We start from the raw sequence: 112,267 nt of genomic DNA, 5'->3' as shown, positions 1-112,267 counted from the left end.
GGGTCAATACGCTGGCTGGCGTTCGACGTTCTGGGCGGTGTCGGTGATCGGCGTTGTTGCGGCGCTGGCGCAATGGTTGTGGTTGCCCAGACACATCGCGATGGACAAGGCCAACCTCGCCAGCGAATTCAAAGTACTGGGCAAAGCCAACGTGCTGCTGGCACTGGGCATGAGCGTGCTGGCCTCGACCAGTCTGTTCAGCGTATTCACGTATATCGCACCGATCCTGCAAGACATCACTGGCGTCAGCCCCCACGGCGTGACGGTGATGCTGCTGTTGTTCGGCGTTGGCCTGACGGCAGGCAGCATGCTCGGCGGGCGCCTGGCCGATAGCCGTTTGTTGCCGTCGCTGGTCGGTGTAGCGCTGGCAGTCGTGGTAATTCTCGCGGCCTTCAGCCAGACCAGCCGTTCGGTAATTCCGGCGGCAATCACGCTGGTGCTGTGGGGGATTTTCGCCTTTGCGCTGTGCCCGATTCTGCAGCTGCTGATCATCGATCAGGCCCACGAAGCGCCGAATCTCGGCTCGACGCTGAACCAGAGCGCGTTCAACCTCGGTAACGCCGCAGGTGCCTGGATCGGCGGACTGGTAGTCGCCAGCGGCGCGGATCTGGCGGACTTGCCGTGGACCGGGGCGCTGGTTGGCGTGCTGACGGTGCTGACGGCGCTGTTGTTCATCTACCTGCAACGGCGGCGGGCGAGTACGGTCAATGTGTCTGGCTGATTGTGGTGCCAGACCGAGCCCCCACCCCTTCAAACTTCTGCGCCCAATCTCCGGTCGCACTCCATTCACCCTTCATCCAAAGGACTCCGGATGCTTGAACTTGTCGCCGCTTTTATCTGTTTGACCACCCTTCTGACCTTCGTCAATTTCCGTTTCATAGGCCTGCCGCCGACCATTGGCGTAATGGTCACAGCGCTGCTGTTTTCGCTGATCCTGCAAGGCCTCAGTGTCCTCGGTTTTCCCGGCCTCGAAGACCGCGTGCAGCAACTGATCGGCCAGATCGACTTCGGCGATCTGCTGATGAACTGGATGCTGTCGTTTCTGCTGTTCGCCGGCGCCCTGCACGTTAACCTGAATGACTTGCGCAGTTACCGGTGGCCGATCGGCCTGCTGGCCACCGTCGGCGTATTGATCGCCACCGTCGTCATCGGCAGCCTGGCTTTCTACATTTTTGCCCTCTTCGGCTGGCACGTGAGTTTCCTTTACTGCCTGTTGTTCGGCGCGCTGATTTCGCCGACCGATCCGATTGCCGTACTCGGCGTACTGCGTACGGCCAACGCTTCGAAACCATTGAAAACCACCATCGTCGGCGAATCGCTGTTCAACGACGGCACGGCGGTCGTGGTCTTCACCGTACTGCTGGGCATCGCGCAACTGGGCGAAACCCCGACTGTCAGTGCCACGGCGATGCTCTTCGTCCATGAGGCGATTGGCGGTGTGTTGTTCGGCGGGCTGATCGGCTATCTGGTCTATCGCATGATCAAAAGCGTCGAGCAGCATCAGATCACGGTAATGCTGACCCTGGCTCTGGTGATCGGCGGTTCGGCGATGTCCACCGAACTGCACGTTTCGGCACCGATCGCGATGGTGGTGGCCGGCCTGATCATCGGCAACCTTGGGCGCAATCTGGCAATGAACGACATGACCCGGCGCTACCTCGATGGCTTCTGGGAATTGCTCGATGACATGCTCAATGCGCTGCTGTTTGCACTGATCGGCATGGAGTTGTTGCTGCTCCCTTTCAACTGGTTGCACATGGCCGCAGCGGGTCTGCTGGCGGTGGCGATTCTGCTGTCGCGTCTGCTCACCGTGGCGCCGGCGATCCTGCTGCTGCGTCGGTGGCGCTCAGTGCCGGCCGGCACCATCCGCATCCTCACCTGGGGCGGCTTGCGCGGCGGTGTCTCGGTGGCACTGGCGCTGGCCCTGCCACTGGGCCCGGAACGCGATCTGTTGCTGAGCATCACCTACATCGTCGTGCTGTCGTCGATCCTGTTGCAGGGCCTGTCCATCGGCAAACTGGTCAAGCACGCGACGCGCAATGAGCCGACTGTAGCGAGCGAGTCTGCGCACTGACGCATCGCCGTGGCCCTTCATTGAGTTTCATCAAGGCGGGCTGCCGAGTAGATCGAGCAGGTGCCGCATCGCCAACGGGCGGTGCGGCGCCGAGCCGTGCATCACCACCAGCTCCCGTGAGTAAAGGTGTCCCTCCTCCACCGGCAAAACGTACAACCCTTCCAGCGCCATCCCGGACCATTGCGGTACCAGCGAAACGCCCATGCCCTGCGCAACCAGCATCACGATGGTCTCCAGCGCATCCAGTTCACACAGCACTTCGGGCTCGATTGCCTGTTCAGCAAGATATCGCTGAGCAATCTGACCGCCCCAGGAACGCGCGTCGTAACGAATCAAAGGTCCTTCGCGCAGCAGCGTATCGAGCGATTTTCCGACACATGCAGGCGGCGCAACCAGCACCAGCTTCTCGATCCTCAGCACCGTACAGGCCAATGCCTTCGGCGGCTGAAATGGCGGCCTCACCAGAATGGCTGCGTCCAGTTCGCCATTGAGCACTTTTTCGTAAAGGCTTTTCGAGTCACCCGGGGTGATCCTGAGTTTCAGGTTGGGTGCCGACAGTGTCAGGCGCTCGATCAGGTCTGGCAGTACGCCGGTGAGGGCGGTGGAAATGGCGCCGACTTTCACTTCGCCCGTTAATCCATCCTGGTGCAGGTCATGCTGCAATACCTGTGTCAGTTCAATAATTGCTTTGATCTTCGGCAAAGCCATCAGGCATTGATCCGACGGGTGCACCGCATGGGCTGTGCGCAGCAGCAGCGTACAGCCCAGGGTACGTTCGAGCGTCTGCACACGCTGACTGATTGCCGCCGCCGTACGATTTTCCCGCCGCGCCGCCGCTGCAATCGAGCCGGTTTCAATGACGGCCACCAGACTTCTCAGAAAGCGTACGTCCATAAGTTTTCCTTTCGCTCAGAACAAGGCGAAGCCGTTATGCCTCGCCGTACGGCCTGCTTAACCTGAGTGTTCCTTCACTCAGGGCTACCCCATGAACAGACCTTTTCACGCTGCATACCATGTTTGCGACCTGGACCAGTCGCGGATTTTTTATCGGGATGTGTTGGGCTGCATCGAGGGCCGCAGTACCGAGACATGGGTCGACTTCGATTTTTTCGGCAACCAGATCTCCCTGCATCTGGGCGTTCCGTTTGCCACTACCCGCTCCGGACAAGTAGGCGAGCACAAGGTGTTGATGCCGCACATTGGCGTCGTCCTGCCGCTGCAGGAGTGGCTGGCACTGGCTGAACGCCTGATCCGCCTCGGCACCCTTTTCGAGATTCCACCCGTGATCCGCTTTGCCGGCGAGCCAGGGGAACAACGCACAATGTTTTTCCTCGACCCGAGCGGTAATCCAATCGAAGTCAAAGGCTTCAAGGACTTCAACAACCTCTTCGCGCGCTGATTTCCCCACCAACAAACACAAGAAAAAAGGGGCACAACATGAGCAAGAAAAACACCTCGAGCCTTGTCACCCGCATCATGATCGGGCTGGTCGCCGGGATCGTCGTCGGCATCCTTCTCAACCAGTTTCCGGAGCACAAGGCATGGTTTATCGACAACCTGCTGCAGCCGGCCGGTGATCTGTTTATCCGGCTGATGAAGATGATCGTGGTGCCGCTGGTCTTTGCCTGCATGGTGGTCGGCATTGCTGGCGCCGGCAGCACAAAAGCGCTCGGGCGAGTCGGCATCAAGACGCTGGTCTACTTCTTTACCATCACCAGTATTGCCATCGTCTTCGGGCTGGTCGTCGGTAACGTATTCCAACCCGGCGCCGGCGCGGACTTCAGCAGCACCCTGCAAGCACCGGCATCCGCTTTGGCCACTGCCGGGGAAACGCAAAACCTTGGCCGAACGCTGGTCAACATCGTGCCCGATAACATCGTGCTGGCGATGTCCCAGGGCAAACTGCTGTCGGTGCTGTTTTTCGCTATTGTGTTCGGCTGCGCCTTGTCAATGCTGCCCGAGCAGCAAAGGGCGCCTTTGATCGCAGTCATGCAAGCCATTTCGGACACCATGTTCAAGGTTACCCATCTGGTCATGCACTATTCGCCGATCGGCATCTTCGGCCTGATCGGAGTCACCGTGGCCAGCTTCGGTCTCAGTGCGTTGATGCCGCTGGCCAAGCTGATCGCTGTCACTTACCTGGCGGTGTTGCTGTTCGCATTCGGCGTACTGGGGCTGGTGGCACGCATCGCCGGCATCGGATTTTTTCACCTGCTCAGGGAAATCCGCAGTGAACTCATACTGGCTTACAGCAGCGCGGCGTCCGCCACGGTGATGCCGCAACTGATTGAAAAAATGCAGCGATATGGCGCGCCGCGCTCAATCACCAGCATGGTCATTCCCTTGGGTTATTCATTCAATCTCGATGGGGCTTCACTGTTTGCAGGGCTGGGAACCCTGTTCATCGCCCAGGCTTACGGCATCGACCTGGGCTGGGCCGATCAAGCCATGCTGGTATTGATCATGGTGCTGACGTCCAAAGGGGCCGCAGGGGTGCCGGGCTTCATGTTCATCATTTTGACCGCGACGCTGACTACCGCAGGATTGCCGGTAGAAGGCGTCGCGATCATTGCTGGCGTCTATCGCCTGATGGACATGCCCGTCACCGCTCTCAATGTGCTGGGCAATGCCTTGGCGCCGTTGGTCATCGCCCGATGGGAGGGCCAGCTGAAAGCACCCGAGGACGCGGCAGCTGCAGATCAGCCGACGCTGCAAGCCTGAAGCTATTCGCTCCGGTGCTCGGTACCCACTGCGCGTTTACCTGCCGAGCCTGTTTCATCAGGGCTCGGCTTGTCAGCCTGCGGCGCACCGCTTTCGCTGCGAATCTGCGCATGGCTGATCAGCGCGAAGATGAAACTGCCGCCAATGATGTTCCCCGCCAATGTCGGCCCGGCGAATACCGCCCAGAAATCACTCCACGGCAATTCGCCGGCAAACACCAGATACGACACTTCCGCCGATCCGACGACGATATGGGTGAAGTCGCCCAGTGCCATGAAGTAAGTGATGAGGATGATGATCCACATCTTCGCGCTCTCCATGGACGGGATCATCCAGACCATGGTGGCGATCATCCAGCCGGAAACGATGCCCTTGGCAAACATCTGACTGGCACTGTGCTCCATGACCTTGCGGCCGATTTCGAGGAAGGCGACGTCGGTCTTGCTGTCGAAGATCGGCAGCTCCAGCATCACGTAGGCGACCAGAATCGTCCCGCAGAGGTTGCCGATCAGGACCACGCTCCACAGGCGGATCAATCGGGCGAAATTGAGCAGCGTCGGTTTGGTCATCACCGGTAGCACGGCGGTCAGGGTGTTCTCGGTGAACAGTTGCTGGCGCGCAAGGATCACTGCGAGGAACCCCGCGCAGTAGCCAAAACTGGCGATCACCTTGAATTCGTCACCATCGGGCAAGCGCGAATTGAGTAAACCCATGCCCATCAGCGACAGGCCCATGGTCAGGCCTGCCGCCAGCGCTGACCACCACAGCGCGGCAATGCTGCGCTCCAGCTCCTGATCGCCCTGGGTGCGGATGATTTCATGCAGAACGGCCGCGCGCGGCGGCTGGCTCTTCTCGACTTCGTGCTGTTCCTTGGCCGAGAGGTCGGGGGTCTTGTCGCTGGTGGGGGTGGTCATGGCGTGAGAACCGTGGGGGGTGGTGTTTAGCTACGACTCCCGCGGCTCACGACTGTTCAGTGGTCAGATAAAGATTCGGTGGCTGCACAACCGCATTCGCGAGCAAGCCCGCTCCCATAAGGGAACGCATTCCAATTCCAAATGTGGAGCGGGATTGCTTCCGCAAGGGAACGCATTCCAAATGTGGGAGCGGGCTTGCTCGCGAAGGGCGCGCCGCCCATGTCACCTGGTAACGGGTTCATCTTCCTGAAACTGGTCTTTCACATATTTGATCTCGGTTCGCCCGTGCGGCGCCGGCAGGCCGTCTTCGCCGAGATTGACGAAAACCATCTTCTCGACGGTCAGGATGCTCTTGCGGGTGATCTTGTTGCGCACTTCGCAGGTCAGGGTGATTGAGGTGCGGCCGAATTCGGTGGCGGTGATGCCCAGTTCGATGATGTCGCCCTGGCGCGAGGCGCTGACGAAGTTGATTTCCGAGATGTACTTGGTCACGACACGCTGGTTGCCCAGTTGCACGATCGCGTAGATCGCTGCTTCTTCATCGATCCAGCGCAGCAGGCTGCCGCCGAACAGGGTGCCGTTGGGGTTGAGGTCTTCGGGTTTTACCCATTTGCGGGTGTGGAAATTCATGTTCACTCCTGAGCGCTTGCCGAAAGATGCGCCCATCTTGGCAGACCGATCAGTCAGGCTCCAGCCAGCTGCGACTATGGTCGCCATTGGCGATCTTCATCTGGCCGACAGAAACCCTTTGGAAGATCAGCCCGGGCAGCTATAATCGCCCCCGTTTTAAAACGGTCATCTTCGATTGATACCGTTTTCCCGCCACCTGTCCGAGGGGCGCTGCAGCAGGTTCGACCTGTCAGGCTCGGATGGGGCGTTGACCGGCTCACGCCGGACACTAAACGCACAACGGCGCCCATTCGCATACATTACGAATGGAGGCTCTTCATGAGCGCTGTCAACACGCCTGCCGATTTTACCGATTACAAAGTTGCCGACATGTCCCTGGCTGCCTGGGGCCGTCGCGAAACCATCATCGCCGAATCGGAAATGCCTGCCCTGATGGGTCTGCGCCGCAAGTACGCCTCCGAGCAGCCGCTCAAGGGCGCGAAAATCCTCGGCTGCATCCACATGACCATTCAGACTGCCGTGCTGATCGAAACCCTGGTTGCCCTGGGTGCCGAAGTGCGCTGGTCGTCCTGCAACATTTTCTCCACTCAGGATCAGGCCGCTGCCGCTATCGCCGCCGCCGGTATCCCGGTGTTCGCCTGGAAAGGCGAAACTGAAGAAGAGTACGAGTGGTGCCTGGAGCAGACCATCCTCAAGGACGGTCAGCCATGGGACGCCAACATGATCCTTGACGACGGCGGCGATCTCACCGAGCTGCTGCACAAGAAATACCCGCAAGTGCTCGATCGCGTTCACGGCGTGACCGAAGAAACCACCACCGGCGTACACCGTCTGCTGGACATGCTGGCCAAGGGCGAGCTGAAGATCCCGGCCATCAACGTCAACGACTCGGTGACCAAGTCCAAGAACGACAACAAGTACGGCTGCCGTCACAGCCTGAACGATGCGATCAAGCGTGGTACCGACCACCTGCTGTCCGGCAAGCAAGCGCTGGTCATCGGTTACGGTGACGTGGGCAAGGGCTCGGCCCAGTCCCTGCGTCAGGAAGGCATGATCGTCAAGGTTTCCGAAGTCGACCCGATCTGCGCCATGCAAGCCTGCATGGACGGTTTCGAACTGGTATCGCCGTTCATCGACGGTATCAACGACGGTTCCGAAGCGAGCATCGACAAAGCACTGCTGGGCAAGATCGACCTGATCGTGACCACCACCGGTAACGTCAATGTTTGCGACGCGAACATGCTCAAGGCCCTGAAGAAGCGCGCTGTGGTCTGCAACATCGGTCACTTCGACAACGAAATCGACACCGCTTTCATGCGCAAGAACTGGGCGTGGGAAGAAGTGAAGCCACAGGTGCACAAGGTTCACCGCACCGGCGCCGGCAGCTTCGATCCACAGAACGACGACTACCTGATCCTGCTGGCCGAAGGCCGTCTGGTGAACCTGGGCAACGCCACCGGTCACCCGAGCCGCATCATGGACGGTTCGTTCGCCAACCAGGTTCTGGCTCAGATCTTCCTGTTCGGCCAGAAGTACGCCGACCTGTCGCCAGCGCAGAAAGCCGAGCGTCTGACCGTTGAAGTGCTGCCCAAGAAACTCGACGAAGAAGTGGCCCTGGAAATGGTCCGCGGCTTCGGCGGTGTGGTCACCCAACTGACCAAGCAACAGGCTGACTACATCGGCGTCACCGTCGAAGGCCCGTTCAAGCCGCACGCTTATCGCTACTGATTGACGCGTCGGCCTGCCTCCCCTGTGGGAGCGGGCTTGCCCGCGAAGGCGATCAGTCCTTCAACATCTTTGTTGACTGACCCAGCGCATTCGCGAGCAAGCCCGCTCCCACAGGGGCTTTGCAAGCTTCAAAGGCTTTGTGTTCCAAAGGGTATGACCATGTCCCAAGACCGTCGCTACAGCTTCGAGTTTTTCCCGACCAAGACCGATGCCGGGCAGGAAAAGCTGCTCGCCACTGCCCGTCAACTGGCCACTTACAACCCTGATTTCTTTTCCTGCACCTACGGCGCTGGCGGCTCGACCCGTGACCGCACGCTCAATACCGTGTTGCAGCTCGAAAGCGAAGTCAAAGTACCCGCCGCACCGCACCTGTCGTGCGTCGGCGACAGCAAGGACGACCTGCGCGGCCTGCTGAACGAATACAAGGCTGCCGGCATCAAGCGCATCGTCGCCCTGCGTGGCGATTTGCCGTCCGGCATGGGCATGACCAGCGGTGAGCTGCGTCACGCCAATGAACTGGTCGAATTCATTCGTGAAGAGACCGGCGACCATTTCCACATCGAAGTCGCCGCCTACCCGGAGATGCATCCGCAGGCGCGCAACTATGAGGACGATCTCGCCAACTTCGTGCGCAAGGCCCGTGCCGGTGCCGACAGCGCGATCACCCAGTACTTCTTCAACGCCGACAGCTACTTCTACTTCGTCGACCGTTTGCAGGCACTGGGCGTGGATCTGCCGATCGTGCCGGGGATCATGCCGATCACCAACTACAGCAAACTCGCGCGTTTCTCCGATGCCTGCGGTGCGGAAATCCCGCGCTGGATCCGCAAGCAACTGGAGGCTTACGGCGATGACACGCAAAGCATTCAACGTTTTGGCGAGCAAGTCGTCAGCGAGATGTGCGAACGCCTGTTGCAGGGTGGCGCACCGGGACTGCACTTCTACTCGATGAACCAGGCCGAACCTAGCCTGGCGATCTGGAACAACCTCAAGCTACCGCGCTGAAGGGTTTTCATGCGGTACAAAAGGCCCTGATCGGGCCTTTTCACTAAAAAGCACCAATGGAATGTTGTCGTCAATGATCTGCGCGCAAACAAAAAAACGCCCTCAACTGGTCTATCTGGTTTTCGGCGCCGAGACCTACCATCAGGAAGCTGTTTTCAGCATCGCCAGTGCTTTGGCGTGGTTGCGCGAAACACCGGATGCCCCGATCGACATCCAGGTCTTCACCGACAATCCGCAACCCTATGAACAGCTTCCCGTACGTGTTCGCCCTCTTGACGCGCAAACGCGCCAGACATGGAGCGAGCCCCACGGTTATCACTTCCGCATCAAACACGTCGCATTGCGCTCGGTACTGGCCGAATACGAAACGGCGCTGTTGATCGACACCGATACGTTTTTCCACTGCTCGCCGCTCAAACTGTTCGAGCGGGTGCAGCCCGGCGCCCTGCTGTGCAATGACTACCACGCCCGATATGGCGACAACAAAGCGAGCCTGCTTTACCGCACACTGTCGGCAACACTGCTGGACAAGGGCCTGACTGACGATCACATGCGCCTGCTCAACTCTGGCGTCATCGGTTTGCACCGGCAGGACGCCCATGTACTCGACCGCTCCATCGCCTTGATTGATGAATTGTTTCCGGCTGCACAGGGCGCCTACACCCTCGAAGAGTTCTGCCTGTCAGTGGCCGCCTATCGCACGCTGGACGTCAACAAGTGCCCGGACCTGATCCATCATTACTGGAGTCGCAAACATCTGTTCAGAGCCAAGGTTCAGGCCTGGGTCGCCAAGCACGGCGACAATCCGACCGGCCAGGCTGCACTGGACGACACCCGCCGCGTATCACCGCAATTGCCCCGACCACCGCGCCTGCAGCGCGTGTTTCACAAGCTCATTACGCTGCTGTTGCCGGCACATCTGCGTCAGTTCATCCGCGAAATCCTCTACGGCTGCTATGAACACCCCAACGAGTTCGATCAGGCGTGTGCACGGGTGTGGTGGGACAAGGCGCTGCAAAACCAGCAGGAACGCATTGGCAAGCCGGTTTGCCAGCACTTGCTCAAAGACTGGTTCAGTCGTGGCCTGGTCAAGCGGATCCTGGGAACACGCCACGCCACGGTCCATCAACATTTGCTCAAAACTTCGAGCAAATAAGGCTGTTGCGGCCAATCCGCACGGGGACTGCGCGAAACATGCATGCCAGAGCTTCTCATCTGGCGTTTCGCGTACTAACCTCAGGCCATGCCCGTCATCGCCCAACTGCTGAGCGTTATCCTTCTGACTTGCCTGAGCTTCGCCGCTCGGGGCGAGAAGTTGCGCATTGTCACCGAGCCATGGGCGCCGTACGTGTACGAACAGGGCGGGCAGAACCTCGGTCTGGACTACGAAACCACAGCCATCGTGTTCAAGCGGTTGGGCATTGAAGTCCAATGGCAGTTCCTGCCGTGGAAGCGCTGCCTGTCGATGCTTGAAACCGGTCAGGCCGACGGTGCGCTGGACATTTTTCACAGCGCCGAGCGTGATGCCACCCTGCTCTACCCCAGCGAACCGTTGTCCGACGTTGAATTCGTGATGTTCTACGCCAACGATCGGCCGCACCCGTTCAGCACACTCGAACAGCTCAAAGGCCTGACCATCGGCACCTCGCCGGGCTATCTGTACAGCCCGGATTTCAGCCAGTCGAACTTGTTCAACCGCGAACCGGCGCCCACCCATGAGGCCAACTTCGGCAAACTGGTGCGCGGGCGTATCGACCTGCTGATCACTGATCGCCGCGTCGGCCAGCATTTGCTCGATGAACTGAATATTCGCGATCTGATCACGGAAAACCCGACAGTTATCAGCCGTCAGAGCCAGTTTCTCGCGGTTCGGCGCAATGCTGGCATGGACTTGCTGGTGCAGCGTTTCGGCGCCGAGCTCAGGCGTTTCAAGCGCGAACCGGCCTACGCCGAACTCAGCGCGCGCTATGGCGCCGCACCGGTTGACAGCGCATCACTGCGCTCGGCCACGGCCAACGGCAAAACCGTTGAGCAGCAGGAAAGCAGCGCGCAGTGATTGCTCTGTTATACTCCGGCGTTCCCGCCAGGCTCACGCCCGGACGCCCGGAACCGTAACAGGCCTCACGACCCGCTACAGCGCAGCTTTCAGCCCGCGCGAGCGCTCCTGACGAGCCTTCGGAACCGCCGCTGGACCGGACGGGATTGCGTCCTCTTAAACGTGATTCGCGCCAGGCAAGACTCCCATTGGGCCAAGCCCTAACTAAAACAGGATTACTCATGTCCTTTGCTTCCCTCGGTCTCTCCGAGGCTTTAGTCCGTGCCATCGAAGATGCGGGCTATACCGAGCCTACTCCGGTGCAACAGCGGGCCATTCCCGCCGTGTTGCAAGGTCGCGACCTGATGGTGGCGGCTCAGACAGGTACCGGTAAAACCGGCGGCTTCGCCCTTCCGATTCTGGAGCGGTTGTTCCCCAACGGTCACCCGGACAAATCCCAGCGTCACGGCCCGCGCCAACCGCGCGTGCTGGTCCTGACCCCGACCCGCGAACTCGCGGCCCAGGTGCACGAGAGCTTCAAGATCTACGCCCGTGACCTGAAATTCGTCAGCGCCTGCATCTTCGGCGGCGTCGGCATGAACCCGCAGGTCCAGGCCATGTCCCGTGGCGTCGACGTTCTCGTCGCCTGCCCGGGTCGTCTGCTCGATCTCGCCGGCCAGGGCAGCGTCGATCTGTCCCACGTGGAAATTCTCGTCCTCGACGAAGCCGACCGCATGCTCGACATGGGCTTTGTGCACGACGTGAAGAAAGTCCTCGCGCGTCTGCCGGCCAAGCGTCAGAACCTGCTGTTCTCGGCAACATTCTCCAAAGACATCACCGATCTTGCCGGCAAACTGCTGCACAACCCGGAACGCATCGAAGTCACGCCGCCGAACACCACGGTCGAGCGCATCGAGCAACGCGTGTTCCGCCTGCCGGCCAGCCACAAGCGTGCCCTGCTGGCGCACCTGATCACCGCCGGCGCGTGGGAACAGGTGCTGGTGTTCACCCGCACCAAGCACGGCGCCAACCGTCTCGCCGAATACCTGGACAAACACGGTCTGCCGGCGGTGGCGATTCACGGCAACAAGAGCCAGAACGCGCGCACCAAAGCTCTGGCCGACTTCAAGGCCGGCGAAGTGCGCATTCTGGTTGCTACCGACATTGCGGCCCGTGGCCTGGACATCGACCAGTTGCCGCATGTAGTCAACTTCGAGCTGCCGAACGTCGATGAAGACTACGTGCACCGTATCGGTCGTACCGGCCGTGCCGGTCGTTCGGGCGAGGCGATCTCGCTGGTCGCACCGGACGAAGAAAAACTGCTGAAAAGCATCGAGCGCATGACCAAGCAGAAGATCGCCGACGGCGACCTGATGGGCTTCGACTCCAGCACCATCGAAGCCGAGAAGCCGGAAGCCCGCGAGCGTCCGGACATCCGTAACCCGCGCAATTCCCGTGGCCCACGCGGCGACGGCCCGAATGGCGGCGGCGGTGGCGGCGGTCGCAAGGACAAAGGCAAAGACAAGGGCAAGGAAAAACCGGCCGGTGAACGTGGCGAGCGCCCTGCCCGTCAGCAGAAGCCACGCGAAGGTACGCCGAGCCGCGAACAGCGTCCGAGTCAGCCACCGCGTGCAGCAGCTGACCGCGCTCCGGACGAGTTCCTCGACGACGATATCGATAACTTCGGTAACCGCGTTGATTACGTGCCGAAAGCCGCCCCTGCCGGGGGTCGTGGCCGTCGTCCGGGCGCTCCGGCGCAAGGCGCAGGCACTGGCGCACCTCGTGGTGGCCAGCCACAGGGTCGCCAGAACGGCCCGCGCAACAGCAATGGCTCGACCACCGGCACGCCACCGGCCAAACGCAGCGGCCCGCGCAATGGCGCACCGCGTGACGGTCAGGGTCGTCGTGACGAATCCGCACCACGCAATCGCCGCCCGGCCCGTGACGATCAGCCGCGCAGCGAACCGGCCGTGCAGAACCCGCGCAGCAACGGCCCGAAGATCATGCACAAGGAATCGAAAGCCGACCGCTTCCCGACACCTGAGCAACTCGATCAACTGCCAAGCCGCCCGCGTGGCGAGAAACCAGCCTTGCTGACGCGCAATCGCTGAGTTTCATGCCGCAATGAAAAATGCCCCCGTTCGAAAGAACCGGGGCATTTTTCATAAGCCCTGCAAATCGCTTTGTGTAGGAGCTGCCGAAGGCTGCGATCTCTTGATCTTGATCTTGATCTTCAAAAATCAAGATCAAGAGATCGCAGCCTTCGGCAGCTCCTACAAGGGATCTGTGTTGCATCAATAAAAAACGCCCCCGGCCTTGCGACCAGGGGCGTTTTTTTATGGCGGCGAGAATTACTTCACTTTCACACCTTCGAACGAAACATACAGCTCGACTGCATCGGACTTCGGCCCGAGGTCTTTCTGCTTGCCGAAATCGGAACGCTTGATGGTGGTGGTGCCTTCGAAGCCGGCACGGTAGCCGCCCCATGGATCCTTGCCTTCGCCGAGGAAGGTTGCTTTCACGACGACAGGCTTGGTCACGCCCAGCAGGGTCAGGTCGCCGGTCACGTCAGCAGTGTTGGCACCGGTGGACTTGACGCTGGTGGAAACGAAAGTGGCTTTGCCAAACTTGCTGGCGTTGAGGAAATCAGCGCTGGCGATGTGTTTGTCGCGCTCGGCGTGGTTGGTGAACACGCTGGCAGTGTTGACGTTGAATTCGATCTTGCTGTCTTCAGGCTTGGCAGCGTCGAAGCTGAATTTGCCGTCGATGTCCTTGAAGGTGCCGGTGATGTAGCTGTAGCCCAGGTGGCTGATCTTGAAGTCGACGAAGGCGTGCTGGCCTTCCTTGTCTACCACATAGTCAGCAGCCATTACGTTGGCGGACAGCACGGCAGAACCGATTGCCAGAGCGGCCAGAGTCTTTTTCAACATGCTTTCTTTTCCTTTGAGTCGAGGTTGAATTTCAGGCTTTGCGACCGAGCATCCGGGTGAGGGTCGCATCACGATCGATAAAGTGGTGCTTCAATGCTGCCAACGCATGGAGACCGGAAAAAATTACCAGTATCCACGCCAGCCAGAGATGAATCACCCCAGCGGTATCTGCCTGATCCGGTAGTCCGGAGAGCAGTGCAGGAACTTCAAACAGGCCAAACACCGGGATCCCGACACCGTCTGCGGTGGAAATCAGGTAACCGGCAATCATCACAGCGAACAGCGCCAGATACAGAAACCCATGGCCGAATTTAGCGCCAACGCGGGTCATGCGGCTGTAGCTTTGCAGCGTAGAAGGTGGCGGGCTGACGAAACGCCACAACACCCGCAACACCATCACACCGAGCAGCACCAGACCGATGCTTTTGTGCAGGTCCGGCGCGTCTTTGCGCCAGGTGCTGTAGTAATCCAGCCCTACCATCCACAGACCCAGCGCAAACAGCCCGAAGACCGCCAGCGCGACGCCCCAGTGCATGAAGATGCTGACCCAACCATAGCGCGAAGAAGAGTTACGTAGCTGCATTGCCCAAATCCTGTGAGAACTGCGAACCAAGACTAGCGAGTTACCTATCGAATTAAAGCGGAAAATTTCGCTTTGAAATATCGAGAAATACGATCAAGAGTCTGGAAGTGGCGTGTTAAGGAAAGATTAAAGGCAAAAGTGTGGCGGGATGTTGTTGCAAGGCATTGGAATCGGAATGCCTGCGCCGCCCCCTTCGCGAGCAAGCCCGCTCCCACAGTGATTGCATTCCAACTGAGGAAACACGGTCAAATGTGGGAGCAAGGCCACTCCCACAGCGATTGCATTCCAACTGAGGAAACACGGTCAAATGTGGGAGCAAGGCCACTCCCACAGTGATTGCATTCCAACTGAGGAACCACGGTCAAATGTGGGAGCAAGGCCACTCCGACAGCGATTGCATTCCAACAAGAAACACGGTCAAAAGTGGGAGCGGGCTTGCTCGCGAAAGCGGTCTCGGAGGCAAAAAAAGCGCGGCGTAAAAGCCGCGCTTTTTCATTCACCGCAAGGCTTACTGCGCCTTGGTCTCGGTCGTTGCAGCAGGCTTGGCCGCTGGTTTCTTCGCCGGTTCAACCTTTTTCGCCGCCGGTTTCGCGGCAGGCTTTTTGGTTTCGGTTTTCGCCGCTGGCTTCTTCGCCGCAGGCTTGGCCGCTGCTTTCTTCGCCGGTTCAGCTTTCGCCGGGGCCGCTGGCTTCGGTGCTTCCACCGGAGCTGGCGCCGGTGCCGGAGTCGGTGCAGGCGCTGGAGCAGGCGCCGGCTCTGGTGCTTTCACCGGCTCAGGCTTCTTCTCGTCATCCGAACCGCCGAACAGATTAGTGAAGAAGTTGCCCTTCTTCGCCGCTACGGCACCCGCCGCGCCTGCCGCTGCTGCAGCCGGAACAACTTTGACCGGTTCGAACGATTTGCCTGCCGCCAGATCTTCAACCTGACTGGCCGCACGCTGGCCGGTGCGCAGCGCGCCCTCCAGAGTGCCGGGGTACAAGGTGTCGGTGTGTTCGCCGGCGAACGCTACGCGTTGCAGCGGACGCTCCCACAGGCGCCAGAACTTGCTGATCTGCCCCGGGCCGTAAGCCAGGTAGGCGCCGCCCATCGACGGGTCGGTGCTGTAGCGACGGATTTCATAACCAGTGAACGAGCCACGGGCCTGTGGATAAAACGCGTGCAGACGGATCAGCACCTGATCGACCATCTGCTTGTCGCCGAACGCCTGCATCACACGGGCGTTATCGCCGGAAAGGTTGATCACCACGTTGGCGCCGCCCTTGAGCGCCGGTTCGATCCAGAGCATGCCCAGGCCGGTATTGCTGTAGATCTCGCCGGACATGCGCGACTTGCTTTCCCACACTGGCGTCTTGAACTTCAGCATGATCTGGTCGCGCCAACCGTAGTTGGTACCTTTGATCGCCGCCAGATGCTGAGCATCCAGCGCCGGGGTCAGGGCGATCTTGTTCAGTGCGCGCAACGGCACTGCCAGTACTACGTAATCAGCCTGATAGCCGACGCTGCCGACCTTGACGGTCACGCCGTCCTTGTCCTGGGTAATGGCCGAGACCGGCGAGCTGGTCTTGATGGTCTTGATCTGTTTGACGAACGCCTGGGCCAGCACCTGGCTGCCGCCGACCAGACGCGAGGCACGCAGGTCGCGGTCGGAAACACCACGATAGACGCGGGTTTGCTGTGCGAAATACAGCAGCGACAAACGCGAAGGTTCGTCGTAGTGGGTGCGAATGTCCTGGTTGATCAACTGACGCGCGGTGGCCGGCAGGTTCTGCTTGTCGAGCCAGCTGGATACGGTGATCTGATCCAGCGCATGCAGGGTGGCGGTCGCCGCCGGGTTCTGTGGATCGTCAATCGAGCGCGCCAGATCGTCGAGGGTTTTCTGGTAGCGCTTGAGTGCGTCGGCGGTGGCTGGCTGCTTGGTGGCCAGATCGGCGGCGGAGAAATAATCGCCGTCAATCAGATAGCTCGGCGTACGGACGAATTCCGGCGCCGGCGTGGTGCCGAGCTTGAAGGTCGAGACGTACTTGTTCAGCACCGGCTGGGTCTTGTCGTTGCCGATCCACTCGCTGGTGGCCATGCCCGAGCGACCGCCCAGGCTCGGCTTGGCTTCCAGCAGGGTGACCTGCCAGCCCTTGTTCTGCAGCTCGTAAGCGGCAGTCAGACCCGACAGGCCGCCGCCGATCACGATTGCGGTTTTATCCTTGGCCAGCGCCGTAACGCTGAACAGCCCCAACATCACCAGCGCACAGGCGCGCAGCCAACCGACAGACATTCAGCGAACTCCGGAAAAACATGTGGGAAAAAGCAGTTTTGCGAGTCAGACGACTCAAGAACCGCGAAGAATACGTTAGCCATCAAAACGCCGCCAGCGACGTCTATCGGCTCAGACAAAGTAGCTCAATCGACACAATGGGTTGTTCCCGCGCGATGCATTGCATAGGCTTGCGCGATTGTTCGCCCGCGCCTGACGCGAGCCGCCTCGAGGAGACTGTAAATGGGCCTGAATAACCAGTGGATGCAACGCGATCTCGCGGTGTTGTGGCATCCCTGCACCCAGATGAAAGACCACGAACAGCTGCCGCTGATCCCGATCAAGCGTGGCGAAGGCGTCTGGCTCGAAGACTTCGAAGGCAAGCGCTACCTCGACGCGGTCAGTTCCTGGTGGGTCAACGTGTTCGGCCACGCCAACCCGCGCATCAACCAGCGCATCAAGGATCAGGTCGATCAACTCGAACATGTGATTTTGGCCGGTTTCAGCCATCAACCGGTGATCGAGCTGTCCGAGCGCCTGGTGAAGATGACGCCGCAAGGCCTGAATCGGGTGTTCTACGCCGACAACGGCTCGTCGTGCATCGAAGTCGCGCTGAAGATGAGCTTTCACTACTGGCTCAATCGCGGCCAGCCAAACAAAAAGCGCTTCGTCACCCTGACCAACAGCTACCACGGCGAAACCATGGCAGCGATGGCGGTCGGCGACGTGCCGCTGTTCACCGAGACCTACAAAGCCCTGTTGATGGACACCATCAAAGTGCCGAGCCCGGATTGCTATCTGCGCCCCGACGGCATGAGCTGGGAAGAACACTCACGCAACATGTTCACCGCCATGGAACAGACCCTCGCGGAAAATCATGACAGCGTCGCGGCGGTGATCGTCGAGCCACTGATTCAGGGCGCCGGCGGCATGCGCATGTATCACCCGGTCTACCTCAAACTGTTGCGCGAGGCCTGCGACCGTTACGGCGTGCACCTGATTCATGACGAAATCGCCGTCGGTTTCGGTCGCACCGGGACAATGTTCGCCTGCGAGCAGGCCGGCATCCGCCCGGACTTCCTCTGCCTGTCGAAAGCCCTGACCGGCGGCTATCTGCCGCTGGCCGCCTGCCTGACGACCGATGAGGTCTACAGCGCGTTCTACGACGACTACCCGACCCTGCGTGCCTTCCTGCATTCGCACAGCTATACCGGCAATCCGCTGGCGTGCGCGGCGGCATTGGCGACGCTGGATATATTCGAACAGGACAACGTGATCGCGAACAACCAGGCACTGGCCCAGCGCATGGCCTCGGCGACCGCGCATCTGGTCGATCACCCGAACGTCTTCGAAGTGCGCCAGACCGGCATGGTTCTGGCGATCGAGTTGGTCAAGGATAAAGCCAGCAAAGAGGCCTACCCTTGGCAGGAACGCCGTGGTTTGAAGGTGTTCCAGCATGCGTTGGAACGTGGCGCATTGCTGCGGCCGCTGGGCAGCGTGGTGTATTTCCTGCCACCGTATGTGATCACCCCGGAGCAGATCGATTTTCTGGCCGAAGTGGCGAGTGAAGGCATTGATATCGCCACGCGTGACAGCGTCAGCGTGGCGGTGCCAAAAGACTTCCACCCCGGTTTCCGCGATCCGGGCTGATGTAAATCATCCAAGATCTGTAGTGCCTGGCGGCCGCTTTCGCGAGCAAGCCCGCTCCCACAGGGGAATGCATTTCAAGTGTGGGAGCGGGCTTGCTCGCGAATGAAGTCGACGCCGATCCAACTGATTCATATTTGCAGAGACCCGAAATGAGACTGTCCCGCTTCTTTATCGACGCCCCGCTGAGCACCGGCGAACACGAACTGCCGGAGGCTCAGGCGCATTACATCAGCCGCGTGCTGCGCATGGTCGAGGGCGATGCCGTGCAGTTGTTCGACGGTTCCGGCCATGAGTTTCGCGGATCGCTGGTAGACGTCGGCAAGAAGCGCGTCGTCGTACGGATCGACGAACAATTCGCCGGTCAGGTCGAGTCGCCACTGCAGATCCACCTCGGCCAGGGTCTGTCCCGGGGCGAGCGCATGGATTGGGCGATTCAAAAAGCCACCGAACTGGGCGTGAATGAAATCACGCCGATCTTCAGCGACCGCTGCGAAGTCCGTCTCAAGGACGAACGCGCCGACAAGCGCTTGCTGCACTGGCGCCAGGTGGCAATCAGCGCCTGCGAACAGTGCGGGCGTTCACGGGTGCCGGTGATTCACCCGCCGGTGTTGCTGGCGGACTGGATCAAGCAGACCGAAGCCGAGTTGAAACTGGTCCTGCACCCGGTCGCAGAACCGCTGGTGAGTCATGCCAAACCGGCGACGCTGGCGTTCCTGATCGGGCCTGAAGGTGGCTTGACGGATGGCGAAGTCGAACAGGCCAACGGCAACGGCTTCCACGCCGCCCGCCTCGGCCCGCGGGTGCTGCGCACCGAAACCGCGCCGGTGGTGGCGTTGGCGGTAGCCCAACAATTGTGGGGTGATTTCTAAGACCCCTTCGCGAGCAAGCTCGCTCCCACATTGGATCTCCAGTGACCACAGGTTTGTGAACACTCCAGTTCCAATGTGGGAGGGGGCTTGCTCCCGAATGCGGTGGGCCATTCATCAACGATTGACTGACCTGACGCCTTCGGGAGCAAGCCCCCTCCCACAGGGATTGCGTCTAGAGGACGTAAAACAGAATCGCGACAAAGTGCAGCAGACTCCCGGCAATCACGAACAGATGCCAGATGCCATGGGCGTGCCGCAAGCGGTGGTCCAGGGCAAAAAAGATGATCCCCACCGTATACAACACCCCGCCCGACGCCAGCCAGGCAAACCCGGCCGTACCCAGCGCGGCGATCAGCGGCTTGACCGCAACCAGTACGATCCAGCCCATCACCGCGTAAATCACGATCGACAGAATCCGCGCTTCGGAGCGCGGCTTGATTTCCTGCAGGATGCCGATCAGCGCCAGCCCCCAGACTATCCCGAACAGCGTCCAGCCCCACGGCCCGCGCAGGGTCACCAGACAAAACGGTGTGTAGCTGCCGGCGATCAGCAGGTAGATCGAAAAATGATCGACCTTTTTCATGATCGCTTTCTTGCGCCCGCGCACGCTGTGGTACACGGTCGAGGCGCTGTAGAGCACCAGCAAGGTGAAAGCGTAAATCGCCACGCTGACGATCTTCCATGGACTGCCGTCGAGGCTGGCGATCACCAACATCCAGACCCCGCCGACAAAAGCCGCCACCGCCCCGACCAAATGCGTCCAGGCGTTGAGTTTTTCTCCGTGATACATGTGTCGCCTTCCTCATAGTCGCTACCGCAAGCGCGCAAGGCTCGGGCCTTGAGCGTAAAAGCGCAATGTTTCCGTTTAACAGATCAATAGATCGCAGCCTTCGGCAGCGCCTACAGGTGATCGCATTCCAATGTAGGCGCTGCCGAAGGCTGCGATCTTTTGATCTTCAAGGCACAATCGACGCATTCCAAAAAGAGTCCGCGCCATGCTGATCGACGAAGAATTGACCCTGAAAAAACTCGAGGTGTTCCTCGCCTTCATGCGCACCGGCAACCTCGCCCGCGCCGCTGCCGAACTGCAGACCAGCAACGTCAGCGTGCACCGCGCCATTCACTCGCTGGAAAGCGCGCTGCGCTGCCCGCTGTTCAAACACGAAGGGCGCAACCTGACGCCGCTGGAAAGCGCCTATGTGCTGGAAGAGCGTGCGCAGAAGCTGATCAACGACGTCGTCGACAGCGTGCGCCTGACCCGCGAAGCCGCCGGGTTCTCTGCCGAGCGCTTCAAGCTTGGCTCGCTGTATTCGCTGACGGTCAAGACCGTGCCGCAACTGATCATGGGCCTGAAAATCCGCCGCAGCGAACTCAACATCGACCTGATCCTCGGCTCGAACATCGACCTGCTCTACAAACTGAAAAACATGGAAGTCGACGCGATTCTGGTGTCACTCGACGACAGCATCAACGATCCGGATTGCGAGCAGATCGCGCTGTTTTCCGATGACATCTTCCTCGCCACGCCGGCCGATTCAAAATTCGCTCAGCGCAGTGAAGTCGATCTGGCGGAAGTGCGCGACGAGACTTTCATCACCCTGACCCAGGGCTTCGCCACGCATCAGGATGGTGTGCGGGTGTTCAAGCAGGCGCGGTTCGAGCCGAAGGTAGCGATGCAGGTCAACGACATCTTCACCCTGCTGAGCATGGTCAGCTCGGGCGTGGGCTATGCACTGCTGCCGGGGCGGATTGCAGCGGTGTACGAGAACCGGGTGAAGCTGATTGCGTTGCAGGAGAAATATCGGTTGCAGCAGCACATTGGCGTGGTGTTTCTGAAGGCCAAGGAGAGGGATCCTAATTTGCTGGCGTTGCTGGCGGAGTGTCGGATGTATGCCAATCGCCAGACCTGATACCGAGTCGCGCCCTTCGCGAGCAAGCCGCTCCCACATTTGGAATGCGTTCCCCTGTGGGAGCGGGCTTGCTCGCGAAGGCGTCTGTCCCGACAACCAGTGTCTCAGCCCATCAACCCGCGCATCGCCAGAAACAACAGCGAAGGCCCCAGCAGACACCCAAGCGCGGTGTAGAACGCCGCCGTCAGGCAACCATAAGGCACCAGCTTCGGATCGGTGGCCGCCAACCCGCCGGCGACGCCGCTGGAGGTGCCCATCAAACCGCCAAAAATCACCGCGCTACGTGGATTGTTCAGGCCGATCATCGGCGCCACGAACGGTGTCATCACCATTACCAGAATCGCCTTGATCAGACCCGCCGCAATCGACAACGCCATCACTTCGGAACTCGCACCAATCGCCGCCCCCGTCACCGGACCGACGATATAGGTCACGGCACCCGCGCCAATGGTGGTCAGGCTCACCGCATCGGTATAGCCGAACGCCATCGCCACGCCGACACCCGCGACGAAAGAAGTGCCTACCCCCACGAACAGCGCCAGCACACCCACAAGCCCGGCCCGTTTGAGCTCATCGACGCTGACACCGAACGCGGTGGCAACAATCGCGAAATCACGCAGCATCGCACCGCCGAGCAGGCCAATGCCCGACAGCAGCGGAATATCGACCACGCCCTTCTGCCCACCGGTGAGCGCGCCGCCGATATACGACAGCACCAGCCCGAGCAGAATGGCGATCGCCGAGCCGTGCAGACGACCCTTGGTGAAGGTGTTGGACATCCAGTAGGACACCCACATGGTCAGGCCGACAATCAAAAAGCCGCTGATCAGACCGTAGCCGGTGATCACTTTCATCATTGATTCGTACATGGCGATCACCCCGCAGTCTTGGCTGGAGCAATCGGCGTCTGTTGCTTGTTGCCCATGCGTGTCAGCACTGGCACCAGAGCAAAAGCGATCACTACGGCGAGGGTTCCGGCCAGAATCGCCATCGGCCCGCCCTTCAGCGCACCGTAGACATTCTGCTGCGCGGCCATGGCGACCACGATGGGAATGTAGATCGCGCTCCAGAACTCCACGCCCTGCTCGGTCTTGCCCTTGAGCCAGCCGCTTTTATAGAGATAGCTGCCGAGGCCGATCAACAGCAGCATCGCAATGCCGACACCACCGACGTTGGCCGGCACGCCGATCAGCTTGCCGAGCAGTTCACCGACCCAGATACCGACCAGCGTACAAAAGGCGAGAAACGCCACACCGTAAATAATCATTGTTGTAGTCCTCAAAGTGCATCGTCGAATGTTGTTTTTGTTGTTCGAAGCTTGAGTCGCGGCGGTTTTAGAGTTGGCGGCCACCCTCCTCTCGCAACAGCGCTTGCACGGTGTCGAGGCGAGCACTGTCGAAGGCAGTGACGGTGCCCTGCTCGAAGACCCGGCGCGCCAGCCCGGTCAGCACCGCGCCGGGCGGCAGTTCGATCTGTAAACGTACGCCGCGCTCGTAGGCGCTTTGCACGGTGCCGCGCCAGTCCACCACGCGGCACATGTTGAAAGCGAGGTCGTCGCGCAAGGCCTCCGGCTTGATTACCGGACGCGCACGGCTACCACTGAGGTAAGCGATTTTCGGCGTTTTAACCGCAACCCCGGCGAAGGCTTCGGCGAGGGTTTGCGCCGGTTCGTCCAGCAGCGGACAGTGCGACGGCACACTCACCGCCAGGCGCTTCGCCAGACCGGCGCCGCGACTGCGCGCCAGTTCAGCCACCGTTTGCATGGCCCTGTCGCTACCGGCAATCACCACTTGGTTATCGGCATTGATGTTGGCCAGATACACCGGCGAATCCTCGCTGTGCACCTGCGCCAGCAGCGTTTCGACGGTGGATAACTGCAAGCCGATGATCGCGGTCATGCCGTAGCCCTGTGGATAAGCCTGCTGCATCAGCTCACCGCGCAGGCTGACCAGATGCAACGCATCGCTGAAACTCAAGGCTCCCGCCACCACTGCTGCCGGGTATGCGCCGATGGACAGACCGGCGACGTAATCCGCGCTCAGCCCATCCTGCAATAACTGCCGAGAAGCAGCGACACCGGCGATCAGCAGGCACAGCTGCACCGCTCTGGTCGTGTGCAATGCCTCGGCTGAATCCAGCAGCGCAACATCTTCGCCGAGCACATCACTGGCCTCGACCAGTGTTTCGCGAGGCAAACGCTGGAGCATGCCGGCTTGCTGCGCGCCCTGGCCGGGGAACACCAGCAGACTGCTCACGCTGCCTGCTCCTGCGGGTGCCACGGATTCGTCACCAATACTGCCTGATGCGCATTTTTCAGCAGCACTCGGGCCGAACCGCTGGCCCATTCCCGCAAGGCCACGGCACCGAATGGCGTCTGCAATTGCATATCGACCCGGCACGCAGTCTGATCAAAAAGCGCGACCAGTTCGCGCGCCTGATCACGGCCGATCATCTGCGGCGCACGCAAAATCAGATCAAGATCACTGGCCGCGTGCATCGCTCTGAAACCACTGGCCAATTCAAACCCGACACTGCCGCTGACACCCCAGACCGAACCGCAGTCATCGAGCATCGGCCGCAATTGTCTGAGCGCTTGCATGACCGGCAGATCACGTGCGCTGTCGACATGACACAACGCTTCAGGACTGACCCGCCGCACAATCGAATCGACGCGCATGAACGCCGCCAGCCGCTGCTCACGCAGCAACCCACGCACGCCGACCGCGACAAAACCGTCAGCACTCAACGCCCGGCGCACCACCACCGGTTGCCCGGCGGCCAGCGAATCAACTGCCCACTGTGGCGCATCCGCCGGCAACTGCGCCGGGGTCATGCCCCAGAGCAGATCGTGGGCCATGGGCTGGTTCACCACTGCGCCCTCAGCAATTCGCGGACTTTGCTGGAAGCTGCACGATTGCTCGCGCCGAGGCGGCCTTTCAAATCACTGCCGGTCACATCGCTGATCGCCTGCTTCAGGCACTCGCTCACCCGCGCCAGATCCTCAGCCGTCGGTTGTTCGATCTGCTGCACCGAGAGGGTTTCCCAGAGCAGACCGAGGCTGGCGTAGCTGTCGATGTCATAAGCCATCGGCGGTACGCTGGAGGCCAGCGCTTCCAGTTCCTCGACACTGCGCAAGGTGACCCGCGCCGCCGAAGCCTTGCCCATCGCATGCACCATCACCCCGGGGTCGCGCAGGGCGATCAAACGGTTGGCCTGATAACCGTGCGCCAGAAACGCCCCGGACATGGCCTTGCCCACCAGCAACGCAATCACCGGATGCCCGGCCAGCCGCGCATGGGCATAACTGCCCGCCGCGCCGGCCAGCGCCTGATGAATGCCAAGGGCCTCTTCGCGCCGACCATAGGCCTGGCTCGGCACATCGACGATGGCGATGATCGGGCGCTTTTGCGCGTTATCGCGATCAGCGTTGATCGCGTCATCCACAGCTTTGGCCAGCCCCCAGCCTTCGAGCAAGCCGACTTCGCCGTTGCGAGCGCGTGGGAAACGGTTGTCCGGGTCGGCGACCACGGCGATAAAACGCCCGAGTTCACCGTCAGCGACTTTCAACGACGCCGGCAGGCCTTCGACGTTTTTAGCACCCGCGCTCAGAGCGTTGAACCAGTGCAAACCGCGCAATGAATAACCACTCATGAGCGCTCTCCTTGATACAGATCGCGAACCACCGAAGGCTCGATTTGCTTGTCCGTGTCCAGACTCGCCAGGCGTTGCAGAAACCACTCGGCGCGCTGACTGCGCGGCTGTGCCGGCAGACCTTGCTGGAGCAGTTCACTCACCTGCTGACGAATCTGCGCCACATCATCGCCGACATAACGGTCCACCAGTCCCGTGTTGAAGCGCTGTTCGCCGCCGGTCAGGCTCCAGATGAATGGGCGGTCGCGAGAGTCGTATTCCTCGATCCCGGCTTCCTGCTCGATCACTTGCGGGCCGTTCAATCCGAGGCGCGCTTCCTGAGTCACCAGCAGATAACTGCACAGCGCAGCGGCAATCGACATGCCGCCAAAGCAACCGACGCTGCCGGCGACCACGCCGACCACGGGTTGGTATTGCTGCAAATCGACAATCGCCGCGTGAATATCGGCAATCGCCGCAAGGCCGAGATTGGCTTCCTGCAAGCGCACGCCACCGGTTTCCAGCAGCAGCACTGCGCGGGTCGGGATGCCTTTGCGGTTGTCTTCGGCGGCCAGCTCCAGCGCCCCGGCAATTTTCGCCCCGCCGACTTCGCCAAGGCTGCCGCCCTGAAACGCGCCTTCGATCGCGGCAATCACTACTGGCAAACCGTCGAGGCTGCCCTTGGCGATGATTACGCCGTCATCGGCCTGCGGCACTACGCCCTGGCGCTCAAGCCATGGCGACATGACCCGTTGAAACGGATCGAGCAGTTCGCGAAACGTCCCGGCGTCGAGCAAGGCTTTCGCCCGCTGCCGCGCGCCGAGTTCGACGAAGCTGTGTTTGTTGAGCAACGCGGCGCTGTCAGTCATGGCCGATCTCCTCGAAACCCTGTTCCAGACGCAAGCGCACCACCCCCGGCGTCGCGCCAAAATCGTGGATGTCGATGGCCATCGCCGGTGGCGTGGTGCCATCGAACATCCGCGCAAACAGATGCTGCCAGCGCTGTTGCGCGCCATTGACCGAAGTCTGCACGTTGATCGTCAGTTTGCCGGCCAGGCCCGGTTCGATCAGCACTTCCAGATCCCCCGAGCCGACACAACCGACCAGCGCACGCCCGCGTGGCGGCTGCCCGGCGGGGAATTCAAACGATAGGCTTTCCATCAAAACGCTCCCTGAGAGATGCCGTCGCGCTCGATTCGGTCGAGCAGCAGCGTGGCGGCGAGCAAGTCGGCGGCACCACCGGGCGAGGCATTCAATGCGATGAGTTGTTGATCCAGTTCGTGCAATCGGCGGCGGCCGCTGAGGCTGGCGCTGCCACCGGCATCGAGCACTGCTTGCGCGCCCGATTGCATGGCCTGCAAGCCTTGTTCCCCGGCGCGGTAGAGCACGCAGGTGTCGGCCAGTTCGGTCATGATCGCCAGCAAGGCGTCGAGCCGGGCGTTCTGTTCGCCGTGGCCGCTGGCGCGGCTTTTGTGCAGCTGCGGCAGGCCGCGTTGCAGCACGGACGGGAAGCCGAGTTGCGCCTCTTCCCGAGCGCCGCGTGCGCCGTAACGCTGGGCGACTTGTGCGCCGTGGCTGAGCGGTGTCGGTGCGTAGCGGTCGTCGAGCAGTGCCAGGCGGGCGGCGCACAGGGCGATGGATTTCGGTTGCAGCGCGGCGGCCGTCACCAACAGTCCCAACGCCCAGATCGCGCCGCGATGGGTGTTGACGCCATTGGTGGTGGCGAGCATGGCTTGCTCGCCTTCACGGCCGATGCGGCCAATCGCTTCGCGTAACGGCACACCGACTTCGCCGATCTCCAGCGCCGCCTCGGCCATTTCCTTGAACGCTGGCCACAAGGCCAACGCCGAGGCGTGCATCAGGCCCAGGTGCAGATCGGTGTGCGCGCCGTTGCCGCGACGGTCGACCAGCGCCGGTTTCGGCGACAGATCGGCTTCGTCGATCAGCGCGTCCACCGCCAGATCGGCCAAGCGGTCAGCCAGCGACAGCGGGGGTGCTTGCAGGTTGAATGCGTGCATTACCAGCTCCTGAATTTGGCGGGCGGGTTGTACAGGCCACCGGACCACTCGACCAGATCCGCCACGCTTTTCGCCGCGAGCAGTTCGCGGGTCGCGTCGGTGCGGCGAATGCCGAGGTCTTCGGGCAAGGCAATCAGGCCTTCGCGGCGCATGCGCTCGGTGTCTTTCGGGTTGTGGCGCAGGCCAATCGCGGTGACGCCGGCGACGGCGGCGATCATTGCCTGGCGCTCTTCCAGCGAGCGCGCCTTGTACAGGTAGGCGATGCCTTCTTCGGTGAGCAGGTGGGTAACGTCGTCGCCGTAGATCATGATCGGCGCCAACGGCATGCCGCTTTTCTTCGCCACTTCGACCGCGTCGAGGGTTTCGACGAAGGTCGGTTTGCCGCCCTCCTGGAACGTCTCGACCATTTGCACCACAAGTTTCTTGCCGCGTTCGAGCATTGGCTGCGGTGCATCGCCGTGACGCATGTCCAGCCACGCCGGGGTGCCGTGACGGCGGCCGCGCGGGTCGTGGCCCATGTTCGGCGCGCCACCGAAACCGGCGAGACGGCCACGCGTCACCGTCGAGGAATGGCCGTCACCGTCGACCTGCAACGTCGCGCCGATAAACAGATCCACCGCGTACTGCCCGGCGAGTTGGCAGACCATGCGGTTGGAACGCAGCGAGCCGTCACGGCCGGTGAAGAACACATCTGGCCGGGCGGCGATGTAGTTTTCCATGCCCAGTTCGGTGCCGAAACAATGCACGCTTTCGACCCAGCCGCTTTCGATCGCCGGGATCAGCGTCGGGTGCGGGTTGAGCGTCCAGTTGCGGCAGATCTTGCCTTTCAAACCGAGGGATTCGCCGTAGGTCGGCAGGATCAGTTCGATGGCGGCGGTGTTGAAACCGATGCCGTGGTTGAGCGACTGCACGTTGTGTTTTTCGTAGATCCCACGAATCGCCATCATCGCCATCAGCACGTGCACAGGCTTGATGTGGCGTGGATCGCGGGTGAACAGCGGTTCGATGTAGAACGGCTTGTCGGCGACCACGACAAAATCGACCCATGAAGCGGGAATGTCTACGCGCGGCAGTTCGCTGACGTCGTCGACCAACTGGTTGACCTGAACGATGACGATGCCGTCGCTGAATGCGGCCGGTTCGATCAATGCCGGGGTGTCTTCGGTGCTCGGGCCGGTGTAGATGTTGCCGGCGCGGTCGGCCATGAACCCGGCCGAGAGCACGACGTTGGGGATCAGGTCCACCACCAGCCGTGCATAGAGTTCGATGTAAGTGTGAATCGCGCCGACTTCGAGCAGGCCGTCTTCGAGCAACTGGCTGATGCGCAGGCTCTGGGTGCCGGCGAAGGAGAAATCGAGCTTGCGGGCGATGCCGCGTTCGAACAGATCGAGGTGCTCCGAACGGCCGACGCTGGGCATGATCATGTGCAGGTCGTGGAGCTTGGCCGGGTCGGCCTTGGCCAGCGAACGCGAGAGGAAATCCGCCTGCTTCTGGTTGTTGCCCTCCAGCACCACACGGTCGCCGGGATGGATCAGCGCTTCGAGCGCGGCGACGATCTTGTCGCTGGGCAGCACTGCCCCATCGGCCAGGCCGCGCACCTTGTCGAGCCGGCGCTGCTTCTCATCGCGCCGCCGCGTCCAGCGCGAGTCGGGGGAAATTATTGTTGTCATGCTCACTCCACGGGTTCGCTGTCGTGGAGCCAAGGTAGGCGTGTGCGGTGAGGGCATCAATCAAGCTGGATGGTGAATCATTACGCTGAGCGTAACGGACAAGCTGAAGCCCCTGTAGGAGCTGTCGAGTGAAACGAGGCTGCGATCTTTTGATCGTTCCCACGCTCCGCGTGGGAACGATCGAACGCATTTCAATTGTGGGAGCGAGCCTGCTCGCGAAGAGGCCAGTCGCCTCAGCGCATTCGCTCAGTCAGTGGGCACCAGTTTGTCCAGCACCCGGTTCACCGCCATCTCCGCCACCATGACAATCTGCGCGATGCCCTGCAGGGTCTTGCGCTGCGAGCCGTCCACCGAGGCGGCATGGTTGTGCAGCATCACGGTTGCCGAACCAAGGGTTTCACAGGCGTCGGCCAGCAAGGATTCGGTGTCGGCCTCGGGATTGGCCATGTACAGCGTATTAGGGGTGTAAGGCGGGGCGATGAAGTCGGCGGCGGGCGGGCCGAGATAATGGTCGAGGGCGCGTTCGGCGGCGTCGTGAAATTTCTTTGAGTCGGGGGATTGGTAGGGCGATGCCGGACTGGCTACCGGCGGATTGGGCGATGGTTTTTTCATCTTCAGGTTCCGGATAAAGCCGCAACCGCATCTCTGCTAAAAGAAGGGGTGGCAGCTGAACGCAGGTTAGCAGACCGGGGAACCTAAGGAAGCCGGCGCGCCGAAGCGCCCTGCGCACAGCCGCCATCGAGTGCAGGCGTGAAGCCTGACTGACGGTGCTCATGCAACCTCAGATTTACCACGGGCTGCTAAACCCGATCACTGCGAATCAGTGACGGAACCAAGTTACGCAGCAAGCCCTGGGCGCACAAGCCGGCGGATTCTGGCGCAGGCGTAGGCAGCGGCGCAAGGATTTGTAGGCTGGTGGGGCGTAACATTGGGTGTCCTTAAACACCTCGATCAATTGGTGTTTATTGGCTGATCGGGATTCGGGATCTACCCGTAGGAATTTGCTGCCGTGACTGGCGCTTTCGCGAGCAAGCCCGCTCCCACATGGGAGCTTCAGGGTACGCCGATTTTGTGTACGACATCGCTCCACTGTGGGAGCGGGCTTGCTCGCGAATACGCCCGTCAGGACACCACCAACTGCAAATCAGTTAACCAGGCCAGCCTCCACCAACAACCGCTCCAGCCCCAACAAATCCGGTACCTTCGCCACCTGCTCGCCCACCTGCACCGCCGCCTGCTCCAGCGCACACAACGGCACATCCACGTAACTCAACTGACTGTCCAGCTTGTACGACCGAGGAATCCCCTGCACCAGCAGTGCGATGAATTTCAGCTCCGGCAAGCCGCCCAGAGCATTGAGAATGACCATGCGCGCCCGTTCGCCGATAACGATTTTCTGCCCGCACGCCGACTCGAAGCTGATCAGCGGGATCTGCCGCTCGCGCCACTTCACCCGCCCCAGGTACCACGGCGGGGTGTCGAGGTCGAAGGCGCTGGCCTGGTAGTCGATCAGCTCGGCGATGGCGACATTGGGCAGGATCAGATTGCGATCGGCCAGCGGCAGCAGCAGCCCGGTGAGCTGGCTGTTGCGCGGGTTGAGTCGGTGCTCATGCATGTTTCTGGCTCCACTGGGCGATGCTCTCCAGCAACACCGATTCCTGATACGGCTTGCCGAGGTAGTCGTTGACGCCGATGGCCATGGCGCGGTCGCGGTGTTTCTGCCCGGTGCGCGAGGTGATCATGATGATCGGCAGATGGCGCAGGCGTTCATCGGCGCGTACCTGGGTGGCGACCTCGAAGCCGTCCATGCGCGGCATTTCGATGTCGAGCAGCATCAGATCGGGCATGTGCTCCTCAAGCAGCAGCATCGCATCGACACCGTCCTTGGCGGTCAGCACGTTCATACCGTGACGTTCCAGCAAACGGCTGGTGACCTTGCGCACCGTCACCGAGTCATCGACAACCATGATCAGCAGCGGCTTGTGCGGTTCGCTGTCGATCTCCGTGCGCGCCGGCTCTTGCGCCAACCGCGCCTGCATCGCCCGGATCGGTGCGAGCAGATCCAGAATCAGCACCACCCGGCCATCGCCGAGAATCGTCGCCCCCGACACGCCCTGCACCGCCGCGAATTGAGGGCCGAGGCTTTTGACCACGATCTCGCGGGTGCCGGCCATGGCATCCACCAGCACGGCAATGTGGCGGTCGTTGTAATGCACCAGCAGCACCGGCAACGGCAGGTTCTGCCCGAGCAGTTTCGGCCGCGGCGCCGTCTTCAGCAGCTCGCCCAGATAACACAGCTCGTAACGCTGACCGCCATACTCGTAGCGCGGCGGATCGTGACGGAAATGCCCTTCCAGATCATTCGGCAACACACGCACAATGCCTTCGATGGTGTTCAGCGGGATCGCGTACTGATCCTCACCGCACTGCACCATCAACGCGCGGTTGACCGACACGGTGAACGGCAGGCGAATACGGAAATGCACGCCCTGCCCCGGCACCGAATCGATGCTCATGCTGCCGCCGAGCTGTCGCACTTCTTCGTGGACCACGTCCATGCCGACACCACGCCCGGAAATCTGGGTAATCTTTTCCGCCGTGGAGAAACCCGGCTGGAGGATGAACTGCAACACATCGCGGTCGCTGATCTCGGCGTCGGGCGCGAGCAAGCTGCGCTTGATCGCCTTGCGCCGCACGGCTTCCAGGGGCACCCCGGCGCCGTCGTCGCGGATGTCGAAAACAATATCGCCACCCTCGCGCGACAGATCGAGGGTGATCTGCCCTTGCGCCGGTTTACCTGCCGCCAACCGCACTTCAGTGGATTCCAGGCCATGGTCGACGGCGTTGCGCAGCATGTGTTCCAGCGGCGCGGCCATGCGCTCCAGCACGTTGCGATCCATCTCGCCATCGGCATTGCCGACGACGAACGCGACATCCTTGCCCAGCTCTTCGGCGACCTGACGAACGATGCGTTTGAGACGCGGCACCATGCGTTCGAACGGCACCATGCGCGTGCGCATCAGGCCTTCCTGCAATTCAGTGTTGATCCGCCCCTGTTGCTGCAGCAGGTTCTCCGCATCGTGGTTGCGGCGGTCGAGGGTTTCCTTGAGGTCGAGCAGGTCCGAGGCGGATTCGAACAGTGCCCGCGACAGTTGCTGCAACTGCGAATGGCGGTCCATTTCCAGCGGGTCGAAGTCTTCGTAACCGAGACGTTCACCATCGACTTGCTGGCGGCTGAGAATGCGCCCCTGGGTTTCGGTATCGAGGCGGCGCAACTGATCGCGCATGCGTTCGATGGTGGTTTCCATCTCGTTGAGGGCAATCTGCGCATCGTTGACCTGCTGCTCGATTCGCCCGCGAAAGATCGAGGTTTCCCCGGCCAGGTTGACCAGCTCATCGAGCAGTTCGGACGAGACCTTGACCATGTCCGCCCCAGCATCGGCGGGCGGTGGCGCAGCCTCAGGCTTGACCACGGGAGCTGGCGCCGGCGGCGCTTCAACCTGCGCCGGATGGCTGAAATTCTGGATCGCGCTGATCAGCCGATCGGCCGGTGGGCACGGTTGCCCGGCGCGCACGCCGTCGAGCATCTGCGCCAACCGGTCATGTCCGCGCTGCACCAGGGCGAACAATTCGGCAGACGGTTGCAGCGCACCGGTGGAAAGGCTTTCGTAGAGAAATTCCAGCTCATGGGCGAGGTCGCCGATCGGGCCGATTTCGACCATCCGCGCACCGCCCTTGAGGGTGTGCAGATCGCGCAGCAGGGTTTCGATTTCCTGACGGTTGCCCGGCTCGGCCTGCCAGCGCAACAGCGCGGCGCCGGAGCTTTCGATGATGTCGAAACCTTCTTCGAGGAAGATCTCCAGCAACTCCGGATCATGCCCGGCGTTGTCGTGTTCGACCGCTGCGGGGGATGATTCGCTGGCGGCCTGACCCTGACGCAACTGACGGATCGCGTCGATCAGATCCTGCGCCGCGGTCAGCGCTTGATGCGCTTGCAGTTGCTCGAGCATCTGCGCCAACCGCGCGTGACTTTGCTGCAGCAAACCTTCGAGCGCGCCGCTGTGGCTGTAGCGCCGATCGACCAGCCCTTCGTAGAGATTTTCCAGTTCCTGGGCAAGGTCACCGACGGCCTCGACCTCGGCCATGCGCGCACCGCCCTTGAGCGTGTGCAAGTCGCGCTGCAAAGACGACAGCGGCGCGGCGTTGTCCGGGTCATTGAGCCAGCGCTGCAAGGCCTGCCCGGCGCTGTCGAGAATATCCACCGCCTCTTCAAGGAAGATTTCGACAATCTCGTCGTCAGGCGCGAGCGCGGCAGCCGATTGCTGCAATTGCGCGGTGGCGCTGCCCAATTCGCGAATGTCCAGGGTGCGGCTGCCGTCGCTGCGGATCAGGCCCATCGAAGCCGGGTCGAGGCCTTCGTCGAGCAGTTCCTGCAACGCTCGAATTCGCTCTGGCTGCGCAGTGATCTCCTGGCCGGCAGCGAGCTCGTCGAGCATGTTGATCAGCGCTTCGTGGGCCAGCTGCGCTTCGTGGAAAAACCGCTCGCTGACCGCCAGACTGCTTTCTTCCACCGCGCCATACAGGTCGAGCAAGGCTTCGCACAAGCCATCAACCGGCAGCAGATCGGCAAGGTGTGCGCCTTCGCCCAGGGTGGTCAGCTCATCGAGCAAAGCGCTGAGTTCCTGGCGTTCGCCGGGGTGCTGCTGCCAACGCTGCAAGAGGTTTTCCGCGTCGAGGAGGATGTCCATGCCCTGGGCGAGGAAGTTATTGATCAGTTGCGGATCGCGCTTGAGCCGCCGGCCGCTGTCAGCGCCATCGGAGCCTGCTTGCAGGCGTTCGGCGAGCAGCGCCTCGGTGCGTTTGATCAGCGACTGCGCCCCGACAATCGGCGCCAGCGGATCGTGTTTGAGCTGGCGCAGACCGACGCGGAACAAGCCCTCGGCTTCGAGCAGCAATTCGACCTCATCCAGATCCAGCGGCAACTGATGCGCCTTGAATTCGCGGGCCAGTTGATCGAGTGACGCTGCGAGTTCGGCCATCGGCACTACGCCGGCCATCGACGCGCTGCCCTTGAGCGTATGCAGTGCGCGTTGCAGTTCATCGCTGGCCTGCAACGGCACCTGCTCGGCGGCCTGATCGAGGAAACGGTTGAGGCTGGCGAGGTGGGTTTCGGCTTCCTTGCGGAAGATTTCCAGCAGCAGCGGATCGAGTGCGGCGACGTCGTCGGTGTCTTCGGCGGCCAGCGGTTGATCACCCTTGGCCAACGCGTGAGCGCGGGCGGCGAGTTGATCGACGTCGCTGCGCTGACGCTGACGCTGGGTGGCGAATTCATTGATCAGCTCGGGCAGCAGCAACACGGTGTCGCCGAGCAACTGGCGCAGCACTGCGCCAGGTTCGACGCTTTGTTCGAGTACGCGATTGAGCAGATTTTCGACCGCCCAGGCCAGTTCGCCGAGGATCAACGCACGGACCATGCGCCCACTGCCCTTCAAGGTGTGGAACGCCCGGCGCAGCTCGGTCAGCGCGGCGCGGTCCTGCGGATTGGCGGTCCAGCGCGGCAGGTATTCGTGGAGGACCGCGAGGACTTCGTCGGTTTCTTCGAGGAACACTTCGCGCAGTTCATCGTCGACCGGTTCTTCATCCGCCGGCGGCGGCATCAGGCTGCCAGGTGTAGTGCGTGCCGGCGGGTTGAGCGTCGAAACCGGACTGGCCAGCACCTCGGCCAGCGACTGCACGACCTGCGGATCATCGAGGGTCTGCAGGTTCTGCATGACCTGCGCTTCGCTGGGGCTGAGCACCTCATCGAGCACCGGCACTTGCGGTTCGCCGGGCTGCTCACTGGCAAAGAAGCCGAGGCTGGCGAGGCTGTTCTGCGCGACATCAAGCAGATGCTCGGCGGGCGCCTGCGGGTCATCGCTCAAGCGTTCGAGGTAATACTCGAGGCTGCTGATCACATCGGCCAAATGATCGAGTTGCTCCCAGCCAGGCTCATGAGCATCGAGCATCAGATGCTCGCGAATGAAACCGTTGCAGGCCTCGACCAGACTCGCCGCGCGGGCCAGCGGAATCATCGCCAGCGCGCCACGCACCTGGGTCAGCAGCTCGGGCAGCGGTTGCAGATGCTGGCGGTCCCAATCGGCGTCGATGTAATCGACGATCATGTCCTTGGCCTGTTGCAGGCAGATACGTGCTTCCTTGATCACGATCTGATGGATCTGCGTCAGGTCGGTGGTCGGCAGGCGCGCGTCGTCGGCGCTTTGCGTCTCGACCGTGCCGACCATGCCGGCCAGTGTCGCTTCGACATAGAGCAAGGCACCGGCGACGTCCATGAGGATTGCGTCGTTCGGTTCGCGCTGACCCTGAGCAAGGCTGAGGACCACCGCCAGTTGGTCGATGATGACTTTGCGCGGCTGGCCGAAACCCAGCACCGCAAGGGTGTCGGCGATCTGCCGCAGCGGTGCGAGCAGGCTGTCCAGATCCGAGGCGTGCTGGCGGTCGCTGCGCACGAACAGATCGAGGCGCTCCTTGACCCGCACCAGCTCTTCGCACAGCGCTGCCAGCACCGAACGCATGGCATCGCGGTCGGGGCCGGCGAGGCGTACGCGCTCTTCGTCGACCATCGCGCTGTCGGGCAGCGCGTCGTCCAGGGAGTAGCGATCTTTCATGGTCAGCATCTGCCCGGTGGGATGTTCGGCCTTGGCAATATAGAACAACAGGCTTTTCAGCAGGTCGGCCGGAGCCGGCTGGTTGAGCCCACGCATCCCCTGATCGAGCAGGCGCTTGAGCTCTGTGTCGGCGTCCTTGAACAGGCTGCGCAGCGCTGGACTGTTGGCGATGGCGCCCTCGCGCATGCCCTCGACCAACGCCGAGGCGACCTGCCACAACGGGCTCAACGGCGCGTCGCCGCTCAGCGCTTCAAGGCGGGTGAAGACCTTGGCCAGATAACCGAGGTGCATCTGGTCATCCTGTTCGCGCAGCAGCCCGACCAAGGCCACTTGCAGCGTCTGCCGCAGCTTGCGCAGCACGTTCGGCAGATCAGGCGGTTCCAGTGCCGCGAGTGCCTCGTCGCCGAGCGGCGCCAACCCGGGCAGTGGCGGGCTGAACAGGCTGGTTTCCGCCAGCAGGCTTTCACCGCGAGCGCTGCGCAGATCATTGATCAGCGGCAGCACCACCAGCGGCAGGTCACGGCGGGCGCTCTGCACGCGGTCGAGGTACGCCGGCAATTGCCCCAGCGCTTGCAGCATCAGGTGCAGGGCTTCGTCGCGGTGCGGCACGCGTTGATGTTGCAGGGCTTCAACCAGATGCTCCATTTCTTCGGCAAGCAACGCTGCGCCGTAGAACTCGACCATTTGCAGACTGCCGTGGACCTGATGAATGTACGCCAGGCACTCGTCCAGCCCGGGGAGAGCCTGCGGATCGTCAAGCACGGCTTCGATCGCCTGATGCGCCAGCTTCAGCGTTTCGGCAATTTCGCCCTTGACCCACTCCAGGGCCACATAGTCGTGCCGATCACCCATAACCACTCCACTCACGCTTTATCTGTCGCCGCCGGCAAGGTAAAACCGGACACCGAACGGCGCAACTGACTGGCCATTTTCGCCAGGTTGCCGATGCTCTCGGCGGTGGCGGTGGATCCCGACGAGGTTTGCGAGGTGATCTGTTGGATCACATTCATCGTCAGCGAGATCTGCCCGGCCGAAGACGTCTGCTGCTGCGCCGCGTTGGAAATGCTCTGGATCAGCGCCGCGAGGGTTTTCGACACGCCTTCGATTTCTTCCAGGGCCACACCGGCATCCTGCGCCAGTCGCGCGCCGCGCACCACTTCGGTGGTGGTCTGTTCCATGGAAATCACCGCTTCATTGGTGTCGGCCTGAATCGCCCGCACCAGGGTTTCGATCTGCCGGGTCGCGGCTGAGGAACGTTCGGCCAGCCGCTGCACTTCGTCGGCAACCACGGCAAAACCGCGCCCGGCATCCCCGGCCATCGATGCCTGGATCGCTGCGTTGAGGGCGAGGATGTTGGTCTGGTCGGCGATGTCGTCGATCAGGCTGACGATGTCGCCGATTTCCTGAGAAGACTCGCCGAGGCGCTTGATGCGCTTGGCGGTGTCCTGAATCTGTTCGCGAATGTTGTCCATGCCGTGGATGGTGTTGTGCACCACCTCGTTGCCCTTGTTGGCGATTTCCACGGAACGCTCGGCCACCGCCGACGATTCGGCAGCGTTGGCCGAGACCTGATCGATGGACTCGGCCATGTCGCTGATCGCTGTCGAGGCTTCAGAAATCTGCTGGGCCTGTTGCTCCGAGGCCTGGGCCAGATGCATGGCGGTGGCCTGGGTTTCCTGCACGGCGGCGGCAACCTGGCCGGCGGTGAGGTTGATGGTGGCGACCAGATCGCGCAACTGGTCGACGGAATAGTTGATCGAGTCGGCGATGGTGCCGGTGAAGTCTTCGGTCACCGAAGCGGTCACGGTGAGGTCGCCATCGGCGAGGTCTTCGATTTCGTCGAGCAGGCGCATGATCGCGTTCTGGTTACGCTCATTCTTCTCGGCTGTCTCGCGCAATTGGCGATTGGTTTCGCGGACCATGACCAGACCGATGAGGATGATCGAGGCCAGCGCCAGCAGGCCCAGCACATAGCCGCCAATCGTATCGGTGTTGCGTCCGCCGGCCAGATGCTCGAACCCGGTGGCCAGGTGCGAGGCTTCATCGAGCAGCGTTTGCGACAGGGTGAAGATGTTGCTCGCCGATTCGCGCACCTTGAACAGCTCTGGCGAGGTTTCGAGGATTTCATCCACCGAGCCTGAAACGAACTGGAACAGTTCGGAGATTTCGCTCAAACGCGCACGGGCGTCACGGTCTTCGACCTGGCTGATTTTCAGCGCAGGGTTGCCCTGCAACATGCCGTTGAGCACCAGGCCGAAACGCGCGGCGTCGCGGCCAAAAGCGTCGGCAGCCTGTTGCGAGTTTTCGTCACCAGCGAGCACGGTGTTGACCGCGCCGAGAATGCGTTCAGCCAGCAGCGATTGCCTTTGCGCCATCGCCACCTGCGCCGCCGGAGCGCCACGCTGCAGGAGGATTTCCACGACTTTTTCGTATTCGATCTGCAACTGCGGCACGGTTTCGGCAAGTGTCGCGGCGACCTGATGCAGCGACAGCACGGTCTGTTCGCTGGTGAGGATCGCGTCGGTATTTTTCAGCAGGCGTTCCCAGTCCATCTGCACCGCGCGCATTTCCGGGCGCACGGCGACGGGTGCCGGCGGCAGGCCGGTATTCGGATCACCTTTTTTCAGGTAACCCCAGCGCTGGGCGAAATCGTTGCGCGCATCGCTGAGCAGTTTGAATGCAGCCGCCTTGCCCGCCGCCGCTTCGGTGGCATTCTTGGCGATGCGTTGTGAGAGCACGCGCAGCTCACCGGCGTGGCCGATGTACTGCTTGTCGTAGTTCGCCTGGGTGTTGAGGTAAGCAAAGTTGGCGAACAGCAGCATGATGAACACGATCAGCGCGATAAACAGCACGATGATCTGCGCACGACTGCGCGATGCTTCTGCCGACTTGCCTGTTTTTGCTGTTGTCATCGGTCCTCGCCTATGAAACCCGCCACCTTCAAATGTGGGAGCGGGCTTGCTCACGAATGCGGTAGGTCAGCCGACACATGGATTGACTGACCCACCGCATTCGCGAGCAAGCCCGCTCCCACAGGGGGAAGTGTTGTACTTGCTATACCGCCACACCCATGAATACCGGGGATTTGGCCAGTGCGAACAGGCTGAACACCCGCCAGTTCTGTTCGCGGCGGAAATAGCCTTTGACGAATTCGGCCTTCGAGCCCTGGCGCTTGCTGATCGACAGTGGCTCGAAACTGCCCTGTTCGAAATGCTGCAGACCGATCACCTCGTCGACCATCACCCCGGCGAACACGTCTTCATGCTCCACCACCAATACCCGCCGCTGTTTGCGCAGCGGCGACAGCTCATGGCCGAAGAACCCGCACAGGTCCATGATCGGCAGCAGCCGCCCGCGCAGATTGGCGACACCCTTGACCCACGGCTTGACCCCGGGCAACTGGGTGAAGCGCGGCTCGTGCAGGACTTCGCTGACTTCGCCCATCGGCGCCACATACCAATGCTCGCCGAGGCGAAAGCCGATCCCGCTCCAGCGATCCGGGCGCGCCGCTTGCGAGGGCAGATCCGCCGCCAGCAAGCGGCAGCGCTGGTCGATCTGCCAGAGCAGTTCGAACGCGGTCAGCGATTCGCTCATGATTGCGCGATCAGCCTTTGAGTACGTTGTTCAGGGTCTTGATCAGGGTGTCTTCGTCGACCGGTTTGGTCAGGTAATCCCTGGCGCCCTGACGGGTGCCCCAGACCTTGTCGGTTTCCTGATCCTTGGTGGTGATGATGATCACCGGGATGTGCGCGGTGTCGGCATCCTTGGTCAGCTGCCGAGTCGCCTGAAAACCGTTGAGGCCGGGCATGACGATGTCCATCAGCACGGCATCGGGTTTTTCCTGACGGGCCAGGGCCACGCCGTCGGCGCCGTTCTCGGCCTTGAGCACTTCATGGCCGTGCTTTTCGAGCATGCCGGTGAGTTTGTACATTTCAGTCGGCGAATCATCGACGATCAGGATACGTGCCATGGTCTTCCCCATTTTTCTGGTCGACTGCCGGCCCGCTGGCCGAGCGTCACTGTGCGTGTCTTACTGCGGCAAAACGGCGGCAAAGCCCGGAACATGGGCCTGGATCGCGTTGAGCAGTTCTTCTTTACTGAACGGCTTGGTCAGAAATTGATCAGAACCGACAATCCGCCCCTTGGCCTTGTCGAACAGCCCGTCGCGCGAGGACAACATGATCACCGGCGTGGCCTTGAAGGCGCTGTTGTTCTTGATTAAAGCGCAGGTCTGATAACCATCGAGACGCGGCATCATGATGTCGACAAAGATGATCCCGGGATGGTGGTCGGCAATCTTCGCCAGCGCATCGAAACCGTCGATGGCGGTGATCACTTCGCAACCGACGTTCTTCAACAATGTTTCGGCGGTGCGGCGAATCGTTTTCGAGTCGTCGATCACCATGACCTTCAAGGCGCTGGACTGCTGTTCCATAAGAGGGTTCTACCGTCGCCTTTGCGAATCAAATTGTCCGTTTTGCCGTGAATAATGGCCTGAAACCCTTGATAGCCAAGGGTCGGCGCGATCTGCCAGCCTTTTTAGCACAGTCTCCAGATGCAATCTATCGACGGGTTTTTCCTTGACCCGAAACCCGCCCGGCGCCACTCTGGCGGCACTTTTTCAATACCGATCCGGTAGCCAAATTTCGAGGAAAACCCAATGAGCGTTCGCGTCGGGATTGTCATGGACCCTATCGCCAGCATCTCCTATAAAAAGGATAGCTCGCTGGCCATGCTGCTGGCCGCGCAGAAGCGTGGCTGGGAACTGTTCTATATGGAACAGAAGGATTTGTATCAGGCCGAAGGTCAGGCGCGGGCGCGCATGGCGCCGCTGAAAGTCTTCGCCAACCCGGACAAATGGTTCGAACTGGACGCCGAGCAGGACAAACTGCTGAGCGACCTGGACGTGATCCTGATGCGCAAGGATCCGCCGTTCGACATGGAGTTCGTCTATTCCACTTACCTGCTGGAACAGGCCGAAGCCGCCGGCGTGCTGGTGGTAAACAAGCCGCAGAGCCTGCGCGACTGCAACGAAAAGCTGTTCGCCACGCTGTTCCCGCAGTGCACGCCACCGACCATCGTCAGCCGCCGCCCGGACGTATTGCGCCAGTTCGCCGACCATCACGGCGACGTGATCCTCAAACCGCTGGACGGCATGGGCGGCTCGTCGATCTTCCGCCACACCGCCGGCCACCCGAACCTCTCGGTAATCCTCGAAACCCTGACCCTGCATGGCAAGCAGCAGATCATGATTCAAGGCTACCTGCCGGCGATCGTCGATGGCGACAAGCGCATCCTGATGATCGATGGCGAGCCAGTGGACTACTGCCTGGCGCGGATCCCGGCGCTGGGCGAAACCCGTGGCAACCTCGCCGCTGGTGGCCGTGGCGAAGCGCGGCCGCTGACCGAGAAGGATCGCTGGATCGCTGCCCAGGTCGGCCCGACCCTGCGCGAAAAAGGCCTGCTGTTCGTCGGCCTCGACGTGATCGGCGAGCACCTGACCGAAATCAACGTCACCAGCCCGACCTGCATTCGCGAAATCGACAATGCGTTCGGCACTGATATTGGCGGGATGCTGATGGATGCGATCGATAAAAAGCTGCAAGCGGCCGGCAAAAAGCCACAAGCTTGATGCACGTCACATGCAGTCTGTCGCTTGAAGCGTGAAGCCCAAGGCGCGAAACCAACATTGCGTTATCATGCGCAGCCTCTGAAAAACGCGATGTTGGTTTTCTTGTCATGACCCTCCCGTCCGATCTGCCCACTGAACTCGCCCATCGCGGCGTGCGCCCGGCCGATCGCCTCGGTTTTACTCTGTTTCTGGCGGCGCTGATTCATTTGGCGCTGCTGCTGGGCGTCGGCTTCACCATGGTCGAGCCGCAGCAGATCAGCAAAACCCTGGAAATCACCCTGGCGACTTTCAAAGCCGAGAAGAAGCCGGAAAAGGCTGATTTCCTCGCCCAGGAAAACCAGGAAGGCAGCGGCACGCTGGACAAGAAAGCCCTGCCCAAAACCACCGAAGTCGCGCCATTCCAGGACAATCAGGTCAAGAAAGTCACCCCGCCGCCCGCGGCCAAGCCAGAGGTGCAGGAAGCCGCACCAAAGGCAGCGGTGACCACCGTTGCGCCGAAACCAAAAAAAGCGCCGACCAAAAAAGAAGAAAGCAAAACCGAGGTCAAACCGACCATCGACGCGCCGGCGTTCGACAGCTCGCAGCTGTCCAGCGACATCGCCAGCCTCGAAGCGGAGCTGGCCAAGGAACAACAGCTGTACGCCAAACGCCCGCGCATCCACCGCTTGAGCGCCGCCTCGACCATGCGCGACAAGGGCGCCTGGTACAAGGACGACTGGCGCAAGAAAGTCGAGCGCATCGGCAACCTCAATTACCCCGAAGAAGCGCGGCGCAAGCAGATTTACGGCAATTTGCGCCTGATGGTCTCGATCAATCGCGACGGCTCGCTGTATGAAGTGCTGGTGCTGGAGTCCTCCGGCCAGCCGCTGCTCGATCAGGCGGCGCAGCGCATCGTTCGCCTCGCTGCGCCGTTTGCACCGTTTACCGGCGATCTGTCGGATATCGACCGACTGGAAATCATCCGCACCTGGAAATTTGCCCGGGGCGACAAACTGTCCAGCAATTAAGAGCAAAATCAAAAGATCGCAGCCTTCGGCAGCTCCTACAGTGGGCCTGCGTACACTCTGTAGGAGCTGCCGAAGGCTGCGATCTTTTAAAGCCTCAGCTTGTCAGTTTGCCCCCACGACGCCACACTAGCGCTCATGAAAAACGTCAGCCCCAGCTACCTCAAGCATCACTTCCTGATCGCCATGCCACACATGGCCGACCCGAACTTTGCCCACACCTTGACCTACATCGTCGAGCACACGGCCAATGGCGCGATGGGGCTGGTGGTCAACAGGCCGCAAGAGTTGAACCTGGCCGACATCCTCGAACAGCTGCGCCCGGACATCGAGCCGCCGGCGCGCTGTCAGAATGTGCCGATCTTCATCGGCGGGCCGGTGCAGACCGATCGTGGTTTCGTCCTGCACCCGGCGGGCCAGACCTTCCAGGCTACCGCGCAGCTCGACGGTGATCTGGCCCTGTCGACCTCGCAGGACGTACTGTTCGCCATCGCTGACGGCATCGGCCCCGCGCAAAGCCTGATCACCCTCGGTTACGCCGGCTGGGAGGCCGGGCAACTGGAAGCCGAGCTGGCCGACAACGCCTGGCTGACGTGCCCGTTCGATGCCGACATCCTGTTCAACACCCGCAGTGAATTGCGCCTCGAAGCGGCGGCACGGCACTTGGGCATCGACCTTAATCTGCTCACCAGCCAGGCAGGTCACGCCTGATGGCCCTGCGCCTGATTCTCGGCTTCGACTACGGCACCAAACAGATCGGCGTCGCTGTCGGCCAGGTCATCACTGGCCAGGCCCGCGAGCTGTGCACCCTTAAAGCGCAGAACGGCGTGCCGAACTGGGATCAGGTCGAAGCGCTGATAAAAGAATGGAAACCCGACGCCGTGGTGGTTGGCCTGCCGCTGAACATGGACGGCACGCCCAGCGACATGTGCGTACGCGCCGAGAAGTTCGCCCGCCGCCTCAACGGCCGCTACAACCTGCCCTTCTATACCCACGACGAGCGCCTGACCACCTTCGAAGCCAAGGGCGAGCGACTGGTGCGTGGCGGGCAGAAAGGCAGTTACCGCGACAACCCGGTGGACGCCATCGCCGCCGCCCTGCTGCTGCAGGGCTGGCTCGATGAAAACACTGCATTGTTTGAATCCTGACAAGCGCTTCGGCGCTTTTCTTTTGGTTATAAACCGAGCTTCGTCCGGCAGGACGCAGCGCGGAATCACGAAGGAGCAACCATGAGCCTGCCCAATCCCGCCGATCTGATCAGCCAGATGGCGACCCGCCTCAAGGCGCACCTTGCCCAGCGTGACATCAGCGAACCGCGTTACATCGGCATCCGCACCGGCGGCATCTGGGTCGCGCAGGCGCTGCTCAAGGAACTGGCCAGCGATGCGCCACTGGGCACGCTGGATGTGTCCTTCTACCGCGACGACTTCAGCCAGAACGGCCTGCACCCGCAAGTGCGCCCGTCCGCCCTGCCCTTCGAGATCGAAGGCCAGCATCTGGTGCTGATCGACGACGTGCTGATGAGCGGTCGGACCATTCGCGCCGCGATGAACGAACTGTTCGATTACGGCCGCCCGGCCAGCGTGACGCTGGTCTGCCTGCTGGACCTGGACGCCGGCGAGCTGCCGATCCGTCCGAACGTGGTCGGCGCCACTCTGAGCCTGGCCGGCAACCAGCGGGTCAAGTTGTCCGGCCCCGAGCCGCTGACCCTCGAACTGCAAGACGTCACCCTTTAATCCGCCCTATTGAGAGTCCCCCTCGCGATGACGCCTCCAGATACCAAGCGCCCGCTGCAGCTCAATGATCAGGGCCAGCTGCGCCACTTCCTCTCGCTCGACGGCTTGCGCCGCGAGTTGCTGACGGAAATCCTCGACACTGCCGACTCGTTCCTCGAAGTCGGCGCCCGGGCGGTGAAGAAAGTCCCGCTGCTGCGCGGCAAGACCGTGTGCAACGTGTTCTTCGAAAACTCTACGCGCACCCGCACCACCTTCGAACTGGCGGCCCAGCGGTTGTCGGCGGACGTGATTACCCTGAACGTGTCGACCTCGTCGGCCAGCAAAGGTGAAACCCTGCTCGACACCCTGCGCAACCTCGAAGCGATGGCCGCCGACATGTTCGTCGTGCGCCACGGTGACTCGGGCGCGGCGCACTTCATTGCCGAACATGTCTGCCCACAGGTGGCAATCATCAACGGCGGCGACGGCCGGCATGCGCACCCGACCCAGGGCATGCTCGACATGCTCACGATCCGTCGGCACAAGGGCGGTTTCGAAAACCTCTCGGTGGCGATCGTTGGCGACATCCTGCATTCACGGGTGGCGCGCTCGAACATGCTCGCGCTGAAGACCCTCGGCTGCCCGGACATCCGTGTGATCGCGCCGAAAACCCTGCTGCCGATCGGCATCGAGCAATACGGCGTCAAGGTCTACACCGACATGGCCGAAGGCCTGAAAGACGTCGACGTGGTGATCATGCTGCGCCTGCAACGCGAACGCATGACCGGCGGCCTGCTGCCGAGCGAAGGCGAGTTCTATCGCTTGTTCGGCCTGACCACTGCGCGTCTGGCCGGGGCCAAACCCGATTGCATCGTCATGCACCCGGGACCGATCAACCGTGGTGTGGAGATCGAGTCGGCGGTGGCCGACGGCCCGCATTCGGTAATCCTCAATCAGGTCACCTACGGCATCGCCATTCGCATGGCCGTGCTGTCCATGGCCATGAGCGGGCAGACCGCGCAACGTCAATTCGAGCAGGAGAACGCCCAGTGAAGCTCAGCATCCTCGGCGCACGCGTCATCGATCCTGCCAGCGGGCTGGATCAAGTCACCGATATTCACGTTGAAGCCTGCAAGATCGTCGCCCTCGGCGCTGCACCGTCCGGTTTCAACGCCGTAGAAACCATTGATGCCCAAGGCCTCGTCGCCGCGCCTGGCCTAGTCGACCTCAACGTCGCCCTGCGCGAGCCGGGCTACAGCCGCAAAGGCTCGATTGTCAGCGAAACCCGCGCCGCCGCTGCCGGTGGCGTGACCAGCCTGTGCTGCCCGCCGAAGACCAAACCGGTGCTGGACACCTCGGCGGTGGCTGAACTGATCCTCGACCGCGCCCGCGAAGCCGGCAACACCAAGGTGTTCCCGATTGGCGCGCTGAGCAAAGGTCTGGACGGTGAGCAACTGGCCGAACTGGTGGCCTTGCGCGACGCCGGATGCGTGGCGTTCGGCAACGGTCTGGAAAGCTTCCGCAACAGCCGCACCCTGTGCCGGGCGCTGGAATACGCGGCAACTTTTGACCTGACGGTGATTTTCAACTCGCAGGATCACGATCTGGCCGAGGGCGGTCTGGCCCACGAAGGCGCGGTCGCCAGTTTCCTGGGTCTGCCGGGCATCCCGGAAACTGCCGAAACCGTGGCGCTCGCTCGCGATCTGCTGCTGGTCGAACAGACCGGCGTGCGCGCGCATTTCAGTCAGTTGACCAGTGCGCGCGGTGTGGCGCTGATTGCCCAGGCACAGGCCCGGGGTCTGAAAGTCACCGCCGATGTGGCGTTGTATCAGCTGATTCTGACTGACGAAGCGCTGATCGACTTCAACAGCCTCTACCACGTACAACCGCCGCTACGCACCCGTGCCGACCGCGATGGCCTGCGTGACGCAGTGAAGTCCGGCGTGGTTTCGGCGATCTCCAGCCATCACCAACCCCACGAGCGCGACGCCAAACTGGCGCCGTTCGGCGCCACCGAGCCGGGGATCAGCAGTGTTGAGTTGCTGCTGCCACTGGCGATGACGCTGGTTGAGGATGGGTTGCTCGACCTGCCGACACTGCTGGCCCGCCTGAGCGCGGGGCCGGCCGAAGCGCTGCGCCTGCCGGCGGGCAAACTGGCGGCAGGTGGGGCGGCGGATATCGTGCTGTTCGACCCGCAAGCGTCGACGGTGGCCGGTGAACAGTGGCTGTCGAAGGGCGAGAACTGCCCGTTCATTGGCCACAGCCTGCCGGGTGTAGTTCGCTATACGCTGGTGGATGGGCGGATCAGCCACCAAGCCTGATAAGCAAAAGATCGCAGCCTGCGGCAGCTCCTACAATGGAATGCATTCCAACTTGTGGGTGCTGCCGCAGGCTGCGATCTTTTGATCTGGCAATGACTTACTGGAAAGCGCCGCGATTGTGCGCGTTACGCACCGACACCTGATCGTTCAGCGTCCAGAAGTCATACAGCACGCCAATAAAGAACAACCCGCCGGTCAGCAGATACAGCAAGCCGCTGATCCATTTGCCCTGATACATGCGGTGCACGCCGAATACGCCTAGGAAGGTCAGCAGGATCCACGCGACGTTGTACTCGATCGGCCCGGCGGCAAAACGCAGGTCGGCCTCGCGGTCCATCGCCGGGATCAGAAACACGTCGATCAGCCAGCCAATCCCCAGCAAACCGAAGGTGAAGAACCAGATCGTCCCGGTCACCGGCTTACCGTAATAAAAGCGGTGCGCGCCCGTGAATCCGAAGATCCACAACAGGTAGCCGATGACTTTGCTGTGAGTGTCTTTTTCCTTAACGCGGGGGAGCTGATAGCTGTTCATTAAGACCTCATTGCACTCGATAGATAAATATTCTTCATTTCTTTGTGACTTTTTTACAGGTAGCCGACGTATGGCAAATGTTACCGTTGCTAGCGCGAAACCCTTGTAGAACCTGACTTCTGTCGGACAACTGCGTACTTTTTGAGCGTTTTTGGTTCCGCAACCAGCCGATTGAATCGATGAACGGCCCCGGAACGGCAAAAAAAGCTGTTATAAAGTTGCGCGCTATCACTTATGAGCCACGCCTAATGCGACCATTTTTCAAGACATGGCTGACTATTTGCCTATTAATGCCACTGGCCGCCCACGCCACCAATCGTGAGCAACGTCTTCCCAACGTCAACGGCTTCACCCCTAAATCCCATGCTTCGGCTCCTTCGAGCAAAAGCAGCAAGAGCAAGACCACCACGCTGAGCAGCAAGAGCCACAGCAAGCTGGTGCCACCGATGGCGAGCAAGGAAAGCAGCAATGTGCTCAGCCGTGCGGTAAACGTCCTCGGTACACCTTATCGTTGGGGCGGCAGCAGCCCAAGTAAAGGCTTCGATTGCAGCGGTCTGGTGAAATATGCGTTCAACGATGCCACGTTCGACCTGCCACGCACCTCCAACGCCATGGCCAGCGGCCACGGCGAGAAAGTCGAGCGCAAGGATCTGAAGCCGGGCGACCTGATTTTCTTCAACATCAAGAGCCGTCGGGTCAATCACGTTGCCATCTACCTGGGCAACGACCGCTTCATCCACGCCCCGCGCCGGGGCAAATCGGTGAGCATCGACACGCTGAACAAGCCGTACTGGCAAAAGCATTACGTCGTGGCCAAGCGCGTACTGCCGAAAGAACAACAGCAACTGCGTGTAGTCCAGCGCTAAAAGACCAAAAGATCGCAGCCTTCGGCAGCTCCTACAGGGGAATGCATTCCAATTGTAGGAGCTGCCGAAGGCTGCGATCTTTTGCTTCTGGCGGTTAAAAATTATCCGGTGTGCGCGCTTTCTCCCGCGCATGCTCGCGGCTGATCAAGCCTTTGGTCACCAGATCCTTCAGGCACATATCGAGTGTCTGCATGCCCAACGACCCACCGGTCTGAATCGCCGAATACATCTGCGCCACCTTGTCCTCGCGGATCAGGTTACGAATCGCCGACGTCCCCAGCATGATCTCGTGCGCCGCCACCCGCCCACCGCCGATCTTCTTGATCAGCGTCTGCGAGACCACCGCCAGCAGCGACTCCGACAACATCGAGCGCACCATAGACTTCTCATCGCCGGGAAACACGTCGACCACGCGGTCGATGGTCTTCGCCGCCGAGGTCGTGTGCAGCGTGCCGAACACCAGATGCCCGGTCTCGGCGGCGGTCAGCGCCAGGCGGATGGTTTCCAGATCACGCATCTCGCCGACCAGAATCACGTCCGGATCTTCACGCAGCGCCGAACGCAGCGCGGTGGCGAAACTGCGGGTATCGCGATGGACTTCGCGCTGATTGATCAGGCATTTGCGCGATTCGTGAACAAACTCGATGGGATCTTCAATGGTGAGGATGTGGTGATGGCGATGGGTGTTGAGGTAATCGATCATCGCCGCCAGCGTGGTCGATTTGCCGGAGCCGGTGGGCCCGGTGACCAACACCAGCCCGCGCGGCGCGTCGGTGATCTTGCGGAAAACATCGCCCATGGCGAGGTCTTCCATGCTCAGCACCTTCGATGGAATGGTGCGAAATACCGCGCCGGCGCCACGGTTCTGGTTGAACGCGTTGACCCGAAACCGCGCCACACCGGGCACATCGAAGGAAAAATCCGTTTCCAGATTTTTCTCGAATTCGATGCGCTGGGTGTCGTTCATGATGTCGTAAATCAGATCGTGCACTTGCTTGTGATCCAGCGCCGGCAGATTGATCCGTCGCACGTCGCCATCGACACGGATCATCGGTGGCAGGCCGGCCGACAGGTGCAGGTCGGAAGCGCCCTGTTTGGCGCTGAAGGCCAGCAGTTCAGTGATATCCATAGCGTCCCTCAATTCCAGTAGAATGCCGCGAACCTACAGACCGCCGGCGCCTCTTGATGTCCACCATAGCAGACAACATCGCCCTCGTTAGTTCACGCATTCAGGCCGCGACAGCCGCTGCCGGACGCCCTGCAAACAGCGTCCACCTACTCGCCGTGAGCAAGACCAAACCCGCCCAGGCCCTGCGTGAAGCCTATGCCGCCGGCCTGCGCGACTTCGGCGAGAACTACCTCCAGGAGGCCCTCGGCAAACAGCTGGAGTTGGCCGACCTGCCCTTGATCTGGCACTTCATCGGCCCCATTCAATCGAACAAGACTCGCGCGATCGCCGAGCATTTCGACTGGGTGCACTCCGTGGACCGTCTGAAAATCGCACAACGCCTGTCGGAACAACGCCCGGCTACGCTTGGGCCACTGAACATCTGTATTCAGGTGAATGTCAGCGGCGAAGCGAGCAAATCCGGTTGCACTGCGGCCGATCTGCCAGCACTGGCCGATGCCATCAGCGCTCTGCCCCGGCTGAAACTGCGCGGGTTGATGGCGATTCCCGAGCCGACCGAAGAGCGCGCCGAGCAGGATGCCGCTTTTGCTGCCGTACAGCGGTTGCAGGCCAGCCTCGACCTGCCGCTCGACACACTTTCGATGGGCATGAGTCACGACCTCGAGTCGGCGATTGCCCAGGGCGCGACCTGGGTGCGGATCGGTACCGCACTGTTCGGCGCCAGAGATTATTCCCAGTCTTGAACGTTTCCAGATAAGGACCACACATGAGCAACACACGTATTGCGTTTATCGGTGCGGGCAACATGGCGGCCAGTCTGATTGGCGGCCTGCGCGCCAAGGGGCTGGAAGCGGCGCAGATCCGCGCCAGCGATCCGGGCGAAGACACCCGCGCCAGGGTCAGAGCTGAACACGGCATCGAGACCTTTGCTGACAACGCCCAGGCCATCGAAGGCGTCGATGTCATCGTGCTGGCGGTCAAGCCACAGGCGATGAAAGCCGTGTGCGAGGCAATTCGCCCGAGCCTCAAGCCCAATCAACTGGTGGTGTCGATCGCCGCTGGCATCACCTGCGCGAGCATCACCGCGTGGCTTGGCGAGCAGCCGATCGTGCGCTGCATGCCCAACACCCCGGCGCTGCTGCGCCAAGGCGTCAGCGGTTTGTACGCGACCAGCGAAGTCACCGCCGAGCAGCGTCAGCAAGCCGAAGAGCTGCTTTCAGCCGTTGGCATCGCCCTGTGGCTGGAAGAAGAACAGCAACTGGACGCGGTCACCGCAGTGTCCGGCTCCGGCCCGGCGTACTTCTTCCTGCTGATCGAAGCGATGACCGCCGCCGGCGTCAAACTTGGCCTGCCCAAGGAAATCGCCGAGCAACTGACCGTGCAGACCGCCTTGGGCGCCGCGCACATGGCGGTGTCCAGCGATGTTGATGCAGCCGAACTGCGCCGCCGCGTGACCTCGCCAAACGGCACCACGGAAGCTGCGATCAAATCATTCCAGGCTGGCGGCTTCGAAGCGCTGGTTGAAACCGCACTCGGCGCCGCCGCGCACCGCTCGGCCGAAATGGCCGAACAACTGGGCAAATAAGGAGCCTTTCATGATCGGATTGAACACCGCAGCGGTTTACGTGCTGCAAACCCTCGGCAGCCTGTACCTGCTGATCGTACTGCTGCGCTTCGTCCTGCAACTGGTGCGGGCGAACTTCTACAACCCGCTGTGCCAGTTCGTGGTCAAGGCTACCCAACCACTGCTCAAACCGCTGCGCCGGATCATCCCGAGCCTGTTCGGCCTCGATATGTCGTCGCTGGTATTGGCAATCCTGGTGCAGCTGCTGCTGATGGCGCTGACCCTGCTGCTGACCTACGGCACCACCGGCAATCCGCTGCAACTGTTGATCTGGTCGCTGATCGGCGTGACCGCGCTGTTCCTGAAGATCTTCTTCTTCGCCCTGATCATCAGCGTGATCCTCTCGTGGGTCGCACCGGGCAGCCACAATCCGGGCGCTGAGCTGGTCAACCAGATCTGCGAGCCGGCACTGGCCCCGTTCCGTCGTTTTCTGCCGAACCTGGGCGGTCTGGACCTGTCGCCGATCTTCGCCTTCCTCGCGCTGAAATTGATCGACATGCTGGTGATCAACAATCTGGCGGCGATGACGATGATGCCGGAGATTCTGCGTTTGCTGATGTAAGCCTGCGCGTTCGGTCTGACTGACCGAGTCGCCTTTTTCGCGAGCAGGCTCGCTCCCACAGGGGATTGCATTTCTCGGTGGGAGCGAGCCTGCTTGCGAATGGCCGCCACGTTCAAGAGTGAACACACCGGGCCCTATCGTTGCTTGCCGCTAACCCCACCGGTCTTTAGACTTACGCCTCATTTCAACGAGAGCAGGGTCGATGCCAACTGCCTTTCCCCCCGATTCTGTTGGTCTGGTGACACCACAAACCGCGCACTTCAGCGATCCGCTGGCGCTGGCCTGTGGCCGTTCGCTGGCCGCTTATGACCTGATCTACGAAACCTACGGCACGCTGAACGCCCAGGCGAGCAACGCCGTGCTGATCTGCCACGCGCTGTCCGGTCACCACCACGCTGCCGGTTATCACAGCGTCGACGACCGCAAGCCCGGTTGGTGGGACAGCTGCATCGGGCCCGGCAAGCCGATCGACACCAACAAGTTCTTCGTGGTCAGCCTGAACAACCTCGGCGGCTGCAATGGCTCCACCGGCCCGAGCAGCACCAACCCGGAAACCGGCAAGCCGTTCGGCGCCGATTTCCCGGTGCTCACCGTGGAAGACTGGGTGCACAGCCAGGCGCGCCTGGCTGACCTGCTCGGCATCGCCCAGTGGGCGGCAGTGATCGGCGGCAGCCTCGGCGGCATGCAGGCGCTGCAGTGGACCATCACTTACCCGGACCGCGTGCGTCACTGCCTGGCCATCGCCTCGGCACCGAAACTGTCGGCGCAAAACATTGCGTTCAACGAAGTCGCGCGCCAGGCGATCCTCACCGATCCGGAATTCCACGGCGGTTCGTTCCAGGAAGCGGGCGTGATCCCCAAGCGCGGGCTGATGCTGGCGCGCATGGTCGGGCACATCACCTATCTTTCCGACGACTCCATGGGTGAGAAATTCGGCCGTGGTCTGAAGAGCGAAAAGCTCAACTACGACTTCCACAGTGTCGAGTTCCAGGTCGAAAGTTACCTGCGTTATCAGGGCGAAGAGTTCTCCGGACGCTTCGATGCCAACACTTATCTGCTGATGACCAAAGCGTTGGATTACTTCGATCCGGCGGCGAACTTCGACGATGATCTGGCGAAAACCTTCGAAAACGCCACGGCGAAATTCTGCGTGATGTCGTTCACCACCGACTGGCGCTTCTCCCCCGCCCGTTCGCGCGAGCTGGTCGACGCGCTGATGGCCGCGCGCAAGGACGTCAGTTATCTGGAAATCGACGCACCGCAGGGCCACGACGCCTTTCTGATTCCGATCCCGCGTTATTTGCAGGCGTTCGGCAATTACATGAACCGCATTTCGTTGTGAGAAAGCCATGAGAGCTGATCTGGAAATCATCCAGGAATGGATCCCCGCCGGCAGCCGCGTCCTCGACCTCGGTTGCGGTAATGGCGAGCTGCTGAGCTGGCTGCGCGACAACAAGAACGTTACCGGTTATGGCCTGGAAAACGACGCCGACAACATCGCCGAGTGCGTGGCCAAGGGCATCAACGTCATCGAGCAGGATCTGGACAAGGGGCTGGGCAATTTCGCCAGCAACAGTTTCGACATCGTCGTCATGACCCAGGCCCTGCAAGCCGTGCACTACCCGGACAAGATCCTCGACGAGATGCTGCGGGTCGGTCGCCAGTGCATCATTACCTTCCCCAACTTCGGCCACTGGCGCTGCCGCTGGTACCTGGCGAGCAAGGGCCGCATGCCGGTGTCGGAATTCCTGCCGTACACCTGGTACAACACGCCGAACATTCACTTCTGCACCTTCGAGGACTTCGAAGAACTGTGTCGCGAACGTGATGCCAAGGTCATCGATCGGCTTGCCGTGGATCAACAGCACCGCCACGGGTGGGCCAGTAAGCTATGGCCTAATCTGTTAGGTGAAATCGGTATCTACCGCGTCAGCAGCCCGCAGTTGGCGGACCACAAAGTCGCGGTCTGAGCCGAGCCATTTCGAGGAGCACGAACATGAGTCGTTTAGCGTTGTTGTTACTCACCGCCTGCCTGAGCGCCAGCGCCATGGCGGCGGACGTCATCAAAGGTGAGCGCAAGGAAACCTTCGGCGACATCACGGTGCACTACAACACTTTCAACTCGACGTTCCTGCAACCGGACATCGCCAAGGCTGCCGAGCTGATTCGCAGCAAGAACCAGGGCGTAATCAACGTCTCGGTGGTCAAGGACGGCAAACCGGTGATCGCCAGCGTCACCGGCACGATCAAGGACCTGACCAGCAACAGCGTGCCGCTGAAATTCCGCCAGGTCACCGAACAGGGCGCGATCTACTACATCGCCCAGTACCCGGTGCCGCAGCAGGAAACCCGCACCTTTGAAATCAAGGTGCAGAATGGCGACAAGATCAACACCCTCAATTTCAACCAAGAACTCTTTCCCGGCGAATGATGAACATCAAGCAGCTCGTACTGGCCAGCCATAACGCCGGCAAACTCAAAGAACTCCAGGCCATGCTCGGCGACTCGGTGCAACTGCGCTCGATTGGCGAATGGAGCAAGGTCGAGCCGGAAGAGACCGGCCTGTCGTTCGTCGAGAACGCGATTCTCAAGGCTCGCAACGCCGCACGCATTTCCGGGCTGCCGGCACTGGCCGACGATTCCGGGCTGGCGGTGGATTTTCTTGGCGGCGCCCCGGGCATCTACTCGGCGCGTTACGCCGACGGCCAGGGCGACGCGGCGAACAACGCCAAATTGCTTGATGCGCTGAAGGACGTGCCAGAAGCCGAGCGCGGCGCGCAGTTCGTCTGCGTATTGGCACTGGTGCGCCACGCTGACGATCCGTTGCCGATTCTCTGCGAAGGCCTGTGGCATGGGCGCATCCTCACCTCTGCCAGCGGCGAACACGGTTTCGGTTACGACCCGCTGTTCTGGGTGCCTGAGCGCGATTGCTCCAGCGCTGAACTGAGCCCGGCCGACAAGAACCGGATCAGCCACCGCGCCCGTGCAATGGATCTGCTGCGCCAGCGTCTGGGCTTGCAATGACCACTGATTCTTCCGCGTCGTCGCTGATCATCGGCGGCGCCGCGTCCTCGCCTCGGGCACCGCTGCCAACCCTGCCGCCCCTGACGCTGTATATCCACATCCCGTGGTGTGTGCGCAAATGCCCCTATTGCGATTTCAACTCGCACACCGCCAGCCCCGTGCTGCCGGAGCAGGAGTACGTCGACGCATTGCTGGCCGATCTCGATCAGGATCTGCATGCGGTGTATGGCCGAGAGCTGACTTCGATTTTCTTCGGTGGCGGGACGCCGAGCCTGTTCAGCGCCGAAGCCCTCGGGCGCTTGTTGAAGGGTGTCGAGCAACGCATCCCGTTCGCCGACGATATCGAAATCACCCTTGAGGCGAATCCGGGCACCTTCGAGCAAGAGAAGTTTGTCGCTTATCGCAAGCTGGGTATCAATCGGCTGTCGATCGGCATCCAGAGCTTTCAGCAGGAAAAGCTTGAAGCCCTCGGACGCATCCACAACGGTGACGAAGCCGTGCGTGCCGCAGGCATGGCGCGGCAGGCCGGGTTCGATAACTTCAATCTCGACCTGATGCACGGTTTGCCCGATCAGTCGCTGGACGACGCCTTGAGCGACCTGCGTCAGGCCATCGCGCTGAAGCCGACGCACATTTCCTGGTATCAGCTGACGCTGGAGCCGAACACGGTGTTCTGGAACCAGCCGCCGGTGCTGCCGGAGGACGACACGTTGTGGGACATTCAGGAAGCCGGCCAAGCGCTGCTGGCCGAGCACGGTTACGCGCAATACGAAGTGTCGGCGTATGCCCAGGCCGGACGGCCGGCGCGGCACAACCTCAATTACTGGAGTTTCGGTGACTTCATCGGCATCGGCGCCGGCGCCCATGGCAAGTTGAGCCACCCGGACGGGCGCATCGTGCGCACATGGAAAACCCGACTGCCCAAGGATTATCTGAACCCGGCAAAGAGCTTTCAGGCGGGCGAGAAATACCTGAGCAATGACGAAATGCCGTTCGAATTCCTGATGAACGCCCTGCGCCTGACTGCCGGCGTCGAATCGCGCCTGTATCCGGAACGCACCGGCCTGTCGCTGGACACGCTTGCCGAAGGCCGGCGCGAGGCCGAACAAAGCGGCCTGATGCAGGTCGAACCGTCACGTCTGGCGGCCACCGAGCGCGGACAATTGTTCCTCAACGACTTGCTGCAACAATTTCTGAGCTGAGCCCAACGGCGGCCTAAGGATAAACCCATGGATTTGATACTCGACCTGCTCGCCACCGTCTCCCGCTGGAGCCGCAGCAATCTCTCGGAAATCGCTCTGGCGCTGGTCGGTTGCCTGCTGGTGCTGTTCGGCGCTGACTTCAAAGGCTGGGTCGAGCAACGCCTGGGCAGCATCGCCGGCGCCCTGCGCGTGCCCCTGATGGCCCTGCTGTGCCTGATCGGCAGCGGCGCGGCGCTGATTTACGCCACACCGTGGGTGATCAAAGGCTTGAGCCAGTTCAACAACTACAGCCTGGCGCCGGTGCTGTTGGTGGTACTGGTACTGATCGGCGTCGTCGCCGACCGCCGCTAATCTTTCAGCCGCTTGTGATCGTTCCCATGCTCCGCGTGGGGACGATCAGCTTGGCTCATTCAAGGAAGAACATGAGTAAAAAACTGCTGGATGAAACGAGCAAATTTCTCAGCTACGTACTGCGCCACGAACCTCAAAAGATTGGTCTGACGCTGGATTCGCATGGCTGGGCAGATATCAACGCACTGATTAGTGGCGCGGCCCGAGACGGACGTACCCTAGATCGTGTTTTGATTGAAGCTGTGGTGGCGAGTAGCGACAAGAAGCGTTTCTCGATTTCCGCTGACGGCTTGTGCATCCGCGCTGTTCAGGGTCACTCGACGAAAACCGTCGAGCTGCAATTCGAAGAAAAGAACCCGCCGCAATCGCTATATCACGGTACAGCGAAGCGTTTTCTTGAATCGATTAATGAACAAGGTTTGATTCCTGGATCACGCCACCATGTGCATCTCTCTGAAGAACTCGCCACTGCCACTGCCGTAGGGCAACGCTACGGCAGCGTAGTGGTACTCGCAGTCGCGGCGCAGCAGATGCAGGAAGAAGGCTTCAAGTTCTATCAGGCCGAAAACGGCGTGTGGCTGACGGAACTCGTACCTGTGCGTTTCCTGACAACTCTGTAAATCCCGAATACTCAAAACAACTGTAGAGTAAGCCTGCTCGCGATGAAGGTTTGACATTCAACATCCACGCCGGTTGACAGTCCCTCTTCGCGAGCAAGCCCGCTCCCCCAATGGGACTTGGTTCAATGGCTCTTCGATAAGCGGCTCTGCGCCTGAAGGATCGTCTTGAGGCCAACAGAATCCTTGCAGCCCAGCGCTATCGCTTTATCGAAGTCTTCGATATTGCCGATGTCGCGTCGATCGCTGCTGTCTCCACGAGTCAACGCCAGTAGCTTTCAAGATTTGTCTTCCTTAACAAATGGGGGGCGAGAAGCTTACGGCGGGTCACGGCCAAACTTGAGCAAAACCCGAAAACAACTGTGGGAGCGGGCTTGCTCGCGAAAGCGGTAAATCATTCAACATTGATGTTGTCTGACACGACGCATTCGCGAGCAAGCCCGCTCCCACAGTGTTTAGTGCGTGATGTTTAAGCGATCTTTTCGAACTTCAGATCCCACACGCCATGCCCCAGTCGTTCGCCGCGGCGTTCGAACTTGGTGATCGGGCGTTCGGCCGGGCGTGGGACGCATTTGCCGTCTTCGGCAAGGTTGCGGTAGCCGGGGGCGACGTTCATCACTTCCAGCATGTATTCGGCGTACGGCTCCCAGTCGGTGGCCATGTGCAGAATGCCGCCGACCTTGAGCTTGCTGCGCACCAGTTCGGCGAACGAGGCCTGGACGATGCGTCGCTTGTGGTGGCGGCTCTTGTGCCACGGATCCGGGAAAAACAGCATCAGGCGATCGAGGCTGTTGTCGGCGATGCAGCGGTTGAGCACTTCGATCGCGTCGCAATCATAGACCCGCAGGTTGGTCAGACCTTGGGTCAGCACACCATTGAGCAGCGCGCCGACACCCGGACGATGCACTTCAACGCCAATGAAATCCTGCTCCGGAGCGGCAGCGGCCATTTCCAGCAGCGAATGGCCCATGCCGAAACCGATTTCCAGCGAGCGCGGCGCCGAGCGGCCGAACACCTGGTCGTAATCGACCGGCGCATCGGCCAGCGGCAGCACGTACAGCGGCGCGCCCTGGTCCAGGCCGCGTTGCTGGCCTTCGGTCATGCGCCCGGCGCGCATCACGAAACTCTTGATGCGGCGGTGTTGGCGCTCGTCGCCTTCGTCCGGCTGGACAGGCGTGTCGTTCGATTCAGTCATCAATGGCTCTTACTTGATCAGACCATCCAGCGGCGAAGAGGCGCTGGCATAGAGTTTTTTCGGCATGCGGCCGGCGAGGTACGCCAGGCGACCAGCGACGATGGCGTGTTGCATGGCTTGCGCCATCATCACCGGTTGCTGGGCGTGGGCGATGGCCGAGTTCATCAGTACGGCGTCGCAACCCAGCTCCATGGCGATGGTCGCGTCGGAAGCGGTACCGACGCCAGCATCCACCAGCACCGGGATCCTGGCTTCTTCGAGGATGATCTGCAGGTTGTACGGATTGCAGATGCCCAGACCGGAGCCGATCAGACCGGCCAGCGGCATCACGGCGATGCAGCCGATTTCCGCCAGCTGCCGGGCGATGATCGGGTCATCGCTGGTGTAGACCATCACGTCGAAGCCTTCCTTGACCAGCGTTTCGGCGGCCTTGAGGGTTTCGATCACGTTGGGGAACAGGGTCTTCTGATCGGCCAGCACTTCCAGCTTCACCAGGTTGTGGCCGTCGAGCAGCTCACGCGCGAGGCGGCAGGTGCGCACGGCTTCGATGGCGTCGTAGCAACCGGCAGTGTTCGGCAGGAAGGTGTAGCGATCCGGCGACAGCACTTCGAGCAGGTTCGGCTCGCCTTCGATCTGGCCCAGGTTGGTGCGGCGCACGGCGAAGGTGACGATCTCGGCACCCGAGGCTTCGATGGCCTGACGGGTTTCTTGCATGTCGCGGTACTTGCCGGTACCGACCAGCAAACGCGACTGGTAGGTACGACCGGCCAGCACAAAAGGCTTGTCGCTACGAACGATGCTCATAAGGAATCCTCTTGAGAGATGAGGGTCTTGCAGAATTCTGTGCCCTCGCGGGCCGGGGCAATCAACCGCCGCCGATGGCGTGTACCACTTCGACGTTGTCGCCGTCATTAAGCGTGGTATTTGCGTGCTGGCTGCGCGGGACGATGTCCAGATTGAGCTCGACTGCTACCCGGCGTCCGGTCAGTTCCAGGCGGGTAATCAGCGCCGCAACGGTCTCGCCGTCGGGCAGTTCAAAGGGTTCGCCGTTCAATTGAATGCGCATGCACAACGCCGCCATCATTTTTAGGGGCTGGCATTCTAGCCCGATCATGACCTAAAGGTCAGTACCAAGCGTCAAGCGGTCGGCTGCAAGCGCCACGCTGCAAGTCCCAGACATACCCAGCCAGCGAGAAAGGCCAGGCCACCGAACGGCGTGATGATGCCGAGCTTGCTGACACCCGTCATGGTCAACAGGTACAAGCTGCCGGAAAACAACAGGATACCCACCGAGAACGACACGCCAGCCCAGGCGACCAGTCGGCCCTGCACCTGCGTGGCCAGCAGTGCTACACCGAACAGTGCCAAGGCGTGTACCAATTGATAGGTGACACCTGTATGAAAAATCGCCAGATAGTCGGCGGTCAGTCGGTTTTTCAGACCGTGGGCGGCGAACGCGCCTAACGCAACACCGGTGAAACCGAAAAAAGCGGCCAGCATCAAAAAGCCACGCAGCATGGGGAACTCCAGTCAGACGCCGTCGGCAGGGTCTGTATAATGGCCCGCTCCACGGGTTCGGCCAAGCCATCTCTATGCTGCGTTCAATTTTCCGTCGTCTCATTAAGGCTCTGCTCTGGTTCGCCGGTGGCAGTGTCTTGCTGGTGCTGCTGTTTCGCTTCGTGCCACCGCCGGGCACGGCGTTGATGGTCGAGCGCAAGGTTGAATCGTGGGTCGACGGCGAGCCGATCGACCTGCAGCGCACCTGGAAGCCGTGGGACGAGATCTCCGACGATCTGAAGGTGGCGGTGATTGCCGGCGAGGATCAGAAATTTCCCGAACATTGGGGCTTCGATCTGCGCGCCATCCAGGCCGCGCTGGCTCACAACGAACTGGGCGGCTCGATTCGCGGCGCTAGCACCCTGAGCCAGCAGGTGTCGAAAAACCTGTTTCTGTGGTCGGGCCGTAGTTATCTGCGCAAAGGCCTGGAAGCGTGGTTTACCGCGTTGATCGAGGTGTTCTGGCCCAAACAGCGGATTCTCGAGGTTTACCTGAACAGCGTCGAATGGGATGACGGCGTGTTTGGAGCCGAAGCGGCGGCTCGTCATCACTTTGGCGTGAGCGCAAAATCGTTGTCGCGCCAGCAGGCGAGCTATCTGGCCGCCGTCCTGCCCAATCCTCGGGTGTGGAGCGCGAGCCGGCCGACCGGTTATGTATCGCGCCGGGCCGGGTGGATTCGGCAGCAGATGAGTCAGCTGGGCGGAGACAGTTATTTGCTGGGGCTGAACGACTCGCGGCGGGCACCTTGGGCTGAATGAGTCCAAAGCAAAGATCGCAGCCTTCGCCAGCTCCCGCATGGGATTGCGGTTCACCTGTAGGCGCTGCCGAAGGCTGCGATCTTTTGATTTTCCAAATGAAAACGCCCCGATCATCGCTGATCGGGGCGTTTTTTATTGCCTGCTCGCCAGTTACGCGGCGATCGACAACTTGAGCTTGTTCATCGCGCTCTTCTCAAGCTGACGGATTCGCTCGGCCGACACGTTGTACTTCTGCGCCAGGTCGTGCAGCGTGGCTTTCTCTTCCGCCAGCCAGCGCTGGTAGAGAATGTCACGGCTGCGCTCGTCGAGCACTTCCAGTGCTTCGTGCAGATTGGTGTTCGAGTTATCGCTCCAGTCGGCATCTTCGAGTTGACGCGCCGGGTCGTACCGGTGGTCTTCCAGGTAGTTGGCCGGCGACTGGAAAGCACTGTCGTCGTCGGCTTCGGCGGCCGGATCGAAGGCCATGTCATGACCGGTCAGGCGACTTTCCATCTCGCGCACTTCCCGCGGCTCGACGCCGAGGCTTTCCGCCACACGGTGGACTTCCTCGTTGTTCAGCCACGCCAGACGTTTCTTCTGGCTGCGCAGGTTGAAGAACAGCTTGCGCTGGGCCTTGGTGGTCGCGACTTTCACAATGCGCCAGTTGCGCAGGATGAACTCGTGAATTTCCGCCTTGATCCAGTGCACGGCGAACGACACCAGACGCACACCCATTTCCGGGTTGAAGCGCTTGACGGCCTTCATCAGGCCGACGTTACCTTCCTGGATCAGGTCAGCCTGAGCCAGACCGTAGCCGGAATAGCTACGGGCAATGTGTACGACAAAACGCAGGTGGGCGAGCACCATCTGCCGAGCCGCCCCCAAATCCTGCTCATAGTAGAGACTCTCGGCCAGTTCACGCTCCTGCTCCGGCGTCAGCAATGGAATGCTGTTGACGGTGTGCACGTAGGCTTCCAGGTTCGCACCCGGAACCAGCGCATACGCAGGTTGCAAAGAATTGGTCATACGAAAAAACCTCCCACTTACATACTCGTGCCTCTCGGCACTGCGAAAAATTGACCGGGAACTCAGGTACAAGTTCCCATAAAAACCGCAAGGTCAATCACGCGCAAAAAAGATTCTACTTCGGCGCCAGCTCCCTGAGATGACGTGCGACTGCAATCCATGCACCGATATAACCCAACAGCACCGCGCCAAGCAAGAGCGACAGACCGTCGGCCACTGGCACACCGGCCAGGGCGAAATCACTGCCGTACAAGCCGGCCAGTCCGACCACCGCATCGTTCAGCCAGTTCAGGCCGAACGCCAATACACCCCAGGACAACAGCCCTGCACCGAAGCCATACAACGCGCCCATATAAAGGAAAGGGCGACGCACATAACTGTCAGTGCCGCCGACGAGTTTAATCACTTCTATCTCGGTGCGGCGGTTTTCAATATGAAGACGAATGGTATTGCCTATCACCAAAAGTAATGCAGAAACCAGCAGCACCGTCAGACCGAAGACAAACCGATCGCCCAGCTTGAGGATGGCGGCCAGACGCTCGACCCAGACTAGATCAAGTTGCGCCTGTTGTACCTTGGGCAGCTCGGAAAGTTTTTGTCTTAATGCTTCGAGTGTCGCCTTGTCGACTTCGTTCGGTGTCACCAGCACCACACCGGGCAAAGGGTTTTCGGGCAGCTCACGCAGGGCTTCGCCCAAACCGGACTGCTGCTGAAACTCTTCCAGCGCCTGGTCGCGGCCGACATATTCGGCATCAGCTACGCCGGGCATGCCTTTGATCTGCTCGCGCAGCGACTCGCCTTGCTCCGGGCTGGCGTCCAGTTGCAGGTACAGCGAAATCTGCGCCGCGCGCTGCCACGAACCGCCGAGACGTTCGACATTGTTCAGCAGCAGCGACAGGCCCATCGGCAAGCTCAACGCCACGGCCATCACCATGCAGGTGAAGAAACTGCCGATCGGCTGTTTACCGAGGCGGCGCAGGCTGTCGAGCAGGCTGGCACGATGACTTTCGACCCAGGCGCGGAAGAGCGTGGCGAAGTCCGGGCCGTCGTCATCGTCGTGTTTTTTCTTCTTTTGCGGTTGCGGGTCGGCGGCTTTCGGGGCCACGCGCTCGGAAACCTTAGGACTGCGTGTCGCACTCATACGCCGGCCTCCCCGTCGCCGATCAAACGGCCGCGCTGCAGGGTCAGCATGCGGTGACGCATGCGCGCGATCAGCGCCAGGTCGTGACTGGCGATCAGCACGCTGGTGCCCAGACGGTTGATGTCTTCGAACACGCCCATGATTTCCGCCGCCAGACGCGGGTCGAGGTTACCGGTCGGTTCGTCCGCCAGCAGCAAGGCCGGGCGATGCACGATGGCGCGGGCGATGCCGACGCGCTGTTGCTGGCCGGTGGACAAGTCGCCGGGGTACAGATCGGTTTTATCCGACAGCGCTACGCGCTCCAGCGCCGAATCGACACGCTTGGCAATTTCGGCCTTGGACAGGCCGAGGATCTGCAGCGGCAAGGCGACGTTGTTGAACACTGTGCGATCGAACAGCAACTGGTGGTTCTGGAACACTACGCCGATCTGTCGGCGCAGAAACGGAATCTGCGCGTTGCTGATGGTGCTGAGGTCTTGCCCGGCGAGCAGCAGCTTGCCGCTGGTCGGGCGTTCCATCGCCAGCAACAGGCGCAACAGCGTGGATTTACCGGCACCGGAGTGGCCGGTAACAAACAAGAATTCGCCACGACGGACTCGAAAGCTCAGCTCATGCAAGCCGACGTGACCGTTCGGGTAGCGTTTACCGACCTGTTCGAAACGAATCATGAACGCTCCCGCTCGGCAAACAGTGCCTGGACAAAGGGTTCGGCTTCAAAGGTACGCAAGTCGTCGATGCCTTCGCCGACGCCGATGTAGCGAATCGGCAGACCGAACTGCTTGGCCAGGGCGAAAATCACCCCACCCTTGGCGGTGCCATCGAGTTTGGTCAGCGCCAAGCCTGTCAGTTCGACGGTCTGGTTGAACTGCTTGGCCTGGTTGATCGCGTTCTGCCCGGTGCCAGCATCCAGCACCAGCAGAACTTCGTGCGGAGCGTCGGCGTCGAGCTTGCCAATCACCCGGCGCACCTTTTTCAGCTCTTCCATCAGGTTGTCTTTGGTGTGCAGACGACCGGCGGTGTCAGCGATCAACACATCGATGCCACGGGCCTTGGCGGCCTGCACGGCGTCGAAAATCACCGAAGCCGAATCGGCACCGGTGTGCTGGGCGATGACCGGAATCTTGTTGCGCTCGCCCCACACCTGCAATTGCTCGACGGCTGCGGCACGGAAGGTGTCACCGGCGGCGAGCATGACTTTCTTGCCTTCCAGTTGCAGCTTCTTCGCCAGCTTGCCGATAGTGGTGGTTTTGCCGGCGCCGTTGACGCCGACCACCAGAATCACGAACGGCTTGTTCTGCGAGGCGATTTTCAGCGGTTGCTCGACCGGCTTGAGCATCGCCGCCAGTTCAGCTTGCAGGGATTTGTACAGGGCGTCGGCGTCGGCCAACTCCTTGCGCGCAACTTTCTGGGTCAGGCGCTGGATGATCTGGGTGGTGGCTTCAACGCCGACGTCGGCGGTGAGCAGACGGGTTTCAAGGTCATCGAGCAAATCGTCATCGATGGTTTTGCGCCCCAGAAACAGGCTGGCCATGCCCTCGCCGATACTGGCGCTGGTCTTCGACAGGCCTTGCTTGAGGCGGGCGAAGAAACCGGCTTTGGTTTCTTCGGTGCGCGGGGCTTCTACAGGAGGCTCAGCAGCCGCCTCATCCGGCACGACTGGCGCAGCGACAACCGGCGCAGGCACCACAACAGGCGCTGGCTCGGGCGCTTGAATGATCGGTGCCGCTGGTGCAGGAACAACCGGCGCCGGCTCGATGACCGCTTCCACCACAGGCTCGGGCTCGACAGCAGGTTCCACAACCACTTCAGGGATCGCCGGCGTCACATGCGGCGCTGCCTCTTCAACGAAGGCCACCGGTTCTTCCGCCACCGGCAAGGTCAGCCAAGGCTCGGCGGCCGGCGTCAGCGGCAACTCCGCAGCCACTGGCGCTTCAGGCTCGGCCGCGACCTCCGGCTGCAACACCGGTTCGGCGATCGGCAGCACAATCGGCGCCGGCTCTTCTTCTATTACAGGTGCTGGCGCTGGGGCCGGCTCAGGAATCGCGGGCGGCTGTTCGACGACGGGTTCCTGCGGTTTCTTCCGCAGCCATCCGAACAGGCTTTTCTTCTCGCCAGCCGCAGCTGGGCTCTTCTTGTCGTCGTTGGAACCAAACATGGAGGACGGCTATCTCACGGTAGCGACGCGCCAACAGGGCGCCCCGGCAAATAAATATTCGATGCAGAACAGACTGTGTTTCACTCAGCTTGTTCACGCGCAACATTTTGTCGAGGCACCGAAGGCACCTCAAGGATCGTCTTTACGATGGTCTAAACCGGCGAAAAATCGGCGAAAACGCAGAGTCTGGTTGCCAAACCGCTGCCTTGTGCCGCAAACCCATTCAGCCTTATCAGGTTGCAGAACCTCATAGGCGTGGTCTCCGGTAAAACGGATCAGTATCCTAGCACCTCCTCGCCCGCCTAGGCTAAGACCAAGCGGGCAGCCCAACAGGTTGAAAATCGAATGAATGCTCTAGCCCGCCGCGCTGCTGGCCTGCTGCTCAGCGCAGTCTGCCTGCCCCTTTCGGCCCTGGCGGCCGACCCGCAACCGACCCACGAATTCACCCTCGATAACGGCCTCAAGGTCGTCGTGCGAGAGGACCATCGTGCGCCTGTGGTCGTTTCGCAGATCTGGTACAAGGTCGGCTCCAGCTACGAAACCCCGGGCCAGACCGGTCTGTCCCATGCGCTCGAGCACATGATGTTCAAGGGCAGTGAAAAAGTCGGCCCCGGCGAAGCTTCGCTGATCCTGCGTGACCTCGGCGCCGAAGAGAACGCGTTCACCAGCGACGACTTCACTGCTTATTACCAGGTACTGGCCCGCGATCGTCTCGGCGTGGCCTTTGAGCTGGAAGCCGACCGCATGGCCAATCTGCGCCTGCCGGCCGACGAGTTCGCCAAGGAGATCGAAGTCATCAAGGAAGAGCGCCGCTTGCGCACCGATGACAAACCGATGTCCAAGGCCTACGAGCGCTACAAGGCCATGGCTTACCCGGCCAGCGGCTACCACACGCCGACCATCGGCTGGATGGCTGACCTTGACCGCATGAAAGTCGAGGAACTGCGCCACTGGTACCAATCCTGGTACGCGCCGAACAACGCCACGCTGGTGGTGGTCGGTGACGTCACTCCGGACGAAGTGAAAACCCTCGCCCAGCGCTATTTCGGCCCGGTCGCCAAACGCGCCGTGCCGCCGGCGAAAAAACCGCTGGAACTGGCCGAGCCCGGCGAACGCCAGATCACCCTGCGCGTACAAACCCAACTGCCCAGCCTGATGCTCGGCTTCAACGTGCCGAGCATTGCTACCGCTGAAGACAAACGCTCGGTCAACGCCCTGCGCCTGATCTCGGCGCTGCTCGACGGCGGCTACAGCGGGCGCATCCCGACGCAACTGGAACGCGGCGAAGAGCTGGTCTCCGGCGGCTCGTCGGACTATGACGCCTACACCCGCGGCGACAGCCTGTTCACCCTGTCGGCCACGCCAAACACGCAGAAGAAAAAGACCATCGCTCAGGCCGAAGCCGGCTTGTGGAAACTGCTTGAGCAACTGAAAACCACCGCGCCGTCCGCCGAAGAGCTGGAACGCGTCCGCGCTCAAGTCATCGCCGGCCTGGTCTACGAGCGTGACTCGATCACCAGCCAGGCCACCGCGATCGGTCAACTGGAGACGGTCGGTCTGTCGTGGACGCTGATGGACACTGAACTGGCCGATCTGGAAAGCGTGACCCCGCAAGACATCCAGAACGCCGCGAAAAAGTATTTCACCCGCGAACGTCTCAGCGTCGCCCACGTCCTGCCAATGGAGACGACTCATGAGTGAGCGCAAAACCCCACGCCTGATGCTGCTTGGCCTGCTCGCTGTCGCAGTGATCGGCTCGGCAGCGGTTTATCTGTCGCCAAGCGCGGACAGCCAGGCCAGTGAAGCTCTGGATAACGCCAAGTCCAGTCAGAAACTGCAATCGCTGGCCGAACTCGACGGCAAGGCCCCGGCCAGCCGCAAGCTCGATGTGCAGACCTGGACCACTGCTGAAGGCGCCAAAGTGCTGTTCGTCGAGGCCCATGAGTTGCCGATGTTCGACATGCGCCTGATCTTCGCCGCTGGCAGCAGCCAGGATGGCAACGTACCCGGCCTTGCGGTGCTGACCAACGCCATGCTCAACGAAGGCATCGCCGGCAAAGACGTCGGCGCCATCGCTCAAGGATTTGAAGGCCTCGGCGCGGATTTTGGCAACGGTGCGTTCAAGGACATGGCGCTGGCCTCGCTGCGCAGCCTGAGTGCTGCCGAGCAGCGCGAACCGGCGCTTGAGCTGTTCGCCGAAGTGGTCGGCAAACCGACCTTCCCCGCCGATTCCTTCGCGCGCATCAAGAACCAGTTGCTCGCCGGTTTCGAATACCAGAAACAGAACCCCGGCAAACTCGCCAGCCTGGAACTGATGAAGCGTCTGTACGGCGACCACCCTTACGCACATTCCAGCGATGGCAATCCGCAAAGCGTGCCGAAGATCACCGTCGCGCAGTTGCGTGAATTCCACGCCAGGGCCTACGCCGCAGGCAATGCGGTGATCGCGCTGGTCGGCGATTTGTCGCGCGCCGAAGCCGAGGCGATTGCCAATCAGGTCTCCTCTGCCTTGCCGAAAGGCCCGGCGCTGGCCAAGATCGCTGCGCCGCAGGAACCGAAGGCCAGCGTCAACCACATCGAGTTTCCTTCCAAACAGACCAACCTGATGCTCGCGCAACTGGGCATCGACCGCGACGATCCTGATTACGCTGCGCTGTCGATGGGCAACCAGATTCTTGGCGGCGGTGGTTTCGGCACGCGCCTGATGAGCGAAGTGCGCGAGAAGCGTGGCCTCACCTATGGCGTGTACTCGGCGTTCAGCCCGATGCAGGCTCGTGGCCCGTTCATGATCAACCTGCAGACCCGCGCCGAGATGAGCGAAGGCACTCTGAAACTGGTGCAGGACGTGCTCGCCGACTACCTGAAAACCGGGCCGACGCAGAAAGAACTCGACGATGCCAAGCGCGAACTGGCCGGCAGCTTCCCGCTGTCCACCGCCAGCAACGCCGACATCGTTGGCCAACTCGGCGCGATGGGCTTCTATAATCTGCCGCTGAGCTATCTGGACGATTTCATGCGTCAGTCGCAGAGCCTGACTGTGGAGCAGGTCCGCGATGCGCTGAACAAACACCTGAGCACGGAGAAAATGGTCATCGTCACCGCTGGCCCGACCGTGCCGCAAAAGCCGTTACCGGCCCCATCTGATAAACCTGCCGAGCAACCGCTCGGGGTTCCGGAGCATTAATGGCGACTCGAGCACCGAAAAAACCTGTGCAAAACGTGCACAACGGCGTGAATCAGCTGCGCATCATTGGCGGCCAGTGGCGCAGCCGCAAGCTGAGCTTTCCCGATGCACCGGGCCTGCGCCCGACCCCGGACCGCGTGCGTGAAACCCTGTTCAACTGGCTCGCGCCGTATGTCGAAGGGGCGAAAGTGCTCGACCCGTTCGCTGGCAGCGGCGCGCTGTTTCTCGAAGCGCTTTCTCGTGGCGCGGCCACGGCTCAGGCGCTGGATGCGAGCAACGTTGCGGTTTCCAGCCTGAAAGAACACCTCGGCACCTTGCGTTGCAGCAACGGCCAGGTTCAAACCGCCGACGCGCTGCGATACCTCGAGACCCAGACCGCGACGCCGTTCGATCTGGTGTTCCTCGACCCGCCGTTCAACCAGAACCTGTTACCAGCGGTTTGTACTTTGCTGGAAGAGCGCCAATGGCTGGCGGCCGATTCGTGGATCTACACTGAAAGCGAAACAGCGCCATCGACGCTGGGCCTGCCGGGCAACTGGCGTTTGCACCGCGAGCAGAAATCCGGTCGCGTGTATTACGCGCTGTGGCAGCGCACGGCGGACATCGCCGGCTGACCAGCTCGCAAGCAACCTGCGGCGAGGGAGCGTGCTTCCTCGCCACGAGCACATCGAGAATCATCGTGCCCCCTTCGCCAGAACGCTTCATTCCCGCCTTCGGCCTCGGCAATCCGCACCTGCAAACCTTGTGGGGGCCGCTGTGGCGCAACACCGTGCACATCGAGCGCGAACGAGAACGCCTGTGGCTCGAAGACGGCGACTTCCTCGACCTTGACTGGCACGGCCCGCACAGCGCCGAGGCGCCTTTGGTACTGGTGCTGCACGGTTTGACCGGTTCTTCCAATTCGCCCTATGTGGCGGGCATTCAAAAAGCCCTGGCCGAGCAGGGCTGGGCCAGCGTCGCGCTGAACTGGCGCGGTTGTTCAGGCGAGCCGAATCTGTTGCCGCGCAGCTACCACTCCGGCGCCAGCGAAGACCTTGCCGAAGCCATCCAGCACCTGCGCGCTAAACGACCGTTGGCACCGCTCTACGCGGTCGGATATTCACTGGGCGGCAACGTGCTGCTCAAACATCTTGGCGAAACCGGCAGCGCCAGCGGCGTACTCGGCGCGGTGGCAGTGTCGGTGCCGTTCAGGCTCGACCAGTGCGCGGACCGTATCGGTCAGGGATTTTCGCGGGTGTATCAGGCGCACTTCATGCGCGAGATGGTCGCCTACATCAAGAACAAGCAACGCCAGTTCCAGCATGACGGGCGCGAAGACGGCCTGGCGAAACTGGCGGCGCTCGGTTCGCTGGAAAACATGCGCACGTTCTGGGATTTCGATGGCCGGATTACCGCCCCGCTGCACGGCTTCGATGATGCCGAGGATTACTACCGCCGCGCCTCGAGCCGCTACTACCTCGGTGAGATCCGCACGCCGACGCTGATCATTCAGGCAGCGGACGATCCGTTCGTGTTCCCGCACAGCCTGCCGCAGGCCGACGAATTGTCAGCCTGTACGCAATTTGAACTGCAGGCGCGTGGCGGTCATGTCGGTTTCGTCGACGGCTCGATGCGCAGGCCCGGGTATTACCTGGAGCGGCGTATCCCGCAGTGGTTGACCGCAGCAGATCGCTGAACATAACTCTTGGCAGGAGCGAGCTCGAGCGCGAAAGCGGTGGGTCAGTTGGCGGTGATGCTGGATGTGCCGACGCCTTCGCGGGCAAGCCCGCTCCCACAGGGATCGTGCTGGAATGAAAATGGATGGCTCAGTTCATTCCATCGTGGGAGCGGGCTTGCTCGCGAAGGCGGTGGGTCAGTTGGCGGTGATGCTGGATGTGCCGACGCCTTCGCGGGCGAGCCCGCCCCCACAAGGGATCGTGCTGGAATGAAAATGGATGGCTCAGTTCATTCCATTGTGGGAGCGGGCTCGCGCGCGAAAGCGGTGGGTCAGTTGGCGGTGATGCTGGATGTGCCGACGCCTTCGCGGGCAAGCCCGCTCCGACAAGGGATCAGCGACTTTATTCGCCCGTGGCAATGCCGCGCGACGGTTCGTTTATCCACTCGCTCCACGATCCGGCATACAGCGCGCCCAGCGGATAGCCAGCCAGGCACAGCGCAAACAGGTTATGGCACGCCGTCACCCCGGATCCGCAGTAAGCGACCAGTTCCGACGCAGAGCGCTCGCCCAGTTTCGCGGCAAAGCGCTGCTTGAGCTGCTCCGCCGGCAAGAAGCGCCCATCACTGCCGAGGTTGTCGGTAAACGCCGCACACTGTGCGCCGGGAATATGCCCGGCGACCGGATCGATCGGCTCCATTTCGCCCTTGAAGCGCGGCAAGGCGCGGGCGTCGAGCAAAGTCAGCGTTGGCTGGCCGAGGCGTTGCTGCAACTGCTCGGCGCTGAGCAGCAGGTGCATGTCCGGCTGACCGCTGAAGTTACCCGGTGTCACGCTCGGCGGATCCAGGCTCAGCGGCAGGCCGGCCGCGTGCCAGGCCTTGAGCCCGCCATCGAGAATGAACACACCGTCGCGTTTACCCAGCCATGCCAGCAACCACCATGCCCGCGCCGCATACGTACCCGGGCTGTCGTCATACAGAACCACATCGCTGTCGTTGCTGATGCCCCAGGCTTGCAGGCGTTCGATCAGCTCCGCCGCCTCGGGCAACGGATGCCGACCGGTCACGCCCCTCTCTACTTTACCGCTCAGATCACGCTCCAGATCGGCGAAACTCGCCCCGGCAATATGCCCTTCGGCGTAGCTGCGCTGACCGTAATCCGGATCTTCGAGGGCGAAACGACAATCGAGAATCACTAGCCCCGGCTGCTCTTTGCGAACGTCCAGTGCTTGTGGGCTGATCAACTGCGCAATCGACATAACGGGCTCCTGTGGCATTCGGCTGAACGGTTTATTTCACATCTTCGAGAGCCTGCGCCAGCGGCACATAGAACTCGTCGAACAAGGCATTGACCTCATCGCGCGCCTGATCGGTGACAAACCCTGCTTCCAGCACCAGCACCTGATACACGCCTCGCTTTACGGCCTGTTCGCTGAGGTGGTTGGAGTTTTCCCGCGTGGTGCACAGAAAACGTACCCATGAGGTCAGGATGATCCACGCGTTGAGGGTCAGCGATTCGATCTGTACGCGGTCCATTTTCAGGATTCCGGCGGCGACAAAACCTTCGTAGATCGCGGCACCCTGGATCACGCAGCGCTGGGAAAAGCGCCGATAACGCGCGGCCAGTTCCGCATCGCTGTCGAGCAGATGCTCGAGGTCGCGGTGCAGAAAACGGTAGCGCCACATGGCCGAGAGCAGTTCCTTGAGATAGAAACGCTTGTCCTCGACCGTCGCCGGACGGCCCTGAGGCGGACGCAAAAAGCTGTCCACCAGGGCTTCGTACTCACTGAACAACACGGCGATGATCGCCTGCTTGTTGGGGAAGTGGTAGTACAGGTTGCCCGGAGAAATCTCCATGTGCGCGGCGATGTGGTTGGTGCTGACGCTGCGCTCGCCCTGCTGATTGAACAGCTCCAGGCTGTTCTGAACGATGCGCTCGCTGGTTTTTATTCGTGGGGCCATGGCTTGAGCTTTAATTCAGAGTGCGTTGACGGCGCATCTTACGACCTAACCGGAAACGGATAAAACACTGACGTGCGCGGAAGTCGTTTGACTTTCTAGAGCATCGACTCTAAAAAGTGCTCACTACAATAAAATCCGGAGCCTGCGATGACTGCCGACGTTGCCTACCTGCAAACCCTGCAACAGCCGCTCGAAACGCTTGATCGGCAGTTTCAGGCGCAACGCTCTGCGTATGCCGCCCACCCGATGCCACCCGCTGCGCAACGGCAACAGTGGCTCAAGGCTCTGCGCGAGTTGCTCAGCAGTGAGCGTCAGGTATTGATCGAAGCGATCAGCACCGATTTCAGTCACCGCAGCGCCGACGAAACCCTGCTCGCCGAGCTGATGCCGAGCCTGCACGGTATTCACTACGCCAGCCGTCACCTGAAAAAATGGATGAAGCCCTCAAGGCGCAAGGTCGGCGTGGCGTTTCAACCGGCTTCGGCGAAGGTGGTCTATCAGCCGCTGGGCGTGGTCGGGGTGATCGTGCCGTGGAACTACCCGCTGTATCTGGCCATAGGCCCGATGGTCGGCGCCCTGGCGGCGGGCAATCGGGTGATGCTCAAGCTCAGCGAATCGACCCCGGCCACCGGGCTGCTGCTCAAGCAATTGCTCGCACGGATCTTCCCCGAAGATCTGGTTTGCGTGGTGCTTGGCGAGGCGGATGTCGGCGTAGCCTTCTCGCGCCTGCCTTTCGATCACCTGCTGTTCACCGGCTCCACCAGCGTCGGCAAGCATGTCATGCGCGCTGCGGCGCAAAACCTCACGCCAGTGACGCTGGAACTGGGCGGCAAGTCGCCGGCCATCGTCTCCAGAGACGTACCGCTCAAGGACGCCGCCGAACGCATCGCCTTCGGCAAAACCCTCAACGCCGGGCAGACCTGCGTCGCGCCCGACTATGTGCTGGTGCCGGAAGACCGGGTCGGCGCTTTCGTCGAGGCCTATCGTCAGGCTGTGAAAGGCTTCTACCCGACCCTGACCGACAACGCCGACTACACGGCAATCATCAACGAACGCCAGTTGGCCCGGCTCAACGGTTACGTCAGCGACGCGACCAGCAAAGGCGCGCTGCTGATCCCGTTGTTCGAGCAAGGCCAGGGGCGCCGCATGCCGCACAGCGTGCTGCTCAATGTCAGCGATGAGATGACCGTGATGCAGGACGAAATCTTCGGCCCGCTGTTACCGATCGTGCCTTATCGCGATCTGGAGCAGGCATTGGCTTACATCAACCAGCGGCCTCGTCCTCTGGCTCTTTACTACTTTGGCTACGACAAACGCGAACAGCATCGCGTATTGCACGAGACCCATTCCGGCGGCGTATGCCTGAACGACACCTTGCTGCACGTTGCCCAGGACGATATGCCCTTCGGTGGCATCGGTCCCTCGGGGATGGGCCATTACCACGGCCACGAAGGTTTCCTGACGTTCAGCAAGGCCAAGGGCGTACTGATCAAACAGCGTTTCAATGCGGCGCGGCTGATCTACCCGCCTTACGGCACATCAATTCAGAAACTGATTCAGAAGCTGTTCATTCGCTAAACGTTCGTCGACGCCGGGTAATAACAACAATGCACCCAAGCCTGACCGAAACCCCCACCCTGTCGCGCCGTGGCCTGCTGAAATTCAGCCTCGGCGCCACAGCATTTCTGGCCACTGCCGGCCTTGGCGCCAGCCTGACTGGCTGCTCGTCGAGCGTCAGCGCCAACGGCTTTGTCAGTTTGCGCGACGGCGACCTGCTGTTCCTGCGTGCGCTGATCCCGCTGATGCTCGACGGCGCCGTCGCCGCAGAAAAAATGTCCGCAGCGGTCGACGGCACTTTGAAGTCGCTGGACTACAGCCTCGATCACCTGTCGCCGGAAATGCTCAAGCTCACCCGACAACTGTTCGACGTGCTGAGCATGGCCGTGACCCGTGGGCCGCTTACGGGGATCTGGGGCAGTTGGGAAAACGCCAGTGCCGAAGCGATGCAGCAATTCCTCGAACGCTGGGAGAACAGTGCTCTGAACCTGCTGCGCATGGGCCATAGCTCGTTGCAGCAAATGGTGATGATGGCTTGGTACACCCGCGCTGAATCCTGGGCGCATTGCGGTTATCCCGGACCGCCGACCGTCTGAGATCGGCGGCGTGGCCTTCGCGAGCGAGCTCGCGAAAAGTCCCTCAAGAACAATAAAAACCAGAGAACCTGACCGATGCCCGTACCCGATCCCTTCCGCGAAGGCCTTGCCCGAGGCTGGAAAACCTACAACGGCGCGCAACTGAGCGGCGACCTCACTCTGGAAGCCGACGTCGCCATCATCGGCAGCGGCGCCGGTGGTGGTACGACGGCAGAGATTCTCAGCGCGGCCGGCTACAAAGTCCTGCTGATCGAAGAAGGCCCGTTGAAAACCAGCTCGGATTTCAAACTGCTCGAAGACGAGGCCTACAGCAGCCTGTATCAGGAAGGCATCGGGCGCATGAGCAAGGACGGCGCGATCACGATCCTGCAGGGGCGCGCGGTCGGTGGCACGACGCTGATCAACTGGACCTCGAGTTTCCGCACGCCCGAGCCGACCCTCGAACACTGGGCCAGCGAGCACAACGTCGCAGGCCATAGCCCGGCAGAGATGGCGCCGTGGTTCGAAAAAATGGAGCAGCGCCTGGGCGTCGCGCCGTGGACGGTGCCGCCCAACGCCAACAACGACGTGATCCGCAAAGGCTGCGAGCAACTCGGCTACAGCTGGCATGTGATTCCACGCAACGTGCGCGGCTGCTGGAACCTCGGCTATTGCGGCATGGGCTGCCCGAGCAACGCCAAGCAATCGATGATGGTCACGACCATCCCGGCGACGCTGGAAAAGGGCGGCGAGCTGCTGTATCTGGCGCGGGTGCAGAAACTGCTCATCAGCGGCGACAAGGTTACCGGTCTGCATTGCGTGGCGATGGACGAACGCTGCGTCGAGCCGACCGGGCGCAGCATCACGGTCAAGGCTCGGCATTACGTGCTGGCCGGCGGTGGTATCAACAGCCCGGCGCTGTTGCTGCGCTCTGACGCGCCGGATCCGCATGAGCGGGCAGGCAAGCGTACTTTTCTGCACCCGGTGAACATGTCCGCCGCGCGCTTCGCCGAGGTGGTCAATCCGTTCTACGGCGCGCCGCAGTCAATCTATTCCGATCATTTCCAGTGGAAGGACGGCACTACCGGGCCGATGGCGTTCAAACTCGAAGTGCCACCGCTGCACCCGGCGCTGGCGGCGACGCTGCTCGGTGGTTTTGGTGGGGAGAACGCGCAACACATGGCTGATCTGCCGCACACCCACGCAATGCTGGCGCTGCTGCGCGACGGCTTCCATCCGGACAGCAGCGGTGGCTCGGTGGAGTTGCGCGGCGACGGCTCGCCGGTGCTCGACTATCAAGTCTCGCCATACGCCTGGGACGGGTTGCGTCGGGCCTTTCATGTCATGGCGGACATTCAGTTCGCTGGCGGTGCGCAAGCGGTCATGCCGATGCATGCCGATGGTCGTTATGTGAAGACACTCGCCGAGGCGCGCTCAATGATCGATGGATTGAGCCTGGAGCTGTACCGCACGCGACTCGGCAGTGCCCACGTCATGGGCGGTTGCGCAATGGGTGAAGATCCGAAAAGCGCGGTGGCCGACAGCCTCGGTCGCCATCATCAGCTCAGGAATCTGTCGATTCACGACGGCTCGCTGTTCCCCACCAGCATTGGCGCCAACCCGCAGCTGTCGGTGTATGGTCTGACCGCGCAACTGGCGACAGCCTTGGCTGACCGACTGAAAAATCCATGAAAAAGCAGAATATTCCTGTCGTCTATAGTGCTTTCTTACCCAACAGGCGACTTGGCCGACCGGGAAGGCTGCGATACCATCCGACTCCCCAACGGACTCCCGCCAGGACGACGCGATGAACCGAGTGTTGTACCCAGGTACCTTCGACCCTATTACCAAGGGCCATGGCGATCTGGTCGAACGCGCCTCGCGCCTGTTCGATCACGTGATCATTGCGGTCGCCGCCAGCCCGAAAAAGAACCCGCTGTTCCCGCTGGAACAACGGGTCGAACTGGCTCGCGAGGTCACTAAACACCTGCCGAACGTAGAAGTGGTCGGTTTTTCGACGCTGCTTGCGCACTTCGCCAAAGAGCAGAACGCCAACGTGTTCCTGCGTGGTTTGCGAGCGGTGTCAGACTTCGAATATGAATTCCAGCTCGCCAACATGAACCGCCAACTGGCGCCGGATGTGGAGAGCCTGTTTCTCACGCCGTCCGAGCGTTATTCGTTCATTTCCTCGACGCTGGTCCGGGAAATTGCCGCGCTGGGCGGCGATATCAGCAAGTTCGTCCACCCGGCCGTGGCCGACGCGCTGACCCTACGCTTTAAAAAGTAGGAGCTGCCGAAGGCTCGGGCTGCGATCAGACGATCTTTGTTTTTTGATCGCAGCCATGCCCTTGATCGCCCCCGCGTGCACAGCGCTCGCCAATGCGGCACAATTGCGCGCATTGATTTATAGCGCCCGGGCCTGCCGCCCCGGCTGGAGTTAGCATGTCCCTGATCATTACCGACGATTGCATCAACTGCGACGTCTGCGAACCCGAGTGCCCGAACGCCGCCATCTCCCAAGGCGAAGAGATCTACGTGATCGACCCGAACCTGTGCACCCAGTGCGTCGGCCACTATGACGAACCGCAGTGCCAGCAGGTCTGCCCGGTGGATTGCATTCCACTGGACGAAGCCCATCCGGAGACTGAAGAACAGTTGATGGAGAAGTACCGCAAGATCACCGGCAAGGCCTGAATCGCTAAAAAGATCGTCCGATCGCGGCCCGAGCCTTCGGACGATCTTTTGATCCTGTCCTTCACTCGCGCTGCTCGAACCCCTCCCCCGTACACCCCAGACACCGCATGAACGCCGCTTTCGCCGGGACAACCACCAGCGCCTGCCCGGCATCGCCGACACCGCCACCCAACGCGGTAAACGGCAACGACACCACAAATGCTCCCGCACCGATTACCGTGGCCACCACCAGCAAAGGCCGGGCAATCAGCAAATCACCGAGCATGGCGTAGGCCGGGGGATTCTGAATGGTATAACGCGGGTCACCGCTGCCGTTTTCCGAGGCCTGAACGAGCAGGCTGGAACACAGCAGCAGCGTGACGGAGAAGACTTGCAGGACTTTCATGGCACGATCCTTCGGGCTGCACAGTGAGACATCTCACTATAGACCCAAGGATTTTTTCAGCTCTGGCAGCGCGGGCAGAACACGCTGGCGCGCTGGCCCAGCTTCACTTCGCGCAGGCCGGTGCCGCAGACCTTGCAGTGCTGACCTCCGCGGCCGTAGACAAACAGCTCCTGCTGGAAATAGCCCGGCTGACCATCACCGCCAATGAAATCGCGCAACGTGGTACCGCCACGCTCGATGGCGGCGGCGAGGATTCGTTTGATCTCGATCGCCAGTTTCAGATAACGCCCACGGGAGATACCACCCGCCTCGCGGCGCGGATCAATGCCCGCAGCGAACAGCGCTTCGGTCGCATAAATATTGCCGACCCCGACCACCACCGCGTTGTCCATGATGAAAGGTTTGACCGCCATCGAACGTCCGCGTGACAGCTTGTACAACCTTTCACCATCGAACAGATCAGTCAGCGGCTCCGGCCCGAGGCGAATCAGCAGCTCGTGATTGAGCGGGTCGTTGCTCCACAGCATCGCGCCGAAGCGCCGCGGATCGGTGTAGCGCAGGGCCAGTCCCGATTCCAGTTCGATGTCGACGTGCTCGTGCTTCAATGCCGGCAACCCGGCCTCGACCAGACGCAGATTGCCGGACATGCCCAAATGGCTGATCAGCGTGCCGATCTCGGCGTTGATCAACAGGTATTTGGCGCGCCGCTCGACCAGCACGATTCGCTGCCCGGAAAGGCGTACATCCAGGTCTTCCGGGATCGGCCAGCGCAGACGCCGGTCGCGGACGATGACCCGGCTGACGCGCTGGCCTTCCAGGTGCGGGGCAATCCCGCGACGGGTGGTTTCGACTTCCGGCAGTTCAGGCATGGTGTCCTCGGATCAATGCGCGCCGAGGTCGCGAATCGTTTGTTTGAGTGTTTCGAAATCGTAGTCAGACAGACCGACGTAATCGAGCACCAGCGGGCCGACCGCATCCCATTCGAAATCTTCGTTCTGGTTGCCCAGCACCCGGTAAGAGGCGCAGATGTGCTCGGCCATTTTCAGAATCGCCAGCAAGTTTTTCAGCTGGCTGTTTTTCGACGATTCGTCGCTGAAAATCGCCAGCGCGTTGTGGTGATTGGCGATGGCGGCGCTGACATGCTCCGGCAGGCGCCAGGACTTGGCCGTGTAGTAACCGACCACGGCGTGGTTGGTGTTGAACACACGGTTCTCTGTATCGACCACGCGGCATTCCGGGCTGGCGCTGGCGTAGGCCTCCTCCAGCACGGTCATGTAATCGGGGAAACGCTGCAGCATCAATGGCACACCGCAATCGTGAAACAGGCCCAACGCATAAGCTTCGTCGCCAGCCTGGGTGCCGATGCGCTTGGCCAGGGTCAGGCAGGTCATCGCCACATCCTGCGCGGTGTCCCAGAAACGGTTGAGAGTGACGATGGTGTCGTCGTTCATCTCGCCCTTGATCGACTGCGCGTTGATCAGGTTGATGATCGAACGGCTGCCCAGCAGGTTCACCGCGCGCTGGATCGAAGTGATCTTGTTGCTCAGGCCGTAATAAGGCGAATTGACGATTTTCAGCAGCGCGCCGGACAGGCCCGGGTCCTGGGAGATCAGCCTGGCGATCACCTCCAGATCCGGGTCGGGCATGTACTGCTCCATTTGCAGATCCACCATGATCTGCGGTTGCGCCGGCACACTGATGCCTTGCAGCGATTGTTGAATCTGTTCGGTGGTCAGCTCTTGGGACATAAGTACACACTCCGGGGCAGGCGGCGATTCTAACCGCTGAAACGGCAGGGGGACACACCGATGGGCACATCGCCGGAACTTTCATCCGCGCACAGGCTTCGGACTCTGTAGGGCGCATCGGACCTCGACGGTTCGCTGCGAAGGCAAAATCTCCACAGACTCAGGAGCTTACCGATGGCAACTTCCCTCAATGGCAAACGCGTCGCTATTTTGGTTACCGATGGTTTCGAACAGGTCGAAATGACCGGTCCCAAGGATGCCCTGGAGCAGGCCGGCGTGCAGGTCGATATCCTGTCGGCCGAGACCGGCACGGTCAAAGGCTGGAACCATGACAAACCGGCGGACGACTTCCCGGTCGCCAACACCTTCCAGGCTGTGAGCGTCGATCAATACGATGCCGTGCTCCTGCCCGGTGGCGTGCAGAATTCCGACACCATCCGTATCGACCAGGACGCTCAGCATCTGGTCAAGACCGCAGCCTCGGCCGGCAAGCCGATTGCCGTGATCTGCCATGGTAGCTGGCTGCTGATCTCGGCGGGACTGGTCAATGGCAAGACCATGACCAGTTACAAAACGGTCAAGGACGATCTGGTCAATGCCGGTGCGAACTGGGTCGATCAGGAAGTGGTCAAGGACGGCAACCTGATCAGCAGCCGCCAGCCGGATGATGTGCCGGCGTTCAGTCAAGCGCTGATTGACGCACTGGCTGCGTAATCTTCAGCATCGCTCCCACACTGGATTTTGTGTTCACCTGTGGGAGCGAGCTTGCTCGCGAAGGCGTCGTCAGCGTTTCATCGCATCCTCAGCCCAGCGCAAACCTCAACACGCTATACTCCCGCTCTTTTTTCCGGAGCGACGTCATGTCCCTGCCTAGCCTGCGCCTCAAAGCCAACGCCGACCGTCGCCTGCGCAACGGCCACTTGTGGGTCTACAGCAACGAAATCGACGTGGCCGCCACGCCTCTGCACGGCTTCAAGGCCGGTGATCAGGCGGTGCTGGAAGCCGCCGGCGGCAAGCCGTTGGGCATCGTCGCCATGAGCCCGAACAACTTGATTTGCGCGCGCCTGCTGTCGCGCGATATCAAGCTGGCCCTGGACAAGTCGCTGCTGGTACATCGCCTGAATGTCGCGCTGTCGCTACGCGAGCGTCTGTTCGACAAGCCGTTCTATCGCCTGGTCTACGGCGATTCCGACCTGTTGCCGGGCCTGGTGGTTGATCGTTTCGGTGACATCCTCGTAGTGCAGATCGCCTCGGCGACCATGGAAGCGCATAAAGACGACGTGATCGCCGCGCTGACCCAGGTGCTCAAGCCAAGCGGCATCCTTTTCAAGAATGACTCCGCCGCCCGGGACGCCGAAGGCCTCAACCGTTATGTCGAAACCGTGTTCGGTCTGGTGCCGGAATGGGTCGCGCTGGAGGAGAACGGCGTCAAGTTCGAAGCGCCGGTCATTCAAGGCCAGAAAACCGGCTGGTTCTACGACCACCGCATGAATCGCGCACGTCTGGCGCCTTACGCCAAAGGCAAACGCGTGCTCGACCTCTATAGCTACATTGGTGGCTGGGGTGTGCAGGCCGCTGCATTCGGCGCCAGCGAAGTGTTCTGCGTCGACGCCTCCGCATTCGCCCTCGACGGCGTCGAGCGCAACGCAGCGCTGAACGGCTTTGCCGACAAGATGACCTGCATCGAAGGCGACGTCTTTGAAGCGCTGAAGGAACTGAAAGCCAGCGAAGAGCGTTTCGACGTGATCGTTGCCGACCCGCCAGCCTTCATCAAGCGCAAGAAAGACATGAAGAACGGCGAAGGCGCCTATCGTCGTCTGAATGAGCAAGCCATGCGCCTGCTGACCAAGGACGGCATTCTGGTCAGCGCTTCATGCTCGATGCACCTGCCGGAAGACGATCTGCAGAACATCCTGCTGACCAGTGCCCGTCATCTGGACCGCAACATCCAGATGCTCGAGCGTGGCGGCCAGGGTCCGGATCATCCGGTTCATCCGGCCATCGCCGAAACGCGCTACATCAAGAGCATCACCTGCCGCCTGCTGCCCAACAGCTGATCACGGTTGAACACGGGGAGCCGCTGAGCTCCCCGTTTTTTTGCGCCCCCTCCTCGCTCCTTAACACTCGACATGAGTGTTTTCGCCCTCTTCCTACAACTATTTTCTCGCTACCTTGCAGGAAGTTTCGCCGCACCTATTAATTAGCGAAATTCAACCTACACAGTTAGCCCTTTGCAATAGATCACTCCGACAAAATTACTGGAATATTCCTACTTAATATCCGCTTGCCAATATCCGATTACAAACTATTATGAAGTTGTCGCCACGAAGCGACCTCAACTTTCAATGAACAAGGAGTTCACATCATGAAAACGGTTTATCTGGAAACAAATAAAATCGCCAACCTGGCCTTCCTCGTTGCAGCCAACGCCCGCTAAGTAAGTCTGGACGCCGGGGAGTGCCGGCACTCCGGTGTCCTCAAGACTTTCCCTGAGTGATCTGAATCAATGCATATCAATCCTTTCCTGTTCATATTGCCGCGCCCGCCCGGACAAGTTGTCTGGAACTACAAGAATCATACTCAACATGAGCTTGATCTTGATTATTCCCATCGCCTCGCCACTCTTATCTACAACCCGAACTTGTTTGACCCGAACAACATAATAGACACACAACTTCTGGCCGCGGGCATTCTAACAATTTCAAAAATAGACAGTCCAAACTGGGGCTGGGATGAATTATCGAAGATTTATCATATCGGCACGCAGAACATCCCCTGCGAACATGCACCGCAGAACATTCACGAGTGGTCCAGACAATATCTGGCGCATTGCAGCGAAGTGTTGGCGAAACCAGAACCAGCGACAGCCAGAAAGCAGCACCCAGTGGAGGCACTCATCACCTTGCCTGCACCCGGCGCAATGAATGGTGACAGCCTGACTCAGGCATTGCTGAAGCGCAAAACCTGCCGCGCCTATACCGGGGCGGCAGTGACACTGGAAGAGATTGCCACGCTGCTGTATTTCACTCTCGGCTATCTCCCTGCGCGCAAGAATGCCGAGGACGATCCTGTCGCACCCGGGCTTGAGGCCCGCCGGAGCAGTCCATCAGGCGGGGGGCTGAACGCCTGTGAAGGTTTTGTTCTGGCGCAGAACGTTGTCGGGCTTGAACCGGGAATCTACGCCTATCATCCCGGCGAGCACGCCTTGAGCCAGGTTAATCCTTTGCCCGAACCGGCCCTGGGTCAAATGCTCGGGGGCCAGCACTTCATCAACAATCTGCCGTTGGGCGTATTCATCACCGCCAGGTTCGATCGTCTCTGGTGGAAGTACGAACACTCGCGCGCCTACCGCATGGCGTTCATCGAGGCGGGCCACCTTTCGCAAACCTTCCAGCTGGTTGCAACGACGCTGGGGCTCAATACCTGGCTGACCGGCGCTTTTGCCGATGCGCAGGTCGAAAACCTGCTCGGCCTCGAAGGCAGCGCCGAGCAACCGTTGTTTTTCGTCGGTTGCGGCGAAAGCGACGGCCAGGCCATGTGCCAGGAAATGCGGGAACTGCTGTGGGGGGTGTCGTCTTGATTTCTACGCTGCCGGATCAGAGCGAAGCCCCGGTGTCATGGTCGCTCAAATTCACTCTTCCCGACTGGGAAAGCCGCGCGTCCGTACGCAGTAGCACCCATGATTATCGATTGCCGAGCGATGTCGAACAGCAACTGCAGACCCGCTACTGGTTCCCGCCAGCCTTTTTGCCTTATCTGGCGCACCCGGCCATCCAGGCCAAGGGTAGCGAGACCTTGCACCGCCTCACTGCCAATCATCTGGTGTATTTCCTCGATTACACCACCCTGCTTGAGCACCGCATCGTCAACCGCGCCGTGGAAGTCATCGTGCATCGCGAGCTGCCCATCTATATACCGCTGCCGATGAAGCACGCTGCGCTCCAGCTGTACACCGATGAGGGATATCACGCACTGTTTTCCAACCAGATTGCTGAGCAGATCGCCGCGCACTACTGCATCACCCGGCGACCCGTCATTCCGAAGCGGATCACCCGCATGAACGCTCTGATCGCGCGCGCACCGGAGAAGAACCGTGCGCTGGCCTGGTTTCTGCTCGGCTTCGTCTCGGAAACCATCATTGCCCGCGAGTTGCTCGATGTGTGCCGCAACACGCTGGTGTCCAGCGTGAACGACATGCTGCGTGACCATCTTGCCGACGAAGCCCGGCACAGCCATTACTTTGCTGAAGCCTTCCATTACTTCTGGATTGCGATGAACAGTCGCCAGCGTCTGTTCGCCGCCAGGATCCTTGCGGAGATCATCCCGATTTTCTTCGAAGTCGATGAAAGCTGGCTGCAACAAAGCTTGCGCTCGGCCGGTATTGCCGAAACCGACATGAAAGAGATTGTCGGCGCCATGGCAACGGTGCAAGCCAGCCGTGAGCGTGCCCGCGCCGGCTCCAAATCCACCCTGGAGGCCCTGCACAAGGCGGGTTTTTTTGCGCTGCCCCATAACCTGACCCTTTTCGCCAAGGCGGGACTACTCGATGAATGACCACAGCCGTGTCGTAACCCATCAACGACAGCGCGGTGCCGTCAGCCTGTTATTGGCAATGATCCTGCTCGGCGTATTCCCGCTGGACGTACTGCTGCCCTCCTTCCCGGCGTTGGCGGCACATTTTGGTCGTTCGCCGAGCGACATCGCACTATCGATCAGCCTGTTCGCCTTAGGCATCGCGTTTGCCCAACTGTTGATCGGCCCGTTGTCCGACATGATCGGGCGCAAGGGGCTGCTGCTGGGAGGCGTGAGCGTGTCGCTGCTCGGCGCCCTCGGCTGCGCGCTGAGCAATGACTACATACTGTTCCTGGTTTTCCGGCTGATGCAGGCGATGGGGTGCGGGTGCTTCGTGCTGTCTCAGGCGCTGGTGTAGGATCTGTTCGAAGACCACGAACGTGATCGGCTGCGGATCCTGATGGTCACAGCGACAGGCATCTTCATTTCGGTATCACCGCTGGCGGGCACGTTTCTGCAGGCAACCCTTGGTTGGCGCGGCAGTTTTTGGGTGTTTATCGCCCTTGCAGCGGTGGTTCTGGTCAAAACCTGGCGACTGCTCGACAACAGCCGGCCTGTTCAGAACGGTCCACACCTGAGCTTCATTCAGTCCTACAGACTGGTGCTGAGTAGTTTCCCGTTTGTCGGCTATTGGCTGATTTCCGCATTCGCTTTCGCCTGCCACTTCTCCTTCATCGTCACATCGCCGCTGATCTTCATGGAGCAGTTGCAGATGGCGCCTTACGATTTCGCTTTGATTCTGCTGATCTATGGCGGCGCTTATGTCCTCGGCGGCCTGCTCGCCAGCGTGCTGAACCGGCTTATCGATGCGCAACAGCAGATTTTCACCGGGCTGAGTCTGATCCTGCTCTCGGGTCTGGTGATGCTCTATCTGGCCACTAATCATGAGCTGTCAGCTGCGACGGTGCTGGTTCCAATGCTGATCTGCACCGCGGGTACCACCATTTCTCGGCCACCGGCCACCTCCCGCGCCATGAGCCTGTTTGCCGAAAATGCCGGAGCATCGGCATCAGCTGGAAGTACCATCATCTTTATCTGTGGCGGGCTGGTCAGTGCCCTGATAAGCCTCGGCCCGGCCAACCTGCAAGCGACGCTGGGTTACGGTTTTGTGGTGCTCAGCGGCATATCCCTGTTGCTCAACAGCGCGATTGGCCGGCGCGCCAGCAAACTGCACAGCAATCCGGTAGTGCCGGGAGGCGACCATTGACCTTGCCAGTCGTCATTACGCAAGCCTCTTCGGCACGGGAACAATGTTTTACGCCATTCCCTCAAGACGCCAGCGGTGTAGAATCGCCTCATTCATCGCCATTCATCCCCGGCGGGTTTATGAGCTCAGGCTGAGACCAGCGGCGATCCCGCAACGTCATCGGCAGCTTCAGGACACACGGCCATTTTTCGGGTGTTTCAGAGGTCAACAGAAGCTCACTCCCCTTTAGTACGTGATTAGCCGCCCGGAGTGCTCCATGCCAGATTACCGCTCGAAAACATCCACCCACGGTCGCAACATGGCCGGCGCCCGCGCATTGTGGCGCGCCACCGGCATGAAAGATGACGACTTCAAGAAGCCGATCATTGCCATTGCCAACTCGTTTACCCAGTTCGTCCCAGGGCATGTGCACCTGAAGGACCTGGGTCAACTGGTCGCCCGCGAGATCGAACGTGCCGGTGGCGTGGCCAAGGAATTCAACACCATTGCCGTCGATGACGGCATCGCCATGGGCCACGATGGCATGCTGTATTCGCTGCCGAGCCGCGAGATCATCGCCGACTCCGTCGAGTACATGGTCAACGCCCACTGCGCCGACGCCATCGTCTGCATTTCCAACTGCGACAAGATCACCCCGGGCATGCTGATGGCCGCGCTACGCCTGAACATTCCGGTGATCTTCGTTTCCGGCGGCCCGATGGAAGCCGGCAAGACCAAACTCGCCTCCCACGGTCTCGACCTCGTCGACGCCATGGTGATCGCCGCGGACTCCAGCGCTTCTGACGAGAAGGTCGCCGAGTACGAGCGCAGCGCCTGTCCGACCTGCGGTTCGTGCTCCGGCATGTTCACCGCCAACTCGATGAACTGCCTGACAGAAGCATTGGGTCTGGCCTTGCCGGGCAACGGTTCCACTCTGGCCACCCACAGCGACCGCGAACAACTGTTCCTGCAGGCCGGGCGCACCATCGTCGAGCTGTGCAAGCGTTACTACGGCGAGAACGACGATTCCGTGCTGCCGCGCAACATCGCCAACTTCAAGGCATTCGAGAACGCAATGATGCTCGACATCGCCATGGGCGGTTCGACCAACACCATCCTGCACTTGCTCGCAGCGGCTCAGGAAGCAGAGATCGATTTCGACCTGCGCGACATCGACCGTCTCTCGCGCAGCGTGCCGCAGCTGTGCAAAGTGGCGCCGAATATCCAGAAATACCACATGGAAGACGTGCACCGTGCCGGCGGCATTTTCAGCATTCTCGGTTCGCTGGCCCGTGGCGGCCTGCTGCATACCGACCTGCCGACCGTGCACAGCCGCAGCATGGAAGAAGCCATCGCCAAGTGGGACATCACCCAGACTGACGATGAAGCCGTGCATCACTTCTTCAAGGCAGGCCCGGCAGGCATCCCGACCCAGACTGCGTTCAGCCAGTCGACCCGTTGGGAAACCCTGGACGACGACCGTGAAAACGGCTGCATCCGCAGCTTCGAACATGCCTATTCGAAAGAAGGTGGCCTCGCCGTGCTGTACGGCAACATTGCGCAGGATGGTTGCGTGGTGAAAACCGCCGGTGTCGATGAGTCGATCCATGTCTTCGAAGGCAACGCGAAAATCTTCGAAAGCCAGGACAGCGCCGTGCGCGGCATCCTCGCCGACGAAGTGAAGGAAGGTGACATCGTCATCATTCGCTACGAAGGCCCGAAAGGCGGCCCGGGCATGCAGGAAATGCTCTACCCGACGTCGTACCTGAAATCCAAAGGCCTGGGCAAAGCCTGCGCACTGCTGACTGACGGCCGCTTCTCCGGCGGTACTTCCGGCCTGTCGATCGGCCACGCTTCGCCGGAGGCTGCGGCTGGCGGAGCGATCGGTCTGGTGCAGGACGGCGACAAAGTGCTGATCGACATTCCGAACCGCTCGATCAACCTGTTGGTCAGCGATGAAGAACTGGCGGCACGCCGCGCCGAGCAGGACAAGAAAGGCTGGAAACCGGTTGAGGTGCGTCCACGCAAAGTGACCACTGCGCTCAAGGCCTACGCCCTGCTGGCGACCAGTGCGGACAAGGGTGCGGTGCGTAACAAAGCGATGCTCGACGGGCTGTAAGCGTCCAGGCGCAGAAACAAAAATGCCCCGCCAACGTGCGGGGCATTTTTTTAGCCGTCTGACACTGATCGTTCCCACGCTCCTGCGTGGGATTGCCTCAAGGGACGCTCCGCGTCCAGTGACGCGGAGCGTCACGGGCTGCATTCCCACGCGGAGCGTGGGAACGATCAAATCTGGCTCACGTCCCTACAGGAATACGGTGTGGGTTACTGAATATCCTCTGGCTTGACGATCACCCAGTTTTTATCCGCCGTCACGGGCAATCCTTCCTTGGCTTGCGCCGCTGCGTGCTTGGCCATCATGCCGTTGATTTGCGTCATGTACTTGTCCTTGCGGTTAATCCACAAGTGGATGCCGCCCTTGGCCACGTCGACATCATGGAACAGCATGTAACCGTCGCTGGTGGGGGTGTCGCCACCGACCAGTACCGGTTTTTTCCATTCATCGATATAGGTGAGGATCGCCGCGTGCTTGCCAGCCATCCACGTTGCCGGAGTCCAGAGGTACGGCGTCAATTCGAGGCCGAGGTTGGCCTTCTCGTCATATTTGCCGGTGGTGATCTGCTTGCGCGCGGTGGTCAGTTCACCGGTTTTCCGATCCTTGAGCAGCAGTGAAACGCCAATCACGTTTTGCGGTTTGACGTTGTAGCCGTACTTGGGATCCGCCGCGACCATGCGCACCAGTTCCTCTGAAGCGGCGGTCATCACATAGACCTCGATGCCGTTCTCCATCAGTTTGTTGTACAGCTCCTGCTGGCCAGTAAAGATTTTCGGCGGATTGACGTCGAGCTTCTTCACCACATCGCCTTCGTAATACGTCGCCGGCACCGGTTTGCCCGAAGCCATCAGTTCGTCGACGTAGCCCTTGAGCTCCTTCAGGGTGAAGCCGGAAAACACCTGCGCCACCCAGGGGTAGCAGACCATGTCGTCGACTTCGCAGAGCCGGTAGTAATAACTGAACAGGCTCTCCTTGTGTTCGGCAGTGTCCTTGAACGGCATCAGCTTCAGCGAGGGATCAAGCGTGTCGCGGGTGATCAGGCCCTTGTTTTCCATGAACGGCAGCAAGGACTCTTCGAGGTCGTAGCGGTAACTGGTGTTGTCCATGTCGAACACCGCGTAATGACCCTTGTTGGCGTTGGCGGCGATCATCGCGTTCAGTGCCTTGGCCTGATCCGCCGGCCAATGCTTGAGCTCCGTGGCAAACACCTGACCGGCGAGGCCCGCCGCCAATGCCACAGCCAACAACGTGCGTGCAATTCTCATAGCGCTACTCCCCCGATGCAAAGAGTTCGACGCTAACAAATAAGTGTGACAACCCTCGCCTGTCAGCGACTGCATACGTTCCCTGCGCGCCAGATGCATTGCCGACAGCGACACGGCTTATTCCAAAAACGACGGACGCCCAGCCATTTCGGTATTAAATCATTGCAAATCAAGCTGTTAGGCTTGCCGGTTCGCAGCAGCCTCGGATGGCTGTTGGCACAGTCTTTTCTGGAGTTCCCATGAATCTACCGCTGATTCTCAACCTGCTGGTGTTCCTCGCCCTGCTTTTGGGTCTTGCGCGAACCCGCCACACGACCTGGAGCCTGGCGAAAAAAGTCCTGCTTGCACTGGTCCTCGGCGTGGCGTTCGGCGTTGCGCTGCACACGATTTACGGTGCCGGCAACCCGGTACTGAAAGCCTCGATCAGCTGGTTCGATCTGGTCGGCAACGGTTACGTGCAGTTGCTGCAAATGATCGTGATCCCGCTGGTCTTCGCTTCGATCCTCAGCGCCGTGGCGCGTCTGCACAACGCCTCGTCGCTGGGCAAGATCAGTTTCCTGACCATCGGCACGCTGCTGTTCACCACCGCCATCGCGGCGCTGGTCGGCATCGGCCTGACCAACCTGTTCGGCCTCACCGCCGAAGGTCTGGTTGCCGGCACTCAGGAAATGGCGCGTCTGCAAACCATTCAGAACGACTACGCCGGCAAGGTCGCCGACCTGAATGTGCCGCAGTTGCTGCTGTCATTCATCCCGCAGAACCCGTTCGCCGACCTGGCGCGGGCCAAACCGACCTCGATCATCAGCGTAGTGATTTTCGCCGCGTTCCTTGGGGTCGCCGCGCTGCAACTGCTCAAGGATGACGTGGAAAAAGGTCAGAAAGTGATCAACGCCATCGACACCCTGCAGGCCTGGGTGATGCGCCTGGTGCGCCTGGTAATGAAGCTGACCCCCTACGGTGTGCTGGCGCTGATGACCAAAGTGGTCGCTGGCTCCAACCTGCAGGACATCATCAAGCTCGGCAGTTTCGTCGTGGTCTCGTACCTCGGCCTGGGACTGATGTTCGTGGTGCACGGTGTGCTGGTGTCGGCCGCCGGGATCAACCCGCTGCGCTTCTTCCGCAAGATCTGGCCGGTGTTGACGTTTGCCCTCACCAGCCGCTCCAGCGCGGCGACCATTCCGCTGAGCATCGAGGCGCAGACCCGGCGTCTGGGGATTCCGTCGTCGGTCGCCAGTTTCGCTGCGTCGTTCGGCGCAACCATTGGCCAGAACGGATGCGCCGGCCTGTACCCGGCAATGCTGGCGGTGATGGTGGCGCCGACGGTGGGTATCAATCCGCTGGATCCGCTTTGGATCGCGACGCTGGTGGCGATTGTCACGTTGAGTTCGGCCGGTGTGGCCGGGGTCGGCGGTGGCGCGACGTTCGCGGCACTGATCGTGCTGCCGGCGATGGGTTTGCCGGTGTCATTGGTGGCGTTGCTGATTTCGGTCGAGCCGTTGATTGATATGGGGCGTACCGCGCTGAACGTGAGTGGCTCGATCACCGCCGGCGCGATTACCAGTCAGGTGATGCAGCAGACTGATAAAGCATTGCTGGATGCTGATGAGCATGCCGAGTTGGCTCAGGCGTGATGTAAAGCAAGATCAAAAGATCGCAGCCTTCGGCAGCTCCTACAGGGGAGATGCGTACATCCTGTAGGAGCTGTCGAAGGCTGCGATCTTTTAGGCTTTTTCCCAGACTTCGAAGTTGTACGCGGGTTTATCTTCAACCGCCGGATTTTCAACATTCGACACCAGTTTCCACTGGTGCACATCAAACTCCGGAAACCACGCATCGCCCTCAGGGCTTAGCGCCACGCGGGTCAGGTACAGACGATCGGCTTGCGCCAGTCCCTGCGCATACAACTGCGCGCCGCCAATCAGCATCAATTCATCAACGCCCTGCGCCTTCGCCCATTCCTCGGCGCGAATCACGGCAGCTTCCAGCGATGCATACACCTCGGCGCCCTCCAGCACTAAATCGGGCTGACGGCTGACCACGATATTCAGACGCCCCGGCAACGGCCGACCCAGCGAATCCCAGGTCTTGCGGCCCATGATGATCGGCTTGCCGAGTGTGGTCGCCTTGAAGTATTTGAAGTCCCCCGGCAGGTGCCAGGGCATGCTGTTGTCGACGCCGATCACGCGGTTTTCACCGAGGGCTGCGATCAGGCTGAGGGGGAGTGATTTAGTCATGCCGGCGAGGATACCAGAGCCGCGCTTACCCCGATAAGCGCCACAGCGGTTATGCTCAGCGCTCGATTAAGCGACGGGACGCCGCGTGACTGAACTGACTCCATTGCAAAACCTCTGGCTCACCGAAACCATCCGCCTGCGCGAAGAACACGCGGGGCCGCTGGATGATCTGGAAGCCAATCGTCTGGCCCGCGCCGCTGGCGGCGATCTGCCGAGCCGTATTGCGCGCCGGGCGTCATGGCTGGCCGAGCGTGACGGGCTGACCGCCGCGCTCAAGCACTGGCTGCAAGGCGCGCGCATGGCGCTGGTGTTGTTGATGATCTTCGCGGTGCTGAGCGGCGCCGGCCTGGCTTTCGCCGCCCTCGGGCAGACGCCGGTGAATGTGTTCTGGGCGCTGGGCAGTCTGCTGGGGATCAATCTGATTTTGCTGCTGAGCTGGGCGCTGGGTTTGATTTTCGCTGGCGAACACGGCGCCACGCTTGGGCGTTTGTGGCTGTGGCTCAGCGAAAAACTCGCCCGCGATGCCAAAGCCGCGCAACTGGCGCCGGCCCTGCTGTTGCTGCTGCAACGCAAGAAGCTCAACCGCTGGGCACTCGGCGCGTTGGTCAATGGCCTGTGGCTGCTGGCGATGCTCAGCGCCTTGATCCTGCTGCTGACGCTGATGGCCACGCGGCGCTACGGCTTCGTCTGGGAAACCACGATCCTCGGCGCCGACACTTTCATCCACGTCACCCAGGCCCTCGGCTATCTGCCGTCGCTGCTTGGCTTCAACGTGCCGACTGAGGAAATGATCCGCGCCAGCGGCGACAGCGCACTGGATATTGAAAGCGCACGACAGGCCTGGGCGACCTGGCTGGTCGGCGTGCTGGTGGTCTACGGCGTGCTGCCGCGCCTGCTGCTCGCGCTGTTCTGCCTGTGGCGCTGGAACAGCGGCAAAGCCGCGCTGCGCCTGGACCTGAATCTGCCCGGCTACGCGCAACTGCGCGAACGGTTGATGCCAACCAGCGAACGCCTCGGCGTCAACGACCCTGCGCCTGCGCAACTGCATCGTGTCGAGAGCAACGTCGGCGAACTCGCCAGCGAAGGCGCGTTGCTGGTCGCCATCGAACTTGACGAACAACGCCCGTGGCCGCCCCCGTTGCCAAAAAGCGTCAGCAACGCCGGCATCCTCGACAGCCGCGAAACGCGGCACAAACTGCTCGAACAACTCAGTCGCTTCCCGCCGGCGCGCCTGGCGATTGCTTGTGATCCGCGGCGTTCGCCGGATCGCGGCAGCCTCGCGCTGATCGCTGAGCTGGCGCGCAACGCCGGCGCCACTCGGGTCTGGCTGCTGCAAGCGCCGCCCGGCGAAGCGCTGGATGGCCAACGTCTGGGCGACTGGCACGCGGCGCTGCAACAACTGGAATTGCCGTTCGCCGATTGCGCGCCGATGAACTGGCTGGAGAGCGGACATGACTGATGCACGCAAGGCGCCGCTGAAACTGGCGGTGGTTGGCCACACCAACGTCGGCAAGACCTCGCTGCTGCGCACGCTGACCCGTGACGTCGGCTTCGGCGAAGTCTCGCATCGGCCGAGTACCACACGGCATGTCGAAGGCGCGCGGTTGTCGGTGGATGGCGAGCCGTTGCTCGATCTGTACGACACGCCGGGGCTGGAAGATGCGATCGCCCTGCTCGATTTTCTCGAACGTCTGGAACGCCCCGGCGAACGCCTCGACGGCCCGGCGCGGCTGGCGCGGTTTCTCGACGGCAGCGAGGCGCGCCAGCGTTTCGAACAGGAAGCCAAGGTGCTGCGACAGCTGCTCGCCTCCGACGCCGGTCTGTATGTGATCGATGCCCGCGAGCCGGTGCTGGCCAAGTACCGCGACGAGCTGCAAGTGCTCGCCAGTTGTGGCAAACCGCTGCTGCCAGTGCTGAATTTCGTGAGCAGCTCCAACCATCGCGAACCCGACTGGCGTGAAGCCTTGGCGCGGCTCGGGCTGCACGCCCTGGTGCGTTTCGACAGCGTAGCGCCGCCCGAGGATGGCGAGCGGCGCTTGTACGAAAGCCTCGCACTGCTGCTGGAAAATGCCCGGCCGCAACTGGAGCGATTGATCGCCGATCAACAGGCGCAGCGCCTCGCCCGTCAGCAAAGTGCCGCGCGCTTGATTGCCGAATTGCTGATCGATTGCGCCGCGTGCCGGCGCAGTGTTGTCAGCGAAGCCGAGCAGGAGCAGCAAGCGATCAGTGAATTGCGCAAAGCCGTACGCCAGCGCGAGCAGAAGTGCGTTGAGGCGTTGCTCAAGCTCTACGCGTTTCGCCCGCAGGACGCGGCGGCCAATGATTTGCCGTTGCTCGACGGGCGTTGGGGCGATGACCTGTTCAACCCGGAAACACTGAAACAGCTCGGCGTACGGGTCGGCGGCGGCGTTGCTGCCGGTGCGGCGGCCGGGGCTGGCGTGGATTTGCTGGTCGGCGGCATTACCCTCGGCGCAGCAGCGCTGGCCGGGGCGATCGCCGGCGGCGCCCTGCAAACCGCGCGCAGTTACGGCAGTCGCCTGCTCGGCAAGATCAAAGGCCAGCGGGAACTGACGGTGGATGACGCCGTGCTGCGTTTGTTGGCATTGCGCCAGCGCCAGTTGCTGTTGGCGCTGGATCAGCGCGGGCATGCGGCGATGGACAGCATTAAAGTTGCCACGCCTGTGGATAAAACCTGGCGCGAGGGCAAGTTGCCCGAGGCCTTGGGCAAGGCCCGGGCGCATCCGCAGTGGTCGTCGCTCAATCCCCATCCGAAGCTGAATCAGGCGCAAAGGCAGGAGCAGGTTGAGGCGTTGGCGCAACAGATCTGATGCGGCAGATCATCAGCGCCATTTGAACTTCACATAACGGGTACTCAGCTGCGAAACAAGCTTGCGATCCACGGCATCCTGATCACCATCGTTATCCACATCGAAACTGATGATCCAGTCCAGCGTTCCATCATTGTCGGTGTCGTAGTGGGATGCGGTGTAGACGATGGTGTGATCCTGAGGTTTGCCTGTGCCCTCATGAAAATGCAGGCGCACCGTATCCGGCGAACCGTCCCTGGCGAAATCCTCGGTAAAAATTTTCAGATACCGGTCCCAGGTATTACCGTGATTGAACCAGTTGAGTTGCAGGTAAGTATTGGCAAAGGACTTGAGCAGGCGCTCGTCCTTGATATCTTCCTTGCCGTCGGAGTTTGCATCGCCAGCCTGGAAATCGACTTTTCCATCAGCGGTGATATCCAGTGCATAGGCGCGGTGCACGAGTGTGTCTTCGGCACCGCTGCTTTCCTCGAAAAAATGCAGGAGCACGGTATCAGCCCTGTTGTTGGTACTCCGGTCTTGAGCAGTTACTTTCAAATAACGCATACAGATCAGTCTCGTGAGATGAGCGGACAATCAACCTAGCCCGTCCGTCCCGGATTATCTGCACGACTGTTCTTTTTATCCCGTAGGACGATTCATCCGGACCGACCTTGCCTATCGCTCAAGACATAACGGCGCAGGCCTTGCGTTTCAGCATCGCAAGATCCATCACCGGCACGGCCTCCTTTTTGGCCAACTCATCCCAGCGCCGCATGCGCAAACTCAACGCACACAATGGATCTGCTTCAAACATATCCGCCTCAGCCTCACTCATCACCCCACCCTGATATTCCAGCGTGCGCCGACTCGCCTGACTCAACCGCGCGTAATACCCCGGCTCACGCAACGTCAGATAGCGCTTGGCCTGAACGTGATATTCGACCAGCCGCGCCAGCCGCTCGCTGAAACCGGCCTCACGCAGATAAGCCGCACCGAGCCGTTCATGGCTGACCACGCCGTAACCGCCCATGTTGTCCGCGCCCTCGGCACACAAATGGCCGATGTCATGGAAAAACGCCGCCAGCACCACTTCATCGTCACAGCCCTCGGCCATGGCCAGCTCGGCCGCTTGCGACATGTGCTCGAGCTGCGACACCGGTTCGCCGATGTAATCACTGGCGCCGAAGCGTTCGTACAAGCCGAACACCCGCGCCACCACTTGCTCCGGATTCATGCCTCCTCCAGCAACTGCGCAATGTTGCGCTCGGCCATCGCCGGGCCGACGCTCATGCCGACGCCGGTGTGCATCAGCGCCACGCTCAACCCCGGTGCCGGGCGCAGGAATGAAAACGGCCCCGGTCCACGGGCACCATAGACGCCCTGCCAGCGTTCGACCACTTGGAGCGTGCAGCCCAACGTCTGCTCGGCCAGTTGCAGCATCCAGTCGTCAATCTGCTCGGCGTTGAACGGTGATGCATCGCGGCCGTAATGGTGCGAGTCGCCGATGATCAGTTCGCCATACGGTGTCGGGCTGATCAGCAGATGAATGCCGTTGGCGTGCAGGTGTGGATGCTCGCGGATGATCTGCGCCTGTACCGCTGCGGCTTCCGGCAAATCGGCAAAGGCGCCGTAGTGCACGCAGCTCAGACCGGTGAGCACGGCGTGTTGCAGGTGCAACTCGATGCTTGGTCTGGCGCGGAGCATTTGCAAACGACACACCTGCGGATTGAGCGCAGCAATCGGCTCGTCCAGCAGGGTCTGATAATCGTGACCGGAGCAGACGATGATCTGCTTTGCAGCGAAGTCACCGACAGTGCTGCGCAGTCGCCCCGGCTCAACCTCGCGCACCAGCGTGGAAAAATGAAACTCGACACCGAGATCGCGGCGCAGGTAGTCGATCAGCGCCGGAATCGCTTCGCGTGAATATAACTGTTGATCATCCCTGCCATGCAGCGCGGCGCGGTGATGGCTGAACTGGCCGCCATACAGATCGCGCAGTGCAGCGCCGCGCAGCAGCTCAACGTTGTAGCCGTGTTCCAGCGCACGAGCGGCGCAGAACGCTTCCAGCAAATCTTCTTCGGCTTCGCTGCGGGCGAACAGGTAAGAACCATTGCGCTTGATCTGCAGACCGGCGAGCTGCGCCCAGTCGCCCCAGATCTCGCGGCTGGCCTTGGCCAGTTCGAGCATGGTGCCGGGCGGCTGGCCGGTGACCAGCGCCTGGCCGAAATTGCGCACCGAAGCGCCGAGGGGCGTGGCGGTGCGTTCGAATACCGCAACTTTCAGCCCGCGTTTGGCGGCGGCGTAGGCGTGGGACAGGCCGAGGATGCCGGCGCCGACGATGAGCAGGTCTTTGTGTTGTGTCATATGGGATTGTCCTGCATGAAAGACCGCTTTCGCGAGCAAGCCCGCTCCCACAGGTGATTTTGGTGCCCACAACATGTGTGTTCACTAAAGATCCAATGCGAGAGTTCGCCAGTCCCATAGGGAATTGTGCTGTGAACACGGTCCAATGTGGGAGCGGGCTTGCTCGCGAAGGGGCCTCGTCAGTCGATAGAAATCTTACTTGGCAGCCACTTTCTCGGACTTGCCGTCATAGCGCTTGCGCCATTCAGCCAGGATCTCGTCGCGATTCTTCGAGGCCCAGGCAAAGTCGTTCTTGATCAGACGCTGCTCGTAATCGGCGGGCAGTTCGGTCTGCGGTTTGGCGATCCCCGGCTGGGCGAGCACGGCGAAGTTCTCTTTGTACAGGTCCATCGCCTCGGCGCTGGCGGAGAAATCAGCGAGTTTCTGCGCTGCCTCTTCGTGCGGCGTGCCCTTGATCACTGCCGTCGCTTCGATCTCCCAGCCCAGGCCTTCTTTCGGCAGGATGATGTCCAGCGGCGCGCCTTGGCGCTTCAACTGAACGGCCGGGTATTCAAAGGAAATGCCGATCGGGAATTCGCCGGCCGCAGCCAGTTTGCAAGGCTTGGAGCCGGAGTGAACGTACTGGCCGATGTTCTGGTGCAGGCCGTCCATATAGGCCCAACCCTGCTTCTCGCCAAAAGTCTGCAACCAGGCGCTGACGTCGAGGAAACCGGTGCCGGACGACGCCGGGTTGGGCATGACGATCTTGCCTTTGTATTCAGGCCTGGTCAGGTCCTGCCAGCTTACTGGCTTGGTCAAACCCTGTTTCTCGGCCTCGACGGTGTTGAAGCAAATCGTCGCGGCCCACACGTCCATGCCGACCCACGCTGGCGGGTTGGCGGCGTCACGGTAATTCGCGCCGATCTTGTCCAGATCCTTCGGCGCATAGCTTTGCAGCATGCCTTGCTGATCGAGGATCGCCAGGCTCGACGCCGCCAGTCCCCACACCGCGTCAGCCTGCGGACGAGCCTTTTCGGCGAGCAGTTTAGCGGTGATGATCCCGGTGGAATCGCGCACCCATTTGATCTCGACGTCCGGGTTGGCCTTTTCAAAGGCCTCCTTGTAGGACTTCAGTTGTTCGGCTTCGAGGGCGGTGTACACCGTCAACTCGGTTTTTGCCGCGAAGGCATTCAGGCTGAAAGTCGCGAGCACAGCAGCGGCCAGGGCCATAGGCTTGAACATGAGCGTTTTCCTGTAGATGAGTTGATCGGGTTTGCAATCAGTGACCGGGCGCGGTTTGCCGCCAGGCCTGGGAGCGGCGCAGCAAACCGCGCGAAGCCCATGCCAGCAGCAGCGACACGCCGGCCGAGGTGAACAGAATCAGGGTCGACATCGCCGCCGCACCGCCGACGTTGCCGGCGTCGTCCATGTTCAGCACCGCCACCGCCGCGAGGATGGTGTCGGGGCTGTAGAGGAAGATCGCAGCGGAAACCGTGGTCATCGCCGAGACGAACAGGTATCGCACGATGTCCAGCAGCGCCGGCAGGCAGATCGGCACGGTGACGCGCAGGTAATGCCGGTACAGCGGCGCCTTCAGCGACAGCGCCGCCGCTTCGAACTCGGCGTCGAGCTGGCGCAGCGCGGTGGTGGCGGTCATTTGTGCGGTGGTCAGATAGTGCGCGATGGTGCAGACGATCAGCAGCGTCATCGTCCCGTAGAGCACGTGCAGCGGATTGCCGGTGAGGTTGAAGAAGAAAACGTAACCCAGGCCAAGCACCAGTCCCGGCACCGCCATCGGGATGAAACTGAGCATGCGCAACGTCAGGTTCAAGCCGCGCTGGGTGCGGGTCTTCTCCATCAGATAAGCGCCGGTGAAGATCAGCACGCTGCCGATCAGCGCGGTGCCCAACGCCATTTTCAGACTGTTGCTGTAGGCGAGCCAGCCACCGCCGGCGGTCTCGTTGAACTGATAGTGGTTGAGCGACAGCGACAGGTTGTATGGCCAGAACTTCACCAGCGACGAAAACACCGCCATGCCGAACACCAGAATCAACGCCGCGCTGATCAACAGCACAATCGCCAGATAGCAGCCATCGCGCATTGTCGACGGCAGCGGTTTGAACACTTGCGCGCGCCCGCTCATGGAGTCGCCGTGACGCCGACGCAGCCAAGCGTCGACCGCGAAACTGAACAGCGCCGGCAGCAACAGCACCATGCCGATCAACGCGCCGCGACCAAATTGCTGCTGGCCGACCACGGCCTTATAGGCTTCCAGCGCCAGCACTTGGTAATCGCCACCGACCACCACCGGCACACCGAAATCGGTGATGGTCAGGGTGAACACCAGGCAGAACGCGGCGAACACCGCTTGGCGGGTCGCCGGCCAGGTGATGCTGCGAAACGCCTTGGCCGGGCTGGCGCTCATGCTCGATGCGGCATCGAACAGCCGCGCATCGGCCAGCGACAACGCCGAGAGCAAAATCATCAGCGCATGCGGAAAGGTGTAAATCACCTCGCCGAGCACGATGCCCCAGAATCCGTAGATATTGTCCGAGAGCAACCCACGCAGCATGCCCTGGTTGCCGAACAGATAGACCAGCGCAATGCCCGGCAGCATCGACGGCGCCATCAGCGGCAGCAACGAGATGCCACGCCAGATGCCCTTCGCAGGAATCAGCGTGCGCTGCAACGCGTAGGCAAACAGGTAGGCCAGCGGTACGACGATGGCCGCGACGCTGAGGGAAACTTTCAGGCTGTTGCCGAGCAGCCAGTGGAAATTCGCGCTGGTCACTAGTTCTTTCGCCGCGAGCCATCCGCCGCCCTGCCCGGCGTCATTGCTGAAACCGCGCCAGAAGATCGCCAGCAATGGCAGCAGTACCGCGACACCGAGCAACAGCAGCAAAAGGATTTTGCCGCCGACCACGAAGACCCGGTCGCCCACCTCGGCACGGGACGTCTGCCGAACCTGCTTGGTCGGCAAGGGCAAGGCAATCCCGGCGCTCATCAGGCAAACACCTGCAGGCTGCGCGGCGGCAAGGCGACCATGATCTGCTGGGCACCGAGGCGCGGCATCGCTTCCGGGGCGAGTTCGGCGAGCAGTGCATGGCCCGGCAATTGATCGAGTTCGAAGCTCATGCGGCAGCGGTTGCCGAGAAAGGTGATCTCGCGGACCTTGGCCGGGAACAGGTTTTCTTCGTGCACCGGCGGGTTGACGTTGATCGCTTCCGGGCGGCAGAACAGTCGACCCGAGGCGCTCTGCACGCTGCCATCGGCCAGACGCATATTCATCCCGCCGACCTGGGCGTGACTGTCGCCGCTGCGCTGGAACGGCAGCCAGTTGCCCTGGCCGACGAACTCGGCCACAAACGGCGTGGCCGGGCGATTGTAGATTTCCTGCGGGGTGGCGTATTGCTCGACACGGCCGTTGTTCATCACGGCGATGCGGTCGGCCATCAGCATGGCTTCGTCCTGGTTGTGCGTGACCATCAGCGTGGTGATGCCAAGGTTGCGCTGCAGTTGGCGCAGCTCGGTGCACAGATGCTCACGAACGCGGGCGTCCAGGGCTGACATCGGTTCATCAAGCAACAACAGCGACGGTGCCGGCGCCAGCGCGCGGGCCAGCGCAACACGCTGCTGTTGGCCGCCGGACAATTGGCCGGGGTACTTTTTCTCGCTGCCGGTCAGGCCGACCAGTTCGAGCATTTGACCGACCCGGCGACGCACTTCATCGCGACCACTACCGGCGAGGCCGTAGGCAATGTTCGCTTCAACGGTCAGATTGGGGAACAGCGCGTAGGACTGGAACAGAATCCCGTAGTCGCGGGCCTGCGGGGCAAGGTGCGAGACGTCGCGCTCGCCCAGATACAACTCGCCGCTGTCCTGCTTCTCCAGCCCGGCGATGCAGCGTAGCAGCGTGGTCTTGCCACAGCCCGACGGGCCGAGCAGACAGACCAGTTCACCGGCGGCGACATCGAGCGAGACGTTATCCAGCGCGGTGAACGCGCCGAAGCGCTTCTGTACGCTCCGCACTTTCATCGGCGCACCGGGGTGGGTCAGGACAGTTGCGATGGCAGGGTTCATGGACAGACCTCATCAAACGGATGAGGCCAATCCTAGGGTTGTAATGCGTCCGTCATGTGGCAGCGAGGCAAAAAGCGCCGATAGTGACATTCGGGGATTTTGGTTCAGCGCCAATCAACAGAGCATTCCCACGCGGAGCGTGGGAATGCCTCAACGGACGCTCCGCGTTCGGCTTTTGGGACGCAGAGCGTCCCGGGCTGCATTCCCACGCGGAGCGTGGGAACGATCATTATGCGGGGGACATTTCCTGCGCCAGGCCAAGAAATGCCGCCGGCAACCGCGCGCCTTTGCGCTCTTTCAGGCAATACAGATACTCGGGAATCTGCGGCGCATTCTCGATGCTCAGCACGCGCAGCTGCGGATCGTGCGGCACTTCCTGGCGAGCGATGATGCTGATGCCGATGTTGCGCAGCACCGCCTCGCGGATCGATTCGCGGCTGCCGATCTCCAGCAACGGCCCGAAGCTCACGCCGGCGCCGGCCAGCAACTCTTCGGTCAGCCTCCGCGTGGTCGAGCCGGACTCACGCATCAACAAGGTATGCCCGGCCAGCGCGGTCAACGCCACATGCGTCTGCGTCGCCAACGGGTGGTTGCGATGCACCGCCAGCACCAGCGGATCGGTGCCCAGCACGCGGCGAATCAGCCGCGCGTCATCCAGCAGCTGCGATGACGCGGCGATGTCCACCCGGTAATCCTCCAGCGCTTCGAGGACTTGCTGCGAGTTGCCGATCTCCACTGACACTTCCACCTGCGGCAAGCGTTCGCGAAAGGTCTTCACCAGATCGAGGATGTAATACGGCGCCGTCGCGGCGATGCGCAACGTGCCTTGCACCTGGCCGCTGTTGCGCAGAAAGAACTCGATGTCGGCCTCCTGCTGCAACAGCGTCTTGACCATCGGCAGCAGCCGCGCGCCTTCGTCGCTGACACTCAGACGCCGGCCGCCGCGGTAGAACAGCTCCACCGAATACTGGCTTTCCAGATTGCGGATCTGCGTGGTCACGGTCGGTTGGCTGAGGCCGAGTTTCTTCGCCGCCAGCGTGATGCTGCCCAGGCGGGCGACCATGTAAAACGCTTTCAGCTCGGCACTCAGCACAACCCACCCTCGTCACTTACTTGCGCAGCAGGCGCAAACCGTTGAACACCACCAGCAGGCTCACGCCCATGTCGGCGAACACTGCCATCCACATGGTGGCGAGCCCGGCGAAGGTTACCCCAAGAAAGATAGCCTTGATCACCAAGGCCAGGGCGATGTTCTGTTTCAGGATGCTGGCGGTATTGCGCGACAGGCTGATGAACGCCGGGATCTTGCGTAGATCGTCGTCCATCAGGGCAACATCGGCGGTTTCGATCGCGGTGTCGGTGCCGGCAGCGGCCATGGCAAAACCGATCTCGGCGCGAGCCAGTGCCGGCGCGTCATTGATGCCGTCGCCGACCATGCCGACCCGGTGGCCCTTTTTGTACAGATCTTCGATGGCTTGCAGTTTGTCGGTCGGCAACAGATCGCCTCGGGCTTCGTCGATACCGACCTGAGCGGCAATCGCTTGCGCGGTGTGCACGTTGTCGCCGGTGAGCATCAGGGTTTTCACCCCGAGTTCATGCAACTGACGAATCGCCTCGCGGCTGGTTTCCTTGACCGTGTCGGCCACCGCGAACAGCGCCAAGGGCCCTGCGCGGTCGAGCAGCAGCACCACTGATTTGCCCTGCTTCTCCAGGGCGAAGAGTTTTTCTTCCAGTTGCGGCGAGCACAGGCCCAGTTCTTCGACCAGACGATGGTTACCCAAGTGATAGGTCCGGCCGTCGATCTCGCCTTTGACGCCGCGCCCGCCGAGCGCTTCGAAGTTATCCACAATCGGCGCGGTGGAGTTTTTATCCACAGCGGCATTGGCGATGGCCAGCGATACCGGGTGATCAGAGCGCCCGGCCAAGGCGGCGGCGATGGCCGGCGCGGTGCTCTCGGCGGTCGCCTCCAGGCACAGGTAATCGGTCTGCACCGGTTTGCCGTGGGTGATCGTCCCGGTTTTATCCAGCGCCAGATAATCGAGCTTGAAACCGCCCTCCAGGTACACGCCGCCCTTGACCAGAATGCCTTTGCGCGCCGCCGCCGCGAGGCCGCTGACGATGGTCACCGGGGTGGAAATCACCAATGCGCACGGGCAGGCCACCACCAGCAGCACTAGTGCACGGTAGATCCAGTCGAACCACGCCGCGCCCATGAACAACGGGGGAATCACCGCAACGGCCAAGGCGAAGATGAACACCGCCGGGGTGTAGATTTTCGAGAACTGATCAACGAAGCGCTGAGTCGGCGCCCGTGCGCCCTGGGCCTGTTCAACGGCGTGAATGATCCGCGCCAGGGTCGAATTGTTCGCCGCTGCGGTCACCGTGTATTCCAGCGAGCCGGCCTGGTTGATGGTGCCAGTGAAGACTTTGTCGCCGACGGTTTTTTCCACCGGCAGGCTTTCACCGGTGATCGGCGCCTGATCGATGGTCGAGTTGCCGCTAACCACTTCGCCGTCCAGCGCAATGCGCTCGCCCGGTTTCACCCGCACACGGGCACCGAGTTCGACGCTTTTCACCTCCTGTTCGGACCAGCTTCCGTCCGCCTGCAACACCGTGGCTTGTTCCGGGGTCATCTGCATCAAGCCACTGATCGCATTGCGCGCGCGGTCCAGCGAGCGTGCTTCGATCAGTTCAGCAACGGTGAAGAGGAACATCACCATCGCCGCTTCCGGCCACTGGCCGATGAGGATCGCGCCGGTCACGGCGATGCTCATCAATGCGTTTATGTTGAGGTTGAAGTTCTTCAGGGCAATCCAGCCCTTTTTGTAGGTGCCGAGGCCGCCGCTGAGGATCGACACCAGCGCAACAATCGCCACCACCCAGTCGGGTGCGGCGCTGGTGAAGTGGATGACTTCGGCGCCCAGCGCGGTCAGGCCGGACAGCGCCAGCGGCCACCAGTGTTTTTTCACCGCAGCCGGGGCCGGCGCATCGACGCCCGCCTGCAGCGGCTCGGCGTGCATGCCGAGGGATTTAATCGCCTCGGTGATCGGCTCGGTACCCGGCAGGTTATGAGTTACGCCAAGTACGCGGTTGATCAGGTTGAATTCCAGCTGCTGGATGCCCGCCAGTTGGCCCAGTTTGTTCTGGATCAACGTCTGCTCGGTCGGGCAGTCCATCGCCTCGATGCGGAAACTGCTCAGGCGCGCATCGGCACTGGTCTTGTCACTCAGTTGCACCAAGGCAGGCGCTGCGGCTTTTGACGAGCAGCAGGAATCGCCGCCGTGCTCATGTTTGTGCACAGGCTGCAATTTATGGCTGTGGTCGTGGCCGTCGCCGGGCTTGTGAATATGTTGGGAATCGCTCATTGGTTGCGTCCATGAAGGTGCCTGTTGCCAAGTAAAGACCCTGTAGCCACTATAGGGTCAAGCAGCCTTTTTGGAGATGACTGTCATGAAGATCGGCGAACTGGCGAAACTCACCGACTGCGCCGTGGAAACCATCCGCTACTATGAGCGCGAAAACCTGCTGCCGGAACCGGCCCGCAGCGACGGCAACTACCGCGTCTACACCCAGGCCCACGCCGAGCGGCTGACTTTCATCCGCAACTGCCGCACCCTCGACATGACCCTCGAAGAAATACGCAGCCTGCTCGCCCTGCGCGACAGCCCGCAGGATCAGTGCGAGAGCGTCAACGCGCTGATCGACGAACACATCCAGCATGTGAAGGCGCGGATTGATGGGTTGATGGCGTTGCAGACACAACTGCTCGACCTGCGCCAACGCTGTGGCGAAGGGCCGGAGGCGGATCAATGCGGGATTTTGCAGCGCCTGGAAGTGAGTGGCGGGGTTGTGGCGACCGAGGTTGAGCATTCCCATGTGGGCCGTAGCCACGGCCATTAAACTGGCACGGCATTCAATGTGGGAGCGGGCTTGCTCGCGAAAGCAGCGTGTCAGTCGACATCATCGTTAACTGATACACCGCTTTCGCGAGCAAGCCCGCTCCCACAGAGTTTTGCGTATGGACTATCAGACCGCCATCGGCGCGGTCATCGGTGGATGGTGCTCGTAGCCTTCCAGCGAGAAATCGCTCGGTTCAACCAGTTCCAGCCATTCCGGCTGGTACACGCCAGTCTTGGCGAACTCCGGTACGCGATCAGAGATCTTCAGTTTCGGCATGGCGAACGGCTCGCGCTTGAGCTGTTCGTTGAGCATGTCCAGATGGTTCTCATAGACGTGCGCGTCACCGATGAAATAGGTGAACCAGCGCGGCGTGTAGCCGGTCAGGCGCCCGATCAGGCTCAGCAGCGCGGCGCCTTCGGTGAGGTTGAACGGCGTGCCCAGGCCCAGATCGTTGGAGCGGATGTAGAGAGTCAGGGAGATTTCCTTGGTCTCGACATTCGGGTGGAACTGATACAGCAGGTGGCACGGCGGCAGGGCCATTTCATCGAGTTGGGCGCAGTTCCAGCCGTGGAACAGAATGCGGCGGCTGCCCGGATCCTTGATGATCGTGTCGACGCACTGGCGCACCTGATCGATCGCCTTGTACAGCACGACGTAGGCCTGGCCGTCTTCTTCGCCCTGAGCGATCTGCTTGTAGCCATTGCTCAGGGTTTGTTCGATGGCGGCCGTATTGCTCAGCGGGATCTGCTTGTACGCCGGCCATTTACGCCACTGCACGCCGTAGATTTCGCCGAGGTCGTCGTCGCCCTGACGGAACGGGTTGGCCAGCCACTGCGCGTTTTCGTTGGCGTTCTGGTCCCAGACCTTGCAGCCCAGCGCGCGGAATTCAGCGGCATTGTTCACGCCACGCAGAAAGCCGCACATCTCGCCGATGGCCGATTTGAAGGCCATTTTGCGCGTGGTGATCGCCGGGAAGCCTTCCTGCAGATCGAAACGCAGCATCGCCCCCGGGAAACTGATGGTGTTGATGCCGGTGCGGTTGGCCTGCTTGGTGCCGTTCTGAATGACGTGCGAGACCAGTTCGAGATATTGCTTCATGAGTTACCTGTGTCCTTTGAGCCCCGGCGTTGCGCGCCGGGGTTCGTAGTTTATGCCGTCGGTGCGAGCGGCGCTGCCGGGGCGCGACGATAGGCCAGCCAGATCAGGAACAGCCCGCCGACGATCATCGGCACGCAGAGCACCTGGCCCATGGTCAGCCAGTTCCACGCCAGATAACCCAACTGGGCATCAGGCACGCGGACGAACTCGACGATGAAACGGAAGATGCCGTAGAACAGCGCGAACATGCCCGACACTGCCATGGTTGGCCGCGGTTTGCGCGAGAAGATCCACAGGATGAGGAACAGTGCCACGCCTTCGAGGGCGAACTGATACAGCTGCGAAGGGTGGCGCGGCAGTTGCGCCGGATCGCTGAACGGTGGGAACACCATCGCCCATGGCACGTCGGTGGCCTTGCCCCACAGCTCGGCGTTGATGAAGTTGCCGATACGCCCGGCGCCCAGGCCGATCGGCACCATCGGCGCGACGAAGTCCATCAACTGGAAGAACGACTTGCCATTGCGCTTGCCGAACCACAGGGCCGCGAGCATCACGCCGATGAAGCCGCCATGGAACGACATGCCGCCCTTCCACACTTCGAAAATCAGCGTCGGGTTGGCCAGATAAGCGCTCAGGTCGTAGAACAGCACGTAACCCAGACGGCCGCCGACGATCACGCCCATCGATAGCCAGAACACCAGGTCGGAGAGTTTCTCCTTGGTCCAGGTCGGGTCGAAACGATTGAGCCGGCGCGACGCCAACAGCCACGCGCCGCCGATGCCGATCAGGTACATCAGACCGTACCAGTGGATTTTCAGCGGACCGATGGCCAGGGCCACCGGGTCGATCTGCGGGTAAGGCAGCATTGCGACTCCTCGTAAGAGTGAAACCAAAATTCCCGGGCGACACTGCCACCACAGGATTAAGCCAGGATTTTTACAGCAGGAAGCTCAACCCGACGCTGAACAGCAAAGCGGCGAACAGCCGTTTCAGCAAACGCGGCGACAACCTGTGCGCCAGACGCGCGCCGAGACGGGCGAAAACCATGCTGGTCAGGGCAATGCCCAACAACGCCGGCAAATACACAAAACCGAGACTATGCGGTGGCAACAACGGATCGTGCCACCCCAGAATCATGAAACTTGCCGCACTGGCCAAAGCGATCGGCAGACCACACGCCGACGACGTCGCCACAGCCTGCTGCATTGGCACGCTGCGCCAGGTCAGAAACGGCACGGTCAGCGAGCCGCCACCAATGCCGAAGATCGCCGAGGCCCAGCCAATCACCGTGCCAGCGGCAGTCAGACCGAGCTTGCCCGGTACCGTTCGACTGGCCTTGGGTTTGACATCCAGCGCCAGTTGCACGGCAATCACCAGAGCGAATACGCCGATGATTTTTTGCAGGTTCGGCCCGGAGATCGCCTCTGCCGTCAGCGCGCCGAAACCGGCGCCGAGCAGAATACCCAAGGTCATCCAGCGAAAAATCGCCCAGCGCACTGCGCCGCGACGGTGATGTTCACGCACGGCGTTGACCGAGGTGAATATGATCGTCGCCAGCGACGTCCCCACCGCCAGATGCGTGAGGATCGACTGATCGAAACCTTGCAGGGTGAAACTGAACACCAGCACCGGGACGATGATGATCCCGCCGCCAACGCCAAACAGCCCGGCGAGCACGCCCGCACAGGCGCCGAGCGCCAGGTAGAGCAGAAATTCCATGACCGTCTCCAGCACGCGTCGGCAAAACAGGAGCGGCATGTTAACGGATGCGCAGCCTTCTGCTCCACTGGCGATGGATGCACGGACGCCGGATGCGTAGAGTGGGCAAAAAACACACAAGGACCACCTTATGTGCCTGATCGTTTTCGCCTGGCGCCCGGGCCATGCCCAGCCGCTGATCGTCGCGGCCAACCGCGACGAATTCTACGCCCGCCCCAGCCTGCCATTGGCGCCATGGCCCGAGGCGCCGCATGTGCATGCCGGGCGCGATCTTGAAGCTGGCGGCACCTGGCTTGGGATCGGCGCCAACGCGCGCTTCGCTGCGCTGACCAATATCCGCGATCCGCAGCAGCCGCCCGCAACCAAATCCCGTGGCGAACTGGTGGCGCGTTTTCTCACGGGTAATCTGTCGATTGATGATTATTTGAGCGATGTGGTGGGCCGTGCAGCGGAATATGCCGGGTTCAATCTTCTGCTGGGCAATGCCCATGAGTTGTGGCATTTCAATGCGAGAGCGTCGGAGGCGGTGATGCTGCAACCGGGGATCTATGGATTATCCAACGCGGGGCTTGATACGCCGTGGCCGAAACTGCTCAAGGCCAAGGCTGCGTTGAATGCGGTACTGGATGATCCACAGCCTGAGCGGTTGCTGGCCTTGCTGAGCGATGCGCAGACCGCACCCGAGGCCGAGTTGCCGGATACCGGGGTGGGCCTGGCAACGGAAGCGTTGTTGTCGAGTGTGTTCATTGCCAGCCAGAGTTATGGCACGCGGGCGAGTACAGCGTTGATCGTGCAGGCAGACGGGACGCGGCGAATGGTGGAGCGCAGCTTTGGGCCGTATGGCGGGCATTTGGGCGAGGTGGAAGTTACCCTTTAGCGGCGTTTGAACTGACGTATTCGCGAGCAAGCCCGCTCCCACATTCGGCCGCGTTGTAGAACTCGGTCAAATGTGGGAGCGGGCTTGCTCCGGGCGGCGTTCCGACGAAGAGGCCCTCAAGGTTCTAGAGAGCCTGGGTGACGACCGGGGAATTCATCTTCGCCAGGCCAAGATTCTTCAGCGCCAGTTGCAGCGAGCTGTGGATAACTTGCGGGTTATCGATCTTCATCAGTTCCGCCAGCATCTCCTGAGCCTTGCTCAGGTTCACCTGGCGCAGCATCCACTTCACCTTCGGCAGGTTGGTGGCGTTCATCGACAGGCTGTCGAAACCCATCGCCATCAACAGCACTGCCGCCGCCGGATCACCGGCCATCTCGCCGCAGATGCTCACCGGTTTGCCTTCGGCGTGCGCATCGGTGACCACGGTTTGCAGGGCTTGCAGCACCGCCGGGTGCAGATAGTCGTAGAGATCGGCCACACGCGGGTTGTTGCGGTCTACCGCCAGCAGATACTGAGTCAGGTCGTTGGAGCCGACCGAGAGGAAGTCGACCATCCGCGCCAGCTCTTTGGTCTGGTACACCGCGGCCGGGATTTCAATCATCACGCCGATCGGCGGCATCGGCACGTCGGTGCCTTCGTCGCGCACCTCGCCCCAGGCGCGGTGGATCAGGTGCAGGGCTTCTTCGAGTTCGTGGGTGCCGGAGATCATCGGCAGCAGAATCCGCAGGTTGTTCAGGCCTTCGCTGGCCTTGAGCATCGCACGGGTCTGCACCAGGAAGATTTCCGGGTGGTCGAGGGTAACGCGAATACCGCGCCAGCCGAGGAACGGGTTGTCTTCCTTGATCGGGAAGTACGACAGCGACTTGTCACCGCCGATGTCGAGGCTGCGCATGGTCACCGGTTGCGGGTGGAACGCGGCGAGCTGTTCGCGGTAGATCGCCAGTTGTTCCTTCTCGCTCGGGAAGCGCTGGTTGATCATGAACGGCACTTCGGTGCGGTACAGGCCGACCCCTTCGGCGCCACGCTTCTGCGCCCGCGCCACATCGGCGAGCAGACCGGTGTTGACCCACAGCGGCATGCGGTGGCCATCAAGGGTCACGCACGGCAGGTCGCGCAGGGTGTCGAGGCCCAGCGCCAGTTGTTTCTCTTCTTCGACGACTTCAGCGAACTGCTTGCGCAGCACTTCGCTCGGGTTGGTGTAGACCTCGCCGCGGGTGCCGTCGACGATCATTTCGATACCGTCGACCTTGGCGTACGGCAGGTCGACCAGACCCATCACGGTCGGAATGCCCATGGCCCGGGCGAGAATCGCGACGTGGGAGTTACCCGAACCGAGCACCGAAACCAGACCGACCAGCGTGCCTTCCGGCACCTCGCCGAGCATCGCCGGCGTCAGCTCTTCGCTGACCAGAATGGTTTTTTCCGGGTAGACCAGATTCTGCTGACGCTCTTCCTGCAGATAGGCGAGCAGACGGCGACCCAGGTCTTTGACATCCGAGGCGCGCTCACGCAGGTAGGCGTCGTCCATCAGTTCGAAACGGTTCACGTGCTCAGTGACCACTTGACGCAGCGCGCCTTGCGCCCACTGGCCGGTCTTGATCACGGTGGTGATTTCGCTGCCCAGCGAGGCATCGTCGAGCATCATCAAGTAAACGTCGAACAGCGCGCGCTCTTCCGGGCGCAGTTGGGTCGCCAGTTTGGCGGACAACGCGCGCATGTCGGCGCGCACGCCTTCGATGGCGGTCTTGAACAGCGCCAGTTCAGCGTCGATGTCAGTGATGGTCTTGTCCGGCACCACGTCCAGATCCGCCGGTGGCAGCATGACTACGGCGGTACCGACGGCAGCACCGGGCGAACCCGGCACGCCGACGAATTTGGCTTCCTGAATGCCCTTGCCCTGCCGGCCCAGGCCACGGATCGAGCCGGTGGCCTCGGCGTGGGCAATAACGCCGGCGAGCTGCGCGCTCATGGTCACGAGGAAGGCTTCTTCGCCTTCGTCAAACTGACGACGTTCTTTTTGCTGAATGACCAACACGCCGACGACGCGGCGGTGGTGAATGATCGGTGCACCGAGGAACGAGGCGTAACGCTCTTCACCGGTTTCAGCGAAGTAGCGGTAACGAGGGTGAACCGAAGCGTTTTCCAGGTTCAGGGGTTCTTCACGCGTGCCGACCAGACCGACCAGACCCTCGTTGGGGGCCATGCTGACCTTGCCGATCGAGCGCTTGTTCAAGCCCTCGGTGGCCATCAGGACGAAGCGATTGGTTTCCGGATCAAGCAGGTAGACCGAGCAGACCTGGCTGCCCATGGCCTCTTTGACGCGCAACACAATAATCCCCAACGCCGCCTTGAGATCCTTGGCGGAGTTAACTTCCTGGACGATCTTGCGCAGCGTATTGAGCATGGCTCGGGGTCGAACTCCGTCGTCAGTCGCGCGCTAAAAGGCGCGGGGCAAGCTCTTTGAGAGCGCGTCGATACACCTCGCGCTTGAATGTCACCACCTGGCCCAACGGATACCAATAACTGACCCAGCGCCAGCCATCGAACTCCGGTTTACCGGTCAAATCCATCCGCACCCTCTGCTCGTTGGAGATCAGGCGCAGGAGAAACCATTTCTGTTTCTGGCCGATGCACAGCGGTTGGCTGTGGGTACGCACCAGGCGTTGCGGCAAACGATAGCGCAACCAGCCTCGGGTACAGGCCAGTATTTCAACATCTTCACGTTCCAGGCCAACTTCTTCGTTCAGCTCGCGGTACAAGGCGTCTTCCGGCGTCTCCTCGGGGTTGATTCCCCCTTGCGGAAACTGCCAGGCGTCCTGATTGATACGGCGAGCCCATAGCACCTGGCCGGCGTCATTCGTCAGAATGATCCCGACATTGGGGCGGAAACCATCGGGGTCGATCACGGCAACAACCTCGCAAACGCATGTCGCCGCATTGTTCCACAAAGCTTGAGCAGGCGGCAACGAAGGTTCCTACCTTATGTGCACTCTTGTGAAAAGACCGTATTCTTGTCGCCTTTTTACTGACTTTTCAGCGGGTAACTGCAATGCGCCTGGCTCTATTCGATTTGGACAACACCCTTCTGGGCGGCGACAGCGATCACGCCTGGGGCGACTATCTGTGCGAGCGCGGCTTCCTCGACCCGATCGCCTACAAGGCGCGCAACGACGAGTTCTATCAGGATTACCTGGCCGGCAAGCTGGACAACGCTGCCTACCTGAATTTCTGCCTGGAGATCCTCGGCCGCACCGAAATGGCCGTGCTCGACGCCTGGCACAGCGATTACATGCGCGACTGCATCGAGCCGATCGTGCTGCCCAAGGCACTTGAGCTTCTGAAAAAACACCGCGACGCCGGCGACAAACTGGTGATCATCACCGCCACCAACCGCTTCGTCACCGCGCCGATCGCCGTGCGCCTGGGCGTGGAAACCCTGATCGCCACCGAGTGCGAAATGGTCGATGGCCGCTACAGCGGGCGCAGCACCGACATTCCGTGTTTCCGTGAAGGCAAGGTGACGCGCCTGAATCGCTGGCTGGAAGAGACCGGGTATTCGCTTGAGGGCAGCTATTTCTACAGCGATTCGATGAATGATCTGCCGTTGCTGGAGCAGGTGGCGAATCCGGTGGCGGTTGATCCGGACCCGAATCTGCGCGCCGAGGCCGAGAAGCGTGGTTGGCCGGTGATCAGTCTTCGCGGCTGAAATGGCCATCGCTGGCAAGCCAGCTCCCACAGGTTTTTCGGGTGGTCACACAATCTGTGTTCACTGAAAATCCTTGTGGGACCTGCCAGCGATAGGGGCGACCCGGTCTCAAGCCCTAAACAGGCTTGGCCCCCATCAACGCCGCAATGGCCAGAAATCCAACACCGCTGACTATCGCCAGTGCCAGACTGAATGTGCGGCTACCCACTCCGGTAGTCCATAGCCGATCCAGCCGAACCAGCAGCCAGACTGCACTGAACGTGGCCACGGCATAGATCACGCTGGAGCCCAGAATCCACAATTGCCCCAATGGCCAGCCGATCAGGTGCACCAGCCACCAGCCGGTGAACGGCATGCTGAGTATGCCGATCAGCATCAGACACCAGATGAACAGCCAGGGCCGCCGCATCGTACTGGCAGGCCCTTCGCTGCGGTTACGCCAGGTCAGGGCGGCGAGCCCCAGCCCGCTCGCGAGGATGACCACGGTCGCCGCGACGTGAAGGACTTTCAGGGTGGTCAGGGTTTCCATGTCGTTCCCATTCGTAATTCCATGCACATCAGCGTAGTCGCTCAGCCGAGAAACAGCTGATAGGCCGGGTTGTCGCTTTCATCCCAGTACGGGTAGCCGATTTGCGCCAGCGCAGCCGGCACCAGGTGGCGCTCGTCGTGGGGCACTTGCAGGCCGGCGACTACACGGCCGTCCGCCGCGCCATGGTTACGATAGTGGAACATCGAGATGTTCCAGCGCCCGCCCAGCTTGCTGAGGAAGTTGAACAGCGCGCCCGGCCGTTCCGGAAATTCGAAACGCAGCACCACTTCATCGACCACTTGCGCGGCGCGGCCGCCGACCATGTGGCGAATGTGCAACTTGGCCAGTTCGTTGTCGGTCAGGTCGACCACCGGAAAACCTTGCTCGGTCAGGCTCGCCAGCAGTGCGCTGCGCGGGTCGTTGTCCGGGTGGGTCTGCACGCCAACGAAAATGTGCGCTTCGCTGCCGGTGTTGTAGCGGTAATTGAATTCGGTGATCTGGCGCTTGCCGATGGCTTCGCAGAAGGCCTTGAAGCTGCCGGCCTGCTCGGGAATGGTCACGGCGATGATCGCCTCGCGACCTTCGCCAAGCTCGGCGCGTTCGGCGACATGGCGCAAGCGGTCGAAATTGACGTTGGCGCCGGAGTCGATGGCGACGAAAGTCTGGCCGCTGACACCGCGCTGCTCAACGTATTTCTTGATCCCGGCCACGCCCAGGGCGCCGGCAGGTTCGGTGATCGAGCGGGTATCGTCGTAGATATCCTTGATCGCCGCACAAATTTCATCGGTGCTGACGGTGATCACTTCATCGACATGATCCTTGCAGATTTCAAAGGTGTACTGGCCAATCTGCGCCACCGCCACGCCGTCGGCAAAGATGCCCACGGTCGGCAGAACCACGCGCTCGCCCGCCGCCATTGCCGCTTGCAGGCAATTGGAATCGTCCGGCTCGACACCGATGACCTTGATGTCCGGGCGCAGGTATTTCACGTACGCGGCGATCCCGGCGATCAGGCCGCCACCGCCGACCGGGACGAAAATCGCGTCCAGCGGCTGCGGGTGCTGACGGAGGATTTCCATGGCCACGGTGCCCTGCCCGGCAATGGTGTGCGGATCGTCGTAGGGATGAATGTAGACGTAGCCTTTCTCATCGACCAGTTTCAGCGAGTAGGCCAGCGCTTCCGGGAACGAGTCACCGTGCAGCACGACTTTACCGCCGCGCGAACGCACGCCTTCGACCTTGATTTCCGGGGTTGTCTTGGGCATGACGATGGTGGCTTTGACACCCAGCACTTTCGCCGCCAGCGCCAGGCCCTGCGCATGGTTGCCCGCCGAGGCGGTGACCACGCCACGGGCGCGCTCTTCGTCGCTCAGTTGCGTCAGCTTGTTGTAGGCCCCGCGAATCTTGAAGGAGAACACTGGCTGCAAGTCTTCGCGCTTGAGCCAGATGTCATTGCCCAGCCGCTCGGAGAGCTGACGGGCGTTGTGCAGCGGGGTTTCTACGGCAACGTCATAAACGCGCGAGGTGAGGATCTTTTTGACGTACTGTTCAAGCATCGGAAAGCATCACTGAGCGGTTGGGCGGGACCCGGGAGTCTAACCCGGCTTTTGCCGATGCGACCACACGAATCCAGAGGTTTTAGCCGCGCTTGCGGCTATAATGCCGGCCTTTCTGCCCAACCCTTGCCCGCTTTCGGAGCCCGCATGACCCAGGATCAACTCAAACAGGCCGTGGCCCAGGCCGCCGTCGACTTCATCCTGCCGAAACTCGACGACAAGAGCATCGTCGGCGTCGGCACCGGCTCCACCGCCAACTGCTTCATCGACGCCCTGGCCCTGCACAAGGGCGCGTTCGATGGCGCGGTCGCCAGCTCCGAAGCCACCGCCGCGCGCCTCAAGGGCCACGGCATTCCGGTGTACGAGCTGAACACGGTCAGCGACCTGGAGTTCTACGTTGACGGCGCTGATGAAACCGACGCGCACCTGAACCTGATCAAGGGCGGCGGTGCGGCCCTGACCCGCGAGAAGATTGTCGCCGCCGTGGCCAAGACCTTCATCTGCATCGCCGACGCCAGCAAACTGGTGCCGGTGCTCGGCGAGTTTCCGCTGCCGGTGGAAGTGATCCCGATGGCCCGCAGCCACGTGGCGCGCCAACTGGTGAAACTCGGCGGCGACCCGGTGTACCGCGAAGGCGTGCTGACCGACAACGGCAACATCATCCTCGACGTGTTCAACCTGCAGATCACCAACCCGGTGGAGCTGGAAGCGCAGATCAACGCCATCGTCGGCGTGGTCACCAACGGCCTGTTCGCCGCGCGCCCGGCGGATCTGTTGCTTCTGGGCACCAGTGAAGGCGTGAAAACCCTGAAGGCAGAATAAGCCAGACTGCCCGAAATTACCGGCAGACG

Annotated in this window: 107 protein-coding genes, 1 pseudogene and 1 riboswitch (1 of these 109 cut by a window edge); of the genes and pseudogenes, 53 read left to right on the top strand and 55 right to left on the bottom strand. The window is 61.2% G+C overall.

The genetic code is table 11. The features are described 5' to 3' along the window. Positions 1-721, top strand: the 3' portion of a protein-coding gene (locus ACP7D9_RS07585; RefSeq protein ID WP_101161143.1) for an MFS transporter. It extends 449 nt beyond the left edge of the window; the window shows 721 of its 1,170 coding nt (coding positions 450-1,170); its start codon lies off the left edge, out of view; the stop codon is at positions 719-721. A 90-nt stretch (positions 722-811) separates the two neighbouring features. Next, positions 812-2,074 carry a cation:proton antiporter gene (locus ACP7D9_RS07580; protein ID WP_426156497.1) on the top strand — a complete coding sequence of 421 codons (1,263 nt, stop codon included), beginning with the start codon at positions 812-814 and terminating at the stop codon, positions 2,072-2,074. A gap of 30 nt (positions 2,075-2,104) precedes the next feature. Here ACP7D9_RS07580 and ACP7D9_RS07575 read toward each other — a convergent pair whose 3' ends face one another. Then, positions 2,105-2,968: a LysR family transcriptional regulator gene (locus tag ACP7D9_RS07575; RefSeq protein ID WP_101161149.1), complete on the bottom strand. Its 864-nt coding sequence runs from the start codon at positions 2,966-2,968 to the stop codon at positions 2,105-2,107. A 91-nt stretch (positions 2,969-3,059) separates the two neighbouring features. Here ACP7D9_RS07575 and ACP7D9_RS07570 point away from each other — a divergent pair, with 91 nt between their 5' ends. Next, positions 3,060-3,473, top strand: a complete 414-nt coding sequence (locus tag ACP7D9_RS07570; RefSeq protein WP_101161152.1) for a VOC family protein — start codon at positions 3,060-3,062, stop codon at positions 3,471-3,473. Between the two features lie 77 nt (positions 3,474-3,550). Then, complete coding sequence (locus tag ACP7D9_RS07565; protein WP_371918394.1) at positions 3,551-4,795, top strand: cation:dicarboxylate symporter family transporter; 1,245 nt, start codon at positions 3,551-3,553, stop codon at positions 4,793-4,795. 2 nt (positions 4,796-4,797) lie between these two features. Here the strand turns inward: ACP7D9_RS07565 and ACP7D9_RS07560 are convergent, their stop codons facing one another. Both ACP7D9_RS07560 and ACP7D9_RS07555 read right to left on the bottom strand, forming a co-directional pair. After that, positions 4,798-5,709, bottom strand: a complete 912-nt coding sequence (locus ACP7D9_RS07560; protein WP_426156494.1) for a formate/nitrite transporter family protein — start codon at positions 5,707-5,709, stop codon at positions 4,798-4,800. A 222-nt stretch (positions 5,710-5,931) separates the two neighbouring features. Then, positions 5,932-6,339, bottom strand: coding sequence for an acyl-CoA thioesterase (locus ACP7D9_RS07555; RefSeq protein WP_101161159.1), 408 nt, complete (start codon positions 6,337-6,339; stop codon positions 5,932-5,934). A gap of 196 nt (positions 6,340-6,535) precedes the next feature. Next, positions 6,536-6,634: riboswitch (S-adenosyl-L-homocysteine riboswitch) on the top strand. Between the two features lie 23 nt (positions 6,635-6,657). Between ACP7D9_RS07555 and ahcY the strand changes: the two genes are divergently transcribed. The 5 genes from ahcY to ACP7D9_RS07530 all read left to right on the top strand — a co-directional run bounded on the left by ahcY (position 6,658) and on the right by ACP7D9_RS07530 (position 13,218). Continuing rightward, on the top strand, positions 6,658-8,067 hold the full coding sequence (ahcY, locus tag ACP7D9_RS07550; RefSeq protein WP_039757587.1) for an adenosylhomocysteinase: 1,410 nt from the start codon (positions 6,658-6,660) through the stop codon (positions 8,065-8,067). Positions 8,068-8,226: 159 nt separating this feature from the next. Continuing rightward, the gene (gene metF, locus ACP7D9_RS07545) at positions 8,227-9,072 is read left to right on the top strand and encodes a methylenetetrahydrofolate reductase [NAD(P)H] (protein WP_101161786.1); all 846 of its coding nucleotides are present in this window, start codon (positions 8,227-8,229) and stop codon (positions 9,070-9,072) included. 73 nt (positions 9,073-9,145) lie between these two features. After that, entirely contained in the window at positions 9,146-10,228 is a 1,083-nt protein-coding gene (locus ACP7D9_RS07540) for a hypothetical protein (protein ID WP_426156723.1), read from the top strand. Between the two features lie 87 nt (positions 10,229-10,315). Next, the gene (locus ACP7D9_RS07535) at positions 10,316-11,128 is read left to right on the top strand and encodes a substrate-binding periplasmic protein (RefSeq protein WP_426156491.1); all 813 of its coding nucleotides are present in this window, start codon (positions 10,316-10,318) and stop codon (positions 11,126-11,128) included. 221 nt (positions 11,129-11,349) lie between these two features. Beyond that, positions 11,350-13,218 (top strand): DEAD/DEAH box helicase, encoded by a 1,869-nt coding sequence (locus ACP7D9_RS07530; RefSeq protein ID WP_101161167.1) that lies wholly within the window; start codon positions 11,350-11,352, stop codon positions 13,216-13,218. 240 nt (positions 13,219-13,458) lie between these two features. On the opposite strand, the gene ACP7D9_RS07525 is transcribed toward ACP7D9_RS07530, so the two are convergent. The 3 genes from ACP7D9_RS07525 to ACP7D9_RS07515 all read right to left on the bottom strand — a co-directional run bounded on the left by ACP7D9_RS07525 (position 13,459) and on the right by ACP7D9_RS07515 (position 16,889). Next, entirely contained in the window at positions 13,459-14,037 is a 579-nt protein-coding gene (locus ACP7D9_RS07525; RefSeq protein ID WP_426156489.1) for a YceI family protein, read from the bottom strand. Positions 14,038-14,068: 31 nt separating this feature from the next. Further along, entirely contained in the window at positions 14,069-14,620 is a 552-nt protein-coding gene (locus ACP7D9_RS07520; protein WP_101161170.1) for a cytochrome b, read from the bottom strand. A gap of 508 nt (positions 14,621-15,128) precedes the next feature. Further along, a complete protein-coding gene (locus tag ACP7D9_RS07515; RefSeq protein WP_426156486.1) occupies positions 15,129-16,889 on the bottom strand; it encodes a flavin monoamine oxidase family protein in 1,761 nt (586 codons plus the stop codon). A gap of 222 nt (positions 16,890-17,111) precedes the next feature. On the opposite strand from ACP7D9_RS07515, the gene ACP7D9_RS07510 reads away from it, so the two are divergent. Together ACP7D9_RS07510 and ACP7D9_RS07505 are read left to right on the top strand one after the other, a co-directional pair. Next, entirely contained in the window at positions 17,112-18,518 is a 1,407-nt protein-coding gene (locus tag ACP7D9_RS07510) for an adenosylmethionine--8-amino-7-oxononanoate transaminase (RefSeq protein WP_426156484.1), read from the top strand. Positions 18,519-18,667: 149 nt separating this feature from the next. After that, the gene (locus ACP7D9_RS07505) at positions 18,668-19,387 is read left to right on the top strand and encodes a 16S rRNA (uracil(1498)-N(3))-methyltransferase (protein ID WP_426156482.1); all 720 of its coding nucleotides are present in this window, start codon (positions 18,668-18,670) and stop codon (positions 19,385-19,387) included. A gap of 172 nt (positions 19,388-19,559) precedes the next feature. Here the strand turns inward: ACP7D9_RS07505 and trhA are convergent, their stop codons facing one another. Next, positions 19,560-20,177, bottom strand: a complete 618-nt coding sequence (gene trhA / locus ACP7D9_RS07500) for a PAQR family membrane homeostasis protein TrhA (RefSeq protein WP_011336351.1) — start codon at positions 20,175-20,177, stop codon at positions 19,560-19,562. A gap of 205 nt (positions 20,178-20,382) precedes the next feature. Here trhA and ACP7D9_RS07495 point away from each other — a divergent pair, with 205 nt between their 5' ends. Next, positions 20,383-21,297 carry a LysR family transcriptional regulator gene (locus ACP7D9_RS07495; RefSeq protein WP_426156480.1) on the top strand — a complete coding sequence of 305 codons (915 nt, stop codon included), beginning with the start codon at positions 20,383-20,385 and terminating at the stop codon, positions 21,295-21,297. Positions 21,298-21,401: 104 nt separating this feature from the next. On the opposite strand, the gene madM is transcribed toward ACP7D9_RS07495, so the two are convergent. The 16 genes from madM to pilG all read right to left on the bottom strand — a co-directional run bounded on the left by madM (position 21,402) and on the right by pilG (position 39,715). Then, complete coding sequence (madM, locus tag ACP7D9_RS07490) at positions 21,402-22,166, bottom strand: malonate transporter subunit MadM (protein ID WP_024014642.1); 765 nt, start codon at positions 22,164-22,166, stop codon at positions 21,402-21,404. Positions 22,167-22,171: 5 nt separating this feature from the next. Beyond that, positions 22,172-22,564, bottom strand: coding sequence for a malonate transporter subunit MadL (gene madL, locus ACP7D9_RS07485; protein WP_101161179.1), 393 nt, complete (start codon positions 22,562-22,564; stop codon positions 22,172-22,174). Between the two features lie 67 nt (positions 22,565-22,631). Then, on the bottom strand, positions 22,632-23,552 hold the full coding sequence (gene mdcH / locus ACP7D9_RS07480; protein ID WP_426156477.1) for a malonate decarboxylase subunit epsilon: 921 nt from the start codon (positions 23,550-23,552) through the stop codon (positions 22,632-22,634). Beyond that, positions 23,549-24,169 carry a malonate decarboxylase holo-ACP synthase gene (locus ACP7D9_RS07475; protein ID WP_426156475.1) on the bottom strand — a complete coding sequence of 207 codons (621 nt, stop codon included), beginning with the start codon at positions 24,167-24,169 and terminating at the stop codon, positions 23,549-23,551. The genes mdcH and ACP7D9_RS07475 overlap by 4 nt, the downstream gene beginning before the upstream one ends. Next, positions 24,163-24,948, bottom strand: a complete 786-nt coding sequence (gene mdcE, locus ACP7D9_RS07470; protein ID WP_426156473.1) for a biotin-independent malonate decarboxylase subunit gamma — start codon at positions 24,946-24,948, stop codon at positions 24,163-24,165. The genes ACP7D9_RS07475 and mdcE overlap by 7 nt, the downstream gene beginning before the upstream one ends. Next, the gene (locus ACP7D9_RS07465) at positions 24,945-25,796 is read right to left on the bottom strand and encodes a biotin-independent malonate decarboxylase subunit beta (RefSeq protein ID WP_312999630.1); all 852 of its coding nucleotides are present in this window, start codon (positions 25,794-25,796) and stop codon (positions 24,945-24,947) included. Before ACP7D9_RS07465 ends, mdcE begins: the two co-directional genes overlap by 4 nt. Further along, entirely contained in the window at positions 25,789-26,088 is a 300-nt protein-coding gene (locus ACP7D9_RS07460; RefSeq protein WP_056786420.1) for a malonate decarboxylase subunit delta, read from the bottom strand. Before ACP7D9_RS07460 ends, ACP7D9_RS07465 begins: the two co-directional genes overlap by 8 nt. Next, complete coding sequence (locus ACP7D9_RS07455) at positions 26,088-26,945, bottom strand: triphosphoribosyl-dephospho-CoA synthase (protein WP_426156471.1); 858 nt, start codon at positions 26,943-26,945, stop codon at positions 26,088-26,090. Before ACP7D9_RS07455 ends, ACP7D9_RS07460 begins: the two co-directional genes overlap by 1 nt. Further along, entirely contained in the window at positions 26,945-28,615 is a 1,671-nt protein-coding gene (mdcA, locus tag ACP7D9_RS07450) for a malonate decarboxylase subunit alpha (RefSeq protein WP_394598382.1), read from the bottom strand. The genes ACP7D9_RS07455 and mdcA overlap by 1 nt, the downstream gene beginning before the upstream one ends. 246 nt (positions 28,616-28,861) lie before the next feature. After that, positions 28,862-29,227: a DUF6124 family protein gene (locus ACP7D9_RS07445; RefSeq protein ID WP_426156469.1), complete on the bottom strand. Its 366-nt coding sequence runs from the start codon at positions 29,225-29,227 to the stop codon at positions 28,862-28,864. Between the two features lie 532 nt (positions 29,228-29,759). Continuing rightward, positions 29,760-30,230, bottom strand: coding sequence for a chemotaxis protein CheW (locus ACP7D9_RS07440; RefSeq protein ID WP_426156467.1), 471 nt, complete (start codon positions 30,228-30,230; stop codon positions 29,760-29,762). Beyond that, positions 30,223-36,132 carry an Hpt domain-containing protein gene (locus tag ACP7D9_RS07435; protein WP_426156465.1) on the bottom strand — a complete coding sequence of 1,970 codons (5,910 nt, stop codon included), beginning with the start codon at positions 36,130-36,132 and terminating at the stop codon, positions 30,223-30,225. The genes ACP7D9_RS07440 and ACP7D9_RS07435 overlap by 8 nt, the downstream gene beginning before the upstream one ends. 11 nt (positions 36,133-36,143) lie before the next feature. Then, a complete protein-coding gene (locus ACP7D9_RS07430; protein ID WP_101161207.1) occupies positions 36,144-38,192 on the bottom strand; it encodes a methyl-accepting chemotaxis protein in 2,049 nt (682 codons plus the stop codon). Between the two features lie 142 nt (positions 38,193-38,334). Beyond that, a complete protein-coding gene (locus ACP7D9_RS07425) occupies positions 38,335-38,874 on the bottom strand; it encodes a chemotaxis protein CheW (RefSeq protein WP_101161210.1) in 540 nt (179 codons plus the stop codon). 10 nt (positions 38,875-38,884) lie between these two features. Continuing rightward, a complete protein-coding gene (gene pilH / locus ACP7D9_RS07420) occupies positions 38,885-39,250 on the bottom strand; it encodes a twitching motility response regulator PilH (protein WP_101161212.1) in 366 nt (121 codons plus the stop codon). 60 nt (positions 39,251-39,310) lie between these two features. Next, positions 39,311-39,715 carry a twitching motility response regulator PilG gene (pilG, locus tag ACP7D9_RS07415; protein ID WP_016772743.1) on the bottom strand — a complete coding sequence of 135 codons (405 nt, stop codon included), beginning with the start codon at positions 39,713-39,715 and terminating at the stop codon, positions 39,311-39,313. Positions 39,716-39,940: 225 nt separating this feature from the next. On the opposite strand from pilG, the gene gshB reads away from it, so the two are divergent. The 7 genes from gshB (at position 39,941) to ACP7D9_RS07380 (ending at position 45,952) form a co-directional block, all read left to right on the top strand. Next, positions 39,941-40,912 (top strand): glutathione synthase, encoded by a 972-nt coding sequence (gene gshB, locus ACP7D9_RS07410; RefSeq protein ID WP_101161214.1) that lies wholly within the window; start codon positions 39,941-39,943, stop codon positions 40,910-40,912. A gap of 107 nt (positions 40,913-41,019) precedes the next feature. Then, positions 41,020-41,919 (top strand): energy transducer TonB, encoded by a 900-nt coding sequence (locus ACP7D9_RS07405; protein ID WP_101161217.1) that lies wholly within the window; start codon positions 41,020-41,022, stop codon positions 41,917-41,919. 135 nt (positions 41,920-42,054) lie between these two features. Continuing rightward, the gene (locus tag ACP7D9_RS07400) at positions 42,055-42,627 is read left to right on the top strand and encodes a YqgE/AlgH family protein (protein WP_312999658.1); all 573 of its coding nucleotides are present in this window, start codon (positions 42,055-42,057) and stop codon (positions 42,625-42,627) included. Beyond that, entirely contained in the window at positions 42,627-43,064 is a 438-nt protein-coding gene (gene ruvX / locus ACP7D9_RS07395) for a Holliday junction resolvase RuvX (RefSeq protein ID WP_041476809.1), read from the top strand. Before ACP7D9_RS07400 ends, ruvX begins: the two co-directional genes overlap by 1 nt. 81 nt (positions 43,065-43,145) lie before the next feature. Continuing rightward, positions 43,146-43,652, top strand: a complete 507-nt coding sequence (gene pyrR / locus ACP7D9_RS07390) for a bifunctional pyr operon transcriptional regulator/uracil phosphoribosyltransferase PyrR (RefSeq protein ID WP_130902720.1) — start codon at positions 43,146-43,148, stop codon at positions 43,650-43,652. 27 nt (positions 43,653-43,679) lie between these two features. Continuing rightward, complete coding sequence (locus ACP7D9_RS07385; protein WP_101161225.1) at positions 43,680-44,684, top strand: aspartate carbamoyltransferase catalytic subunit; 1,005 nt, start codon at positions 43,680-43,682, stop codon at positions 44,682-44,684. After that, positions 44,681-45,952 (top strand): dihydroorotase, encoded by a 1,272-nt coding sequence (locus ACP7D9_RS07380; protein WP_426156460.1) that lies wholly within the window; start codon positions 44,681-44,683, stop codon positions 45,950-45,952. Before ACP7D9_RS07385 ends, ACP7D9_RS07380 begins: the two co-directional genes overlap by 4 nt. Positions 45,953-46,049: 97 nt before the next feature. Here ACP7D9_RS07380 and ACP7D9_RS07375 read toward each other — a convergent pair whose 3' ends face one another. After that, entirely contained in the window at positions 46,050-46,484 is a 435-nt protein-coding gene (locus tag ACP7D9_RS07375; protein WP_101161231.1) for an NINE protein, read from the bottom strand. Positions 46,485-46,732: 248 nt separating this feature from the next. Here ACP7D9_RS07375 and ACP7D9_RS07370 point away from each other — a divergent pair, with 248 nt between their 5' ends. Then, positions 46,733-47,350 (top strand): C40 family peptidase, encoded by a 618-nt coding sequence (locus ACP7D9_RS07370; protein ID WP_101161233.1) that lies wholly within the window; start codon positions 46,733-46,735, stop codon positions 47,348-47,350. Positions 47,351-47,444: 94 nt separating this feature from the next. On the opposite strand, the gene ACP7D9_RS07365 is transcribed toward ACP7D9_RS07370, so the two are convergent. Beyond that, positions 47,445-48,479, bottom strand: a complete 1,035-nt coding sequence (locus tag ACP7D9_RS07365; protein WP_016772732.1) for a type IV pilus twitching motility protein PilT — start codon at positions 48,477-48,479, stop codon at positions 47,445-47,447. A 56-nt stretch (positions 48,480-48,535) separates the two neighbouring features. On the opposite strand from ACP7D9_RS07365, the gene ACP7D9_RS07360 reads away from it, so the two are divergent. The 10 genes from ACP7D9_RS07360 (at position 48,536) to ACP7D9_RS07315 (ending at position 55,862) form a co-directional block, all read left to right on the top strand. Continuing rightward, positions 48,536-49,222, top strand: coding sequence for a YggS family pyridoxal phosphate-dependent enzyme (locus tag ACP7D9_RS07360; protein ID WP_426156457.1), 687 nt, complete (start codon positions 48,536-48,538; stop codon positions 49,220-49,222). A gap of 23 nt (positions 49,223-49,245) precedes the next feature. After that, complete coding sequence (proC, locus tag ACP7D9_RS07355; RefSeq protein WP_426156455.1) at positions 49,246-50,064, top strand: pyrroline-5-carboxylate reductase; 819 nt, start codon at positions 49,246-49,248, stop codon at positions 50,062-50,064. 10 nt (positions 50,065-50,074) lie between these two features. Then, positions 50,075-50,665, top strand: a complete 591-nt coding sequence (locus tag ACP7D9_RS07350; protein ID WP_039757546.1) for a YggT family protein — start codon at positions 50,075-50,077, stop codon at positions 50,663-50,665. A gap of 202 nt (positions 50,666-50,867) precedes the next feature. Next, entirely contained in the window at positions 50,868-52,007 is a 1,140-nt protein-coding gene (gene metX / locus ACP7D9_RS07345; RefSeq protein ID WP_426156453.1) for a homoserine O-succinyltransferase MetX, read from the top strand. A 7-nt stretch (positions 52,008-52,014) separates the two neighbouring features. Then, positions 52,015-52,635, top strand: coding sequence for a methionine biosynthesis protein MetW (metW, locus tag ACP7D9_RS07340; protein ID WP_426156451.1), 621 nt, complete (start codon positions 52,015-52,017; stop codon positions 52,633-52,635). Between the two features lie 26 nt (positions 52,636-52,661). After that, positions 52,662-53,096, top strand: a complete 435-nt coding sequence (locus ACP7D9_RS07335; RefSeq protein ID WP_312999682.1) for a DUF4426 domain-containing protein — start codon at positions 52,662-52,664, stop codon at positions 53,094-53,096. Next, the gene (gene rdgB / locus ACP7D9_RS07330; RefSeq protein WP_101161249.1) at positions 53,093-53,689 is read left to right on the top strand and encodes an RdgB/HAM1 family non-canonical purine NTP pyrophosphatase; all 597 of its coding nucleotides are present in this window, start codon (positions 53,093-53,095) and stop codon (positions 53,687-53,689) included. Before ACP7D9_RS07335 ends, rdgB begins: the two co-directional genes overlap by 4 nt. Beyond that, entirely contained in the window at positions 53,686-54,891 is a 1,206-nt protein-coding gene (hemW, locus tag ACP7D9_RS07325) for a radical SAM family heme chaperone HemW (RefSeq protein WP_426156449.1), read from the top strand. The genes rdgB and hemW overlap by 4 nt, the downstream gene beginning before the upstream one ends. Before the next feature lie 27 nt (positions 54,892-54,918). After that, a complete protein-coding gene (locus ACP7D9_RS07320; protein WP_008083808.1) occupies positions 54,919-55,242 on the top strand; it encodes a DUF3392 domain-containing protein in 324 nt (107 codons plus the stop codon). Between the two features lie 71 nt (positions 55,243-55,313). Then, positions 55,314-55,862 carry an RNA 2'-phosphotransferase gene (locus ACP7D9_RS07315; RefSeq protein ID WP_426156446.1) on the top strand — a complete coding sequence of 183 codons (549 nt, stop codon included), beginning with the start codon at positions 55,314-55,316 and terminating at the stop codon, positions 55,860-55,862. A gap of 466 nt (positions 55,863-56,328) precedes the next feature. Here ACP7D9_RS07315 and trmB read toward each other — a convergent pair whose 3' ends face one another. The 4 genes from trmB to ACP7D9_RS07295 all read right to left on the bottom strand — a co-directional run bounded on the left by trmB (position 56,329) and on the right by ACP7D9_RS07295 (position 58,572). Then, on the bottom strand, positions 56,329-57,054 hold the full coding sequence (gene trmB, locus ACP7D9_RS07310; RefSeq protein ID WP_024014663.1) for a tRNA (guanosine(46)-N7)-methyltransferase TrmB: 726 nt from the start codon (positions 57,052-57,054) through the stop codon (positions 56,329-56,331). A gap of 9 nt (positions 57,055-57,063) precedes the next feature. Next, the gene (locus tag ACP7D9_RS07305; protein ID WP_101161262.1) at positions 57,064-57,858 is read right to left on the bottom strand and encodes a thiazole synthase; all 795 of its coding nucleotides are present in this window, start codon (positions 57,856-57,858) and stop codon (positions 57,064-57,066) included. Between the two features lie 61 nt (positions 57,859-57,919). Beyond that, entirely contained in the window at positions 57,920-58,120 is a 201-nt protein-coding gene (thiS, locus tag ACP7D9_RS07300) for a sulfur carrier protein ThiS (protein WP_178081225.1), read from the bottom strand. A gap of 71 nt (positions 58,121-58,191) precedes the next feature. Then, complete coding sequence (locus tag ACP7D9_RS07295; protein WP_101161265.1) at positions 58,192-58,572, bottom strand: DUF423 domain-containing protein; 381 nt, start codon at positions 58,570-58,572, stop codon at positions 58,192-58,194. A gap of 74 nt (positions 58,573-58,646) precedes the next feature. Here ACP7D9_RS07295 and mtgA point away from each other — a divergent pair, with 74 nt between their 5' ends. Next, entirely contained in the window at positions 58,647-59,369 is a 723-nt protein-coding gene (gene mtgA, locus ACP7D9_RS07290; RefSeq protein WP_101161268.1) for a monofunctional biosynthetic peptidoglycan transglycosylase, read from the top strand. 150 nt (positions 59,370-59,519) lie between these two features. Here the strand turns inward: mtgA and rpoH are convergent, their stop codons facing one another. The 4 genes from rpoH to ftsY all read right to left on the bottom strand — a co-directional run bounded on the left by rpoH (position 59,520) and on the right by ftsY (position 63,670). Then, positions 59,520-60,374, bottom strand: a complete 855-nt coding sequence (gene rpoH, locus ACP7D9_RS07285) for an RNA polymerase sigma factor RpoH (protein WP_016772717.1) — start codon at positions 60,372-60,374, stop codon at positions 59,520-59,522. A gap of 115 nt (positions 60,375-60,489) precedes the next feature. Then, complete coding sequence (ftsX, locus tag ACP7D9_RS07280) at positions 60,490-61,515, bottom strand: permease-like cell division protein FtsX (protein ID WP_312999692.1); 1,026 nt, start codon at positions 61,513-61,515, stop codon at positions 60,490-60,492. Then, a complete protein-coding gene (gene ftsE / locus ACP7D9_RS07275; protein WP_003229148.1) occupies positions 61,512-62,183 on the bottom strand; it encodes a cell division ATP-binding protein FtsE in 672 nt (223 codons plus the stop codon). The genes ftsX and ftsE overlap by 4 nt, the downstream gene beginning before the upstream one ends. Beyond that, entirely contained in the window at positions 62,180-63,670 is a 1,491-nt protein-coding gene (gene ftsY / locus ACP7D9_RS07270; RefSeq protein WP_101161274.1) for a signal recognition particle-docking protein FtsY, read from the bottom strand. The genes ftsE and ftsY overlap by 4 nt, the downstream gene beginning before the upstream one ends. Positions 63,671-64,015: 345 nt before the next feature. On the opposite strand from ftsY, the gene ACP7D9_RS07265 reads away from it, so the two are divergent. The 4 genes from ACP7D9_RS07265 (at position 64,016) to ACP7D9_RS07250 (ending at position 68,529) form a co-directional block, all read left to right on the top strand. Continuing rightward, the gene (locus tag ACP7D9_RS07265) at positions 64,016-65,371 is read left to right on the top strand and encodes a M16 family metallopeptidase (RefSeq protein ID WP_426156441.1); all 1,356 of its coding nucleotides are present in this window, start codon (positions 64,016-64,018) and stop codon (positions 65,369-65,371) included. Continuing rightward, positions 65,364-66,854, top strand: coding sequence for a M16 family metallopeptidase (locus tag ACP7D9_RS07260; protein ID WP_397478643.1), 1,491 nt, complete (start codon positions 65,364-65,366; stop codon positions 66,852-66,854). The genes ACP7D9_RS07265 and ACP7D9_RS07260 overlap by 8 nt, the downstream gene beginning before the upstream one ends. Next, a complete protein-coding gene (gene rsmD, locus ACP7D9_RS07255) occupies positions 66,854-67,468 on the top strand; it encodes a 16S rRNA (guanine(966)-N(2))-methyltransferase RsmD (RefSeq protein ID WP_101161286.1) in 615 nt (204 codons plus the stop codon). The genes ACP7D9_RS07260 and rsmD overlap by 1 nt, the downstream gene beginning before the upstream one ends. A gap of 65 nt (positions 67,469-67,533) precedes the next feature. Continuing rightward, entirely contained in the window at positions 67,534-68,529 is a 996-nt protein-coding gene (locus tag ACP7D9_RS07250) for a hydrolase (protein ID WP_426156438.1), read from the top strand. Between the two features lie 382 nt (positions 68,530-68,911). Here ACP7D9_RS07250 and ACP7D9_RS07245 read toward each other — a convergent pair whose 3' ends face one another. Further along, the gene (locus ACP7D9_RS07245; RefSeq protein WP_426156436.1) at positions 68,912-69,766 is read right to left on the bottom strand and encodes a sulfurtransferase; all 855 of its coding nucleotides are present in this window, start codon (positions 69,764-69,766) and stop codon (positions 68,912-68,914) included. A 31-nt stretch (positions 69,767-69,797) separates the two neighbouring features. Further along, on the bottom strand, positions 69,798-70,469 hold the full coding sequence (locus tag ACP7D9_RS07240; RefSeq protein ID WP_016772708.1) for a TetR/AcrR family transcriptional regulator: 672 nt from the start codon (positions 70,467-70,469) through the stop codon (positions 69,798-69,800). A gap of 147 nt (positions 70,470-70,616) precedes the next feature. On the opposite strand from ACP7D9_RS07240, the gene ACP7D9_RS07235 reads away from it, so the two are divergent. From ACP7D9_RS07235 to ACP7D9_RS07215, 5 genes are all read left to right on the top strand, one after another. Beyond that, a complete protein-coding gene (locus tag ACP7D9_RS07235; RefSeq protein WP_426156434.1) occupies positions 70,617-72,047 on the top strand; it encodes a coniferyl aldehyde dehydrogenase in 1,431 nt (476 codons plus the stop codon). Positions 72,048-72,076: 29 nt separating this feature from the next. Then, positions 72,077-72,622: a twin-arginine translocation pathway signal protein gene (locus ACP7D9_RS07230; RefSeq protein WP_426156432.1), complete on the top strand. Its 546-nt coding sequence runs from the start codon at positions 72,077-72,079 to the stop codon at positions 72,620-72,622. Between the two features lie 75 nt (positions 72,623-72,697). Beyond that, the gene (locus ACP7D9_RS07225; RefSeq protein ID WP_426156430.1) at positions 72,698-74,293 is read left to right on the top strand and encodes a GMC family oxidoreductase N-terminal domain-containing protein; all 1,596 of its coding nucleotides are present in this window, start codon (positions 72,698-72,700) and stop codon (positions 74,291-74,293) included. A 115-nt stretch (positions 74,294-74,408) separates the two neighbouring features. Further along, positions 74,409-74,888, top strand: a complete 480-nt coding sequence (coaD, locus tag ACP7D9_RS07220) for a pantetheine-phosphate adenylyltransferase (protein ID WP_003229157.1) — start codon at positions 74,409-74,411, stop codon at positions 74,886-74,888. A 155-nt stretch (positions 74,889-75,043) separates the two neighbouring features. Further along, on the top strand, positions 75,044-75,295 hold the full coding sequence (locus ACP7D9_RS07215; protein WP_003195146.1) for a YfhL family 4Fe-4S dicluster ferredoxin: 252 nt from the start codon (positions 75,044-75,046) through the stop codon (positions 75,293-75,295). A 61-nt stretch (positions 75,296-75,356) separates the two neighbouring features. Here ACP7D9_RS07215 and ACP7D9_RS07210 read toward each other — a convergent pair whose 3' ends face one another. Genes ACP7D9_RS07210 through ACP7D9_RS07200 form a run of 3 tightly spaced genes read right to left on the bottom strand, consistent with a single transcriptional unit; the run spans position 75,357 to position 77,374 of the window. Continuing rightward, positions 75,357-75,680, bottom strand: a complete 324-nt coding sequence (locus ACP7D9_RS07210) for a multidrug transporter (protein ID WP_426156428.1) — start codon at positions 75,678-75,680, stop codon at positions 75,357-75,359. 56 nt (positions 75,681-75,736) lie between these two features. Further along, the gene (gene mutM / locus ACP7D9_RS07205) at positions 75,737-76,549 is read right to left on the bottom strand and encodes a bifunctional DNA-formamidopyrimidine glycosylase/DNA-(apurinic or apyrimidinic site) lyase (protein ID WP_101161307.1); all 813 of its coding nucleotides are present in this window, start codon (positions 76,547-76,549) and stop codon (positions 75,737-75,739) included. A gap of 12 nt (positions 76,550-76,561) precedes the next feature. Then, the gene (locus ACP7D9_RS07200; RefSeq protein WP_426156721.1) at positions 76,562-77,374 is read right to left on the bottom strand and encodes an HDOD domain-containing protein; all 813 of its coding nucleotides are present in this window, start codon (positions 77,372-77,374) and stop codon (positions 76,562-76,564) included. A gap of 228 nt (positions 77,375-77,602) precedes the next feature. Between ACP7D9_RS07200 and ACP7D9_RS07195 the strand changes: the two genes are divergently transcribed. The 6 genes and pseudogenes from ACP7D9_RS07195 (at position 77,603) to ilvD (ending at position 85,305) form a co-directional block, all read left to right on the top strand. Continuing rightward, positions 77,603-78,142: a type 1 glutamine amidotransferase domain-containing protein gene (locus tag ACP7D9_RS07195; RefSeq protein WP_101161312.1), complete on the top strand. Its 540-nt coding sequence runs from the start codon at positions 77,603-77,605 to the stop codon at positions 78,140-78,142. A 146-nt stretch (positions 78,143-78,288) separates the two neighbouring features. Beyond that, positions 78,289-79,485, top strand: coding sequence for a class I SAM-dependent rRNA methyltransferase (locus ACP7D9_RS07190; RefSeq protein ID WP_016772700.1), 1,197 nt, complete (start codon positions 78,289-78,291; stop codon positions 79,483-79,485). 449 nt (positions 79,486-79,934) lie between these two features. After that, positions 79,935-81,008 carry a SagB family peptide dehydrogenase gene (locus ACP7D9_RS07185; protein ID WP_426156425.1) on the top strand — a complete coding sequence of 358 codons (1,074 nt, stop codon included), beginning with the start codon at positions 79,935-79,937 and terminating at the stop codon, positions 81,006-81,008. Beyond that, positions 81,005-81,982: a diiron oxygenase gene (locus ACP7D9_RS07180; protein WP_426156423.1), complete on the top strand. Its 978-nt coding sequence runs from the start codon at positions 81,005-81,007 to the stop codon at positions 81,980-81,982. Before ACP7D9_RS07185 ends, ACP7D9_RS07180 begins: the two co-directional genes overlap by 4 nt. Further along, positions 81,975-83,207 (top strand): annotated as a pseudogene (locus ACP7D9_RS07175) (MFS transporter). Before ACP7D9_RS07180 ends, ACP7D9_RS07175 begins: the two are co-directional and overlap by 8 nt. 256 nt (positions 83,208-83,463) lie before the next feature. Continuing rightward, positions 83,464-85,305: a dihydroxy-acid dehydratase gene (gene ilvD, locus ACP7D9_RS07170; protein ID WP_101161326.1), complete on the top strand. Its 1,842-nt coding sequence runs from the start codon at positions 83,464-83,466 to the stop codon at positions 85,303-85,305. 206 nt (positions 85,306-85,511) lie between these two features. On the opposite strand, the gene ACP7D9_RS07165 is transcribed toward ilvD, so the two are convergent. Then, a complete protein-coding gene (locus ACP7D9_RS07165; protein WP_312999713.1) occupies positions 85,512-86,567 on the bottom strand; it encodes a haloacid dehalogenase-like hydrolase in 1,056 nt (351 codons plus the stop codon). A 239-nt stretch (positions 86,568-86,806) separates the two neighbouring features. Between ACP7D9_RS07165 and ACP7D9_RS07160 the strand changes: the two genes are divergently transcribed. Beyond that, complete coding sequence (locus ACP7D9_RS07160) at positions 86,807-88,198, top strand: L-cystine transporter (RefSeq protein WP_426156421.1); 1,392 nt, start codon at positions 86,807-86,809, stop codon at positions 88,196-88,198. Between the two features lie 90 nt (positions 88,199-88,288). Here ACP7D9_RS07160 and ACP7D9_RS07155 read toward each other — a convergent pair whose 3' ends face one another. After that, the gene (locus ACP7D9_RS07155) at positions 88,289-88,801 is read right to left on the bottom strand and encodes a dihydrofolate reductase (RefSeq protein WP_101161335.1); all 513 of its coding nucleotides are present in this window, start codon (positions 88,799-88,801) and stop codon (positions 88,289-88,291) included. A gap of 85 nt (positions 88,802-88,886) precedes the next feature. Between ACP7D9_RS07155 and ACP7D9_RS07150 the strand changes: the two genes are divergently transcribed. Further along, positions 88,887-90,260: a DUF2868 domain-containing protein gene (locus ACP7D9_RS07150; protein ID WP_426156419.1), complete on the top strand. Its 1,374-nt coding sequence runs from the start codon at positions 88,887-88,889 to the stop codon at positions 90,258-90,260. Beyond that, complete coding sequence (locus tag ACP7D9_RS07145; RefSeq protein WP_426156417.1) at positions 90,253-91,629, top strand: GTPase/DUF3482 domain-containing protein; 1,377 nt, start codon at positions 90,253-90,255, stop codon at positions 91,627-91,629. Before ACP7D9_RS07150 ends, ACP7D9_RS07145 begins: the two co-directional genes overlap by 8 nt. A 12-nt stretch (positions 91,630-91,641) precedes the next feature. Here ACP7D9_RS07145 and ACP7D9_RS07140 read toward each other — a convergent pair whose 3' ends face one another. From ACP7D9_RS07140 to ACP7D9_RS07105, 8 genes are all read right to left on the bottom strand, one after another. After that, entirely contained in the window at positions 91,642-92,172 is a 531-nt protein-coding gene (locus ACP7D9_RS07140) for a hypothetical protein (protein ID WP_426156415.1), read from the bottom strand. A 118-nt stretch (positions 92,173-92,290) separates the two neighbouring features. Continuing rightward, a complete protein-coding gene (locus ACP7D9_RS07135) occupies positions 92,291-92,842 on the bottom strand; it encodes a phosphonate degradation HD-domain oxygenase (protein ID WP_426156413.1) in 552 nt (183 codons plus the stop codon). Further along, positions 92,839-93,972, bottom strand: coding sequence for a TIGR03364 family FAD-dependent oxidoreductase (locus ACP7D9_RS07130; protein WP_426156411.1), 1,134 nt, complete (start codon positions 93,970-93,972; stop codon positions 92,839-92,841). Before ACP7D9_RS07130 ends, ACP7D9_RS07135 begins: the two co-directional genes overlap by 4 nt. Before the next feature lie 195 nt (positions 93,973-94,167). Then, the gene (locus ACP7D9_RS07125) at positions 94,168-95,193 is read right to left on the bottom strand and encodes a putative 2-aminoethylphosphonate ABC transporter substrate-binding protein (protein ID WP_426156409.1); all 1,026 of its coding nucleotides are present in this window, start codon (positions 95,191-95,193) and stop codon (positions 94,168-94,170) included. A 37-nt stretch (positions 95,194-95,230) separates the two neighbouring features. Further along, positions 95,231-96,955, bottom strand: coding sequence for a putative 2-aminoethylphosphonate ABC transporter permease subunit (locus ACP7D9_RS07120; protein WP_426156407.1), 1,725 nt, complete (start codon positions 96,953-96,955; stop codon positions 95,231-95,233). Next, positions 96,955-98,031, bottom strand: coding sequence for a putative 2-aminoethylphosphonate ABC transporter ATP-binding protein (locus ACP7D9_RS07115; RefSeq protein ID WP_101161355.1), 1,077 nt, complete (start codon positions 98,029-98,031; stop codon positions 96,955-96,957). The genes ACP7D9_RS07120 and ACP7D9_RS07115 overlap by 1 nt, the downstream gene beginning before the upstream one ends. 229 nt (positions 98,032-98,260) lie before the next feature. After that, positions 98,261-99,124: a LysR family transcriptional regulator gene (locus tag ACP7D9_RS07110; protein WP_312999728.1), complete on the bottom strand. Its 864-nt coding sequence runs from the start codon at positions 99,122-99,124 to the stop codon at positions 98,261-98,263. 16 nt (positions 99,125-99,140) lie between these two features. Continuing rightward, positions 99,141-101,396, bottom strand: a complete 2,256-nt coding sequence (locus tag ACP7D9_RS07105; protein WP_426156405.1) for a heavy metal translocating P-type ATPase — start codon at positions 101,394-101,396, stop codon at positions 99,141-99,143. 85 nt (positions 101,397-101,481) lie between these two features. Here ACP7D9_RS07105 and cadR point away from each other — a divergent pair, with 85 nt between their 5' ends. Then, positions 101,482-101,931: a Cd(II)/Pb(II)-responsive transcriptional regulator gene (gene cadR / locus ACP7D9_RS07100; protein ID WP_093097372.1), complete on the top strand. Its 450-nt coding sequence runs from the start codon at positions 101,482-101,484 to the stop codon at positions 101,929-101,931. Between the two features lie 126 nt (positions 101,932-102,057). On the opposite strand, the gene ACP7D9_RS07095 is transcribed toward cadR, so the two are convergent. From ACP7D9_RS07095 to ACP7D9_RS07085, 3 genes are all read right to left on the bottom strand, one after another. Next, positions 102,058-103,029 carry a thymidylate synthase gene (locus ACP7D9_RS07095; RefSeq protein ID WP_016772684.1) on the bottom strand — a complete coding sequence of 324 codons (972 nt, stop codon included), beginning with the start codon at positions 103,027-103,029 and terminating at the stop codon, positions 102,058-102,060. A gap of 50 nt (positions 103,030-103,079) precedes the next feature. After that, the gene (gene lgt / locus ACP7D9_RS07090) at positions 103,080-103,895 is read right to left on the bottom strand and encodes a prolipoprotein diacylglyceryl transferase (protein WP_101161410.1); all 816 of its coding nucleotides are present in this window, start codon (positions 103,893-103,895) and stop codon (positions 103,080-103,082) included. A 70-nt stretch (positions 103,896-103,965) separates the two neighbouring features. Continuing rightward, on the bottom strand, positions 103,966-104,748 hold the full coding sequence (locus ACP7D9_RS07085; protein ID WP_101161412.1) for a sulfite exporter TauE/SafE family protein: 783 nt from the start codon (positions 104,746-104,748) through the stop codon (positions 103,966-103,968). Positions 104,749-104,878: 130 nt separating this feature from the next. Here ACP7D9_RS07085 and ACP7D9_RS07080 point away from each other — a divergent pair, with 130 nt between their 5' ends. Further along, positions 104,879-105,625, top strand: coding sequence for an NRDE family protein (locus ACP7D9_RS07080; protein WP_312999733.1), 747 nt, complete (start codon positions 104,879-104,881; stop codon positions 105,623-105,625). A gap of 124 nt (positions 105,626-105,749) precedes the next feature. Here ACP7D9_RS07080 and ptsP read toward each other — a convergent pair whose 3' ends face one another. Together ptsP and ACP7D9_RS07070 are read right to left on the bottom strand one after the other, a co-directional pair. Continuing rightward, positions 105,750-108,029 carry a phosphoenolpyruvate--protein phosphotransferase gene (gene ptsP, locus ACP7D9_RS07075; RefSeq protein ID WP_426156401.1) on the bottom strand — a complete coding sequence of 760 codons (2,280 nt, stop codon included), beginning with the start codon at positions 108,027-108,029 and terminating at the stop codon, positions 105,750-105,752. A 22-nt stretch (positions 108,030-108,051) separates the two neighbouring features. Further along, positions 108,052-108,531 (bottom strand): RNA pyrophosphohydrolase, encoded by a 480-nt coding sequence (locus ACP7D9_RS07070; RefSeq protein ID WP_003229203.1) that lies wholly within the window; start codon positions 108,529-108,531, stop codon positions 108,052-108,054. A gap of 143 nt (positions 108,532-108,674) precedes the next feature. On the opposite strand from ACP7D9_RS07070, the gene ACP7D9_RS07065 reads away from it, so the two are divergent. Then, positions 108,675-109,331, top strand: a complete 657-nt coding sequence (locus tag ACP7D9_RS07065; RefSeq protein ID WP_426156398.1) for an HAD family hydrolase — start codon at positions 108,675-108,677, stop codon at positions 109,329-109,331. Positions 109,332-109,446: 115 nt separating this feature from the next. Here ACP7D9_RS07065 and ACP7D9_RS07060 read toward each other — a convergent pair whose 3' ends face one another. Both ACP7D9_RS07060 and ilvA read right to left on the bottom strand, forming a co-directional pair. After that, a complete protein-coding gene (locus tag ACP7D9_RS07060) occupies positions 109,447-109,860 on the bottom strand; it encodes a DUF2269 family protein (protein WP_101161420.1) in 414 nt (137 codons plus the stop codon). 41 nt (positions 109,861-109,901) lie between these two features. Then, positions 109,902-111,416 (bottom strand): threonine ammonia-lyase, biosynthetic, encoded by a 1,515-nt coding sequence (gene ilvA / locus ACP7D9_RS07055; protein ID WP_101161421.1) that lies wholly within the window; start codon positions 111,414-111,416, stop codon positions 109,902-109,904. A gap of 147 nt (positions 111,417-111,563) precedes the next feature. On the opposite strand from ilvA, the gene rpiA reads away from it, so the two are divergent. Next, positions 111,564-112,238 carry a ribose-5-phosphate isomerase RpiA gene (rpiA, locus tag ACP7D9_RS07050; protein ID WP_426156396.1) on the top strand — a complete coding sequence of 225 codons (675 nt, stop codon included), beginning with the start codon at positions 111,564-111,566 and terminating at the stop codon, positions 112,236-112,238. Positions 112,239-112,267: the final 29 nt, after the last annotated feature.

Origin of the sequence: Pseudomonas sp. TSRC2-2, assembly GCF_049897785.1 — a bacterium.
Lineage (GTDB): Bacteria > Pseudomonadota > Gammaproteobacteria > Pseudomonadales > Pseudomonadaceae > Aquipseudomonas.
Note: the sequence above shows the minus strand (reverse complement) of the source record. Positions and strands in the feature narration are given on the sequence as shown.

Bases quoted from the DNA above. Each gene is read 5' to 3' on its own strand.
- ilvA (WP_101161421.1), bottom strand. From the start codon at position 111,416: ATGCTTGAACAGTACGTCAAAAAGATCCTCACCTCGCGCGTTTATGAC.
- ACP7D9_RS07085 (WP_101161412.1), bottom strand. From the start codon at position 104,748: ATGGAATTTCTGCTCTACCTGGCGCTCGGCGCCTGTGCGGGCGTGCTC.
- ACP7D9_RS07145 (WP_426156417.1), top strand. From the start codon at position 90,253: ATGACTGATGCACGCAAGGCGCCGCTGAAACTGGCGGTGGTTGGCCAC.
- ACP7D9_RS07335 (WP_312999682.1), top strand. From the start codon at position 52,662: ATGAGTCGTTTAGCGTTGTTGTTACTCACCGCCTGCCTGAGCGCCAGC.
- ACP7D9_RS07400 (WP_312999658.1), top strand. From the start codon at position 42,055: ATGAAAAACGTCAGCCCCAGCTACCTCAAGCATCACTTCCTGATCGCC.
- ACP7D9_RS07560 (WP_426156494.1), bottom strand. From the start codon at position 5,709: ATGACCACCCCCACCAGCGACAAGACCCCCGACCTCTCGGCCAAGGAA.
- ACP7D9_RS07190 (WP_016772700.1), top strand. From the start codon at position 78,289: ATGTCCCTGCCTAGCCTGCGCCTCAAAGCCAACGCCGACCGTCGCCTG.
- rpiA (WP_426156396.1), top strand. From the start codon at position 111,564: ATGACCCAGGATCAACTCAAACAGGCCGTGGCCCAGGCCGCCGTCGAC.
- ACP7D9_RS07155 (WP_101161335.1), bottom strand. From the start codon at position 88,801: ATGACTAAATCACTCCCCCTCAGCCTGATCGCAGCCCTCGGTGAAAAC.
- ACP7D9_RS07465 (WP_312999630.1), bottom strand. From the start codon at position 25,796: ATGACTGACAGCGCCGCGTTGCTCAACAAACACAGCTTCGTCGAACTC.
- pilG (WP_016772743.1), bottom strand. From the start codon at position 39,715: ATGGAACAGCAGTCCAGCGCCTTGAAGGTCATGGTGATCGACGACTCG.
- proC (WP_426156455.1), top strand. From the start codon at position 49,246: ATGAGCAACACACGTATTGCGTTTATCGGTGCGGGCAACATGGCGGCC.
- ACP7D9_RS07245 (WP_426156436.1), bottom strand. From the start codon at position 69,766: ATGTCGATTGCGCAGTTGATCAGCCCACAAGCACTGGACGTTCGCAAA.
- ACP7D9_RS07375 (WP_101161231.1), bottom strand. From the start codon at position 46,484: ATGAACAGCTATCAGCTCCCCCGCGTTAAGGAAAAAGACACTCACAGC.
- lgt (WP_101161410.1), bottom strand. From the start codon at position 103,895: ATGCTGCCTTACCCGCAGATCGACCCGGTGGCCCTGGCCATCGGTCCG.
- ACP7D9_RS07215 (WP_003195146.1), top strand. From the start codon at position 75,044: ATGTCCCTGATCATTACCGACGATTGCATCAACTGCGACGTCTGCGAA.
- ACP7D9_RS07460 (WP_056786420.1), bottom strand. From the start codon at position 26,088: ATGGAAAGCCTATCGTTTGAATTCCCCGCCGGGCAGCCGCCACGCGGG.
- ftsE (WP_003229148.1), bottom strand. From the start codon at position 62,183: ATGATTCGTTTCGAACAGGTCGGTAAACGCTACCCGAACGGTCACGTC.
- ACP7D9_RS07580 (WP_426156497.1), top strand. From the start codon at position 812: ATGCTTGAACTTGTCGCCGCTTTTATCTGTTTGACCACCCTTCTGACC.
- ACP7D9_RS07105 (WP_426156405.1), bottom strand. From the start codon at position 101,396: ATGAGCGATTCCCAACATATTCACAAGCCCGGCGACGGCCACGACCAC.
- ilvD (WP_101161326.1), top strand. From the start codon at position 83,464: ATGCCAGATTACCGCTCGAAAACATCCACCCACGGTCGCAACATGGCC.
- mdcE (WP_426156473.1), bottom strand. From the start codon at position 24,948: ATGAGTGGTTATTCATTGCGCGGTTTGCACTGGTTCAACGCTCTGAGC.
- ACP7D9_RS07365 (WP_016772732.1), bottom strand. From the start codon at position 48,479: ATGGATATCACTGAACTGCTGGCCTTCAGCGCCAAACAGGGCGCTTCC.
- cadR (WP_093097372.1), top strand. From the start codon at position 101,482: ATGAAGATCGGCGAACTGGCGAAACTCACCGACTGCGCCGTGGAAACC.
- ACP7D9_RS07065 (WP_426156398.1), top strand. From the start codon at position 108,675: ATGCGCCTGGCTCTATTCGATTTGGACAACACCCTTCTGGGCGGCGAC.
- ACP7D9_RS07160 (WP_426156421.1), top strand. From the start codon at position 86,807: ATGAATCTACCGCTGATTCTCAACCTGCTGGTGTTCCTCGCCCTGCTT.
- ACP7D9_RS07505 (WP_426156482.1), top strand. From the start codon at position 18,668: ATGAGACTGTCCCGCTTCTTTATCGACGCCCCGCTGAGCACCGGCGAA.
- ACP7D9_RS07385 (WP_101161225.1), top strand. From the start codon at position 43,680: ATGACGCCTCCAGATACCAAGCGCCCGCTGCAGCTCAATGATCAGGGC.
- ACP7D9_RS07265 (WP_426156441.1), top strand. From the start codon at position 64,016: ATGAATGCTCTAGCCCGCCGCGCTGCTGGCCTGCTGCTCAGCGCAGTC.
- ACP7D9_RS07425 (WP_101161210.1), bottom strand. From the start codon at position 38,874: ATGAGCGAATCGCTGACCGCGTTCGAACTGCTCTGGCAGATCGACCAG.
- ACP7D9_RS07495 (WP_426156480.1), top strand. From the start codon at position 20,383: ATGCTGATCGACGAAGAATTGACCCTGAAAAAACTCGAGGTGTTCCTC.
- rdgB (WP_101161249.1), top strand. From the start codon at position 53,093: ATGATGAACATCAAGCAGCTCGTACTGGCCAGCCATAACGCCGGCAAA.
- ACP7D9_RS07140 (WP_426156415.1), bottom strand. From the start codon at position 92,172: ATGCGTTATTTGAAAGTAACTGCTCAAGACCGGAGTACCAACAACAGG.
- ptsP (WP_426156401.1), bottom strand. From the start codon at position 108,029: ATGCTCAATACGCTGCGCAAGATCGTCCAGGAAGTTAACTCCGCCAAG.
- madM (WP_024014642.1), bottom strand. From the start codon at position 22,166: ATGTACGAATCAATGATGAAAGTGATCACCGGCTACGGTCTGATCAGC.
- ACP7D9_RS07235 (WP_426156434.1), top strand. From the start codon at position 70,617: ATGACTGCCGACGTTGCCTACCTGCAAACCCTGCAACAGCCGCTCGAA.
- ACP7D9_RS07305 (WP_101161262.1), bottom strand. From the start codon at position 57,858: ATGAGCATCGTTCGTAGCGACAAGCCTTTTGTGCTGGCCGGTCGTACC.
- ACP7D9_RS07525 (WP_426156489.1), bottom strand. From the start codon at position 14,037: ATGTTGAAAAAGACTCTGGCCGCTCTGGCAATCGGTTCTGCCGTGCTG.
- ACP7D9_RS07240 (WP_016772708.1), bottom strand. From the start codon at position 70,469: ATGGCCCCACGAATAAAAACCAGCGAGCGCATCGTTCAGAACAGCCTG.
- ACP7D9_RS07095 (WP_016772684.1), bottom strand. From the start codon at position 103,029: ATGAAGCAATATCTCGAACTGGTCTCGCACGTCATTCAGAACGGCACC.
- ACP7D9_RS07165 (WP_312999713.1), bottom strand. From the start codon at position 86,567: ATGAGAATTGCACGCACGTTGTTGGCTGTGGCATTGGCGGCGGGCCTC.
- ACP7D9_RS07125 (WP_426156409.1), bottom strand. From the start codon at position 95,193: ATGTTCAAGCCTATGGCCCTGGCCGCTGCTGTGCTCGCGACTTTCAGC.
- ACP7D9_RS07540 (WP_426156723.1), top strand. From the start codon at position 9,146: ATGATCTGCGCGCAAACAAAAAAACGCCCTCAACTGGTCTATCTGGTT.
- ACP7D9_RS07405 (WP_101161217.1), top strand. From the start codon at position 41,020: ATGACCCTCCCGTCCGATCTGCCCACTGAACTCGCCCATCGCGGCGTG.
- ACP7D9_RS07260 (WP_397478643.1), top strand. From the start codon at position 65,364: ATGAGTGAGCGCAAAACCCCACGCCTGATGCTGCTTGGCCTGCTCGCT.
- pilH (WP_101161212.1), bottom strand. From the start codon at position 39,250: ATGGCACGTATCCTGATCGTCGATGATTCGCCGACTGAAATGTACAAA.
- mutM (WP_101161307.1), bottom strand. From the start codon at position 76,549: ATGCCTGAACTGCCGGAAGTCGAAACCACCCGTCGCGGGATTGCCCCG.
- metX (WP_426156453.1), top strand. From the start codon at position 50,868: ATGCCAACTGCCTTTCCCCCCGATTCTGTTGGTCTGGTGACACCACAA.
- ACP7D9_RS07060 (WP_101161420.1), bottom strand. From the start codon at position 109,860: ATGGAAACCCTGACCACCCTGAAAGTCCTTCACGTCGCGGCGACCGTG.
- ACP7D9_RS07515 (WP_426156486.1), bottom strand. From the start codon at position 16,889: ATGTCTGTCGGTTGGCTGCGCGCCTGTGCGCTGGTGATGTTGGGGCTG.
- ACP7D9_RS07115 (WP_101161355.1), bottom strand. From the start codon at position 98,031: ATGAACCCTGCCATCGCAACTGTCCTGACCCACCCCGGTGCGCCGATG.
- metW (WP_426156451.1), top strand. From the start codon at position 52,015: ATGAGAGCTGATCTGGAAATCATCCAGGAATGGATCCCCGCCGGCAGC.
- madL (WP_101161179.1), bottom strand. From the start codon at position 22,564: ATGATTATTTACGGTGTGGCGTTTCTCGCCTTTTGTACGCTGGTCGGT.
- ACP7D9_RS07445 (WP_426156469.1), bottom strand. From the start codon at position 29,227: ATGAAAAAACCATCGCCCAATCCGCCGGTAGCCAGTCCGGCATCGCCC.
- ACP7D9_RS07440 (WP_426156467.1), bottom strand. From the start codon at position 30,230: ATGCATGAGCACCGACTCAACCCGCGCAACAGCCAGCTCACCGGGCTG.
- ACP7D9_RS07575 (WP_101161149.1), bottom strand. From the start codon at position 2,968: ATGGACGTACGCTTTCTGAGAAGTCTGGTGGCCGTCATTGAAACCGGC.
- ACP7D9_RS07185 (WP_426156425.1), top strand. From the start codon at position 79,935: ATGCATATCAATCCTTTCCTGTTCATATTGCCGCGCCCGCCCGGACAA.
- ACP7D9_RS07455 (WP_426156471.1), bottom strand. From the start codon at position 26,945: ATGCACGCATTCAACCTGCAAGCACCCCCGCTGTCGCTGGCTGACCGC.
- ACP7D9_RS07435 (WP_426156465.1), bottom strand. From the start codon at position 36,132: ATGGGTGATCGGCACGACTATGTGGCCCTGGAGTGGGTCAAGGGCGAA.
- ACP7D9_RS07120 (WP_426156407.1), bottom strand. From the start codon at position 96,955: ATGAGCGCCGGGATTGCCTTGCCCTTGCCGACCAAGCAGGTTCGGCAG.
- ACP7D9_RS07530 (WP_101161167.1), top strand. From the start codon at position 11,350: ATGTCCTTTGCTTCCCTCGGTCTCTCCGAGGCTTTAGTCCGTGCCATC.
- trhA (WP_011336351.1), bottom strand. From the start codon at position 20,177: ATGTATCACGGAGAAAAACTCAACGCCTGGACGCATTTGGTCGGGGCG.
- ACP7D9_RS07350 (WP_039757546.1), top strand. From the start codon at position 50,075: ATGATCGGATTGAACACCGCAGCGGTTTACGTGCTGCAAACCCTCGGC.
- rsmD (WP_101161286.1), top strand. From the start codon at position 66,854: ATGGCGACTCGAGCACCGAAAAAACCTGTGCAAAACGTGCACAACGGC.
- ACP7D9_RS07520 (WP_101161170.1), bottom strand. From the start codon at position 14,620: ATGCAGCTACGTAACTCTTCTTCGCGCTATGGTTGGGTCAGCATCTTC.
- ACP7D9_RS07130 (WP_426156411.1), bottom strand. From the start codon at position 93,972: ATGACACAACACAAAGACCTGCTCATCGTCGGCGCCGGCATCCTCGGC.
- ACP7D9_RS07320 (WP_008083808.1), top strand. From the start codon at position 54,919: ATGGATTTGATACTCGACCTGCTCGCCACCGTCTCCCGCTGGAGCCGC.
- ACP7D9_RS07225 (WP_426156430.1), top strand. From the start codon at position 72,698: ATGCCCGTACCCGATCCCTTCCGCGAAGGCCTTGCCCGAGGCTGGAAA.
- mtgA (WP_101161268.1), top strand. From the start codon at position 58,647: ATGCTGCGTTCAATTTTCCGTCGTCTCATTAAGGCTCTGCTCTGGTTC.
- thiS (WP_178081225.1), bottom strand. From the start codon at position 58,120: ATGCGCATTCAATTGAACGGCGAACCCTTTGAACTGCCCGACGGCGAG.
- ACP7D9_RS07565 (WP_371918394.1), top strand. From the start codon at position 3,551: ATGATCGGGCTGGTCGCCGGGATCGTCGTCGGCATCCTTCTCAACCAG.
- ACP7D9_RS07570 (WP_101161152.1), top strand. From the start codon at position 3,060: ATGAACAGACCTTTTCACGCTGCATACCATGTTTGCGACCTGGACCAG.
- ACP7D9_RS07295 (WP_101161265.1), bottom strand. From the start codon at position 58,572: ATGCTGCGTGGCTTTTTGATGCTGGCCGCTTTTTTCGGTTTCACCGGT.
- ACP7D9_RS07535 (WP_426156491.1), top strand. From the start codon at position 10,316: ATGCCCGTCATCGCCCAACTGCTGAGCGTTATCCTTCTGACTTGCCTG.
- pyrR (WP_130902720.1), top strand. From the start codon at position 43,146: ATGAGCCTGCCCAATCCCGCCGATCTGATCAGCCAGATGGCGACCCGC.
- hemW (WP_426156449.1), top strand. From the start codon at position 53,686: ATGACCACTGATTCTTCCGCGTCGTCGCTGATCATCGGCGGCGCCGCG.
- ACP7D9_RS07135 (WP_426156413.1), bottom strand. From the start codon at position 92,842: ATGAATCCGGAGCAAGTGGTGGCGCGGGTGTTCGGCTTGTACGAACGC.
- ACP7D9_RS07510 (WP_426156484.1), top strand. From the start codon at position 17,112: ATGGGCCTGAATAACCAGTGGATGCAACGCGATCTCGCGGTGTTGTGG.
- ACP7D9_RS07230 (WP_426156432.1), top strand. From the start codon at position 72,077: ATGCACCCAAGCCTGACCGAAACCCCCACCCTGTCGCGCCGTGGCCTG.
- ahcY (WP_039757587.1), top strand. From the start codon at position 6,658: ATGAGCGCTGTCAACACGCCTGCCGATTTTACCGATTACAAAGTTGCC.
- ACP7D9_RS07370 (WP_101161233.1), top strand. From the start codon at position 46,733: ATGCGACCATTTTTCAAGACATGGCTGACTATTTGCCTATTAATGCCA.
- ACP7D9_RS07315 (WP_426156446.1), top strand. From the start codon at position 55,314: ATGAGTAAAAAACTGCTGGATGAAACGAGCAAATTTCTCAGCTACGTA.
- ftsX (WP_312999692.1), bottom strand. From the start codon at position 61,515: ATGAGTGCGACACGCAGTCCTAAGGTTTCCGAGCGCGTGGCCCCGAAA.
- ACP7D9_RS07080 (WP_312999733.1), top strand. From the start codon at position 104,879: ATGTGCCTGATCGTTTTCGCCTGGCGCCCGGGCCATGCCCAGCCGCTG.
- rpoH (WP_016772717.1), bottom strand. From the start codon at position 60,374: ATGACCAATTCTTTGCAACCTGCGTATGCGCTGGTTCCGGGTGCGAAC.
- ACP7D9_RS07430 (WP_101161207.1), bottom strand. From the start codon at position 38,192: ATGACAACAGCAAAAACAGGCAAGTCGGCAGAAGCATCGCGCAGTCGT.
- gshB (WP_101161214.1), top strand. From the start codon at position 39,941: ATGAGCGTTCGCGTCGGGATTGTCATGGACCCTATCGCCAGCATCTCC.
- trmB (WP_024014663.1), bottom strand. From the start codon at position 57,054: ATGACTGAATCGAACGACACGCCTGTCCAGCCGGACGAAGGCGACGAG.
- coaD (WP_003229157.1), top strand. From the start codon at position 74,409: ATGAACCGAGTGTTGTACCCAGGTACCTTCGACCCTATTACCAAGGGC.
- ACP7D9_RS07360 (WP_426156457.1), top strand. From the start codon at position 48,536: ATGTCCACCATAGCAGACAACATCGCCCTCGTTAGTTCACGCATTCAG.
- mdcA (WP_394598382.1), bottom strand. From the start codon at position 28,615: ATGACAACAATAATTTCCCCCGACTCGCGCTGGACGCGGCGGCGCGAT.
- ftsY (WP_101161274.1), bottom strand. From the start codon at position 63,670: ATGTTTGGTTCCAACGACGACAAGAAGAGCCCAGCTGCGGCTGGCGAG.
- metF (WP_101161786.1), top strand. From the start codon at position 8,227: ATGTCCCAAGACCGTCGCTACAGCTTCGAGTTTTTCCCGACCAAGACC.
- ACP7D9_RS07555 (WP_101161159.1), bottom strand. From the start codon at position 6,339: ATGAATTTCCACACCCGCAAATGGGTAAAACCCGAAGACCTCAACCCC.
- ACP7D9_RS07210 (WP_426156428.1), bottom strand. From the start codon at position 75,680: ATGAAAGTCCTGCAAGTCTTCTCCGTCACGCTGCTGCTGTGTTCCAGC.
- ruvX (WP_041476809.1), top strand. From the start codon at position 42,627: ATGGCCCTGCGCCTGATTCTCGGCTTCGACTACGGCACCAAACAGATC.
- ACP7D9_RS07195 (WP_101161312.1), top strand. From the start codon at position 77,603: ATGGCAACTTCCCTCAATGGCAAACGCGTCGCTATTTTGGTTACCGAT.